The sequence below is a fragment of the Thioalkalivibrio sp. ALE12 genome, from assembly GCF_000381105.1.
Lineage (GTDB): Bacteria > Pseudomonadota > Gammaproteobacteria > Ectothiorhodospirales > Ectothiorhodospiraceae > Thioalkalivibrio.
Genome location: NZ_KB905910.1, coordinates 1 through 115343, shown reverse-complemented (window position 1 = coordinate 115343; position 115343 = coordinate 1). Strand labels below are relative to the sequence as shown.

General features: G+C 66.5%; 98 protein-coding genes (1 of these 98 running past the window's edge). 57 read left to right on the top strand and 41 right to left on the bottom strand.

The window, feature by feature from the left end; genetic code table 11:
• Positions 1-601, bottom strand: the beginning of a protein-coding gene (locus tag F614_RS0110285; RefSeq protein ID WP_019558848.1) for an NAD-dependent succinate-semialdehyde dehydrogenase. 767 nt of this gene lie to the left of the window's left edge; the window shows 601 of its 1368 coding nt (coding positions 1-601); the start codon lies at positions 599-601; the stop codon falls past the left edge of the window.
• Between the two features lie 104 nt (positions 602-705).
• Here F614_RS0110285 and F614_RS0110280 point away from each other — a divergent pair, with 104 nt between their 5' ends.
• From F614_RS0110280 to F614_RS0110240, 9 genes are all read left to right on the top strand, one after another.
• Positions 706-1677, top strand: coding sequence for a complex I NDUFA9 subunit family protein (locus F614_RS0110280; RefSeq protein ID WP_019558847.1), 972 nt, complete (start codon positions 706-708; stop codon positions 1675-1677).
• Between the two features lie 25 nt (positions 1678-1702).
• A complete protein-coding gene (locus F614_RS0110275; RefSeq protein ID WP_019558846.1) occupies positions 1703-2935 on the top strand; it encodes a multifunctional CCA addition/repair protein in 1233 nt (410 codons plus the stop codon).
• A gap of 219 nt (positions 2936-3154) precedes the next feature.
• On the top strand, positions 3155-3811 hold the full coding sequence (locus F614_RS0110270) for a protein-L-isoaspartate O-methyltransferase (RefSeq protein WP_019558845.1): 657 nt from the start codon (positions 3155-3157) through the stop codon (positions 3809-3811).
• 102 nt (positions 3812-3913) lie between these two features.
• Positions 3914-5239 carry a TolC family outer membrane protein gene (locus F614_RS0110265; protein WP_019558844.1) on the top strand — a complete coding sequence of 442 codons (1326 nt, stop codon included), beginning with the start codon at positions 3914-3916 and terminating at the stop codon, positions 5237-5239.
• Positions 5239-5814, top strand: coding sequence for an isochorismatase family protein (locus tag F614_RS0110260; RefSeq protein ID WP_019558843.1), 576 nt, complete (start codon positions 5239-5241; stop codon positions 5812-5814). Before F614_RS0110265 ends, F614_RS0110260 begins: the two co-directional genes overlap by 1 nt.
• Before the next feature lie 24 nt (positions 5815-5838).
• Complete coding sequence (locus tag F614_RS14910) at positions 5839-5985, top strand: hypothetical protein (protein ID WP_012983821.1); 147 nt, start codon at positions 5839-5841, stop codon at positions 5983-5985.
• Between the two features lie 13 nt (positions 5986-5998).
• Complete coding sequence (locus F614_RS0110250; RefSeq protein WP_018866677.1) at positions 5999-6850, top strand: hypothetical protein; 852 nt, start codon at positions 5999-6001, stop codon at positions 6848-6850.
• The gene (locus F614_RS0110245; protein WP_018866676.1) at positions 6850-7920 is read left to right on the top strand and encodes a homoserine O-succinyltransferase; all 1071 of its coding nucleotides are present in this window, start codon (positions 6850-6852) and stop codon (positions 7918-7920) included. Before F614_RS0110250 ends, F614_RS0110245 begins: the two co-directional genes overlap by 1 nt.
• 155 nt (positions 7921-8075) lie before the next feature.
• Entirely contained in the window at positions 8076-9416 is a 1341-nt protein-coding gene (locus F614_RS0110240; RefSeq protein WP_019558842.1) for an MFS transporter, read from the top strand.
• A 287-nt stretch (positions 9417-9703) separates the two neighbouring features.
• Here F614_RS0110240 and F614_RS15000 read toward each other — a convergent pair whose 3' ends face one another.
• A complete protein-coding gene (locus F614_RS15000; RefSeq protein WP_081618662.1) occupies positions 9704-9907 on the bottom strand; it encodes a hypothetical protein in 204 nt (67 codons plus the stop codon).
• A 450-nt stretch (positions 9908-10357) separates the two neighbouring features.
• On the opposite strand from F614_RS15000, the gene F614_RS0110235 reads away from it, so the two are divergent.
• On the top strand, positions 10358-12277 hold the full coding sequence (locus F614_RS0110235; RefSeq protein WP_019558841.1) for an ATP-binding cassette domain-containing protein: 1920 nt from the start codon (positions 10358-10360) through the stop codon (positions 12275-12277).
• A 158-nt stretch (positions 12278-12435) separates the two neighbouring features.
• Positions 12436-14451, top strand: a complete 2016-nt coding sequence (locus F614_RS0110230; RefSeq protein ID WP_018878450.1) for a methyl-accepting chemotaxis protein — start codon at positions 12436-12438, stop codon at positions 14449-14451.
• A gap of 13 nt (positions 14452-14464) precedes the next feature.
• Here F614_RS0110230 and F614_RS0110225 read toward each other — a convergent pair whose 3' ends face one another.
• Positions 14465-16393 carry a GNAT family N-acetyltransferase gene (locus tag F614_RS0110225; protein WP_019558840.1) on the bottom strand — a complete coding sequence of 643 codons (1929 nt, stop codon included), beginning with the start codon at positions 16391-16393 and terminating at the stop codon, positions 14465-14467.
• A gap of 229 nt (positions 16394-16622) precedes the next feature.
• Here F614_RS0110225 and F614_RS0110220 point away from each other — a divergent pair, with 229 nt between their 5' ends.
• The 24 genes from F614_RS0110220 (at position 16623) to F614_RS0110105 (ending at position 43448) form a co-directional block, all read left to right on the top strand.
• Positions 16623-16931, top strand: coding sequence for an STAS domain-containing protein (locus F614_RS0110220; RefSeq protein WP_018880076.1), 309 nt, complete (start codon positions 16623-16625; stop codon positions 16929-16931).
• The gene (locus F614_RS0110215; protein ID WP_018866670.1) at positions 16924-17286 is read left to right on the top strand and encodes a response regulator; all 363 of its coding nucleotides are present in this window, start codon (positions 16924-16926) and stop codon (positions 17284-17286) included. Before F614_RS0110220 ends, F614_RS0110215 begins: the two co-directional genes overlap by 8 nt.
• Before the next feature lie 2 nt (positions 17287-17288).
• Positions 17289-19328: a chemotaxis protein CheA gene (locus tag F614_RS0110210; RefSeq protein ID WP_019558839.1), complete on the top strand. Its 2040-nt coding sequence runs from the start codon at positions 17289-17291 to the stop codon at positions 19326-19328.
• Positions 19329-19348: 20 nt separating this feature from the next.
• Positions 19349-19870, top strand: a complete 522-nt coding sequence (locus F614_RS0110205) for a chemotaxis protein CheW (protein ID WP_019558838.1) — start codon at positions 19349-19351, stop codon at positions 19868-19870.
• A gap of 20 nt (positions 19871-19890) precedes the next feature.
• Positions 19891-20670 (top strand): ParA family protein, encoded by a 780-nt coding sequence (locus F614_RS0110200; RefSeq protein ID WP_018866667.1) that lies wholly within the window; start codon positions 19891-19893, stop codon positions 20668-20670.
• A 26-nt stretch (positions 20671-20696) separates the two neighbouring features.
• On the top strand, positions 20697-22943 hold the full coding sequence (locus F614_RS0110195) for a methyl-accepting chemotaxis protein (protein ID WP_019558837.1): 2247 nt from the start codon (positions 20697-20699) through the stop codon (positions 22941-22943).
• A gap of 20 nt (positions 22944-22963) precedes the next feature.
• A complete protein-coding gene (locus F614_RS0110190) occupies positions 22964-23785 on the top strand; it encodes a protein-glutamate O-methyltransferase CheR (protein WP_019558836.1) in 822 nt (273 codons plus the stop codon).
• Positions 23785-24408, top strand: coding sequence for a chemoreceptor glutamine deamidase CheD (cheD, locus tag F614_RS0110185; protein ID WP_018878442.1), 624 nt, complete (start codon positions 23785-23787; stop codon positions 24406-24408). The genes F614_RS0110190 and cheD overlap by 1 nt, the downstream gene beginning before the upstream one ends.
• On the top strand, positions 24409-25488 hold the full coding sequence (locus F614_RS0110180) for a chemotaxis response regulator protein-glutamate methylesterase (RefSeq protein WP_019558835.1): 1080 nt from the start codon (positions 24409-24411) through the stop codon (positions 25486-25488). It abuts the gene before it with no gap.
• An 11-nt stretch (positions 25489-25499) separates the two neighbouring features.
• Positions 25500-26699, top strand: a complete 1200-nt coding sequence (locus tag F614_RS0110175; protein ID WP_019558834.1) for a methyl-accepting chemotaxis protein — start codon at positions 25500-25502, stop codon at positions 26697-26699.
• 111 nt (positions 26700-26810) lie between these two features.
• Positions 26811-27116 carry an STAS domain-containing protein gene (locus tag F614_RS0110170; protein ID WP_018866661.1) on the top strand — a complete coding sequence of 102 codons (306 nt, stop codon included), beginning with the start codon at positions 26811-26813 and terminating at the stop codon, positions 27114-27116.
• 8 nt (positions 27117-27124) lie between these two features.
• Positions 27125-28903 carry a SpoIIE family protein phosphatase gene (locus tag F614_RS0110165; protein WP_019558833.1) on the top strand — a complete coding sequence of 593 codons (1779 nt, stop codon included), beginning with the start codon at positions 27125-27127 and terminating at the stop codon, positions 28901-28903.
• On the top strand, positions 28900-31059 hold the full coding sequence (locus tag F614_RS0110160; protein WP_019558832.1) for a bifunctional diguanylate cyclase/phosphodiesterase: 2160 nt from the start codon (positions 28900-28902) through the stop codon (positions 31057-31059). Before F614_RS0110165 ends, F614_RS0110160 begins: the two co-directional genes overlap by 4 nt.
• Positions 31060-31331: 272 nt before the next feature.
• Positions 31332-32051, top strand: a complete 720-nt coding sequence (locus F614_RS0110155) for an SDR family NAD(P)-dependent oxidoreductase (protein WP_019558831.1) — start codon at positions 31332-31334, stop codon at positions 32049-32051.
• A 434-nt stretch (positions 32052-32485) separates the two neighbouring features.
• Complete coding sequence (locus F614_RS0110150) at positions 32486-32689, top strand: cold-shock protein (RefSeq protein WP_018873518.1); 204 nt, start codon at positions 32486-32488, stop codon at positions 32687-32689.
• A gap of 348 nt (positions 32690-33037) precedes the next feature.
• Complete coding sequence (gene murJ / locus F614_RS0110145; protein WP_019558830.1) at positions 33038-34618, top strand: murein biosynthesis integral membrane protein MurJ; 1581 nt, start codon at positions 33038-33040, stop codon at positions 34616-34618.
• 54 nt (positions 34619-34672) lie between these two features.
• Positions 34673-35635: a bifunctional riboflavin kinase/FAD synthetase gene (ribF, locus tag F614_RS0110140; RefSeq protein ID WP_019558829.1), complete on the top strand. Its 963-nt coding sequence runs from the start codon at positions 34673-34675 to the stop codon at positions 35633-35635.
• Positions 35636-35668: 33 nt separating this feature from the next.
• Positions 35669-38515 (top strand): isoleucine--tRNA ligase, encoded by a 2847-nt coding sequence (gene ileS / locus F614_RS0110135; RefSeq protein WP_019558828.1) that lies wholly within the window; start codon positions 35669-35671, stop codon positions 38513-38515.
• A complete protein-coding gene (gene lspA, locus F614_RS0110130) occupies positions 38515-39018 on the top strand; it encodes a signal peptidase II (protein ID WP_018876656.1) in 504 nt (167 codons plus the stop codon). Before ileS ends, lspA begins: the two co-directional genes overlap by 1 nt.
• Positions 39019-39032: 14 nt before the next feature.
• The gene (locus tag F614_RS0110125) at positions 39033-39467 is read left to right on the top strand and encodes a peptidylprolyl isomerase (protein WP_018876657.1); all 435 of its coding nucleotides are present in this window, start codon (positions 39033-39035) and stop codon (positions 39465-39467) included.
• Positions 39468-39493: 26 nt separating this feature from the next.
• Positions 39494-40444, top strand: a complete 951-nt coding sequence (gene ispH / locus F614_RS0110120; RefSeq protein WP_018866652.1) for a 4-hydroxy-3-methylbut-2-enyl diphosphate reductase — start codon at positions 39494-39496, stop codon at positions 40442-40444.
• Between the two features lie 179 nt (positions 40445-40623).
• Positions 40624-41478 (top strand): formyltetrahydrofolate deformylase, encoded by an 855-nt coding sequence (gene purU / locus F614_RS0110115; RefSeq protein WP_018878433.1) that lies wholly within the window; start codon positions 40624-40626, stop codon positions 41476-41478.
• Between the two features lie 110 nt (positions 41479-41588).
• Positions 41589-42434 carry a S1C family serine protease gene (locus F614_RS0110110; protein WP_038028714.1) on the top strand — a complete coding sequence of 282 codons (846 nt, stop codon included), beginning with the start codon at positions 41589-41591 and terminating at the stop codon, positions 42432-42434.
• Between the two features lie 54 nt (positions 42435-42488).
• Positions 42489-43448 (top strand): hypothetical protein, encoded by a 960-nt coding sequence (locus tag F614_RS0110105; RefSeq protein WP_018876660.1) that lies wholly within the window; start codon positions 42489-42491, stop codon positions 43446-43448.
• Between the two features lie 406 nt (positions 43449-43854).
• Here the strand turns inward: F614_RS0110105 and F614_RS0110100 are convergent, their stop codons facing one another.
• From F614_RS0110100 to F614_RS0110060, 9 genes are all read right to left on the bottom strand, one after another.
• Positions 43855-44961, bottom strand: a complete 1107-nt coding sequence (locus F614_RS0110100; protein ID WP_018876661.1) for a nucleotidyltransferase family protein — start codon at positions 44959-44961, stop codon at positions 43855-43857.
• A complete protein-coding gene (locus F614_RS0110095; RefSeq protein ID WP_018876662.1) occupies positions 44958-45863 on the bottom strand; it encodes an HprK-related kinase A in 906 nt (301 codons plus the stop codon). Before F614_RS0110095 ends, F614_RS0110100 begins: the two co-directional genes overlap by 4 nt.
• The gene (locus tag F614_RS0110090) at positions 45860-46162 is read right to left on the bottom strand and encodes an HPr-rel-A system PqqD family peptide chaperone (RefSeq protein ID WP_018876663.1); all 303 of its coding nucleotides are present in this window, start codon (positions 46160-46162) and stop codon (positions 45860-45862) included. The genes F614_RS0110095 and F614_RS0110090 overlap by 4 nt, the downstream gene beginning before the upstream one ends.
• Positions 46163-46214: 52 nt before the next feature.
• Complete coding sequence (locus F614_RS0110085; RefSeq protein WP_018876664.1) at positions 46215-46982, bottom strand: hypothetical protein; 768 nt, start codon at positions 46980-46982, stop codon at positions 46215-46217.
• A 254-nt stretch (positions 46983-47236) separates the two neighbouring features.
• Positions 47237-47971 carry a class I SAM-dependent methyltransferase gene (locus F614_RS0110080; RefSeq protein ID WP_018880092.1) on the bottom strand — a complete coding sequence of 245 codons (735 nt, stop codon included), beginning with the start codon at positions 47969-47971 and terminating at the stop codon, positions 47237-47239.
• Between the two features lie 13 nt (positions 47972-47984).
• Positions 47985-48707, bottom strand: coding sequence for a GAF domain-containing protein (locus tag F614_RS0110075; protein WP_018881036.1), 723 nt, complete (start codon positions 48705-48707; stop codon positions 47985-47987).
• Positions 48708-48859: 152 nt separating this feature from the next.
• Positions 48860-52195, bottom strand: coding sequence for a VanZ family protein (locus F614_RS0110070; protein ID WP_019558827.1), 3336 nt, complete (start codon positions 52193-52195; stop codon positions 48860-48862).
• 279 nt (positions 52196-52474) lie between these two features.
• Positions 52475-53764, bottom strand: coding sequence for a Vi polysaccharide biosynthesis UDP-N-acetylglucosamine C-6 dehydrogenase TviB (tviB, locus tag F614_RS0110065; protein ID WP_019558826.1), 1290 nt, complete (start codon positions 53762-53764; stop codon positions 52475-52477).
• A gap of 101 nt (positions 53765-53865) precedes the next feature.
• A complete protein-coding gene (locus F614_RS0110060) occupies positions 53866-54996 on the bottom strand; it encodes a hypothetical protein (RefSeq protein WP_026329848.1) in 1131 nt (376 codons plus the stop codon).
• A 571-nt stretch (positions 54997-55567) separates the two neighbouring features.
• On the opposite strand from F614_RS0110060, the gene wecB reads away from it, so the two are divergent.
• Genes wecB through F614_RS0110045 form a run of 3 tightly spaced genes read left to right on the top strand, consistent with a single transcriptional unit; the run spans position 55568 to position 58682 of the window.
• The gene (gene wecB, locus F614_RS0110055; protein WP_019558824.1) at positions 55568-56722 is read left to right on the top strand and encodes a non-hydrolyzing UDP-N-acetylglucosamine 2-epimerase; all 1155 of its coding nucleotides are present in this window, start codon (positions 55568-55570) and stop codon (positions 56720-56722) included.
• Positions 56723-56727: 5 nt separating this feature from the next.
• Positions 56728-57690: a polysaccharide deacetylase family protein gene (locus tag F614_RS0110050; protein WP_019558823.1), complete on the top strand. Its 963-nt coding sequence runs from the start codon at positions 56728-56730 to the stop codon at positions 57688-57690.
• On the top strand, positions 57687-58682 hold the full coding sequence (locus F614_RS0110045; RefSeq protein ID WP_019558822.1) for a hypothetical protein: 996 nt from the start codon (positions 57687-57689) through the stop codon (positions 58680-58682). Before F614_RS0110050 ends, F614_RS0110045 begins: the two co-directional genes overlap by 4 nt.
• Before the next feature lie 137 nt (positions 58683-58819).
• Here F614_RS0110045 and F614_RS14850 read toward each other — a convergent pair whose 3' ends face one another.
• The 6 genes from F614_RS14850 to F614_RS0110030 form a co-directional block, all read right to left on the bottom strand.
• On the bottom strand, positions 58820-59584 hold the full coding sequence (locus F614_RS14850) for a sulfotransferase (RefSeq protein ID WP_155986843.1): 765 nt from the start codon (positions 59582-59584) through the stop codon (positions 58820-58822).
• A 7-nt stretch (positions 59585-59591) separates the two neighbouring features.
• Complete coding sequence (locus F614_RS14565; RefSeq protein ID WP_081619710.1) at positions 59592-60680, bottom strand: ATP-grasp domain-containing protein; 1089 nt, start codon at positions 60678-60680, stop codon at positions 59592-59594.
• Complete coding sequence (locus F614_RS15090; protein ID WP_369771871.1) at positions 60677-60970, bottom strand: N-acetyltransferase family protein; 294 nt, start codon at positions 60968-60970, stop codon at positions 60677-60679. The genes F614_RS14565 and F614_RS15090 overlap by 4 nt, the downstream gene beginning before the upstream one ends.
• A gap of 308 nt (positions 60971-61278) precedes the next feature.
• Positions 61279-62247: a GNAT family N-acetyltransferase gene (locus F614_RS0110040; RefSeq protein ID WP_019558821.1), complete on the bottom strand. Its 969-nt coding sequence runs from the start codon at positions 62245-62247 to the stop codon at positions 61279-61281.
• Positions 62244-63479 (bottom strand): pyridoxal-dependent decarboxylase, exosortase A system-associated, encoded by a 1236-nt coding sequence (locus F614_RS0110035; RefSeq protein ID WP_019558820.1) that lies wholly within the window; start codon positions 63477-63479, stop codon positions 62244-62246. Before F614_RS0110035 ends, F614_RS0110040 begins: the two co-directional genes overlap by 4 nt.
• Positions 63476-65047 carry an acyl-CoA ligase (AMP-forming), exosortase A system-associated gene (locus F614_RS0110030; protein WP_019558819.1) on the bottom strand — a complete coding sequence of 524 codons (1572 nt, stop codon included), beginning with the start codon at positions 65045-65047 and terminating at the stop codon, positions 63476-63478. The genes F614_RS0110035 and F614_RS0110030 overlap by 4 nt, the downstream gene beginning before the upstream one ends.
• Positions 65048-65282: 235 nt before the next feature.
• On the opposite strand from F614_RS0110030, the gene F614_RS0110025 reads away from it, so the two are divergent.
• Positions 65283-66737: a putative O-glycosylation ligase, exosortase A system-associated gene (locus F614_RS0110025; protein ID WP_019558818.1), complete on the top strand. Its 1455-nt coding sequence runs from the start codon at positions 65283-65285 to the stop codon at positions 66735-66737.
• A 23-nt stretch (positions 66738-66760) separates the two neighbouring features.
• Positions 66761-68596 carry a hypothetical protein gene (locus F614_RS0110020; RefSeq protein ID WP_038037349.1) on the top strand — a complete coding sequence of 612 codons (1836 nt, stop codon included), beginning with the start codon at positions 66761-66763 and terminating at the stop codon, positions 68594-68596.
• A gap of 14 nt (positions 68597-68610) precedes the next feature.
• On the opposite strand, the gene F614_RS0110015 is transcribed toward F614_RS0110020, so the two are convergent.
• Entirely contained in the window at positions 68611-69621 is a 1011-nt protein-coding gene (locus tag F614_RS0110015) for a glycosyltransferase family 2 protein (protein ID WP_026329847.1), read from the bottom strand.
• Between the two features lie 106 nt (positions 69622-69727).
• Between F614_RS0110015 and F614_RS0110010 the strand changes: the two genes are divergently transcribed.
• From F614_RS0110010 to F614_RS14845, 5 genes are all read left to right on the top strand, one after another.
• Complete coding sequence (locus tag F614_RS0110010; RefSeq protein ID WP_019558814.1) at positions 69728-70570, top strand: polysaccharide pyruvyl transferase family protein; 843 nt, start codon at positions 69728-69730, stop codon at positions 70568-70570.
• Positions 70571-70681: 111 nt separating this feature from the next.
• On the top strand, positions 70682-71719 hold the full coding sequence (locus F614_RS0110005; protein WP_019558813.1) for a phosphotransferase: 1038 nt from the start codon (positions 70682-70684) through the stop codon (positions 71717-71719).
• A 52-nt stretch (positions 71720-71771) separates the two neighbouring features.
• Positions 71772-72587: a sulfotransferase gene (locus F614_RS14555; RefSeq protein WP_081619707.1), complete on the top strand. Its 816-nt coding sequence runs from the start codon at positions 71772-71774 to the stop codon at positions 72585-72587.
• A gap of 19 nt (positions 72588-72606) precedes the next feature.
• The gene (locus F614_RS14550) at positions 72607-73776 is read left to right on the top strand and encodes a sugar-transfer associated ATP-grasp domain-containing protein (protein ID WP_081619706.1); all 1170 of its coding nucleotides are present in this window, start codon (positions 72607-72609) and stop codon (positions 73774-73776) included.
• A gap of 25 nt (positions 73777-73801) precedes the next feature.
• Positions 73802-74929, top strand: a complete 1128-nt coding sequence (locus tag F614_RS14845) for a hypothetical protein (RefSeq protein WP_155986842.1) — start codon at positions 73802-73804, stop codon at positions 74927-74929.
• Between the two features lie 104 nt (positions 74930-75033).
• Here the strand turns inward: F614_RS14845 and F614_RS0109990 are convergent, their stop codons facing one another.
• Complete coding sequence (locus tag F614_RS0109990) at positions 75034-76836, bottom strand: ABC transporter ATP-binding protein (RefSeq protein WP_019558810.1); 1803 nt, start codon at positions 76834-76836, stop codon at positions 75034-75036.
• A 259-nt stretch (positions 76837-77095) separates the two neighbouring features.
• Between F614_RS0109990 and F614_RS0109985 the strand changes: the two genes are divergently transcribed.
• Positions 77096-78706 carry an AMP-binding protein gene (locus F614_RS0109985; protein WP_026329846.1) on the top strand — a complete coding sequence of 537 codons (1611 nt, stop codon included), beginning with the start codon at positions 77096-77098 and terminating at the stop codon, positions 78704-78706.
• 43 nt (positions 78707-78749) lie between these two features.
• Positions 78750-79445 carry a class I SAM-dependent methyltransferase gene (locus F614_RS0109980; RefSeq protein WP_019558808.1) on the top strand — a complete coding sequence of 232 codons (696 nt, stop codon included), beginning with the start codon at positions 78750-78752 and terminating at the stop codon, positions 79443-79445.
• Between the two features lie 24 nt (positions 79446-79469).
• Here the strand turns inward: F614_RS0109980 and F614_RS0109975 are convergent, their stop codons facing one another.
• From F614_RS0109975 to F614_RS0109960, 4 genes are read right to left on the bottom strand one after another with little or no spacing between them, the layout of a single operon-like run.
• Positions 79470-80483 (bottom strand): glycosyltransferase, encoded by a 1014-nt coding sequence (locus F614_RS0109975; protein WP_019558807.1) that lies wholly within the window; start codon positions 80481-80483, stop codon positions 79470-79472.
• Positions 80480-81367, bottom strand: coding sequence for a hydrolase 1, exosortase A system-associated (locus F614_RS0109970; RefSeq protein ID WP_019558806.1), 888 nt, complete (start codon positions 81365-81367; stop codon positions 80480-80482). Before F614_RS0109970 ends, F614_RS0109975 begins: the two co-directional genes overlap by 4 nt.
• Positions 81364-82167, bottom strand: a complete 804-nt coding sequence (locus tag F614_RS0109965; protein WP_019558805.1) for a hydrolase 2, exosortase A system-associated — start codon at positions 82165-82167, stop codon at positions 81364-81366. The genes F614_RS0109970 and F614_RS0109965 overlap by 4 nt, the downstream gene beginning before the upstream one ends.
• Before the next feature lie 7 nt (positions 82168-82174).
• On the bottom strand, positions 82175-82423 hold the full coding sequence (locus F614_RS0109960; protein ID WP_017941958.1) for a phosphopantetheine-binding protein: 249 nt from the start codon (positions 82421-82423) through the stop codon (positions 82175-82177).
• 268 nt (positions 82424-82691) lie between these two features.
• On the opposite strand from F614_RS0109960, the gene F614_RS0109955 reads away from it, so the two are divergent.
• Positions 82692-84515 carry an asparagine synthetase B gene (locus F614_RS0109955; RefSeq protein WP_019558804.1) on the top strand — a complete coding sequence of 608 codons (1824 nt, stop codon included), beginning with the start codon at positions 82692-82694 and terminating at the stop codon, positions 84513-84515.
• Between the two features lie 783 nt (positions 84516-85298).
• On the opposite strand, the gene F614_RS0109950 is transcribed toward F614_RS0109955, so the two are convergent.
• Positions 85299-85565 carry a type II toxin-antitoxin system RelE/ParE family toxin gene (locus tag F614_RS0109950; RefSeq protein WP_019558803.1) on the bottom strand — a complete coding sequence of 89 codons (267 nt, stop codon included), beginning with the start codon at positions 85563-85565 and terminating at the stop codon, positions 85299-85301.
• A complete protein-coding gene (locus tag F614_RS0109945; protein WP_018876690.1) occupies positions 85549-85794 on the bottom strand; it encodes a DUF6290 family protein in 246 nt (81 codons plus the stop codon). Before F614_RS0109945 ends, F614_RS0109950 begins: the two co-directional genes overlap by 17 nt.
• Before the next feature lie 590 nt (positions 85795-86384).
• On the opposite strand from F614_RS0109945, the gene F614_RS0109940 reads away from it, so the two are divergent.
• Positions 86385-86702: a HigA family addiction module antitoxin gene (locus F614_RS0109940; RefSeq protein ID WP_026279226.1), complete on the top strand. Its 318-nt coding sequence runs from the start codon at positions 86385-86387 to the stop codon at positions 86700-86702.
• A 509-nt stretch (positions 86703-87211) separates the two neighbouring features.
• On the opposite strand, the gene F614_RS0109935 is transcribed toward F614_RS0109940, so the two are convergent.
• From F614_RS0109935 to F614_RS0109870, 14 genes are all read right to left on the bottom strand, one after another.
• Positions 87212-88576, bottom strand: coding sequence for a phenylacetate--CoA ligase family protein (locus tag F614_RS0109935; protein ID WP_019558802.1), 1365 nt, complete (start codon positions 88574-88576; stop codon positions 87212-87214).
• A gap of 2 nt (positions 88577-88578) precedes the next feature.
• The gene (locus F614_RS0109930; protein WP_019558801.1) at positions 88579-89841 is read right to left on the bottom strand and encodes a glycosyltransferase; all 1263 of its coding nucleotides are present in this window, start codon (positions 89839-89841) and stop codon (positions 88579-88581) included.
• The gene (locus F614_RS0109925) at positions 89831-91048 is read right to left on the bottom strand and encodes a TIGR04063 family PEP-CTERM/XrtA system glycosyltransferase (RefSeq protein ID WP_026329845.1); all 1218 of its coding nucleotides are present in this window, start codon (positions 91046-91048) and stop codon (positions 89831-89833) included. The genes F614_RS0109930 and F614_RS0109925 overlap by 11 nt, the downstream gene beginning before the upstream one ends.
• A 13-nt stretch (positions 91049-91061) precedes the next feature.
• Positions 91062-92957 (bottom strand): XrtA/PEP-CTERM system amidotransferase, encoded by a 1896-nt coding sequence (locus F614_RS0109920; RefSeq protein ID WP_019558799.1) that lies wholly within the window; start codon positions 92955-92957, stop codon positions 91062-91064.
• 202 nt (positions 92958-93159) lie between these two features.
• Positions 93160-94284, bottom strand: coding sequence for a TIGR03088 family PEP-CTERM/XrtA system glycosyltransferase (locus tag F614_RS0109915; RefSeq protein ID WP_019558798.1), 1125 nt, complete (start codon positions 94282-94284; stop codon positions 93160-93162).
• A gap of 47 nt (positions 94285-94331) precedes the next feature.
• Positions 94332-95891 (bottom strand): exosortase A, encoded by a 1560-nt coding sequence (xrtA, locus tag F614_RS0109910; RefSeq protein WP_019558797.1) that lies wholly within the window; start codon positions 95889-95891, stop codon positions 94332-94334.
• Positions 95881-97131 carry a TIGR03087 family PEP-CTERM/XrtA system glycosyltransferase gene (locus F614_RS0109905; protein WP_019558796.1) on the bottom strand — a complete coding sequence of 417 codons (1251 nt, stop codon included), beginning with the start codon at positions 97129-97131 and terminating at the stop codon, positions 95881-95883. The genes xrtA and F614_RS0109905 overlap by 11 nt, the downstream gene beginning before the upstream one ends.
• A 66-nt stretch (positions 97132-97197) precedes the next feature.
• Positions 97198-97590, bottom strand: a complete 393-nt coding sequence (locus tag F614_RS0109900; RefSeq protein ID WP_018866609.1) for a GxxExxY protein — start codon at positions 97588-97590, stop codon at positions 97198-97200.
• A 235-nt stretch (positions 97591-97825) separates the two neighbouring features.
• Complete coding sequence (locus F614_RS0109895) at positions 97826-98851, bottom strand: FemAB family XrtA/PEP-CTERM system-associated protein (RefSeq protein ID WP_019558795.1); 1026 nt, start codon at positions 98849-98851, stop codon at positions 97826-97828.
• A gap of 31 nt (positions 98852-98882) precedes the next feature.
• The gene (locus F614_RS0109890) at positions 98883-99788 is read right to left on the bottom strand and encodes an XrtA system polysaccharide deacetylase (RefSeq protein ID WP_018866607.1); all 906 of its coding nucleotides are present in this window, start codon (positions 99786-99788) and stop codon (positions 98883-98885) included.
• A gap of 15 nt (positions 99789-99803) precedes the next feature.
• A complete protein-coding gene (locus tag F614_RS0109885) occupies positions 99804-100910 on the bottom strand; it encodes an XrtA/PEP-CTERM system-associated ATPase (RefSeq protein WP_018866606.1) in 1107 nt (368 codons plus the stop codon).
• A gap of 3 nt (positions 100911-100913) precedes the next feature.
• Complete coding sequence (locus F614_RS0109880; protein WP_018881003.1) at positions 100914-102392, bottom strand: TIGR03016 family PEP-CTERM system-associated outer membrane protein; 1479 nt, start codon at positions 102390-102392, stop codon at positions 100914-100916.
• A gap of 16 nt (positions 102393-102408) precedes the next feature.
• Positions 102409-103305, bottom strand: coding sequence for an XrtA-associated tyrosine autokinase (locus F614_RS0109875; RefSeq protein WP_019558794.1), 897 nt, complete (start codon positions 103303-103305; stop codon positions 102409-102411).
• A gap of 115 nt (positions 103306-103420) precedes the next feature.
• Positions 103421-104965: an XrtA system polysaccharide chain length determinant gene (locus F614_RS0109870; RefSeq protein ID WP_018866603.1), complete on the bottom strand. Its 1545-nt coding sequence runs from the start codon at positions 104963-104965 to the stop codon at positions 103421-103423.
• 363 nt (positions 104966-105328) lie between these two features.
• Between F614_RS0109870 and F614_RS0109865 the strand changes: the two genes are divergently transcribed.
• The 8 genes from F614_RS0109865 to F614_RS0109830 all read left to right on the top strand — a co-directional run bounded on the left by F614_RS0109865 (position 105329) and on the right by F614_RS0109830 (position 114886).
• Positions 105329-105901 carry a PilZ domain-containing protein gene (locus tag F614_RS0109865; protein ID WP_018881921.1) on the top strand — a complete coding sequence of 191 codons (573 nt, stop codon included), beginning with the start codon at positions 105329-105331 and terminating at the stop codon, positions 105899-105901.
• 133 nt (positions 105902-106034) lie between these two features.
• On the top strand, positions 106035-106751 hold the full coding sequence (locus F614_RS0109860; RefSeq protein ID WP_018880168.1) for an acyl-homoserine-lactone synthase: 717 nt from the start codon (positions 106035-106037) through the stop codon (positions 106749-106751).
• Between the two features lie 2 nt (positions 106752-106753).
• Positions 106754-107629, top strand: coding sequence for a PEP-CTERM/exosortase system-associated acyltransferase (locus F614_RS0109855; protein ID WP_018880999.1), 876 nt, complete (start codon positions 106754-106756; stop codon positions 107627-107629).
• The gene (locus F614_RS0109850; protein WP_018880998.1) at positions 107626-108528 is read left to right on the top strand and encodes a ThiF family adenylyltransferase; all 903 of its coding nucleotides are present in this window, start codon (positions 107626-107628) and stop codon (positions 108526-108528) included. Before F614_RS0109855 ends, F614_RS0109850 begins: the two co-directional genes overlap by 4 nt.
• A gap of 4 nt (positions 108529-108532) precedes the next feature.
• Positions 108533-109348, top strand: a complete 816-nt coding sequence (locus tag F614_RS0109845; protein ID WP_018880997.1) for an outer membrane lipoprotein-sorting protein — start codon at positions 108533-108535, stop codon at positions 109346-109348.
• Between the two features lie 37 nt (positions 109349-109385).
• Entirely contained in the window at positions 109386-111275 is a 1890-nt protein-coding gene (locus F614_RS0109840; protein ID WP_019558793.1) for a LysM peptidoglycan-binding domain-containing protein, read from the top strand.
• Positions 111275-113533: an RND family transporter gene (locus tag F614_RS0109835; RefSeq protein ID WP_019558792.1), complete on the top strand. Its 2259-nt coding sequence runs from the start codon at positions 111275-111277 to the stop codon at positions 113531-113533. The genes F614_RS0109840 and F614_RS0109835 overlap by 1 nt, the downstream gene beginning before the upstream one ends.
• 381 nt (positions 113534-113914) lie before the next feature.
• Positions 113915-114886 carry a PEP-CTERM sorting domain-containing protein gene (locus F614_RS0109830; protein WP_019558791.1) on the top strand — a complete coding sequence of 324 codons (972 nt, stop codon included), beginning with the start codon at positions 113915-113917 and terminating at the stop codon, positions 114884-114886.
• 224 nt (positions 114887-115110) lie between these two features.
• Here the strand turns inward: F614_RS0109830 and F614_RS13995 are convergent.
• On the bottom strand, positions 115111-115343 hold a 233-nt coding region (locus tag F614_RS13995; RefSeq protein WP_038037341.1), incomplete at its 5' end, for a transposase.

Sequence of the window (115343 nt, the reverse complement as noted above, 5' to 3'; positions counted from 1 at the left end):
GCACGCGGGTATCGGTGATGATGCCTTCCACCGCGTCGGAGCCCACCGGCAGATTGCGGAACACGCCCTCGGGGAACCCGGCCGCCAGGAACACCCGCTCCAGGTGTTCGGCGCAGCCAGGAACGTTAGAGGCATGTTTGAGCAGTACGGTGTTGCCGGCCAGCGTGGCCGGGATCGCCTGGCGAAAGGCCTGCCAGTAGGGAAAATTCCAGGGCATCACCAGCAGCACGGTCCCCAGCGGCTGCCAGGCAATGAACGAGCGGCTCGCGTCCGAGGCGATCATGGTGTCCTGCAGGTAATCCGGGCCGTGTTCAGCGTAGTACTCGCAGGCGGCGGCACACTTGTCGACCTCGGCCCGCGCCTCGGCCAGGCGCTTGCCCATCTCCTGTGTGGCAGTGGTCGCCAGGGTCTCGCGTTCCTCGCGCAGCACGCCGGCCAGATCGCGCAGGCGCGCGGCGCGCTCCGTCACGGGGCGCGCCGCCCAGTCCGGCGCCGCGCTCGCGGCACGAGACAATGCGGCCTCCAGCGCTTCCTCGTTCATGCGCGGGTAGCGCGCGAGGGTCTCGCCGGTGGCAGGATTGATCGCAGTCAGTTCGGGCATATCGGTGCCTCGGCGTCAGGGCCCGAAATACGGGCTTGTTTGAACAATGCAGGTCACCCGAGTATAAGACGTCCCGCATTCGCTTTCGGAAGGACCTTGCCACCATGTCGATCGATTCGATTCGCAATGTCTGCCTGCTGGGCGGCACGGGCTTCGTCGGCCACCACATCATTCGCCGACTGATTGATCGCGGCCTGAAGGTCCGCGTGCTGTCCCGCCGTCCGCATCGCCACCGCGATCTCCTGGTCAACCCCGAGGTGGATCTGGTCGAAGGCAGCGCCCATGACCCCGCCACCCTGGAGCGCGTGTTCGCGGGGCAGGACGCGGTGATCAACCTGGTCGGCATCCTCAACGAGCGCGGGCACAGCGGCGCCGGTTTCCGCACCGCCCATACCGAGCTGACCGAGAAGGCCCTGGCGGCCGCCGAGGCCCAGGGCGTGCGCCGCTTCCTGCAGATGAGCGCGCTCAAGGCGGACATGGACGACGCCCCCAGCCACTACCTGCGCAGCAAAGGCGCGGCGGAACAGGCGGTATTCGCCAGCGAATCCCTGGCGGTCACGGTTTTTCGCCCGTCGGTGATCTTCGGCCCCGAGGATTCCTTCCTGAACCGCTTCGCGACTTTGCTGAAGTTCTCGCCGATGATGCCCCTGGCCCGCGCCCGGGCGCGTTTCGCCCCGGTGTTCGTGGGCGACGTGGCGGAGCACTTCGTCGAGGCCCTGGAAGACCACGACACCTTCGGCCAGGGCTTCGAGCTGTGCGGCCCGAAGACCTACACCCTGGCCGAGCTGGTGCGCTACGTCGGACGCGTCTCCGGTCACCGGCGCCCGGTGATCGGCCTGCCCGACTGGGCCGGCAAGCTGCAGGCCAGCGTGCTCGAATTCGTGCCCGGCAAACCGTTGTCGCGCGACAACTTCGCCTCGCTTACCATCGACTCGATCTGCGACGGCGAGCAGCAACTGCCCTGCCCGACCCGGCTCGAATCCATTGCCCCCAGCTATCTGGGTGGCGGCGGCGCCGGGCGTGAGGCTCGGATGCAGCAACTGCGTACTCTCAACCGCGGATCGGGCCGCGGCTGACCCGGATCGCGAACCCGGGGCCGCCATGCAGACCTATCTCGTCGGCGGTGCGGTTCGCGACCGCCTGCTGGGACGCCCGTTCACGGAACGCGACTACGTCGTCGTCGGTGCCACGCCGGAGGCGATGGAGGCCGCGGGCTTTCGCGCGGTCGGACGCGACTTCCCGGTCTTCCTGCACCCCGAGACCCACGAGGAATACGCGCTGGCGCGCACCGAGCGCAAGACCGCGCGCGGCTACCACGGCTTCCAGTTCAATGCCTCGCCCGAGGTGACCCTGGAGGACGACCTCGAACGCCGCGATCTCACCATCAACGCGATGGCCGAGGACACCGACGGCCGCCTGATCGACCCCTATGGCGGACGGGAAGATCTGGAAGCCCGATGGCTGCGCCACGTTTCCCCGGCCTTTGCCGAAGATCCGGTACGTCTGCTGCGGGTGGCCCGGTTCGCCGCCCAGCTCGCGCCCTGGGGCTTCCAGGTGGCCCCCGACACGCTGACCCTGATGCGCGAGCTCGTCACCTCCGGCGAGGTCGACGCTTTGGTCCCCGAGCGCGTCTGGGCAGAATGCGAGAAGGCCCTGAAGAGCCCGGCCCCGCGGCGCTTCCTCGAGGTACTGCGCGAGGCCGGCGCACTCGCCATCCTGTTCCCGGAGATCGAGCGGCTGTTCGGCGTACCCCAGCCCGAGCGCTACCATCCGGAGATCGACACCGGCGTGCATACGCTGATGGTCCTGGACCAGGCGACCCGCCTGTCCGACGCCCCGGAGGTGCGCTTCGCCGCGCTGGTGCACGACCTCGGGAAGGGCACCACCGACCCCGACATCCTGCCCAGTCACCACGGGCACGAGGAGCGCGGCGTGGACCTGATCCGCGCCCTGGCCGAGCGCCTGCGCATCCCCAACCGCTACCGCGACCTTGCGGTGCGCGTGGCGCGCTACCACGGTCTGGTCCATCGCGTGTTCGAACTGCGCCCGAAGACCGTGATGAAGCTGGTGGACGGACTGGACGCCCTGCGCCGCCCGGAGAACGTCGAGCCCTTCCTGCTCGCGGTGGAGGCGGATTTCCGCGGGCGCACCGGCTGGGAAGACAAGCCCTACCCGCAGACCGATGCCGTACGCCGCGCGGTGGCCGCCGCGCAGGCCGTGCAACCGCAGGCCCTGATGGCTGAGGGCTACAAGGGCAAGGCCCTGGGCGAGGCATTGCAGCGCGAACGCATCCGCGCGATTGCGGAGGTCCTCGACGAGCACCCCGACGCGTAGGAGCCTGCTTGCAGGCGAAGCCCCTGCCCGCGTCCGACTTTGGCAGGGGCATTCGCCTGCAAGCAGGCTCCCACGGGGGCTCGGCCCCGTAGGAGGCCAGCCCTCTGGCCGATGGGATGTTGACCAGACCCCATCGGCCAGAGGGCTGGCCTCCTACTTGCCTGTTTCGGCGCGTGAACGTACTCTTTCGCGGCTGTTTAGCGTACAGAGGAAACCGCGATGGATTTCGCCAAGGCCCGGATCAACATGGTCGAGCAGCAGGTTCGCCCCTGGGACGTGCTCGATACGCGCGTGCTGGACGTGATGGAAACCCTGCCGCGTGAACGCTTCATGCCCGAGCCCTACCAGGCCCTGGCATATGCGGATTCCGAGATCCCGCTGGGGCACGGCGAAAACACCCTGCCGCCGGTGGTGGTCGGCCGGCTGCTGCAGGCCGTGTCGCCGCAGCCCACCGAGACGGTACTGGAGATCGGCACCGGTTCCGGTTACGTGACGGCCTGCCTGGCCCACCTCGCGGCCCGGGTCGACAGCATCGAGCGGATCGACGAGCTGCGTCTCGCGGCGCGTAACCGCCTGACGGATCTGGGCGTTGATAACGCTCACCTGCGCACCGCCACGGTGACCCGTGACTGGACCCCGCCGCGCCCGCGTTACGACGCGATCATCCTCACTGGCGGCATGACCGAATACGACGACTTCCTCGAGCCCTACCTGACGCTCGGCGGCCGGCTGTTCGTGGTGACTGGCGATGGCCCGATCATGGAGGCCCAGCTGATCACCCGCACCACCGAAGATGACTGCCGCCACGAGGGCCTGTTCGAGACCCGCGTGAAGCCGCTGGTCGGCTTCGAGCCGAAGCCCGCGTTCGAATTCTGAGCCGGTCGCCTGCGCCCCGGCACGGGGCGCGCGCCGGAGGCCCCATGCCGGAACATGCTCTGATAGGATAGGCGTTTCCTAATATCCTCCGGAGTCGCGTCCATGAACCGTCTGCCGTCGCTTCTCGCCGCCGCCGGGCTGGCCCTGGTGATCTCGGCCCCCGCCACCGCCTCCAGCCTGATGGAGGTCTACGAGCGCGCGGCCGCGGAAGACGCCGAACTGCGCACCGCCGAGGCGGAGTACCGCAGCGTGCTGGAGAACCGGCCGCTCGCGCGCTCCGCCCTGCTGCCGCAGATCTCCGGGCAGGCCGAGGCCGGCGCGTTCTACCGCGACGGCCGCAATGAACCGAGCATTGATGGGCGCCAGACCAGCTTCGGCGTCAACCTCGCCCAGAGCCTCTACGACCGCCGCAACTACATCGAACTGGCCCAGGTGGATCTCGAGATCGCCCGCGCCGAGGCCGAACTGGATGCCGCCCGCCAGGACCTGATCCTGCGCGTGGCCCAGGCCTACTTCGACGTGCTCATCGCACAGGAAACCCTGGCCTTCCGCGAGGCCGAGGTCGAGGCGATCGAGCGCCAGCTGGAACAGACCCAGCGCCGCTTCGATGTCGGCCTGGTCGCCCGTACCGACGTCACCGAAGCCCAGGCCCAGCGCGACATCGCCGAGGCCGAGCGCATCGCCGCCGCGAACCAGCTGGACCTGACCCGCGAGCAGCTCGCGGTGATCACCAATACCTACTGGGACGAGCTGGACATGCTGCGCGACGAGGCCGAGCTGACCCCGCCGGACCCGGCCGATCCGCAGGCCTGGGTCGATATCGCGCTCGCCAACAACCTGGAACTGGCCGCCCAGCGCCTGAGCACCGAGACCGCCCGCGAACAGATCCAGCGCCAGCGCGCCGAGGGCCTGCCGCGGCTCAACCTGAACGCATCGGTCCGCGAGAACCGTTACCACGGCCTGGACATCCCGCCAAGTTCCGGAGGCGCGTTTTTCGAGGGCACCGACGCCCAGGTCGGCGTGCAACTGGAGATCCCGCTCTACACCGGTGGGCGCGTCAGCGCCCTGACCCGCCAGGCCCGCGAGGACTTCCAGGCCGCGCAGGAAGGCCAGTCGCTGGTGGAGCGCCGCACCACTCAGGACACCCGCAGCGCCTACCTGTCGGTGATCTCGAACAGCTCGCGCGTGCGCGCCCTGGAGCAGGCCCTGGCCTCGACCCAGTCCGCGTTCGAGGCGGCCGAGGCCGGCTTCGAGGTTGGCACCCGCACCCAGGTGGACGTCCTGCTCGCCCTGCGCGAGGTCTTCCGCGCCGAACGCGACTACGCCGAGGCCCGCTACGGCTTCCTCGGCGAATCCCTGCGCCTGCAGCGCGCGGCCGGCCGCCTGAGCGTGGCCGACCTCGAGGCCATCGACGACCTGCTGGAGTAATGGCCGCCTCCGTCGCGCACAATCCGCGGGCCCGCTGCGAGCGCGCGCACTCGCGCCTGGTCCTGATCGACCTGCAGGAACGCCTGCTGGCGGCAATGCAGGAGGCCGACCGCGCCGAGGTGGAGCGCAATACCGCGCGCCTGATCGAGGCCGCGCGCACGCTGGGCATCCCGATCGAGGTCTCGCGCCAGTATCCCAGGGGCCTGGGCGAGGTCACCGCAACCCTGCAACAGGCGCTGGATGGACACGGGGCGGTCACCGACAAGACCGCCTTCTCCTGCTGCGCCGAAGCGGACCTGCAGGCGCGCCTGACCCGCGGCGATCAGATCATCCTGACCGGCGCGGAGGCCCACATCTGCGTGACCCAGACGGCGCTGGAGTTACTGGAGGCGGGGGTGACCGTGTTCGTGGTCGAGGACGGGGTCTGCTCGCGCGACGTCGGGCGCAAGCGCAACGGCCTGGAGCGCCTGCGCGCCGCCGGCGCCATCATCACCAATCACGAATCGGTGCTCTTCGAATGGCTGCGCGACGCGGCCGATCCGCAGTTCCGCGAACTGAGCCAGTTGATCCGCTAATCACGAACCGGGAGACACGCACGGATGCGCATTCTGGGAAATATTCTGCTCGGCGCCTGGCTGATCCTGTTCGGCCTGCGCGGTCTGCTGGGGCTGCAGTTCCAGTACGACCACTACGTCATCAGCGGCCTGGCGGTGATCGCCGGTATCCTGTTCATCCTGCGACGCTAACCGAACCCGAGCCATGCGCCTGACCCCCGACGAGTACCGCAATCAGGACCACCGCCGCATCACCCTGCTGGGGATGTCCGGTGTCGGCAAGACGCGCCTGTCCAACATGCTGCGGCGCGAGGACTGGTTCCACTACTCCGGCGACTACCGCATCGGCACGCGCTACCTGAGCGAACCGATCCTGGACAACATCAAGGCCCAGGCGATGGCCGTGCCGTTCCTGCGCGACCTGCTGCGCTCGGACTCGATCCAGATCATCAACAACATCACGGTGGACAACCTGCACCCGGTGGCGAGCTTCCTCGGCAAGCTCGGCAACCCGGAGCTGGGCGGGCTGCCGCTGACCGAGTTCAAGCGCCGCCAGACCCTGCACCACGAAGCCGAGGTGCAGGCCATGCTCGACGTGCCCGACTTCATCAGCAAGTCCCAGACGCTGTTCGGCTATCCGCACTTCGTCAACGATGCCGGCGGCTCGGTCTGCGAGCTGGACAGCCCCGGCGTGCTGGAAACCCTCGCGGAACACACGCTGATCCTCTACATCAAGGCGACCGACGAGGACGAGCGCCAGCTGATCGAGCGCGCCGAGAGCGATCCCAAGCCGCTGTACTACCGCGAGGCCTTCCTCGACCAGCAGCTGGCCGAATACATGCGCGACGAGGGGCTGGATTACGTCGCCCAGATCGACCCCGACGCCTTCGTGCGCTGGGTCTTCTCGCGGCTGTTCCGCGCGCGCCTGCCGCGCTACGAGGCGATCGCCGAGAGTCACGGCTACACCATCAGCACCACGGAACTGGCGCGGGTGCGCAACGCGGCCGACTTCGACGACCTGGTCTGCATGGCCCTGGAACGGGAGGCGCGTCTGTAATGCCACTTGTCGCCTACTCCGACCTGCCCACCTTTGCCCGCCTGAAGAGCGAGGGCGAGACCGTCCTGCCCAGCGACTTCGCGCAGCAGCAGGAGATCCGCGCCCTGCATATCGGGCTGCTGAACATGATGCCGGACGCCGCCCTCGCGGCCACCGAGCGCCAGTTCTTTCGCCTGATCGGCGAGAGCAACCAGATCGCGCAGTTCTATATCCACCCGTTCACCCTGCCGCAACTCAAGCGCGGGCCGAAGGGGCGCGACCACGTCAAGCAGTACTACGAGTCCTTCGAGGACCTGAAGAAGGAGGGCCTCGACGCGCTGATCATCACCGGCGCCAACGTGACCCAGCCGGATCTGGCCCTGGAACCCTTCTGGGAGCCGCTGGCCGAGGTGGTCGACTGGGCCTGGGAGAACGTGACCTCCACGCTGTGCTCCTGCCTGGCGACCCACGCCGTGCTGCAGGCGCGCTACGGCGAGCACCGCCGGCATATGGGCGAGAAGCTGTGGGGCGTGTTCCCGCATCGCGTGGTGGACCGCGGGCATCCGCTGGTCACCGGCGTGAACACCCGTTTCGACGTGCCGCACTCGCGCTACAACGACGTCTCGCGCGAGCAGTTCGAGCGTCACGGCCTGCGCGTGCTGGTGGAGAGTGACCAGTCCGGGATCCATCTGGGGGCCTCGCCCGACGGCTTTCGCATGGTCTTCTTCCAGGGCCACCCGGAATACGACTCGATCAGCCTGCTCAAGGAATACAAACGCGAGGTGGTGCGCTACATCCAGGGCGAACGCGACGCCTACCCGCCGCTGCCAGAGAACTACCTGATGCCGCAGGCCGCGGCCATCCTCGACGAGCACCGCGAGCACGTGGAGGCCGCCCTGGAACACTGCACCGAGATCCCGGCCCTGCCCGAGGCACTGCTGCTGGATCGTCTGGACAACACCTGGCACGACACCGCGCTGGCGGTGATCAACAACTGGCTGGGCAACGTCTATCAGCTGACCAACCTCGACCGGCGCAAGCCGTTCCGCGACAGCGTCGACCCGAGCGACCCGCTGGCCGGACGCCGGTAGCGCGTCGCACCCGCCCCTGTCATTGCGAGGTGCCGCAGGCACCGTGGCAATCTGCCTTCCGGCACCACCGGATCCCGCCGCCCTGCCAGCATCTGGAGGTTGCCACGTCGCCTTCGGCTCCTCGCAATGACGGGACAACGCAACGGAAAGACCTCATGACCGAAAACGACCCGGACAAGCTTCCGCGCCCGATTATCGGGCTGTACGAAACCATTGCCGGCGACGAGGACGCGCGCGTCTGCAAGGACATCCCCGAAAACGCCTGCCGCGCCCAGCCGGTCAATTTCTTCGTCCACCTGGTCGCCAACACCCTGAGCAAGATTGGCGACGAGCTCGCCTCGGCCCGACTGGTGCTGGCCTGGCTGCTCGGCGCCCTGGGCGCCCCGGCCGCCTTCGCCGGCTTCCTGGTGCCGATCCGCGAATCTGGCTCGCTACTGCCTCAACTGTTCGTTGCCGCCTCCATTCGCCGCCGGGCGATCCGCAAGGGCTTCTGGGTGCTGGGCAGTGTCCTGTCCGGCCTGGCCGTCGCCGGCATGGCTGTCGTCGCCCTGACCCTGGAGGGCGCCGCCGCCGGCTGGGCCATCCTCGGGCTCCTGATCGTCTTTGCCCTGTCGCGGGGGATCAACTCGGTGGCTTCCAAGGATGTGCTCGGCAAGACCATCGCCAAGCACCAGCGCGGAACCGTGATGGGCTATGCCGCCTCCCTCGCCGGCTTCTTCACCCTGGGCCTGGGTATCTACCTGACGCTGGCGAACCTCGAAGAGGCCGGCATCGGGGTCTTCGTCGCCCTGCTGGCCGCCTCGGCCGGGGCCTGGTGGGTGGCCGCCGCGACCTTTACCCGGCTGCGCGAGGACCCGGGCTCCACCGAGGGCGGCGGCAACGCGGTGACCGAGGCCATCCGCTCCATGCGCCTGCTGTGGACCGACCGCGCCTTTGGCCACTTCGTGCTGACCCGCGCCCTGCTGATGAGCACCGCGCTGGCCCTGCCCTTCTACGTCCTGCTCGCGGAGGACGCCACCGCCGGCGATCTCGGCACCCTGGGGCTGCTGATCCTGGCCAGCGGCCTGGCCTCGGCGGTCAGCGCCCCGGTCTGGGGGCGTCTGTCCGACCGCTCGGCACGCTGGGTGCTGATCCTGTCTGGTCTGCTGGCCGCCGGGCTTGGCATTGCGGTCGCGGTGGGCGTCTGGTTCGTGCCGGTGGATACCGACCACGCACTGGTCCCCGGCGGCTGGCTCTATGCGGCGTTATTCTTCCTGCTCGGGGTCAGTCATGCCGGTGTGCGCCTGGGGCGCAAGACGTACCTGGTCGACATGGCGACCCAGGAAACCCGGGCGGCGTTCACCGCGGTCAGCAACACGGTGATTGGTGGCTTGCTGCTGATCGGGGGGCTGTTCGGGCTGCTGGCGCAGCTGGCGGGCACCGAGGTGGCGATCTTCGTCCTCGCGCTGATGAGTCTGGCCGGCGCCGCCAGCGCCTGGCTCATGGGCGAGGCCTGACGCGCGGCCCTCTCTTGCCCTCGCCCCCAGCGAGACAGGCTTTGCGCTCTCGGTTTTACGTGCCTCCGTCCGGCCGCCTGCCTCGTGGTGGCTGGTCCTGGTTCGGCCTCGGGTGTTCACGGTGCCTTCGGTCCACATACTGCCAGGCGCTGACTCGCCAGCGCGCCCCGAGGCACTTTCTTGCTTGCCCAAGAAAGTGCCCAAAGAAGGGCACCCGGATTCCGCCCGGGAACCTTGCTCCAGGGCCCTCGGGCCGGCGGCGCTGAACTCGCTACGCTGCGCTTCGCTCAGACATCCAGCGCCTTCTCCCGGCCCGAGAACCCTTCCGCAAGGGGCTCCATACGGGAGGCGAAGGTCAAAACCGAACGCATCCCCATGTTTGCGCCTAACCATAGGCAACGCCGCTCGAAAGCCCCTGGCGCCCGCCCTGCGGGCGCGGCACGCAACGGCCGAGGGCCGAGCGTGCCCAAGATGTCCGAAAAGTTAGCCATCCTCCACTGGCACGACCGTCGGGACGGCTGTTGTCTTGACCTTGAATCCCCCGTTGTCGTCGCGCCGAGTGGAGAGGGTTTTCGCGGGGAAAAAGGCGCTGGATGTCTGAGCGGAGCCGAAGGCGCAGCGAGTTCAGCGCCGCCCGCGAAAACCCTCGGAGCGAGGGAAACCCCGGCCCGCACAGCGGGCCGGGGTCGCGGCAGTCGGGCGTGTTTCTTGGGTACTTCTTTGCACGAGCAAAGAAGCCCGTTTTTGATCAACAACGGGCGCGGCGCGCTGGCGAGTCAGCGCCGGGCAGTATGCGGACCGAAGGCACCGTAAACACCAGATGACGAAAGAGGACCAGCCACCACGAGGCAGGCGGCTGGACGCAGCCAACCGCACGCCGCAGAGCGCCAAGGTGATAGGCTTGGCGCCCGCTACAAAACTCGCTCGCGACCGGAACTCGAATGGCACTGCTCACCCTGCGCAACATCCACCTGGCCTACGGCATGGCCGCCCTGCTCGACGGCATCAACCTGAGCCTGGAACCCGGCGAGCGCGTCGCCATCGCCGGGCGCAACGGAGAGGGCAAATCCACCCTGCTCAAGGTGCTCAACGGCGAGGCGCAGGCGGATTCGGGCGAGATCACCTGCCAGGACGGCCTCACCACCGCCTACCTGACCCAGGAGTTGCCCCCGGGCATTGAAGGGACGGTGTTCGATGTCGTGGCCGAGGGCCTGGGCGAGGCCGGGCGCCTGCTGGAGCGCTTCCACCACCTGAGCCAGGCCGCGGCCGGCGGCGACATGGATGCCCTGGAGAAGATGGGGCCAGTGCAGTCGCAGCTCGACGCCATCGATGGCTGGAGCCTGCAGAACCGGGTGGAGACCACCATCTCCCGTCTGAGCCTGGACCCCGAGGCGGAGTTCGCCGCGCTGTCCGGCGGACTCAAGCGCCGGGTCTGGCTGGCACGCGAGCTGGTGCAGCGCCCGCAGCTGCTGCTGCTCGACGAACCGACCAACCATCTCGACGTGGCCGCGATCCGCTGGCTGGAAGAGTTCCTGCTCGAGAGCGGCCTGACCGTGGTCTTCATCAGCCATGACCGCCAGTTCATGGAGAGTGTAGCCACCCGCATCCTGGAGCTGGACCGCGGGCAGCTGTATGAACATCCGCCGTCGATCGAGGAATTCCGCGAGCGCCAGGCCGAACGCCTGGAGACCGAGGCCACCCAGCGCGCGGAGTTCGACCGCAAGCTGGCGCAGGAGGAGGCCTGGGTGCGCCAGGGCATCAAGGCACGGCGTACCCGCAACGAGGGGCGCGTGCGGGCACTGCAGGCCCTGCGCAAGAAGCGCGCCGAGCGTCGCGAACGCAGCGGCCAGGTCAAGATGAAGCTGAGCCCGGAACAGCGTTCGGGCCGGCTGGTGATCGAGGCGGAACACGCCGATTTCGGCTACGAAAAACCCATCGTCAGGGACGTGAACCTGCTGCTGCAACGCGGCGATGCCCTGGGCATCGTCGGACCCAACGGCGCGGGCAAGACGACCCTGCTGCGCGGCCTGCTCGGACAGATGGAGCCGCTGGCCGGTCACGTGAAGCTGGGCACCCAGCTGGAGATCGCGTACTTCGACCAGGCGCGCGCGCATCTCGACGAGGACACCACGGTGCAGGACGCGGTCGGCGAGGGGCGCGACCGGGTGATGGTCAATGGCGAGAGCCGGCACATTTTGTCCTACCTGGAAGACTTCCTGTTCCCGCCATCACGTTCCCGCCAGCCGGTGTCGGCGCTGTCCGGGGGCGAGCGCAATCGCCTGCTGCTGGCCAAGCTGTTCCTGCGCCCGGCAAATCTGCTGGTGCTCGACGAACCCACCAACGACCTCGATGTGGAGACCCTGGAGCTGCTGGAACAGCTCCTGATCGAGTACACCGGGACGGTGATCGTGGTCAGCCACGACCGCTCGTTTCTGGACAATGTCGCGACCTCGACCCTGGTCCTGCCGGGCGACGGGTCGGTGGAAGAGTTCGTGGGTGGCTGGTCCGACCTGCCCGAACGCGTCACGCAGCGGCTGCTGGAGGGCGAAACCGCGGCCGCCGCCCGCCCCGGCGCCCCGGAGCCGCGGGCCGAGCCCGCTCCCGAACCATCGCCGCAGACATCGGAAAACGCTACGGCGACCCCGCGCAAGCTGTCCTACAAGGATGCGCGCGAACTGGAGGCCCTCCCGGCCCGGATCGAGGCCCTGGAGACCGAGCAACAGGAACTGACCACGGCGATGACCGATCCCGAGGCCCTGCGCGACGGTGAACGCATGCGCGACCTGCAGGCGCGGCTCGAGACCGTGGAGGCCGAGCTGGCCCACTGCTTCGAGCGCTGGGAGCAGCTGGAATCCGGTTGAGCGTCGGCGCGTCTACACTCGGGTTTCCGGCCACCCCTCAACTCTGCCGGGGGTCTGCCGTAACAGGGGTTGAATAGCCACCTTTCGGGTCCGCGCTCTCCGAGACCGCGGCCGGTTCGCGAAGCGCCCGGGACAGGGCGCGCTGAAGGAGTCATCGCATGCTGGACAAACTCTCCATCCGGGGGCTGCTGATTGCCGGGTTCGGCCTGGTCGTCGCCATCCTGATCATCAACTCCCTGCTGGCACTGCGCGCGATGAGCACGGGCAGTCAGGGGGTCGAGCAGCTCACGCAGGCTGACTACCCGGCCGTCGCCCGGGTCAACGATGTCGAGCAGCTGCTGCAGGAGAGCGCGGCGTTTCTCGGCTTCTACCTGATGAGCGAGGAGCAGTCGCATCGCGATGCATGGCAAAACGCGATGCGCGAGCTCGATGCGGCCACGCGGGCCCTGAACGAGAATCCGGTCATCGCGGCCGACGAGGAACTCGCCGCCAGCGCGACCGAGGTACGCCGCCTGGTGGATCAGTTCGCCAGCTTCGAGGACCGCCTGATCGAGGTGGCGGAGAACGCGGCCGAGAACATGCCGGCCCTGGGAATCGCCAACGCCCGGGCCAACCCGGCCAGCCGCGAGATGACCCAGCAGACCAACATGATGATCGACGCCGAGATGGCCCTGCCGCGCTTCCAGCGTTCCTGGGACCGTCTCGACACCCTGCATGAGCTGCGCATGTCGGTGGTCCAGGTCACCTCCAACCTGCGCGGGTTCATCGCCTTCCGCGATGACGCCTTCCGTGAGAACGTGCGCCTGTTCTCGACCCGCACCAACGACATCACCGCGCAGCTGATGGACCAGTTCGACGATCTCGACTTCGAACAGCAGATCGCGCTGGAAGACTTCCAGATGGCCCTGGATACCCAGAACACCGCGCTGGACGACCTGATCGAGATCCACGGCAGCGAACAGGCCCTGCAGGATGCCTACCTGATTCGGACCGAGATCGGCCCGCTGCTGGTCGAGGCCCGCGATCATCTGCAAGGACTCAGCGAGCGCATCACTGCCCGCGCCGAACGCAGCGCCGCCGCCCTGACCGCCGACATGCGCGCCACCCAGACGACCCAGGGCATCCTGGCCCTGATCGGCGTGATCCTCGGGCTGGCCGGCGCGGTGTTCATCATCCTGGTCGTGCGGCGCGCGCTGGCCCACTCCACCGCGGCGCTCGAGGAGATCGCCGATGGCGATGGCGATCTGAGCCGCCGTCTGGACGAGAACGGCCTGATCGAAACCGCCCAGCTCGGCCGTGCGTTCAACCGCTTCACCGACAAGATCGCCCAGGCCATCGGCCACGCACGCGGCAGCACCGAGACACTCAACCGCGCCACCGAGAACCTGAACCAGGAGGCCTACGAGGCCCGCGAGGCGGTCTCGCGCCAGCGCGACGAGACCGAGCGTGTCGCCACCGCGATCAACGAGCTGCAAAGCAGCGCCGAGGAGATCGCGCGCAACACCGACGCGACCTCCCAGGCCGGCCAGGAAGCCGGGGATGCGGTGAACAATGGCTCCGAGGTGATGGAGAAGAACATCGAGTCCATGGCCTCGCTGCTCGGCACCGTCGAGCAGGCCGCCGGGACCGTCTCCAAGCTGGGCGAGGACTCCAAGCAGATCGGGACCATCCTCGAGGTGATCCGCGGGGTCGCCGAGCAGACCAACCTGCTGGCCCTGAACGCGGCCATCGAGGCCGCCCGCGCCGGCGAACATGGCCGCGGCTTCGCGGTGGTCGCCGACGAGGTCCGCAAGCTCGCGACCCGCACACAGGAATCCACCGACGAGATCGAGTCCATGATCTCGCGCCTGCAAACCGCCACCACCAGTGCCGTCAAGGCCATGGAACAGGGTCAGGAAGAGGCCGAGTCGACCATGGAGCATACCGCCGAGGTCAACGGCGCCCTGCAGCAGATCCGGCAGTCGGTCACCACCATCGTGGAGATGACCGAGCAGATCGCGGTCGCTTCGCGCCAGCAGAGCACGGTGGTCGAGGATATCAACCGCAATATCGTGCAGATCTCCGACGAGGCGGATCAGTCGGCCAACACCGCCGACCGGGTCAGCGCCGCCTCCGACGAGCTCAAGCAGGTGGAAAAGGAGATCCAGCAGGCCCTGGCGCAGTTCCGGCTCTGACCCGGACTACGGGCTACGGGCTACGGGTCTCCAGCCAGGCCCGGGCGGCGCGGCGCAGCCTGCGGGTGACGCCGCGCCGCCCGGACACCCCGAGCTCACGCGCCCGCTTATCCCAGTCAACGGGCGCGGCTAGGGTCGCCGCCAGCAGGCGGCCTTCCGGATCGGCCGGCGGGGCCGCCTCCAGCTGCCGCAGCAAGGCCGGCAACACCCATTCCAACGGCCGCGCGCGGTACGCAAAGGCCCGAACCTCCGCGAGGTCGGTGTGCGGCTCGGCCTCCGCCAGCGGCCGGGCCGTTGCCTCCAGGACCGCACTCACCATAGCCGCGGCGGATGCGGGCAGGAAGCGTGGGTACCAGACCGGCCAGTCGCGCCAGAAGGCGCGCTGGATTGGCTGCAGACCGGAGGCCGTGCGGGGCCGGAGGGCGCGCAGGACCACGCCACTGACCTGACCACTGGCCGCGTCCGGCTGGGTGCCCACGCGCACCAGAACGTAGCCCTCCCGCTGCCAGAGCCGCAGCAACGCGGGCTGCAGTCCGAAACTCGCCCCCAGCAACGCCACCCGTTCGGCAACGGCCCGATCCGCGACCGCCCGCAGCAGGCGGCCGCCCAGGCCCCGCCCCTGCCAGCGCGGGTACACCGCGATGCGCTGGATGCGCCAGGTTCGCTCCGCCGCCAGCTCGAAGCCCCCCAGAGCAGCCAGTGTGCAGGGCAGAAACTGCCCCTGCGGACGGCGCTCACCCGCCCACACCGCCTCGGCCAGGGCCCGATCCAGGCCGGGTTCCTCCTGAATCAGTGCGACGCCGAACAGCGCCCCGTCCATCACGCCCTCCATGCACAGCACGTGCACGCCGGGGTCCTCCAGCCAGCGCAGAAGATCGGACGGACGGGTCCGGTAGTGCGCATCCGCCAGCAGGCCCGTCACGGCCTCCAGGGTCTGCGGCAACTCCGCCAGGGCCGCCCCGGTCGTCCAGCGCAGACGGACGGCCTGGGTAGCCGGTGTCCGGCTTTCCGCCTCCAGCAGGAACAGCCGATCGAGCCAGTCCTCCAGCGGATCCCCCGGCGCCCAGCGCACCGGGGTCGCCATGGCCTGCAACCGCACCCGGAAACCCGCCGCCTCCAGGGCCGGCAGCGCGCGCAGCCGGAAGCCCTGGCCACTCCCCTCGAAGCCGCCGGTCGTGGTGGACAACACCAGGCGCCGGGCACGGCGGGCGAGGCGCAGCAAGCGCTCCACCGGCAGGTTCGCCGCCTCGTCGATGATCAGGGTATCCACGGGCTCGGCCGCTTCCAGCAGGACATCCGGTGCCCGGTAGAGACGTTCCGGCGTGTCGACCCACCGGCGGGCGCGCGCCAGCAGAGCGTCCACGGCCCGCGGACTCGGGGCCGTCAGCGTGATCGCGGGCCCGCCGTGTTGGAGTGTCCCGCCAAGGAATTCGCCCAGGAGGGTCGACTTGCCGCGACCGCGCGGGGCGATCAGCGCCAGGCATTCGTCGGCGCCAAGATGCGCGAGACGATCCAGCGCCGCAGCCTGATCCGGCGTCCACGCAAAGGCGGGCGCCGGACGGGCTGGCACCTCGGGCCATTCCTCCGCCGATGCGGGCGTCCGCACCCACGCCTCGGCCAGCGCGGCCCGCCAGCGGCGGGTAAACGCGCCTTCACCGGTGACGCCGTCGAGGACCACCAGGGTGCCCCCGCCGCGCAGCAGCCCGGCCGCGGTGACCAGCGCATCCACGGCGAGCGGATCCCCGGCCTCGAACACCAGGGCCTGCACTTCGTGGCCCAGCCAGTGCCCGGCCTGTGCCGGCGCCACGTGCGGCAGGCCGTCGGGCACATGCCGCCCCACCCAGAGCACCGGCCCCCGGGCTGCGGCGGTCCGCAGCCAGGCCGCGGCGGCCTGCCGGGCCGCCGGGTCGGCCGGTAGTCGGTAGAGCGAACGGGCCTCCATCTCAGCATCTCACCGGGGTCGAAGGTTGCATGGAAAAAGCGGGCTTGCACGGGCGCACACGGCATCTGGTCACACTGGCGCGACGAAAGTCCAGCGCGCTGCCGACGTTTCCATGTGAATCCGTCCTCAAGTTTTCCCACCCGCAGCCGTACAAGTTTTTTACAAAGAGCTGGGAAATATCTGTACAGATCCTGTACAGTGTGAACGAATTCACGGAAAGGTAACGGCGATGACCACCATAGCGCTGCCCGAACGCCTGCGCATCGACACCGCGACCGCCTGCTGGCAGGAGCTGCGCGTGGCGCTGGATGCCGGCGAGGACCTTCAGGTGGACGCGACGACCGTGGCCGATATCGACGCCGCCGGGGTTCAGGTCCTGCTGATGGCACGCCACTGCGCGGCACGCCATGCGCAGGGCTTTTCGATCGACGGAGCAAGCGCCGTCTTAACGCAGGCCTTCCAGGCGCTCGGTGCGGACGCGGCCGCCGCGCGTGCGGGGCAGGAACACGATACCGATTCAGGAGAACACAATGGCTAAGGTTCTGGTGGTGGACGATTCTGCCTCGATGCGCCAGATGGTCGCATTCACCCTCAAGCAGGCCGGACACGAGGTCACCGAGGGGCGCGACGGCAACGACGGCCTGGGCAAGGCCCAGGGGACGAAGGCGGACCTGGTGATCACCGACGTGAACATGCCGGGCATGGACGGGCTGCAACTGACCCGCGAACTGCGCAAGCTGGGCGATTACAAGTTCACCCCGATCCTGGTGCTGACCACCGAGGCCGGCCCGGAGAAGAAACAGGAAGGCAAGGCGGCGGGTGCGACCGGCTGGCTGGTCAAGCCGTTCGACCCGGACCAGCTGATGAACACCGTGAACCGGGTGCTGCGCTAGTCATGTCGGTCGACATGGCCCAGTTCGTCGATGCCTTTCTCGAGGAGAGCTTCGAGGGGCTGGAGCGCATGGAGACCGAACTCCTGGCGCTGGACGGCGGCGATCCGGAGACCCTGAATACCATCTTCCGCTGCGCCCATTCGATCAAGGGTGGGGCCGGGACCTTCGGATTCGGCGCGATCTCCGAGTTCACCCACGGCGTCGAGACCCTGCTGGACCGGATGCGCAACGGCGAGCAGGAGGCGACGCCGGAGACGGTGAACCTGCTGCTGCGCGCGGTGGACATCCTGCGCGCCCAGCTGCATGCCGCCCGTGACGGCGGCGAGGCCGACGCCGCCGAGGTGGCCGAGGTACGCACCCTGATCGAGGCCCATCTGGGCGAACCCGCGCCGGCCGCCCCAACGTCTGAAGGGGCGGGCGAAGCGGCCGGTCCCACCGGCGGCGACAGCCCGCAAGGCTGGCGCATCCGGTTCCGGCCCTTTGCAGACCTGATGCGCACCGGCAACGACCCTTTGCGAATGTTCGAGGTGCTGGAGGAGCTGGGCCGACTGACCGTGCACTGCGAGACCGACCGCCTGCCGGACAGCGCGGAGGCCTTCGACCCGGAAGACTGCTATCTCGCCTGGACCCTGGAACTGGAAGGGGACGCGACCCGCGACCAGATCGAAGAGGTCTTCGAGTGGGTCGAGGACGAATGCGATCTGGAGATCGAACCCCTTGCCGTCCCCGAGACGGCCCCGGACACAGTGGCAGAGCAACCGGTTACGTCCCCGGATTCCCCTGCGGCAGACACCCCCGGCGAGCCACCCGCTGCGCGCGCCGGCAATAACCGCAGCGCGGAATCCAGCTCCATGCGGGTGAACACCGGCAAGATCGATGCGCTGATCGACATGGTCGGTGAGCTGGTCATCACCCAGTCGATGCTGACCGACATCAGCGAACAGCTGGAGGAAGACCCCTCGCAGATGGAGGCGCAGATCGAGCGCCTGCGCACCGGCCTGGCGGAGCTGGAGCGCAATACCCGCGAGCTGCAGGAAAGCGTGATGGGCATCCGCATGGTGCCGATCGCCCAGGTCTTCAACCGCTTCCCGCGCCTGGTGCACGATATCTCCGGGCAGCTCGGCAAGCAGATCGAGCTGACCCTGAAGGGCGAATACACCGAGATCGACAAGACGGTCATGGAACACCTGGGCGACCCGCTGGTGCACCTGGTCCGCAATGCCGTGGATCACGGCATCGAGATGCCCGATGTCCGCGCGGCGGCGGGCAAACCCGAGACCGGCCAGGTCAGTCTGGAGGCCTACCACCGCGGCGGTAACGTGGTCATCGAGATCCGCGACGATGGCAAGGGCATGGATGCCGACCGCATCCTGGCCAAGGCCCGCGACGCCGGGATTGTCGGCCCGAACCAGCAACTGGACCGCCACGAGATCCTGCAACTGATCTTCGAGCCGGGGCTGTCCACCGCCGACCAGGTCAGCGATCTCTCCGGCCGCGGCGTCGGCATGGACGTGGTGAAGAAGAATATCCGTGGCCTGGGCGGCAACGTCGAACTGGAGTCCGAACCGGGCAAGGGTTCGCGCCTGACCATCCGCCTGCCGCTGACGCTGTCGATCATGGACGGTCAGTTGCTGAAGATCGGCGACGAGACCTTCGTGATCCCGCTGATCGCGATCGTCGAGTCACTGCAGACGCAGCCGGAGAGTGTGAAGCAGGCCTTCGGCAAGCTGCCGCTGTACCGGCTGCGGGACGAATACATCCCCATCGTCGATCTGGCCGCGCTGTTCGGCCGGGCCGAGCCCAGCCCGCTGCCGGAGCGCGCCCTGCTGGTGGTGGCCGAGGCCGACGACCAGCGCGTCGCCCTGCGCGTGGACGACCTCCTGGGTCAACAGCAGGTCGTGATCAAGACGCTGGAAACCAATTTCCGCAAGGTCCCCGGCACCGCCGGCGCGACCATCCTCGGAGACGGCCAGGTGGCCCTGATCCTGGATGTCGCGGGGATCGCGCGGATGGCCTCCGGGCGCGACACCCGCGCGGCGTAAAAATCAAGGAGCCCAACGCAATGGCGAACGACGCAACCCAGTCCATCCACGACCCCGCCACCGCCGGCGAGGACCAGTACCTCACCTTCATCCTCGCGGAGGAGGAATATGGCGTGGACATCCTGCGGGTGCAGGAGATCAAGGGCTGGGAGCGGCCCACCCCGCTGCCCAATGCCCCGGACTACATCCGCGGGGTGATCAACGTGCGCGGGATGATCGTGCCGATCATCGACATGCGCCTGCGCTTCGGCATGGAGCCGATGGAGTACGGCCCGACCACCGTGGTGATCATGCTGCGCGTGATCAACGAGGACCGCGAGCGCGTGATGGGGATCGTCGTCGATGCCGTGTCCGAGGTCTACAGCGTGGGCGCGGACGACATGCAGCCGGCCCCCGACTTCAACACCCGCATCGGGATCGACTTCGTGCGTGGCCTGGCGACGGTCGACGACAAGATGATCCTGATGCTGGACATCGACACCCTGCTCGGCCCGGGCCTGATTGCCAGCACCGACGCTATCGCAGCGGAAGCCACGGCGTAGCCGGGGGCTGCCGGGGAACCATGCGGACCATCGCGGTGATCAACCAGAAGGGCGGCGTCGGCAAGACGACCGTGACCCTGAACCTGGCGCATGCCCTGGCCCTGGCCGGGCATCGGGTGCTGGCGATCGACGCCGACCCGCAGGGGCATCTCTCCATGGCCTTCGGGCTGGAGGACCCGGCCGGCCTGGATCAGGTCCTGCAGGGTGGCGCGCGCCTGGAGGACGCCTTCAGCGAAGCCGGGAACGGGCTGCAGATCGTCGCCGCCGGAGAACAGCTGCAGGAGGTCGAGAACCTGAACGAGGGTGGAGCCGCGCGTGGCTGGCGCTTGCAGAAGGCGCTGGAAAGACTGGAACAGCCCTTCGATTTCGTGCTGATCGACTGCCCGCCGTCGGCCGGCCTGCTGGGTATGAACGCCATCATCGCCGCCGACGAGATGCTGATCCCGGTCGCCGGAGACTTCCTGGCCCTGAACGGGCTGTCGCGATTGATGCGCATCCTGCAGGGCATCGAGGCGCGCCTGGGTACGAGCCGTCGCAAGTGGATCGTGCTGTCGCGCTTTGTCGAACAGCGCCGCCACGCCCGCGAGGTGCGCGAGCGCATCCGCGAACACTTCGCCGATGCCCTGCTGCCCACCACCATCCGCGAGTCGGTGGTGCTGGCCGAGAGCCCGAGCTTCGGGCAGACGATCTTCGAGTACCAGCCGCGCCACCGCGCGGCCGCGGACTTCCAGCAACTGGCCGCCGACCTGATCGCGGCCGGGGCGCCAACCAACACCCGCCCGACGGCGGCACACGCCTGAGCCGCGAGCCAGGGAGAACACGGGCCATGACGACACGCAAACGCAACAAGCTGGGCAACGACCCGCTGGGCTGGATGGACCCATCCAGCGCGGCCCGCGAACCGGGCTCCGACGAGGCCCCGAGCGAGCGCCCGGCTTCGGACGAAGCCGCCCCCGAAACCAAGTCCGGCCCGAAAACCGAGACGCCGAAAACCAACAAACCCGCCCGCCGCCGCAACTCGGCCGCGCGCCATACGAACAAGCCAAGCGAGGACACCCCCATGGCCGCCAATCCGCAAACCGACGCCCCAGAAACCGACCCGAACGAGATGATGGACGGCCGCTTCATGCGTGCCGCCTGCGAGGGGTCGCAAATGGCGGTGATGATGTGTGACGACGATATGAACATCATCTACGCCAACGAGGCGGTCGTCAGTCTGCTGCGGAAACGCCGCCACATCCTGCAGCAGCACTTCCCGAGCTTCGATCCGGACAACCTCGTGGGACAGTCGATCGACCAATTCCACAAGGACCCGTCACATCAGCGCGCCATCCTGTCGAACCCTGCACGCATGCCCTACACCGCCGAGATCGAGGTCGGTGGACTCGAATTCAAGCTGCAGGCATCCGGGATCACCGATGACAACGGCAGGATCATCGGCAGCATGGTCGAGTGGCAGGACGTGACGGAATGGAACGAGGCGGACCGCGAGCGCGCGCGCTTTGCGGCCGCGATCAACGGCGCCTCGTCCTCGCTCATGATGTGTGACGAGAACATGACCATCACCTTCGCCAACGCCGCCCTGACCGCGATGTTCCAGAAACACCGCGAGGCCTTCACCAAGGCGTTTCCAGGCTTCGACCCATACAACATGGTGGGTCAGTCCATTGACCAGTTTCACTCGGTCCCGTCGCATCAGCATTCCATCCTGAAGGACCCGTCCAGGCTGCCGTACGAAACCGAAATCAGCCTGGGCGACCTGCGCTTCTGGATTAACGCGACCGCGATCATCGACGACGACGGCAATTATGCCGGCAACATGCTGGAGTGGCGGGATGTCACCGAGATGCGGACCGCCGAGGCCGAGATCGATACCCTGATCCGCGACGCGGCAAGCGGCAACCTGGGCGAACGCCTGGAGACCGAGCGCTACAGCGGATTCACCCAAAGTATCGCCGAGAGCCTGAACGAGCTGCTCGACGCCGTCGTCCCGCCGGTGCGCGAGGGCTCTCGGGTGATGCAGGCCATGGCCGAGGGCGATCTGAGCGTGCGCATGCAGGGCGAGTTCCGCGGCGAATTCGCCGAGTTCCGCGACGCCATCCACACCTCGCTGGAGAACCTCGACCAGCTCGTGGGGCAGATCCTCGAAGGCGCGGGCAACGTCCGTTCGGCCTCGGCCGAGATCGCCCAGGGCAATACCGACCTGTCCCAGCGCACCGAGGAACAGGCCTCCTCGCTGGAGGAGACCGCCTCGTCAATGGAAGAGATGACCTCCACGGTCAAGTCCAACGCGGACAACGCCAAGCAGGCCAATCAGCTCGCCAGCGCCGCCCGCGACAAGGCCCAGGAAGGCGGCGAGGTGGTCGACAAGGCCGTGACCGCGATGGGCGAGATCAACCAGTCCTCGAAGAAGATCGCCGACATCATCGGCGTGATCGACGAGATCGCATTCCAGACCAACCTGCTGGCACTGAATGCCGCCGTGGAAGCCGCCCGCGCGGGTGAGCAGGGCCGCGGCTTCGCGGTGGTCGCCACCGAGGTGCGCAACCTGGCCCAGCGCAGTGCGCAGGCCGCCAAGGAGATCAAGACCCTGATCAACGACTCGGTGGAGCGCATCGGCGAAGGCAGCAAGCTGGTCGACAACTCCGGCAAGGCCCTGGAGGACATCGTCGACTCGGTGAAGAAGGTCTCCGACATCATTGCCGAGATCGCCGCGGCCAGCGAGGAGCAGTCCACCGGCCTCGACGAGATCAACAAGGCCGTGACCCAGCTCGACGAGGTGACCCAGCAGAATGCCGCCCTGGTCGAGGAGGCCGCGGCCGCCAGCGAATCCCTGGACGACCAGTCGCGCGAACTGCTGGAGCTGATGAGCTTCTTCAAGGGCGAGCAGGCCGCGGCCGCCGGGCAGGCGATGAGGCAGCCGAGTGCCCGTCCAGCCCCGGCGGGCGCGCCCGCCCAGAGCGGCGCCTCCGCGCTGAAGCGGCCCACCTCTGCCAGTGGCAACGCCGCCAGCAAGCGCCCGGCCCCGGCCCCCTCGCGCCAGGAGGCCTCCGAAGAATGGGAGGAGTTCTGAGGATGGAGGCTCGATGCTAGATGGCCGCCTCCGATCGCCTGAGCGAGCGCGACTTCCGGCGCGTGGCGCGCCTGACGCAGGAACGCACCGGGATCATGCTCAACGAGAGCAAGAAGGAGCTGGTCTTCAGCCGGCTCTCGCGGCGGCTGCGCGTGCTCGGCCTGGATGCCTTCGACACCTACCTGGACCGGGTCGAGGGGGGCGACGAGGGCGAGCTGGAGGAGTTCATCAATGCGCTGACCACCAACCTGACCGCGTTCTTCCGCGAACCGCACCACTTCGAGATGCTGGGCGGCCCGGTGCTGGAGGAGCTCCGGCGGGCCAACCCAACCGGCCCGCTGAAGGTCTGGTCGGCCGGATGCTCCACCGGCGAGGAACCCTACTCCATCGCGATGACGCTGGCCGAGGCCCTGCCGTCGCCGGAGGATGTGCGCATCCTCGCCACCGATATCGACTCGCGCGTGGTCGCCCATGCCGATGCCGGGGTGTATGACGCCAAGCGCGTCACCGGCATCCCGCGGGCGCGTCAGAAACGCTGGTTGCTGCGCGGGACTGGCGCCAACGAGGGCCGGGTCAAGATCCGCGACGAGCTGCGTGGCATGCTGAACTTCCGCCAGCTGAACCTGTTCGATCCATGGCCCATGAAGGGCCCGCTGGACGTGATCTTCTGCCGCAACACGCTGATCTACTTCGACAAGCCGACACAGAAGCAGCTGGTGGAACGCTTTGCGCGCCTGCTGCGCCCGGAGGGCTACCTGTTCATCGGGCACTCCGAGTCGCTGTTCCGCGTGACCGAGGACTTCCGGCTGCTGGAGCAGACGCTGTACCGGAGGGCGGCCTGATGTCCGCCCTGCCGCAGCTGCACGATGGCGCCTTCGCGCACATCAATCGCTACTGGGACCGGGTGCACGCCTGCCCGGCCGCGAAGCTGTTGCCGGGGGAGTGCTACGTCTCGGTCTCCCCGACCGAACTGATCACCACGGTGCTGGGCTCCTGCGTGTCCGCCTGCGTGTGGTCGCCTACGGCCGGCATCGGCGGCATGAACCACTTCATGCTGCCGGACGGCGCCCGTGACAGCGGCTGGGGACCGGCGGTCTCCAATGCCACGCGCTATGGCACCCATGCGATGGAGTTCCTGATCAACGAACTGCTGAAGCTGGGCGCGGAGCGAAGCGACCTGCGCGTCAAGATGTTCGGCGGCGGCCGCGTAATGGCCGGGATGACCGACGTCGGTGCCGGCAATATCACCTTCCTGCGCCGCTTCCTGCGCGAGGAGAACCTGGACCTGGTCGCCGAGGACGTCGGCGGGCATTGGCCGCGCAAGGTCGTCTTCTTCCCCGCCACCGGGCGCGTGCGCATCAAGAAGCTCGTGGCCCTGCACAACAACACCCTGCTCGAGCGTGAGCAGGACTACCGCCGCCGACTGCAGGACGATCCCTTGCAGGGCGACGTGGAGCTGTTCTAGATGCCTGCCAATGCCAAGCCCATCCGCGTTCTGGTCGTCGACGACTCGGCCCTGATCCGCAAGCTGCTGACCGAGATCCTGTCGCAGGCCGCGGACATCGAGGTGGTCGCCGCCGCCTCCGACCCCTATGACGCGCGCACGAAGATCAAGCAGCACGAACCCGACGTGCTGACCCTGGACGTGGAGATGCCGAAGATGGATGGCATCACCTTCCTGCGCAATCTGATGCGCCTGCGCCCGATGCCGGTGGTGATGGTCTCCTCGCTGACCGAAGCGGGGGCGGATGTGACCCTGGAGGCGCTGGAGGTGGGCGCGGTGGATTTCGTCACCAAACCCAAGATGGATGTCTCGCATGCCCTGCAGGACTACGCCGACGTGCTGATCGACAAGATCCGCACCGCGGCCGGCATCCGCCTGCAGGCCCGCAGCGCGACCCCGGCAGCAGCGCCGCAGCGGCTCGCCTCCGCGGGCGCGGGGCGCTTTCGCACCACTGACCGGGTAATCGCCCTGGGGGCCTCCACCGGGGGTACGGAGGCCCTGCGCGAGGTGCTCACGGCCCTGCCGCCGGACGCCCCGGGCATCCTGATCACCCAGCACATCCCCTCCGGCTTCAGTCGCGCCTTTGCCGAACGCATGGACCGGAACACCGCGCTCAGCGTGAAGGAGGCCGAGGACGGCGACATCGTGATGCCCGGGCATGCCTACGTCGCCCCGGGTACCGACTACCACCTGCGTCTGGCGCGGGACGGCGCCCGCTACGTCTGCCGCCTGGACCGCAGCGGCCCCGTGAACCGTCATCGCCCCAGCGTGGACGTGCTGTTCAACTCGGCCGCAGAACAGGCCGGGGCCAACGTCATGGCCGCCCTGCTGACGGGCATGGGTGACGACGGGGCCCGCGGGCTCAAAGCGCTGCGCGAGGCCGGGGCCCACACCATCGCCCAGGACGAGAGCACCAGCCTGGTCTGGGGTATGCCCGGCGAGGCGGTCAAGCTGGACGCCGCCGACCAGGTGCTGCCGCTGGGCCGGATCGCCGCCGCGCTGATCCGCGATCACCGCAAAGCCGCCGCAGCCGGCGAATAGGAGCCACCGGAATGGACCACCGTATGCAATGGCTGACCCGTGACATCACCCAGAAGGGGCTGGCGCTCAGCCTCGCCGTTTTGCTCCTGCTCGGGGCGATCCTCGCCGCACTGAATGGGGCCGGCTGGATCGCTCTGGGGGCCGCAATCCTGGCCGGACTGGCGACCCTGATCACCGCAGGCGCGTATCTGCGCGGGCCGGCCCCGGCGGCCGAATCCAGCGCGGACATGACCGCGAGCCAGCCCACCGGCGGCGGCGAACTCTCCGACGCTCTGGACCAGGCGATGGGCTTCGAGCTCGACCAGCTGGAGGTGGAGATCGGCCGCCAGCGCGGGCTGATCGCCGATGCCGTGCAGGACCTGGGCACCAGCTTCAACGAGATGCACCAGATCGCCGGCCGCCAGATGGAACTGATGACCAGCGATGTCGCGCGAGAGGGCGCTGACGGGCAGGGTATGACCCACGCCGAGGTCATCACCGAACTGACGCGCAAGTCCGACGAGACCCTGCAGATGTTCATCGACACCCTGGTGCAGATCAGCCGGCAGAGCGTGGAGAGCGCCCACCACATGGAGGACATGAGCCAGCACATGGACGGGGTGTTCAAGCTGCTGGACAGCGCCGGCGCGATCGCCGGGCAGACCAACCTGCTGGCGCTCAATGCCAGCATCGAGGCGGCGCGGGCCGGCGAGGCCGGGCGCGGCTTCTCCGTGGTCGCCGAAGAGGTGCGCTCGCTGTCCCAGCGTTCGGCCACCTTCCACGACGATATCCGCGCGCAGATCGACCAGGCCCGCGAATCGATCAAAAAGGTCCACGGGACCGTACACGACATGGCCTCGCGCGACATGAACCAAAGTATGGGCGAGAAGGAACGCATCACCCGGTTGTTCGCCTACGCGCAGCGCGCCACCGACGAGCTCGAGGACCGCATCCGCGAGGAGGCCGAGCTGAGCGAGCGCATGAACCAGGCGGTCGCGACCGCCGTGCGCTCGCTGCAGTTCGAGGACATCGCCCGCCAGTCACTGGGCACCGCGGAGGAGGCCGTGGCACATCTGCAGGAGCTGCGAAGCATCCTGCACGAGGCCCGCTCTACCGAGGACGCGCGGGCCATGGCCACCCGCGTGCGCGAATGGCGCGAGCGCCGCCAGGAGACCTATCACCGCGCAGTCAACCAGCAGAACATGGGCACGGGGGATGTGGAATTGTTCTGAGGTTTTTCCGTCGAACCCCCGCGTACCCGATCGCGTACCCGATCGCGAATCCCGGGGCCGCGTACCAACTCTCACCGGGCATGAAGCCCGCCACAGCGCCAGGAACCGCATATGAGCATCGAGCAGTACACCTCCGACGACGGCAAGGAAGTCCGCATCCGGGTCAAGGGCCGGTTCGACTTCGAGCAGCACCAGGATTTCCGCGCCGCCTACCGCGACACCGGCGGGACCGGCGTGCGCTACATCGTCGACCTCGCCCATACCGAGTACATGGACAGCTCCGCACTCGGCATGCTGCTCCTGCTGCGCGAACACGCCGGCGGCGAGTTCTCCGACGTCAGCATCACCGGTGCCTCGGAGGGCGTGCGCAAGGTACTGGACATCGCCAATTTTGGCCGCCTGTTCCGCATCCAGTAACCGGCCCCGTGGACGACACCGCCCCCGAGCCGCGCTCGACCCCGCCCGGTGACCTGATCTCCGGCGAAGGCCGAGTACTGGTCGCCGACGACGACCCGCACAACCGGCGACTGCTGCGCATGATGCTGGTGGGCGCCGGCTACGAGGTGCGCGAGGCCTCGGATGGCCGGACGGCCCTGCAGGCCTGCCGGGAGCAGGCACCCGACCTGATCCTGATGGACGTGATGATGCCGGAGATGGACGGCTACCAGGCGACGTCCCGGATCAAGGCGGAGATGGGCGCGCACTTCATCCCGGTGATCTTTCTGACCGCGCTGGACGACGAAAACGCGCTGCTGCGGGCGATCGAATCGGGCGGCGACGACTTCCTTAGCAAGCCGCTGAACCTCGCGATCCTGAAGGCCAAGATCCACGCGATGGAGCGCCTGCGCGACCTGCACACTGGCCTGCAAAGCCGCAACGCCGCCCTGCTGCGCGCCCAGGCGCGCCAGGCCTGGGAGGAGGAAACCGCCGAGACCCTGTTCTCGCGCGCCATCACCCGCCGCAACCGCGGGCTGGACCGACTGCAGCTCTATCGCTGCGCGGCCTCCACCTTCAGCGGCGACGTGGTGCTGTCCGACTACACGCCCGACGGAGCCCTGCGCGTGCTGGTGGGCGACTTCACCGGCCACGGGCTGAGCGCGGCGATCGGCGCCTACCCGGTCAGCGAGACCTTCCACACCCTGACGGAGGCCGGCGTGGACGACCAGGAGCTGCTGCACGAGCTGAACCATGTGCTGCACGATTTCCTGCCGCCGGCGATGTTCATGGGGGCGCTGCTCGCCACCTTCTCCGCGGATGGCCGCCAGGTGCGTCTGTGGAATGGGGGCATGCCGGATGCCTGGCTGTGCAATACCCGCCAGGACCGGGTCCGGCGCATCCAGTCCCAGGCGATGCCCCTGGGTATCCTCGACCGGCTGGACCTCGACACCGGGGCGCGCAGCTACGAGCTCGACGACGGCGACTGGCTGACGCTGGTCAGCGACGGCGTCCTCGAAGCCACCGACATCGCTGGAACGGCCTTTGGCGAGGACGCGATCTTCCGCCACTGCCAGGCCAGCGAATCGGCCGGGGCCGCCTTCGAGCGCATCCGCAAGGCGCTGGATCTCCACTGTGGCGATCAGACCCCCGCCGACGACATGACCCTGGTCACCATCGACTGCAGCCCGGCGGTAGTGACCGAGAGCGAACGACCGCAGAGCCGCGAGCTTCGGGGCACGCTGCGCTGGTCCCTGGAGGCCAGCGACCAGCGCCTGGCCGAAGTCGACCTGGTCGGCGCGGCTCGCAACCAGCTCCGCGAATGGCTGCCGAATCTGGGGGGCGGGCACGCCGAGGCCCTGCAGACCGTGATTGCGGAACTGTGCAACAACGCCTTCGAACACGGCGTGCTGCGGCTGGACTCCGGCATGAAGGCCACGGTGGAGGGCTTCGAGCAGTACTATCACCAGCGCGCCGCGGCCCTGAGCGACATCCGCGGCCGGATCGCCCTCTCCCTGCGTTACCGCCCGCTGGATGGTCAGCACTGCATCCGCATCCGCGTGCGCGACAGCGGACCGGGCTTCGACCACCAGCGGATCCAGGAGGCCCTGGAGGGTCGCGGCGACCAGCGCCTGTGGGGGCGCGGACTGACCCTGGTGCGGCAGCTGTGCGAGCAGGTGCGCTATCACGGCAGCGGCAACCGGGTCGAGGCGGACTACCGCTGGCAAGCGGCGCCCGACGCCCAGCGCGAATCCGGCGATACGCCATGACCTACGCCCTGGAGACCCGTCAAAGCCCCGCCCCGCTTGATCTGGTGAACGCGCTGAGCGAGGCGATCCTCTTCGTCACGGCCGACGGCACCGTACGCTACGCCAACCCGGCGGCGGAACGCCTGTTCGGCACCACCGCCTGCAGCCTGGACGGCCGCAACCTGGCCCGCCTGATCACGCCGCGAGACCCGGCCTTCGACCTGCACGAGCGGCTGCGCGAGGCGACCCGGGCAGAGGGCTGGATCCCGCGGCGCGACCCGGTGGACCTGGTCCGCGAGGACGGCCGGCCCCGTCCCGCCCTGATCGACATCGGGACCTGCCAGCACGCCCAAGAGCCGCTGCAGTTCGCGGTCCTGCGCGAACAGCGCGCGGACCGACCGGACGACACACCGGAGCAGGCCGAACACCTGCGCGAGGCTATCGATCTGCTGACCCATCAGGTGCAGGAACGCATGCGCGCCGAGCAGGCCCTGCAGGACAGCCATCAACGCCTGCTGGCCGCACAGCGTGTGGCCCGCATCGGCCACTGGGACCTGGACCTGGAGACCGACGAGATCCACCTCTCGCCCGAGGCAAGCAAACTCTTCGGACATGGCGACCAGCCCCGCACCCTGACCCGCGAGGCCCTGGTGGAGGCCACCCATCCGGATGATCGCGCCGCGCTGGCATTCGCCCTGCTGCGCCTGGCCAACGGCCAGACCCACCGCTTCTCCATCCGGCATCGCCTGCTGCTGCCCCACGGCGAAGAGCGCTACATGCTGGCCGAAGGCGAACGCGCGGAGGAGACGCCCACGCGCATCCTCGGCATCCACCAGGACCTGACCGAGCGCGAGAAGACTGAACAGGCCCTGTTCAAGCTGGTGAATTTCGACGCCCTGACCGGCCTCCCCAACCGGACCGGGCTGCGCACCCGCCTGCGCGCCACCCTCGACGAGGCCGAGCGCCAGGGGGAACCACTGGCGGTACTGCTGCTGGACATCGACCGCTTCACCTCGATCAACAGCACCCTGGGACACGACACCGGGGACGCCCTGCTGAACGCACTGGCACAACGGCTGCAGCATCAGTTGCAGCCACGCGACACCCTCGCACGACTGGCCGCGGACGAATTCGCCCTGGTCCTGACCGCGATCGCGGACCCGGCCGAGGCCCGTGATCGCGCGCAGGCCATCCTGCAACACTGCGCCGACCCGTTCGCTCTGGGGGATGGCCAGCATGTGGCGACGATCAGTGCCGGCGTCAGCCTGTTCCCGCAGGATGCACGGGGCAAGGACGACCTGCTGCGCCATGCCACCAGCGCCCTGCACGAGGCCAAGAACGCCGGCGGCAACACCTGTCGCTTCTACACGCAGAGGCTGAACACCCAGGCGCGCGAGCAACTGGAACTGGAGCAGGGGCTGCGCACGGCGCTGCGCCAGTGCGAGTTCGAGCTCCACTATCAGCCGCAGACCGGCCTGAATCGGGGTGACACGGTCGGCATCGAGGCCCTCGTCCGCTGGCGCCACCCGGAGCGCGGGATGATCTCGCCGGCGGATTTCATCCCGCTGGCGGAACAGACCGGGCTGATCGTGCCGATCGGCGACTGGGTGCTGCGCACCGCCACGCAACAACTGGTGGAATGGGACCGCAAGGGCCTGCCGGCGCTACGCCTGGCGATCAACCTCTCTGCGCGCCAGTTCGCCGACCCCAACCTGCCCGAGCGCATCCTCGAGACGCTCCAGGCAGCCGGGATCGCCCCCGAACGCCTGGAGGTGGAGGTCACCGAGAGTGTCTTGGTCGAGGACATCGACGCGGCCGCGGCCATGCTCCAGCGCCTGGTGCACCTCGGGGTGTCGGTGGCTATCGACGACTTTGGCACCGGGCAGTCGTCCCTGCGCTACCTGCGGCGGCTGCCGCTGACCACGCTGAAGATCGACCGCGAGTTCATCTGGGGCATCGGCAACGACCCGGACGACGAGGCCATCACCCGCGCCATCATCGGCCTGGGCAAGACCCTCAAGCTGCGGGTGCTGGCCGAAGGCGTGGAGACCGAGGAGCAGCACCGCTTCCTGCGCGAGATGGGCTGCGACGAGATCCAGGGCTTCCTGCTCGGCCGCCCGATGCCGGCCGCCGACCTCGAACGCCAGTGGCGCGAACGCCCCCGTACACCGGGGTAGACCTTCTTAATTCACCACGAAGCACCCGAAGGCACGAAGAAGGGCAAGGGCGGTTCACAGGAAGACGGGAAGTCTGGAAGGGTTTTGATGGGTACTGGATGGGCGGCCGAGGCATATCCGAGAAGTCCGGCATAGCACTCGCGCTTCATCCGATATCCCTCTTCCGGTCTTCCCATCTTCCTGTGCAAATGCTCTTGACCTGGCCCTTCTTCGTGCCTTCGTGCGCTTCGTGGTAGACAATTCAGACATTCGGAATCTCGAAGGAGAGCGATATGCAGGACGGCCGTTTTGGTTCGGCGCTTGTGACCGGCAACTCCAGCGGGCTGGGCCTGGGGCTGACCCGGGTACTGCTGGAACAGGGCGCAAACGTCTATGGCATGAGCCGTCGCGGCTGCCCCGAGGCCGGGGTCAGCGGTGACGAGCGGGTGGACCTCGGCGACTTCACCGCCACCGGGGCCGCGATGGAACGCCTGCTGCAGGGCGTGGACTCGCTGGACCTGGTGGTGCTCAACGCGGGGCTGCTGGGCCACATGCAGCGCATGCAGGACGCGCCGATAGACGAACTGCGCCTGCTGATGGACGTAAACACCTTCGCCAACAAGGTGATCCTGGACGCGCTGCTGAAGCACCGCGTGCGGGTTGGCCAGATCATCGCCATCTCCTCCGGCGCCTCGGTCTCCGGACATGCCGGCTGGAGCGGCTACTCGCTCTCCAAGGCGGCGCTGAACATGATGATGCAGCTCTACGCCCACGAATTCCCGCAAGAAACGGCGATCAACGCCTTCGCCCCGGGCCTGGTCGATACCGCCATGCAGGACTACCTGTGCGACGAGGCCGACCGCGAAAGCTTCCCGGTCCTCCAGCGCCTGAAGGCCGCGCGCGGCACCCACGACATGCCCAACCCCGAGGACGCCGCCCGCGCGATCCTCGACGTCCTGCCGCGCCTGCACCAGACCACCCGCGGCAGCTTCGTCGACATCCGCCAGCTCTGACGCAGCGCCGTCCCAGCCACCCAAAAGATCAAGGACGGGTGACAGGAAGACGGGAAGATCCGAAGGGGGATCGGGCTGAAGCGTTGAGGGCAGGGCTGACGGGCAGGGGCATGCACCGACATCCAGCCCCCTGTCCGTACCCAATCAATAATTCTTCCGACCTTCCCGCCTTCCTGTGAACCGCCCTGGCCCTCCTGCGTGCCATCGTGCGCTTCGTGGTGGCCCCCGGCGTGCGGAAAATCGGCGCTGCAGCGCCAAAAAAAGTTCATGGAGGGGCGTTGGATTTTGCCGGGGATGGGGCGTATAGTCGAAAGCGTGATTCGCGGTTGAGCGACAACACTAGGAAGTTTCTAGTTTCTGAACCAGTGCTCCCGTTGATCTGTTGGCAGCATGCCGCGAACACATTTGTTAGTTACATGAAGAGGTTACAAGTTGTGAATACTGGTGTTGTGAAGTGGTTCAACGAGAGCAAGGGTTTCGGTTTCATCACCCCCGATGATGGCGGCAAGGACGTGTTCGTCCATTTCTCCGCGATCAACGGTTCGGGTTTCAAGACCCTGGCCGAAGGCCAGAAGGTCTCCTTTGAGATCCAGGAAACCGCCAAGGGCCTCGCCGCCGGCGAAGTGACCGCCATCTAAGGCGCCACTCCCATGGCTGACGGCTCCTTCACTGGACCGTCCAAGAAGGCCGCCTCCGGGCGGCCTTTTTCGTGCCTGACGCCCTGTATTAACCACGAAGAACGTCAAAAGCGTTTTACAGGAAGGCGTGAAGACTGGAAGAGGGACTGGGGTGGGCATACAGGGCAGGCCTGACGGTCCGAGCATGCCACGAGCCCTCAGCCAGTACCCGCACCCAAATGACCCTTCCTGTCTTCCCATCTTCCTGTGAAACGCTCTTGATTTGACCCTTGCTCGTGGCGAAGGCGGCGGTCCGGTGCGGGTGATTCAAGTACACTGCGGGGCTTTCCCGTCGGCCGCCCGCACGCGATGAACCGCCTGTTCCGCTCCACCGCCGTTGTCAGTGGCATGACCATGATCTCCCGGATCATGGGCTATCTGCGCGACATGGTGCTGGCGGTCACCTTCGGCGCCGGCCCCGCGACCGACGCCTTCTTCGTCGCCTTTCGCATCCCCAATTTCCTGCGCCGGCTGTTCGCCGAGGGGGCCTTCAACCAGGCCTTCGTGCCGGTGTTCGCGGAGTTTCGCGAGAAGCGCGGGCGCGAGGCCCTGCGGGATCTGCTGGACCACACCGCCGGCACCCTGATGACCGTCGTCACCGTGGTGACCCTGATCGGGGTCCTGGCCGCGCCGGCGCTGATCTGGGTATTCGCCCCGGGCCTGGGCACCCAGGAGGCCGGGCGCGAGGACCTGGCCGCCACCATGCTGCGGATCACCTTCCCCTACCTGCTGTTCATCTCGCTGACCGCAATGGCGGCCGGCATCCTCAACAGCATCGGGCGCTTCGCGGTGCCGGCGTTTACCCCGGTGTTCCTGAACCTGGCCCTGATCGGGGCCGCGCTGTGGCTGGCTCCGATGTTCGAGGAACCGATCATGGCCCTGGCCTGGGGCGTATTCATCGCCGGGGCGTTGCAGCTCGCCTTCCAGATCCCGTTCCTGTTGCGTGCCGGCCTGCTGCCGCGGCCGCGCTTCCGGCGCGCCCACGAGGGCGTGCGCCGCATCGTCAAGCTGATGCTGCCAGCAATCCTCGGGACCTCGGTGGTCCAGATCAACCTGCTGGTGGACACCCTGATCGCGTCGTTCCTGGTCGCCGGTTCGATCTCCTGGCTGTACTTCGGTGACCGCTTCGTGGAGCTCCCACTGGCCCTGTTCGGTATCGCCATCGGCACAGTGATCCTTCCGCGCCTGGCGCGGCAGTACAACCTGGCGGACCCGGCGGCCTTCAACCGCACCCTGGACTGGGCCCTGCGCCTGGCGATGCTGGTGGCACTGCCCTCCATGGTCGGGCTGGTCGTGCTCGCCGTGCCGATCCTCGCCACGCTGATCCAGTATCAGGCCTTCACCCAGTTCGATACCTACATGACCGCGATGGCGCTGGCCGCCTACGCCCTGGGCCTGCCCGGGTTCATCCTGATCAAGGTCCTGGCGCCCGGCTTTTTCGCCCGCCAGGATACGAAGACCCCGGTGAAGATCGCGATCATCGCCATGCTCTGGAACATGGTGCTGAACGGCGCCTTCGTGCTGCCGTGGTATCTCTCCGGCACCCCGGGGGCGCACGCCGGGCTCGCGCTGGCCACCGCGGCCTCGGCCTACATCAACGCCGGGCTGCTCTACCGCGGGCTGATCCGCGAGGGCATCTACCAGCCGGGACCCGGCCTGCGCCGGCTGCGCCTGGGGCTGCCGCTGGGGCTTGCCGCGATGATCGGCGTGCTGGTCTGGCTCTCGCCGGAGTTCGGGCAGTGGACCGAGTGGTCTATCGATACGCGCCTGCTGGCACTGGCCGGCCTGATCCTCGCCGGAACCGCGACGCTGGCCGCCACGCTGTGGCTGGCCGGGCTGCGCCCGCGTCACCTGTTGCTGCGCGAGTCCGCGGATCACGCGGATCAATGATGTCCGGGATGGCTACGGCGGGTTATACTCGCGGTTTTGCGCGGGATCGGGGCGATGCGGCTGATACGCGGCCTGGGGCCGGCCGACAGCAAGGCGTTCGAGGCGGCCGGGCTGCACGGCGCGGTGGTGACCATTGGCAACTTTGATGGTCTGCATCGTGGCCATCAGGCTGTTCTGGGGCGCCTGCTCGAGGCGGCGAAGGATCACCAGGCGCCGGCGCTCCTGATGACCTTCGAACCGCTGCCGGGCGAGTACTTCGGCGCGCGGACCCAGGCCCCGGCTCCGCCCGGGCGCCTGCAGCGGCTGCGCGACCGCCTGGTGACCCTGAGCGACAGCGCCCTGGACGCTGTCTGGATCCTGCGCTTCGACGCCCATCTGGCCGGGCTTTCGGCCGATGCCTTCATGGAAGAAGTCCTGCACCGGCGGCTGGGTGCCCGGCATGTGCTGGTCGGCGACGACTTCCGCTTCGGCCGCGGGCGCGAGGGGGACCAGGCCGCCCTGCAGACCGCTGGCCGACGCCTGGGCTTTACCGTGGAATCCACCCCGACGGTGCGCGATGCCGAAGGCCGCATCAGCAGCACGCGGGTGCGCTCCGCCGCCGTCGCCGGGGACTTCGCCCGGGTGACCGAGCTGCTCGGCCGGCCCTACCGCCTGCACGGCCGGGTCGCGCATGGCGACAAACGCGGGCGCACCATCGGCTTCCCCACCGCGAACCTGCGCCTGGGGCCCTGGCCGCTGGCGCTGCGCGGGGTGTACTCCGGCTGGCTGCGACGCGCCTCCGGCGAGTCCCTGCCGGCGGTCGCCAATATCGGCTGGCGCCCAACCGTGGACGGCACCGAACAGCGCCTGGAGGCCCACGTGCTCGAGGGCCAGCCCGACCTGTACGGCGAGGCCGTGTGCTTCGAGCCGGTCGCGCAGGTGCGCGGCGAACAACGCTTCGAGGGCCTGGAGGCGCTGCGCGCACAGATCGCGCGCGACGTCGACGCGGCCCGCATGCAACTCTCCGAACTCGACTGAAACCGGCCCGCAGGGCCGATCCGGAACTCGCTCATGGCACGCAAACCGGCACCGCCGAATCCCTACAAGGACACCCTCAACCTGCCCGAGACGGCCTTCCCCATGCGCGCCGGCCTGGCGACGCGGGAGCCCGAATGGCTGGAGGCCTGGAAGGCCGAGGACCGCTACCAGCGCCTGCGCGAGCACTGTGCCGGGCGGCCGCGCTTCGTGCTGGCGGACGGCCCGCCCTACGCCAACGGCTCGATCCATGTCGGCCACGCGGTCAACAAGATCCTCAAGGACGTGATCGTGAAGAGCCGCACCCTGGCCGGCTTTGATGCGCCCTACGTGCCGGGCTGGGACTGCCACGGCCTGCCGATCGAGCTGAAGGTGGAACAGAACCTGGGCAAGGCCGGGCGCGACGTGGATGCCGCGACCTTCCGCAAGGCCTGCCGCGAATACGCCCAGGAACAGGTGGACGGCCAGAGTGCGGACTTCCAGCGCCTGGGCGTACTGGGCGACTGGGACCACCCCTACCTGACCATGAACTACCAGGTGGAGGCGGACACCGTTCGCGCGCTGGGCACGATCTTCAAGCGCGGCCACGTGCAGATGGGCGAGAAGCCGGTGCACTGGTGCGTGGACTGCGGCTCGGCCCTGGCCGAGGCCGAGGTCGAGTACGAGGACAAGATCTCGCAGGCGATCGACGTGCGCTTCCGCGTGGTCGACGACATCGACTTCCTGCGCCGCTTCGACGGCATCGACGGCTCGCGCGGCCCGATCAGCGTGGTCATCTGGACCACCACGCCGTGGACCCTGCCGGCCAACCAGGCGGTCGCCCTGCACCCGGAACTGAACTACGCCCTGGTGGAGCTGGAGCACGAGCGCATCCTGCTGGCGGAGGACCTGGTCGAGGACTGCCTGGCCCGCTATTCGCTGGGCGAGGGCCGGATCGTCGCCCGCGCCAAGGGCCAGGCGCTGGAAGGCCTGATGCTGCGCCACCCGTTCCTGGACCGCGAAGTCCCGCTGATCCTGGGCGACCACGTAACCACCGAGACCGGTACCGGCGCGGTGCACACCGCCCCCGGCCACGGCCAGGAGGACTACGCGGTCGGGTTGCAGTACAGCCTGCCGGTGGAAAACCCGGTGGGCCCGGACGGGCGCTTCCTGCCGGACACCCCGCATTTCGCCGGCGAGAACGTGCACCAGGCCAACGGCCATGTGATCGACGTACTGAAGGAACACGGCGCGCTGATCGTGGCAGTGAAGTTCGAGCACAGCTATCCGCACTGCTGGCGCCACAAGACGCCGATCATCTTCCGCGCGACCCCGCAGTGGTTCATCAGCATGGACCGCGCCGAGCTGCGCGCGGATGCACTCAAGGCGATCGCCGACACCCGGTGGATGCCGAGCTGGGGCCAGGCCCGCATCCACGGCATGGTGGTCAACCGTCCGGACTGGTGCATCTCGCGCCAGCGTAACTGGGGCGTGCCGATCCCGTTCTTCGTGCACAAGGAAACCAACCGCCTGCACCCGCACACCGCGGAGCTGGTCGAGGCGGTCGCGCAGCGCATCGAACAGGAAGGCATCGAGGCCTGGTTCCAGCTGGACCCGAAGGAACTGCTGGGCGACAAGGCCGACGACTACGTGAAGCTGAACGACACCCTCGACGTCTGGTTCGACTCCGGCGTGCTGCACTCCACGGTGGTGGAGAAGCGCCCGGAACTGGGCGAGCTGCCGGTGGATCTGTTCCTGGAGGGCTCCGACCAGCACCGAGGCTGGTTCCAGTCCAGCCTGCTGACCAGCGTGGCCATGCGCGGCGAGGCGCCCTACAAGGCGGTGCTGACCCACGGCTTCACCGTGGATGAAAAGGGCGAGAAGATGTCCAAGTCGCGCGGCAACGTGGTCGCGCCACAGGAGGTCGTCTCCACCCTCGGCGCGGACATCCTGCGTCTGTGGGTCGCGGCCACCGACTTCTCCGGCGAGATGGCGATCTCCAAGGACATCCTCGACCGCACCGCCGATGCCTACCGCCGCATCCGCAACACCACGCGCTTCCTGCTGGGCAACCTGAACGGCTTCGAGCCGGCCGAGCACGCCCTGCCGCTGGACGAGCTGCTGCCGCTGGATCGCTGGATCGTCGCCCGCGCGCTGCAGGTACAGGGCCAGGTCACCAAGGCCTATGACGACTATCTGTTCCACCAGATTTACCAGCGCGTGCACAACTTCTGCTCGGTGGAGCTGGGCAGCTTCTACCTGGACGTGATCAAGGATCGCCAGTACACCACGCAGGCGGATTCGCACGCCCGGCGCTCGGCGCAGACCGCGCTGTACCACGTGGCCGAGGCCCTGACCCGCTGGGTGGCCCCGATCCTGACCTTTACCGCCGAAGAGATCTGGGAGCTGCTGCCCGGCGAGCGGCCGGACAGCGTGCTGTTCGCCACCTGGTACGAGGGACTGGCCCCGCTGCCGGAGGACGCGACGTTCTCCGACGGTGACTGGGACCGCATCCTGGAGGTGCGCACCCACGTCGCCCGCGCGCTGGAACTGGCTCGCAACGAACAGGGCATCGGCGCCTCGCTGAATGCCGAGATCGACCTGCATCTGCCGGCCGACTCCGCGGCGCGCACGCTGCTGGAGCGCCTGGGCGACGAGCTGCGCTTCGTGTTGATCACCTCCGAGGCCCGTCTGGCCGAGGGCGCCGCCCCGGAAGGCGCGCATACCGCCGAACTGACAGACGGGACAGCGCTGGGCGTGGTGGTGCACAAGAGCGAACAGCCCAAGTGCGTGCGCTGCTGGCACCGTCGCCCGGATGTCGGCGAGCACGCGCAACACCCGGAACTGTGCGGGCGCTGCGTCAGCAACGTGGAAGGCCCGGGCGAGACCCGGCACTTCGCCTGATGCAACTGCGGGGTTCCGGTCTGGGCCCGGGGCTGCTGATCGCGGCCGCGATCGTGGTCGCGGACCAGGTCACCAAGATCTGGGCGGAACACGCGCTGACGCTGTTCGCCCCGGTCGAGGTGACGAGCTTCTTCAATCTGTCGCTGGTCTACAACCCCGGTGCGGCCTTCAGCTTCCTGGCCGGCGCCGGGGACTGGGGCCGCTGGCTGCTGACCGGCATCGCCGTGGTGATCGGGCTGCTGATCATCGGCTGGCTGGCCCGCCTGCCGCGCCGGGCGTGGTGGTCGGTGACGGCCCTGGGCCTGGTACTGGGCGGGGCCGTGGGCAACCTGATCGACCGAGTGCGCTATGGCGCGGTGGTGGATTTTCTCGACTTTCACTGGGCGGGCTATCACTGGCCGGCCTTCAACGTGGCGGACATGGCCATCGTGGTGGGGGCGATCACGCTGATCGTGGCGACCTTCATCGAGGGTGACCACAGCCATTCCGAAGACAAGCACTGAACACGGGAGCACGCATGACCACGGCCACCAAGGGCGCGCACATCGAGATGCACTATCGCCTGATCCTCGAAAACGGCTTTGTAGTGGACGGGACCGGCGACGAACCCATTACCCTGGAGATCGGCTCCGGCGAGATCCTGCCCGGCCTGGAGGACCTGTTGGTCGGCCTGGAGGCCGGCGACCACCGGGAATTTGCGATCGAGGCCGGCGTCATGTTCCCGTTCCGGGATCAGGCGGCGGTGCAACGCATGCCGCGCTCGCAGTTCCCGGACGACCTGCCGCTGGAAGTGGACTACATCTACGAGTTCAACAGCCCCTCCGGCGAGGCCGTTCCCGGCCGCATCGAGGCGGTGGAGGACGACACCGTGACGGTGGATTTCAACCACCCGCTGGCGGGGCAACACTTCACCTTCGAGGTGGATGTGGTATCCGTACGGGAGCCACAATAGGTCGCGACCGACCGCAGGAGAACACCATGAGTATCCAGGCCCAGCTCGCCAATCCGCGCGGTTTCTGCGCCGGGGTGGAACGCGCCATCGAGATCGTGGAACGCGCCCTGGAGATCTACGGCGCGCCGCTGTACGTGCGCCACGAGGTGGTGCACAACCGCCACGTGGTCGGCCGCCTGACGGATGCGGGCGTGCGCTTCGTCGAGGAACTGAGCGAAGTGCCCGACGGCCAGGTGGTGATCTTCTCCGCGCACGGCGTGCCGCGCCGCGTGCAGCAGGAGGCCGAGGATCGCGGCCTGACCGTGTTCGATGCCACCTGCCCGCTGGTCACCAAGGTCCATCTGGAGGTGGCGCGCTACGCCCGCGAGGGTCGCGAGGTCGTACTGATCGGCCACGCCGGGCACCCCGAGGTCGAGGGCACCATGGGCCAGTTCGACGACTCCCGGGGCGGCTGCATGATGCTGGTCGAGACCATCGCGGACGTCGAGAATCTGGAGGTTGCGAACCCGGACCGTCTGGCCTTCGTCTCCCAGACCACGCTGTCGATGGACGACACCGCCGGCATCATCGATGCCCTTACCGCGCGCTTCCCGAAGATCGAGGGCCCGCGCAAGATGGACATCTGCTACGCCACCCAGAACCGTCAGGATGCGGTGAAGGACCTGGCGAAGCAGTGCGACCTGCTGCTGGTGGTCGGCTCGAAGAACAGCTCGAACTCCAACCGCCTGAGCGAGATCGGCGCCCGCATGGGCGTAGCCTCCTACCTGGTGGACGGTGCCGCCGACATCGACCCCGCCTGGCTGGAGGGCAAGAGCCGCATCGGCGTCACCGCCGGCGCCTCGGCCCCGGAGGTCCTGGTCAACGAGGTGCTCGACTTCCTGCGCGGGCACGGCGTCGATACCGTCTCCGAACTCGCCGGCCGCGAAGAGACCATCACCTTCTCCATCCCCTCCGGCCTGCGCCGCGAATCCGCCTGAAAGGACGATCTACAGGAAGACGCGAAAACTGGAAGAAGGGATTGGGTGATGGCGCCCAGGACATGACAAGGGTTCGGGGCATACCCCAAGCCCCAAACCATGGCCCTCACCCCAAAAACCTTCCTGTCTTCCCATCTTCCTGTTAACCGCCCTTGACCTGACCCAGGACACCAGACCCGATGGATGATCGCCCCCGTTTTCGGCTGAGTATTCGCTGCCCGGATCAGCACGGAATTGTTGCGCGCATCGCCAACGCGATCGCCAACACCGATGGCTGGATCACTGAGGCAGCCCAGCACACCGACGCCGAGGCCGGCTGGTTCTTCATGCGCTGGGTATTCTCGCTGCCCGTCGATGCCGAGCCCGCCCTGCGCGAACGCCTGGACGAGCTGGCCCTCGATCTCGGCATGGACTGGTGGCTGGCGGGCGCCGAAACGCGACCACGTGTGGTCCTGATGGTCTCGCGCGAGCCGCACTGCCTCAGCGACCTGCTGGCCCGCTGGAGCAACGGCGAACTGCCGATGGAGATCCCGGCGATCCTCTCCAACCATCGTGACCTGGAGCCGCTGGCCCGGTGCTACGGCATCCCGTTCGAGCACATCCCCGTGCCGCGCGAGGACCGCGAGACCGCCTTCGCTACCCTGCAGGCGCGACTCGCCGAACTCGCGCCCGACGCCATCGTACTGGCGCGCTACATGCAGATCCTGCCGCCCGCGCTGTGCGACGAATACCCCGAACGCATCCTGAACATCCACCACAGCTTCCTGCCGTCGTTCGTCGGCGCACGGCCCTACCACCAGGCCTTCGCCCGCGGCGTTAAGCTGATCGGTGCGACCTGCCACTACGTCACCGAGGACCTCGACGCCGGCCCGATCATCGAACAGGACGTCACCCGCATCCGCCATGACGACGGCGTGCAGGACCTGATCCGCAAGGGCCGCGACGTCGAACGATGGGTCCTCGCCCGCGGCCTGCGCTACCACCTCGAAGGCCGCGTCCTCACCCACGGCAACAAGACCATCGTCTTCAACTGAACATTCGGCTTAACGCCTCCGCCGGCCACTACCCGCGTCACCTAACGCACTGCCACCACGATCGGAGACGCCTGGCCTAGACTTGGACCATCAACCGGCGGGGGTGGCCCATGAACAATACGACGAGCACGCGATCCGGCCTCTTGTCACCGGCCTCTGCGCCATGCACCCGCCCGCGCAAATGGCGGACGCTGAAGGCCCTGGCCGCGGCCAGTCTTCTGGCCCTTCTGGTCGTCCAGCCCCCGGCCGCGGCCGATGCGCTGCCCGACACCATCGAGCGCGTGAAACCCTCGGTGGTCAGCATCGCCACCCACCAGCCCGCGCGCAGCCCCCGGGCCCATTACCTCGCCACCGGCTTTGCGGTTGGCGACGGTAGTCTGATCGTCACCAATCACCATGTGATCCCGACGTCCCTGGATCACGAGAACCGCGAACAACTCGTGGTGGTCAGCGGCGAAGGCCGTGACACCTCCATCCACAGCGCGGAACTGGTGGCCCATTCGGCGGACGACGACCTGGCCCTGCTGCGGATTGCCGGGCCCCCGCTGCCACCCCTGCAGCTGGGATCCTCCGATGCCGTGCGGGAAGGCGAACAACTGGCCTTTACCGGCTTCCCGATCGGCATGGTCCTGGGCACCTATCCCGCGACCCATCGCGCGAGCGTGGCGGCGCGCACCCCCATGGCGATCACCGCCCGGCGCTCGAGCGAACTGAGCGAGGCGCGCATCCGGCAACTGCGGGCCGGCGCACCCATGGTGTTTCAGCTGGATGCCACCGCCTACCCCGGCAACAGCGGGAGCCCCGTCTACCGGATCGACAGCGGCGAAGTCGTCGGCGTGATCAATCAGGTCTTCGTCCAGGGCGGACGCGAGGCGGCGGTCGGCCACCCCAGCGGGATCAGCTACGCGGTGCCAGCGGACCGGATTCGTCCGCTGCTGGCAAACGCCCGGGAGTAACCCATCGACGCCCGCACACGTCACGGCAGGCCCTGCCCGGTAGAACGCACGCCCATGGCCGCGCCCCCTCTCGACGCCCCCCGCGTCTTTCGTCAGATCCACATCGACGTGGCGCGCAACGCCACCGATGACTTCAATCCGTTCCATGACGGCGACAAGTGGATGCGGATCCGCGGCAACCCGTTTGGCGGCCCGATTGTGCTGGGCTTTCAACTGGAATGCCTCGCCGAGGCCCTGATCACGCAGGTACGCCAGGCGGAGGGCGACAGCGGGAACATCCGCGAACGGCCATTCCGGAACTACCAGTTCACCTTTGCCGGGGCCCTGCGCCCGGACGAGGCCCTGACCACCGTGGTCAAGCCCACGAACCGGCGCATGGACGAGGCGGGACGGCCGCAACTGTCGAACCGCATCGCGATGCGCACATCCGGCGGTCTGGTGCTGCTGGGACACGTGCGCGACACGGCCACCCCCCGCGCGCTGCCGGACGCGGCACTGCCCCTGCCCGCGGGGTTCGACCTCGACCGGCTCGAGGACCGCCGCGAACTGCCGGACAACGGGTGGTTCCACAAGCGCAAGTTCATGACCAACAGCAACGCGAAGAATCTGCTGTCGGGTTCGCTCGTGCGCCAGGCGGACTACTTCGACGAGCTGGAGGACCGGGTCAACTTTCCCGACATGTTTCCGGCATCCCTGATCTCCTGCGCGCTGCTGGAGAAGGCCCATGCCGATGGCCACGATTTCTATCGCGACCCCATGATCTATACCGCGCATCACATCAGCGTCGACCAGCGTCTGGCGCGCGCCCTGCGCAGCGCCGATGCCCTGCATATGCTGGTGAGCCCGGCCGAACACGTGGACACCTCGGATCGCGGCCTGGCCGGCTCCGGGATGGCACAGCAGCGCTACCGCTGCCTCGGCCTGGTGGCCGGCCCACGCGTCCTGTTTCGCGCCGAGCTGCTCCTGGCACCCCTCGCCACTCTGGGCCTGGATGGAGACCCAGCCACCGCGTAAGGGCCCGCTGGTCGGGTAGACGGGCGGCGGTCGAGCTGCGGGTTCGGGAGCGCGCGGACCTCAGGGAGACGCTGATTGAATCGCACGTCCGCGCTCGAGTCGCTTTTGCGTGCGAACAAGGCGCGGTGACTGCCGTGCAGTCATTCTGCACAAGGGAACCGCAACGCCGTTCCCGCGCCCGTTTTTGATCAACAACGGGCGGCCGAGCCCCTGCTTTCAATGGCTTGTGGGGTTGGTGCCCCCCGATTCTGAATGAATATGGCCCGATCCTGCGTTGCGCCCCGAATCCATCCAAAACGGGCGGGTAGAACCACTACCCGCTGCACGACGCGCCTTGTCTCGGAACGTTTGTCTCGAACAACTGGGGGGGCACCAACGCGGACGTGCGATTCAATCAGCGTCTCCCTCAGGGTTCGGGCCGTTCCCGCTTCCCCTTGCGCTGGTCCTTGACCGCCTTGCGCACCAGATGAGGCAGGAGCAGGTGGAGCGGCATGCGCAGGTAGTGGGAACGCACGTACAACAGCCAGCGCGCGGCGCCGGACCCGACGCCATCGCAGCTCCAGTGATGGGGTATCAGGCCGCGCCGGAACAGCCCGTCCATCAGCCCACGCAGAGGCGCCGACGGGCGCGCGCGGGCCAGGGCCGCGAAGGCCGAATCGGGCACGGGGGTCTGCAGGAATTCGCGGCCATAGCGCAGGGCGTAGAAGAGCGGGCGTGCCAGATCCATCTCGAAGGCGCGCGCCGTCAGCCGCTCCCAGAAACCCGGATCCTCGGCCACAAAGTACCGCAGCAGCGCATCCAGATCGGCCAGGTCCCGCAGCCCGTTCTCCAGCTCGCCGTCGTGGAACAGGTGCGTCGCGCTGTGCAGGACCATGTCTACCGGAGCCGGGATATACACACCCGGGTGGTCGTCGAGCGGCAGCGCCGCCTGCCACAGAAGATCCGGGTCGGGATGCAGCCGCGCGGTCGGCGGCAGGATGGTGTGGTGCACGTCCAGCACGCTTTTGCGCTGGATATGCGTGAGCGGCGGCAGTTCGTGCATCCACTGGCGGTAGTACCGCTGGTCATAGGCATCGTAGCCCTCGCAGACCCAACCCTGGACAAACAGGTGCTGCTCCGCCTGCTCAATCCGCGCCTGCGGGACGAGGATGTCGACATCGGAGAACTGACGCCCCGGGGCGCAGGGCAAGCCCGCCATGACATAGGCAGCGCCCTTGAGCAGCATCATCGGGATCGCCTCGGGCGCCAGGGCCTCGTGGATCCGCGCCACCTCCCAGCGGACCATGGCGTGCTGACGGTCCGCCAGGACCCGGGCCGCGTGCAGGTGCCGTCGCGGCGCCGGTGGCACCTCGGGCAGTGTCCCGGCCTCCTCGATCAATGCATGCAGCCGCCCTTCCAGGGAGGCCACCCGCGCCACCCGCACCAGCAGGTCCCAGTCCGCCAGCGAAAGCCGCCCGGCCGACTTCGGAGCGCCCAGGACCGCGAGCAGTTGCGTCAGCGCGGAGGATGTCACGCGCCCCCCGCGGTCAGGTCGTTCAGCAGCCCCAGGGTGGCATCCAGATCTGCGTACTCGAGTTCGAGGCACGCACTCTGCTCGATCAGGTCGGCCGCGGCCTCGAAGCCCGCGGCCCCCACCACGCTGTAGTTGAACGACGACCCGACCAGCCGCTGCAGGGCCACGGCCCGGTCCAGCGGCGCAAGGTGGTCACGGCCCCCCGCGGCAAAACGCGGGAAGACCAGCCAGGCCGGTCGCGCCGGGTCGTGCATCTTCTGAATACTCGCATCCGGCGGTCTCAGATGCGCCACGGTCCCCTTGCTGGTGTCATGCGAGGCGGGCCCGATGACCGCCTGCGGGTAGCGCTCGCGGATCAGGTCAATGGCTGCATTCTTCAGGCTGACCGGGCGCGGCAGGGCCACCAGCTGCCCGTCCGTCAGGGAAAGCAGGGCGAATTCGTCCGACAGCAGGCGCCAGCCGGACAGGGTCAGCGCGGCGGTCAGCGTGCTCTTCCCCGCCCCCGGCTCGCCCGGCATCACCAGCGCCCGACCGTTACGTTCCAGCACCGCCGCGTGGATCATCAGGAAGTCGTGGGCGTGCTGGGCAATGCACCAGTTCAGTCCCCACTCGAACAGCGGGTAGGCGTGGGCCAGCGGGAGGGGGCGAAACGGTGATCGACCGTCGAGGAAGAATCGCGCCTGCGGGCGCCAGAGCCAGTGCAGACCGGAGGCCCGTGCGAGCGTGATGTGAAAATCGGCAAACGCCGCCTGTTCCGGCGGCAGCAACTGCCGGTCGTAGAACAGGGCCAGCGCGCGTTCGACCCGGTCCAGCCGCGAACGCAGCCGGACCACGAACGGGCCCACCTGAAGGGCCACCCCGGCGCCGCGCAGCCCCGCGCGCAGGTCTTCTGGGGCTGTCACGCGTCCCGCGAGTCCGCCGGATCACAGATCAGGTGATGCTCCCGCAACTGACTCAGGCCGGCCTGCATCGCATCCTCCAGCTCCCCCTCGGCGGCTTCGTAACGCTGTTCAAGGTACTCGAACAGGGCCGTCGGCGTCATCGGCCCCTCTTGCAGGGCCTGGAAGAGCTCGGTGAGGGGCGGTTGCAGCACGTGTGTCTCGCCACAGCGCTGATCAAAGACGACCACGGATTCGCCCCACGCCCGCACGTGAGCGACCGGCAGCGAAATCAGTTCGAGGGGTTCTTCGGGAACGGACAAGTGCGCCTCGTTTACCGTACGGCCAGCCGTACCCGGGGCAGCGCCCCGCAGGTCAGCGATTGCCCTTCTGGTTGGACGTGGTGGTCCGCACCTCTACGCATACGCCCAGTTCGTTGCGCGAGTATCCATCCTCGCAGTCGCCCTGGCTGTTGATTGGGCAGAAGCGCTCGTTCATGTAGACGAAGACGTTCTTCACGGCCGTGTACTTGTCCGCGTCATCGCGGGCCATGGAATAGGCCTTCACCACCTCATCCACCGAGGCGCCAAAGTCGATCGAGGTGCAGGCCGCGTTCAGGACCGCCCCCACCGCATGCCAGTCCAGCGATCCACTGCACACGCCACTGGCCTGCAGCACCTCCATCAGCGACGGCGAGCCACTCAGACACTCCGGCTTGTAGCCGAACACCGACTCGAAGGAGGTCGCGCCACCGGGATGCACCGTCGCATCGAAGCTGCGGCACTGGTTGCCCGGTGGATTGGTCTTGTGGCAGGTCCCCGGCGAGTAGCCGGTGCAGTCCCAGGCGAACCAGTTGTTCTTCCAGAAGCCCGGCGTGCAGCCATCGCCCTCGGTGCACTCGTGGTCGATATTGGAGACGTTGGCGGAGAAGATATTACCCGACAGCGAACACTGCCCCTGTGCACCCCAGACCGACTTGGCGGGGAGAGACACCAACATCGCGCCACCCAGGCCGGCGGTGGTCAGGCGGCGGCGAGTCCGGCTGCGCGGGCCGGACGAAGCCTCGTCCCGATCCACGGGGCTGCCGGACGGATCCTCGCCCTCCGGGCCATGGCTGTGGTTCTGATCGTGTTCGTCGCTCATTCTTGCCTGCTCCAGGTCCGTCCCCGGCGTCACGCCGTTCGCGCCAGGGCACCCGCCTCCACCCGCACCGGGGGAATTTCGGGGCACACTGCAATCAGACGCTTTCTACCAAGAGTTAGCAAGCGCAATGCCACTCCATCGAATAACGGGTAACTCACTGATATCGAGGGCCGCCTCATCAGGCCTCGGGTTCGCAAGGGCGCTCGTCGCCGCCAAGTGCAAAATTTCCCGACAGGGGCCGGACGGCCGGTACATCACGCCCTGCGCAACCGCAGAATGAACGAATGGCTCAGCCATGCCCCGGCGACCGGGACCGACTGCAGCACACCACGGGTGCCCCGGTTCTCCAGCAGTGGCTGCAGGCGCGCGAGACGCCCGGGTGCCAGCGGCAACCAGTCCAGCTCCAGCGCCACCAGACCCGCGGCCTCGGCCGTCGCGCGCAAGGCGGCGGGATCGTCGTAGCGCAAATGCGGCGGCCGGCCCCGGCGATGGCGCCGCCACTCCCGAAGCGCAGTGGGGAGACACCGCAGATTCAGCGCATCGACCCAGGCCTCGCCACCGGGACGCAGGACCCGCCGGATCTCCGCCAGTGCCGGCGCAGGCTCCGACAACGCCTGCATTACGCCAAAGCAGAGCACCCCGTCGAACGCGGCCTCCGGCAGCGGAAGATGCTGGATATCCGCCGCCAGCCACGGGATCGTCGGATTGCTGCGATCCCTCGCCTTCGCCAGGGACGGGGTGGAGTAGTCCAGCCCCCACACCGCATGACCCTGCGCATGCAGCATTCGCGTGTAGGTACCCGCGCCACAGCCGATATCGAGCCAGCGTCCGGGCGCATGGGCCGCGTCCCGCCAGAGACGCTCGAACTGCCGCACGCGGCTGTTCAGGCCGGTCGGCGTCCAGCCGGCGATCCCGGCGTCATCCTCCAGGCTCGCCCCGCGTTCGAGGAAACGCTGGCGCCAGCGGCGCTCGAATCCGGTGTCCTTCATGGCACCCTCGCCGTCATTCCCGCCCCTCGCTCACCTGGCCGATCAGTTCGGTCGCGGCCGTCAGCACATGATCGCGGGAAAACCCGGCGCGGCTCATCTCGTCGTACAGCGTGCGCGCGAGCAACCGGGCAACGCGCTCCGGTGCGTGGGTAATGGGCCCCGTCGCCGCTCCCGGCTGACGGGCCAAGGCCATCTGGGTAAAGCTGGTGCGCAGCAGCCCCTTCAGCCGATGGACCAGTACGGACTTGGCCACCACCAGCGCCAGGATCGACGCCATGCGCAGATCCTCCTGCGTCAGCCGCCGCTGATCACGCGGGGAATCAATATTGATCACGCCGATCACCTCGCCATCGAGCACCACCGGCACCGCGATCACGTCGACCGCCTCCACCTCGTGGCAACGGCGGGCGTCGCCGGCAAATTCGGAATGGTGGAGATCGTTGATCAGGAGTCCTTTGCCGGATGCGGCGACCTGTCCCGCGATGCCAGTCCCGAAACGCTGGGACTCCCCGTAGGCCTGCGGCACAAGCACCCCCTGGTGCGCCTCGACCCGGAGACGCGGTTCACCGGTCTCCGGATCCTGTTTGACCAGCATGATCGAGCAATGCCGGCAGTCCATTGCGTGGCCCACCAGGACGGTCAACTGGTGCAGCCCCTTCTCCATGGACTCGGCTTCTTCAACAAACCGGGCCAGCTCGAGCAGGTGCTCGTCAAACGCCTCGAAGGCCTTGTTCATCTCCCGGGATCCAAGGAAGGTCGGTCAAACGAGAGTAGCAGCGGGATTTCCCGACAGGTACCCGCCCCGGGCCATGCCGTCTGCGCGACCGTGAGCCCGACACGAAAAACCCCCGGTCTGGCGAAAGCCAGCACCGGGGGTTACCGGCCAGCTCAGCTGGCTCCAGGCCCGGCCCGCACCGAAACAGCGTTAGCATCCAAACCGGCTCGCAGCGGCGCCGACGCCACGCCCAGCAACAGCGTCAGGTAAAACAGCAGCGCGATTCGTGGCGAGAAGAACAGCGTGCTGAACAGTCCGATAGCCAAGGCCCCCGTAAGTGCGGCGGCGGCCCCCAGCGCCACCCGATCGCCCGTCAGGCCACGCCGCAGCAGCAGGACGAGGGCTGCCAGGGTGAGCCAGACGAAGGCCAGCAGGCCGAGCCCGCCCTGGTCGAAGTAGATCTCCAGCCACTGATTCTCGACCCGCCACGGGCGAAGGTGATCCGTCGTGAAATACCAGTACCGCCCCAGCTGTCGGAAATCGGCATTGGCCACATATTCACGGCCCTCCGAATCGCGGATCTGCACACTGTAAAATTCGACGACAGACTGCTGCCGCGCATCGACCGCCAGCGACAGCACGAGCCCGCGCTGGAACGGCCACCGGCGCGACTCCATCGGCTCCAGATCGAAACGCCACTGGAAGGACTCGCGCCCTCCCTCCTGCAGACGCATCCCCTCACTGCGACAGGCAAACGAATGCCGGATCGGCTTTTCGCAGACAAACACCCGGAAGCCAGCGGCCTCGGCACCGGCCACCCGCACGGTCGCGGTGTACTGACCGTCGCGGGGCAGACGCACGCGTTGGTTCACGAACAGCGAGTCGCCACCCCCGATCTGCAGGCGCGGCTCACCCTCTTCGCGGCTGAAGGCGAGGTTCGCGGGCAGGCGTCCGTCGCGGTTGCCCGTACGGTAGTGCTCGGGGAAACTGCCTACCCCGCGCCCTAGCAGCGCGGCCAGAGAACCGCCACCGGGCAGTTCCAGGGCCTCGCGCCAGTGGTCTGCACGGGTGCCGAAATCGCGCTCGATCTGGCCCAGACGCTGTTCGGCGAAACCGCCCAGCGTGGTGCCCGCCACCACGGCTATCGCCACCAGCGGCAGCAGCACGCCCACTACCGCGCCGCGGCCCGGGCGCGCGCGCCCGGCCACTGTGGCCAGTACCACTCCGAGCAGCAGGATGGCCACGGCCACCGCCAGACCGAGGTAGCCGCCGCGAGAATAGGTCATTGCGACCGCGTAGGCCGTCCCCAGCGCCAGCACAGCGGTGCCCGCGAGCATCAGGCCGGGACGCTGCCGCCAGCACCAGACCAGGGCCAGCGGAAAGGCCAATACCAGGAAGCTCTCGATACTGGGGCCACCGGCCTGCATCTCCGAGAACAGGCCGGAGAGCCGGTAGCCGCTGTCGAAATCCAGCAGCCCGGGGTAGGTGATCCGTTCGCGCACCACGAAGGCCAGCTGTGCCAGCAGGGCCAGGGCCACGCCCGGGAGAAACCAGCGTGTCACCTGCTCCCGGACCGGAATGGGCGCAACGCGCAACACCGCTAGCAGCACCACCGCCCACAGCAGGCCCTTGGCGACCCGCAGGGCATTCCATTCGTGGGCAAAGTGCACCGCTGCGCCGGGGTTCCAGCCTCCAGGCGGCCACAGGGCCAACCCCAGGCCGACCAATGTGGAAACGACCAGCAGCCCCAGTGGCCAGCGGATCCCGCGCGGCAGCAGCGATACGCCCGCATGCAGCGCATGGGGCCCCCGCCACAGGGCCACGGCCAGGGTCATCAACAGGAACAGATCCAGCTCGGAGACGAACAGGCGCCCGTGGTAGAGGGTCAGGTCCAGCGTGGCCAGCAGAAGCGGAATCACGACCAGCCAGGCCTGCGGGCGCCAGGCCAGCAACGCGGCGTAGGCCAGCAACCCCGCGGCCAGCGCGACCGGCGCCACCGGCCAGGTCACCGCTGCCAATACGGCCACCAGGGCCAGGAGACCGCCAAGGGCCTGGCGCAACCGCTGCAGAGAGCCCTCGACGGGGCCTGGATCACCCGGACCCGGGACAACACTGCGGGGCTCGTGTCGCGACGCGACGGCCGGTTGCCCGACACCCGCGACGCTCGCGCGTTCCAGCCACTGCAGCGAGGCGGCCATGAACCCGGCCGCCAGCCCGGCCAGGACCAGGCTGGCCGGGTCCGGGCGGGCACCGTCCACAAACAGCTTGGCGGCCTCGACCGCCAGTGCCAGCACCGCCCCCGCGACGACGGCCAGCAGGTTCAACGCGGCCGGTTGCAGTGGATGACGCAACTGCCAGAGCCAGACCAGCATCCCCAGAGGCGCGTACATGGCCAGGTGCAGCGCGGTACTGCGCAGGGCGTGGATCTCGTCCACGTGGTAGTGGTAGTAGAACGGCCACAGGTTCAGGTCGGCCCACTGGGCACGGACCGCCTCCCCGTCGGCGTGAAACGCACCGAAGCCGTGGTTGAGTGCGACCAGCAGCAAGGCATAGGCGACAGCGCCGGTCACAAGCAACGGGGTGGCGAACTGCTGCAGCGTCCGGATCACGCCATGGGGATGCGCGGGCAGGCGCCGGAACAGGACGAGGCCGATCCCCATCCCCAGTGCCCGCAGCAGCACGGAACGTCCTTCGGCAATCCCCGACAGAGTCGCCAGATTCAACAGCTCCAGCAGGCCCGCCAGCAGCAGGGCCAGGGGAATCCCGGCCCCTAGCAGCGAAGCTCCGCGCCGCTGCAGCCAAAGCGCCAGGAGCAAGCCCACCGGTACACTGACCACCACCTCCAGCGTCAGCCAGCTGATACAGCGGAGACCACCCGTGCAGGCGCCGGCCGCCACCCACCAGCCCCAGGCATCCGATGCCAACCGGGCCCGCAACTCGTCCGCGGCCAGTACAAAGTCAAAGGGGACGAAGCCAATCAGCACGTAGAGCACGGCATAGACCACCAGACCGGCGGTCAGGGTCTGCGCACCCGCGCCTTCCAGCACCTGCCGCCAGCGCACCAGCGGATCGCGCAGGGCCAGCCAGACGAGCGAACCGGCCACGGCCCCGGAAAAGTTACCGGCAATATCGGCGCCCGCGGGGTGCCGATAGGGCAGCCAGACCTGCAGGAACTCCACGCTCGCCGTAACCGCCAGCCCCAGGGCTGCCACGAAGGTGAACACCGCAAACGCCGTCAGTCGATTCCGGCGGCCATGGGTCAGCCACGCGGTCCAGAAGAACCCCAGCGGCAGGAACATCAGGGCATTGGCCATAAACTGCTGGCGGCCGCTGGTCCCGGGGCCGGTCAGGCTCATGCCGCGGTAGATCTCCCAGGCACGCTCCAGACTAACCGAGCCGAATTCGAACGGCAGCAGCGTCAAATAGATCGCCGCTCCCAGCGACAGCCAGGCCCAGAGCGCACAGGTGCGCAGCGACAGAGGTTCCACAGCGGCGGCCGGCGGGCTCATCGAAGGGTGGGGGAAACGCCGATCCAGGGATGTATTCCGCCACGCGCCGCCCATGGACGCACAGCGGGCGCAGCACCGCCGCCGTCAGGCTGTACGGTGGAAACCATGGGGCAACAACGCGGAGGGATGCATGCTTAGGCGTCTCCCGGGACGAAGGGCGTCCCGCCACTTTAGACCTGCCCTCGTCCGGGAACAGCGCAGGCGTTATGCGGGCGTGCCGTTCACCAGCCGCGCTGCGCGCCGGTATCCCGGGAGACGCGAAGCGAAACCGCCCAGCTGCTAAAGGCGCAGATCGGTCGCCGCGCGCGGGAAGACCGATTTCACGTCGAAGATCACCGACTCCGGGCGTGCCAGCGCCCGGATCGCCTCGATCCCCATCTTCAGGAACTCGCGGTGCGGCACCGCGACAATGATCGCATCGAACTGCCCCGGGGCCGGGGTCTCGGTCACCGGGGTGATGCCGTATTCGTGTTCGGCCTCGGTCGGGTCCACCCAGGGGTCGAAGACGGTTACCTCGGCGTTGTAGCCGGCCAGGGTCGCGTGGATATCGATCACGCGGGTGTTGCGCAGGTCGGGGCAGTTTTCCTTGAAGGTCAGCCCCATCACCAGGATGCGAGCGCCCACCGGGTTGATGCCCTTGCGCACCAGGGCCCGCACCGTGTTGTCCGAGATGTGGGCGCCCATCGAGTCGTTCACCCGCCGCCCGGCCAGGATCATCTCCGGGTGGTGCCCCACCGCCTGCGCCTTGTGCGTCAGGTAGTACGGGTCCACGCCGATGCAGTGGCCGCCCACCAGCCCGGGGCGGAACGGCAGGAAGTTCCACTTGGTCCCGGCCGCCTTCAGCACCGCCTCCGTATCCAGCCCCAGGCGCTCGAACAGCAGCGCCAGCTCGTTGATCAGCGCGATGTTCACGTCGCGCTGGGTGTTCTCGATCACCTTGGCGGCCTCGGCCACGCGGATGCTCTCGGCCTTGTGCGTACCGGCGGTGATCACCCGTGCGTACAGCGCGTCGACGAAGTCGGCCACCTCCGGCGTGGAGCCCGAGGTGACCTTCATGATGGAGGTCACCCCGTGCTCCTTGTCGCCCGGGTTGATGCGCTCGGGGCTGTAGCCGGTAAAGAAATCCTGGTTGTGCACCAGGCCGGACTCCGCTTCGAGGATCGGCACGCAGTCCTCCTCCGTGGCGCCCGGATACACGGTGGACTCGTAGATCACCGTATCGCCCGGCTTGAGCACCCGCCCCACACTGCGGCTGGCCCCGAGCAGCGGCCCGAGGTCGGGGCGCTTGTGCCGGTCGATGGGGGTCGGCACCGTCACCACGAACACGTTGCAGGCCCGCATCGCCTCCAGGTCCGAGGTGTATTCCAGATGCGGCGTGGCCGCCAGCTTGTCCGCCTCCACCTCGCGCGTGCGATCCACCCCGGCCCGCAGCTGTTGCACCCGTTCCGGGTCGATGTCGAACCCGATGGTGGACCAGTGATGGCCGAATTCGACGGCCAGCGGCAGGCCGACATACCCAAGACCGATGACCCCAATGGTGACTTCATCCAGCGCGGGAAGCGTATGCATAAGATGTCCGTTCTCGTTGCTCTTCGTCATGCGGCACCCCGGCGGGGGCCGTTCTGTCCCTGGACCGCGTCCGGCTCAGGGAAACACGGATCCATGTTTCCCTATTGGCAGGGCGCACAACCCGGCACGCGCGGCCCGATCCCCTCCACACGCCCAGGATTGGGGCCCGGCGGACCGACATAGGCGCCCCAGACCGGTCGTTCGCGCAGGCGGCCATTGTAATCGCGATCCGCGCCCGCGATTGCGGGCGAACTCACGCTGTCTCCACGTTCCCGCAAACCGCCCGCGCGCGGGTAGAGATCCAGGGCATCCAGCCCAGCATCCGGGGCCACGAGGTAACGGGCCGCGGCTTCGCGTGAGGCCGTAAAATTCTCGGCTCCCGCGATACCGCCTGAGAGCTGCAACGGGTGCCCGGCGAACACGGCGTTGCCCGCCACCACCTGCTCGTGTGCCCGGTCGGGCTCGTCCACCCGAATCCCGAACCCGGTCGCCAGGACCGTGTTGTTCACAATGCGGACCTCGCGAGGCAGGTGATTGTGCGGGCGGACCAGCACCGCATCGCCGACATCATTCACGAACAGGTTGTCGTGGATCAGAAGGTTGCCCTCGCCCTGGAACAGTCGCTCGTGCGGGTTCTGGTAGAACAGATTCCCTTCGATGCGATAGCGGTCTTCAGACCCCGGGCCGGTGGGCGGGAAATGCCCCACCAGCAGATTGGGGCGGGCCCGAGCCCCGTCGCTCCCGCGTTCTGCCTTGTTCAGAAAATTGAAGCGAATCCGCGTCTCGCGCGGGCCCGGGTCCTGATCCGGAATCATCTCCCTTTCCGTCTGGTGCTTGATCTGTATGTTGTACCCCAGAGTGCGGTGCACATGGTTGTGCTCGATCACGCCACCGACAAACGGGCTGGTGCCATCCGGCTGTCCGAGATACATCCCGGTACCCACATCATGGATCTCGTTGTGCCGGATCACCCAGCCCCAGGCCGGCACGCGCGTCGTGATCCCCGTGTTGCCCTGCGAACGGTCATAATGGCGGATGGTCAGGTGCTCCAGCGTCACGTGATGCACGCCGTCACCGCGCGCCTCCGCCACCACCCCCGCAACCGGTTCCCCGCCGCCATCCAGCGTCAGATGCCGGATCACCAGATGTTCCGCATCCACCAGGCTGATCGTGTTCTCCCCGCGGCGCCCGCGCAGCACGGCCGGCTCACCTTCCGCTGGCCCGCTGATCACGATGGGCCGCTCCGGCGTCCCGCGCACTCCGTGTAACCGCAGCGAACGCGGATAGTCCCCCGGCTCCAGCTGCAACCAGTCACCGGGCCCCAGCGCAGCCACCGCCGCCCGGTAGTCCTCCGGCCCAGCCTGAACGACATTCCGGCCCTCATCCGGCAGACCACCGCCAGGACTCGCCGATACCGCCTCAGCGACGATACCGGCAGCGGCCACCGGCATCCAAAGCAGCAAGACGCACGCCGCAAACATTGCGCAAAGCCACTTAAGCAGTACGTGCTCGAAACACCCCATCACCGAACCTCGGTACCGGTATGCGGATTCACGCAGTTCGTGCCGCACCCGTCTTCTGGATCCAACGATGAGCGCCTCCCACTCGGTTGTCACGCGCAAACCCGCATCCCGGATCTAACGAGCTATTCACGAACGGTGCCGCGCGTTCCTGCCGAAACGATAAAGTGATTCGACAGGGATCCGGACCGGGCCGACGAACCCGACAAGGATGCCGAGCCGCGCCCGTTGGCGTCGTCGCGAGCGGGCCCGCCCATGCGCCCACAGGATGTCTCGATAGCCCATGACTGCCCAGCCGCAATGCGAAATCCTGTGCGTAGTCGGCGCACGGCCGAACTTCATGAAGATTGGCCCGGTGATGCGCGCACTGACAGACGCCGGCATCAGTGCCCAGCTCGTGCATACCGGCCAGCACTACGACCCGGCGATGAACGAGCGCTTCTTCACCGATCTGAACATCCCGTACCCGGACATCAACCTGGAGGTCGGCTCCTCCTCCCACGCCGTCCAGACCGCCGAGGTCATGAGCCGCTTCGAACCGGTACTCGACCGCCTGAATCCACAGGCCGTTCTGGTCGTGGGCGACGTAAACTCCACCATTGCCTGCGCCCTGGTCGCGGCCAAGAAGGGGATCGGCGTCATCCACGTAGAGGCCGGCCTGCGCAGCTATGATCGACGCATGCCGGAAGAGATCAACCGGGTCCTGACCGACCAGATCTCCGATCTCCTGTTCACAACCGAAGGACACGCCATCGACAACCTCGCCCGCGAGGGGATCGAACGCGAGCGCGTCCACTTCGTCGGCAACGTGATGATCGACACCCAGCTTTACAACCTGGACCGGGCCGCCCCCTGGAGCGACTCCCTGCAGGCCGCGGGCTTAGACCCGGCCCGTTTCGCCCCGGACGGCGCTTATGGCGTACTGACCCTGCACCGCCCGTCCAATGTCGACGATCCGGCAACCCTGGAACGCCTGATCACCACCCTCGCGAGCATCGCCCGCGAGCTGCCCCTGGTCTTTCCACTGCACCCCCGCACCCGTGATCGGCTGCGGGCCTCCGGGCTGGAACACCACCTGAACGAGGCGGCCATCGCGGTACTGCCACCAGCGGGCTACCTGGAAATGCTGGGCCTGATGAAGGACGCGCGAGTGGTCCTCACCGACTCCGGCGGCATGCAGGAAGAGACCACCGCCCTGGGTGTCCCCTGCATCACCCTGCGGGAGAATACCGAGCGGCCCATCACCATCGACGCTGGCACCAATGTCCTGGTCGGACACGACCCGGAACGCCTGCAGGCCGCCTTCCGTGACGTCATGGACCATGGGGGCAAGAAGGGCCGCGTGCCGCAGTACTGGGATGGCCGGGCTGGGGAACGCATCGCGGCCGTCATCGCCCGATGGCTGGGGCAAGAACCGCGCGCCCAAGCCACGGGCTGACCGCCATGCTGCTGCGCTCGCTGCTGTCCCTGATGTCGCCCGGCGGCGCCCGCGCACGCCTGTCCATCCTGATCTACCACCGCGTACTGCCCGCACCCGACCCGTTGTTGCCTGGCGATCCGCACGCCGACGACTTCCGCTGGCAGATGCGGCTCCTCGCCCGATCCATGAACCCGCTTCCACTGGACGAAGCCGTGGACCGCCTGCGGGCCGGCGCGCTGCCCGCCCGCGCAGTCAGTGTGACCTTCGATGACGGCTATGCCGACAACGCCGAGGTCGCCCTGCCCATCCTGCGCGAGGAGGGCGTCCCGGCCACGTTCTTCATCGCCACCGGGTATCTCGACGGCGGACGCATGTTCAACGACACCTTGATCGAGACGGTGCGCCGCCTGCCGAAAAATGCCGACCTGGGCCCGGAAGGCCTTGGCGAGTGGACGCTGGAGACCCACCAGGACCGGCTGAAGCTGATCCACGCCCTGATCAGCCAGTTCAAGTACCAGCCCGCCGAGCAGCGAACCGCCGGTACCGAGGCACTGGCCCGGCGTTTCGGGATCGATCTGCCGAACGACCTGATGATGACCCGCGCCCAGGTCCACGAGCTGGCAGCGGCGGGCATGGGGATCGGCGGGCACACGGCCACTCACCCGATCCTGACCGAAGTGGATACCGACACCGCCCGCGCCGAGATTCAGCGCGGCAAGACCGATCTGGAGCAGATGCTGAGCCGGCCCCTGCGGCTGTTCGCCTACCCGAACGGCCGTCCCGGCCGCGACTACGCCGCCGAACACATCCAGATCGCGCGCGACTGCGGCTTCGATGCCGCCGTCTCCACCGCCGCCGGCGCCGCACGCATCGATTCCGACCCGTACCAGCTTCCGCGCTTCACGCCCTGGGACCGCACCCCCATGCGCTTCGGCCTGCGCCTGGCCCGCAACCTCGCCGAACCCCGCGAGCGCCAAGCGGCATGACCACCCGCGTCCATATCACGGTCGACACCGAGTTCAGCATCGGCGGGGCCTTTGCCGATCCGGAGAATCGGACACCGGTCGGGCCTCCATCCGTGTACTGCGAGCGCCAGGGCCGCTCGGAAGGCCTGGGCTATCTGATGGCGACCCTGGAACAGCACGGTATCCGCGGCACCTTCTTTGTCGAGGCCCTGAACACCTGCTTTTTCGGCGACGAGCCGATGGGAGGCATTGCGCGCGAGATTGCCGCACGCGGGCATGACGTGCAGCTCCACCTGCACCCCTGCTGGACGTACTTCGAAAAGCCGGACTGGGCCCAGTGGCTCGAGATAGACCCGCCGAACGACGACATCACTCGCCGCAGCGAAGACGAACAGGTGCGCCTGATCCAGATGGGCCAGGACACGTTTCGCCGCTGGGGGCTGCCCGCCCCCGGCGTCCTGCGCACCGGTGGACTCAAAGTCGGACAGGGCGTGTACACGGCCATGCAACACTGCGGCATCGGGATGGCCTCGAACATTGGACTCGCGATCTTCCGTCCGCACGAACCAGAGTTGCAGTTGTTCGCCGGGCATCACGATATCGGCGGAATTCGCGAGTTCCCGGTCACCACCTACTCCGACTTCCGCTGGCCCGGGCGGCGCCACCACAAGACCCTCACGATCACGGGCTGCTCCTGGCCGGAGACCCGCACTATCCTGAAAAAGGCCCTTGAACAGGGGGTATCGGATGTCGTGGTCCTCACCCACCCGTTCGAGTTCGTCAAGCCCCGGGGCGACGCCACCCGATCGCCGGCCATCGATCGCGTGAATCGCCACCGCCTGGAACGGCTGTGCGAGTTCGTCACCGAGACACCCGGTCTGGAGGCGGCCTGCATGAGCGCACTCGGCAACGTGCCGGCAACACCCCACGAAGATACGCTGGACGTGCCCGCCTACCGCGCCCTGGGGCGCATCCTGGTCAACCGGTTCAACCACGCCCGGGTCGGGGTGTAGGCATGATACATCGAGGCCGCAACCAGAAACCGCCAATGCTGAACGCCATGCCGTAACAGTACATTCATCCCCACTTTCAATACCCTAGAACATCCCTCCCATAACTCTCAATCCCTGTACACAACGACTACCACAACCTATTTTTTCCGCCGACTACGAAACGTTTTTCTCGCCGTTCCCAGCATTAACCTGGGATCCAAGAGCTTGTGTGCATAGTGCCGTATCAAAGCACGCCTTTTCCCTACCGCAAGTCGCGCCCGATGAATGACCTTCGAGTCCGACTGACCGACAAACTCGGCCACTTCAAAAACCACCGATTCGGGATCCAATACCAATCGCTCATAACTGATTTCCATCACCGGCAGGCCCATTCCCTCGGCATGCCAGCCCGCCCAGTAATCGTAAGCCCTGGCCATCTCCAACGCCCCACCCAGGTCGTAGTCGCAAAAAGAACCCACTTCACGATGCCTCACGCTGCTCCGCGCTATTGCAGACAGATCCCGCACTACGCGGACAACTAGGAGGTTCTCCGCCGGAAGCCCTGAGCGATCAATCCACGTGAGTAATGTCACGCAGAAACGGGGGTCCTTGAGACCGCAGATCCGGGAACGCGACATCCACCCCAAGTCGACCCCATCGAGCCATTCTTGCGGCGCACCCGCATTGATAACTTTGGGTTCCGCCGGTTTCCCAATCCGGTCGCTTACCGAGTTTATAAGCCTTTGGTTAGCCCTTACGATATCTCTGCGTTGAAAATAACCTCCTGGATTGAAACGATCGGCCGCCAGCTGAAACGCGTCCGCATTACCGAATTCCACACCGAGAACCGACAGAATCTGCGCGGACAGTGACGTACCGGACCGATAAGGCCCCATAACCACTACACAAGTGTTGGCCAACACCAAGCCCTCATTTCGAACTTCGAAGAAACGGCATGGGATCCGAAAGCGCCTGAAAAAGGCCCCGCATATTATACCCCTCAATCGTGCCCCACTTTTGCGGCTTCCAAAGAATCTCCTTTATCAGGCATCCATGCAAGTAATATCTCCCGCCAACCAGGTTGGGATTGTTTACGTCCTCCCCTTGCGCACATCTCAATCCAGCTTGCGCAAAATTTAACCCCCGCCACAAGGAGGCTTGGAGTGTGTACCAAAAACGGGGGTTGCACTCAATAACGGTTACGCCCCCAGTTTCATCCTCGATTCTTAGGTCGAAATTCGCCACGCCCGAAAACTTCAAACGCTGAACAATACGGTCAACCACCCCCAAGGCACACTCATTGCTCACAAACTCCAAGGCGCATCCGTCTCTCCTAGACTGAACGACATGACACTTGATCTCTCCCTCCACGGCTAAAATGCTTATATCCGCGTCAACGCCGGATGCGTACTCCTGCAAAAGAAGCGGCATACGTGAGTATTTCGAACCCGATCGAAGATAGCGTTCAAGATCACCCAAGTCGTGGACCGTCGCTACACCATGCCCCGACTCCCCAAAGAGAGTCTTCACTATCAACGGGAATCTCATAGACCTGAGTTCTTCAGGCCATTTATCCAAGTTTTCAAGAAGCACGCCCTTGGGAACCGGAAGTCCTTCATCTTCCAGGAAGCGCTGAAAACGCCACTTATCGTCGAGCAAGTCGAGCGTTTGGGCATCGCTTGTGGGAAAGACCACCACCCCATGGAGCTGTTGCCGGACAACGTGCAACAAACTCGTCGAAGCAATATCCCCCGGAACCACACCCTGAATTGCGTAGCGGGTTAGGTGGTCATTCAAGGAATTGACGAATACGCGTACTGAGGCGTCGTCACGCAAATCCGGCTTTGGAATACGGACATAGCGGCGACGGTAGCGGGAGTGACGCACCGCACTTGGGCGCCCAATGTCGATAACATCAGTCGAAACACCCATCCGCTTTAGACAATATAGTACTTTAAGCGATATAGGGGGGCCACCGGAGAGCAGCACAACACTACGAGGGGTTGAGTCAGTCTTCATTTGGGGTTCAAGGGGATTCGGAATTCCAGACGCTTGCCCTGCGGGCACAATTCAACATATACGCCGACCAGCCTCATGCCCACCTTCCTGCTGACGCGAATCGAATTGCGGTGACTGTGCCAAATGCGTGCATAGACTCTGCGAAACCCTCTACCACTTAGTTCCGCTAGAACATATTTCTTTAGAAGCGTGGCATATCCCATTTTTCTGTATTCTTCTAGAACGTAGAGACTGGTAGTCTTGGCCGCGCCCGGAGAAAGTCGCCAGGATCGCCCGGCACGCTCGCGCATATATCTTGAACCCCACCAGACAGCCTGAACGGCCGCTAGCCTCCCCTTGAGGAAAAGGCCGTAACCTAGTGCTTCTTCGCCTAGATAGTTTTCTGCGCAAAGCCCGTCTTCTGAAATTCCTTCTAGATCTTCTCGATTCAGCACTCTAACTTCAACGTTGGATGGAACGCTTGGACGAGGATAGGGAAGGTCTACGGCATACACCTTCCAGTATTGATACTCACCGAAAGTAGCGTGAAGAATTATCTTTAGGTTGTTTCGAACCATACCGCCCCCCGGAGACCACATAGCGAAAGCAATGCTCAGACTTACACGCGCGATGCCCTCTTCGCTTTGCGCTTAGCCCACCCCTTGAGCCGCAGACGATTCATGACGAAGCTGACCAAAAGGGAGATATCCGTCACGGCTAGATGCGAGTACGCAAGCGCACGGTTGCGCCAGGACGGACGCAACAAGTACACGTCGGCGCAAAAGCGGGCATCCTTTCCGAACAGCGACTTGTGCGCCCCCTCACCCGGGCTGAAATCAAACAGGGCAAACCGACCCTCGCGGAACAGCGCCTCCAGCACCAGCCACTGCAGGACCGTGCCGGGCGACAGGTCGGCATGTTCCTGGAGGTATCCGAGGAATGCGTACCGCAGGATTCCGTCATCGATCGGACAATACAAATATGCAATGGGCTGCCCGTGCAGGAACAGCAGGTAGCCCCGCACCCGCCCCTCGCACGCACGCTCCAGCATCTGCTCGATGAATCCCTCGCTGCCCGGAAGCCCCGCATCCAGCAGCCGTTCCTGATAGGTCCGCGACGAGACCTCGCGAGCCAGCTGATGAAATTTCTGTATACCTTCCGGCGTGTCGTACTGGCGCCAGTCCACCGCGCCTCCGGAAGCGTCTGCCAGCTTGCGCACCTTGCGGCGCATGCTCGACCTCGATTTCGATGAAAAACGCGCCTGATAGGCCTCCCAGCCGGTCGTCAGGTCAATGAAGTGGCGCTGGTACTGCCGGGGCACGAAGCGCAGCCGCCCCCGGAACCGCGAGATGCGGGGCAAAGGCGCCTCCACCGGCATGGAGCGGATCAGGCAGTCCTCCTCCGGTGCAGCCGCGAGGATCTGCTCGGCATGCTCGACACGAATCCGGGTAAACGGGAGCTGCAGCACCTGCATCGTGCGCACCGGCTCCGCCAGCGTGCGATACCCGAAGCGGAAGGGCAGGTACACGCTCTGCCGCGCCAGCGGCAACGCCGAGGGCTCCACGGAAGCGGCAACGGCGGTGCTCACACCAGGATCTCCACCGGTTCCGGATGGCTCAGAAAGCGCGTCGGGCTGGCGGTATAGCCGTAGGCACCCGACTGGAAGACCACGATCAGATCGCCCACATCGGCACGCGCCAGCTCCATCTGCTGGGCCAGCACGTCCAGCGGGGTACACAGCGGGCCGACCACGTTCACGAGCTCACGCTCGTGGCCATGCACCCGGTTGCCCACCACCACCGGATAGTTCTTGCGGATCACCTGGCCGAAGTTGCCGGAGGCGGCCAGGTGGTGGTGCAGCCCGCCGTTCGTAACCAGGAAGACCTGACCACGGGACTCCTTGCGGTCCAGCACCTCGGCCACGTAGATTCCGGCCTCGCCAACCAGATAGCGACCCAGCTCCAGCATGATCTCCGCATCCGGCAGCGCATCGCGCACCCCCGGCAGGCGGTTCTCCAGGTGTTCCGCGATGGGCCCGAGATCCAGCGGCTGATCCCCCGGGAAATATGGGATGCCGAAGCCACCGCCAATGTTCAGCATCTCGACCGGCCCCGGTGCCGACTCGGCCAGGCGCAGGGCGAGATCGAAGGTATGCCCCTGCGCCTCGACCAGGGTTTCCGGGCGCAGGTTCTGAGAGCCGGAAAAGATGTGAAACCCGCGGAAGTGCAGGCCCAGCTCGCCGATACGGGTCAGCAGCTCGGGCACACGCTCGGCATCCACGCCGAAGGCCTTGGGGCCGCCGCTCATGCGCATACCGGAGCTTTTCAGCTCGAAGTCCGGGTTCACCCGGACGGCCACGTGCGCCTGATGCCCAGTGCGCGCCGCGATCGCACCCACCCGCTCCAGTTCGGTGGGCGATTCCAGATTGAGGGTGATTCCGGCCGCGACGGCCGCCTCCAGCTCGGCGATCGACTTGCCCGGCCCCGCGAAGCTGATATCCCCGGGGCGGGCCCCGGTATCCAGCGCCACCTGCATTTCCCGCTGCGAGGCCACGTCCAGGCCATCCACCAGGCCGGCCATGTGCTGCACAACGGCCGGCATCGGGTTGGCCTTGATCGCGTAATGCAGCGACAGACCGTCCGGCAGTGCGGCGCGCAATTGCGCCACCCGCCGGGTCATCGCCTCCCGCGAGTAGGCGTAGAAAGGGGTCTGCCCAACACGTGCGGCCAGATCCACGAGCGACTGGTCGCCGAGCTGAAGGCAGTCGTCCACCACCGCGAACTGACCCATCGCACTGTGGCCGGGGCGCGTATCGTTCATGCCGGAACGCCCTCCCGGAACAGATCACCGAATTCCGCGGCAAGCAGCTTGCGGTCGATCTTCCCGTTGGTATTGCGCGGCAATGGCTCGGCGCGCAACCCGACATGCGCCGGCAGCATGAAGCCCGGCACACGGGGGCGCAGGGCCTGGATCAGGTCGTCCGGGTCCAACTCCGGCGCCTGCGGCAGGGCCACCAGCACAATCGCCTGGCCCAGATCCGGGTGCTCCACCCCCAGCGCCGCGGCCTCCGCCACCAGCCCCGTGGCATAGACCGCCTCTTCCACCTCGTTAGGGCTCACGCGGTATCCCGAGGTCTTGATCATCTCGTCCCGGCGGCCCACGAAATACAGGAAGCCGTCCTCGTCCATGCGCACCGTGTCGCCGGACCACACCGCGATCTCGGGCAGCGGGGTACCGGACGGCTGGCCGGGCGCCGGGCGGAACCGCTCGGCCGTACGTTCCGGATCGTTCCAGTACCCCATGGCGACCAGGGCGCCACGATGCACCAGCTCTCCCGGCTCGCCGGGGGCGCAGGGGCTGCCATCCTCGCGGACCACCTGGATCTCCGCATTAGGGATCGCCCGGCCCATGGAGCCGGGGCGCCGATCAAGCTCCATGGGCGGAAGATAGGTGGACCGAAACGCCTCGGTCAGGCCATACATCAAATAGCAGTCGGTGCCGGGCAGTGCGGCTCGCAGGGCCGACAGCGTCTCCTTCGGCATCGCGCCACCGGAGTTGGTGAGATAGCGCAACGTCTCCCGCGCCGCCTCGGGCCATTCCAGACGCGCAAGCTGGATCCAGAGCGGAGGCACGGCCGCCAGCCCCGTGATGCCGTAACGCTCCACCGCCCGAATCACGTCGCGCGGGAGCAGGTAGTTCAGCAACACGGCCAGGGCCCCGGTGCGAAACGCCGTGGTCAGCTGGCTCAGGCCATAGTCGAAGCTGAACGGCAACACGGCAAGGATTCGATCGTCCGGCCGATTCTCCAGGTAGGTCGACACGCTTTGTGCACCCGCGACCATGTTGCGATGCGAGAGCACGACCCCCTTGGGACGTCCGGTACTCCCGGAGGTATAGAGGATCGCCGCCATGTCGGTATCGATCACCCGGTGCCGGCGCAGGCCGTCATGCTCCGGCGCGGCATCCCACATATCCACTCTCACATGCCCGACCTCGCCATCGCCCGAGTCTTGGCTCGGCTCCCGCCCTACCAGCAGCACCGTGTGCAAATCCGGGCAGTCGGGCAATACCGTCCGCAGCGTCACCAGTCGGTCGGCGGAGGTCACCAGGATGCGCACGTTGCAGTCGCGCAGGATATGCGCCACCTGCTCCGCCTTGAGCAACGGGTTTACCGGCACGAAGACGCCGCCGGCCCGGCTGGCGCCGAACAGGGCGTGCACCGTCTCCGGCCGCTTGTCGAGGTAGACCGCCACCCGTTCCTGACGCCCCAGACCGCACCCCAGAAGGCGCCGGGCGGCTCGATCGATACCGGTCGCCAACGTCGCGTAGTCCTCGCCCTCGTCCCGATAGCGCAGGGCCGGGGCGGCCGCTGCGCTATCGGCTTGCATCCATACGGAATCGTGCACAAGAAAGGACATCTCGGCGCCCGGGGCTATCGGAAACTGACGGCTCGATCATACCCCAGGCACTAGCCGCTTCCGGCCGCGGCCCGGGCGCACCGTTAGTAGCCCGTTCGTCGGCCCGGGGTTACACGGGAGCGGCCGCGTGTAACATGCGACGAAACGGGCCATGAGCCAGCCCCTATCGCCTGAACCAGCCACAGCGGCGCGAGGTTCGAACTGCATGCGTGACTACCTGCTCGCCCTGATCGTCGTCGTGCTCGTGCCCCTGATCGTGCGCTACGCGTGGATCGGCATCCTGGCCTGGTTCTGGGTCGGGCTCTTTGCGCCCCAGTGGCACACCTGGACCTTCATGCGCGGCGCCCCGCTGGCCACCTACCTGGGCGGGGCCACACTGATCGCACTGTTCCTGGCGAAGGACCGAAAACCCTTCCCGATTACCCGCGAGACGGTGATGCTGTTCGCTCTGGCGGGCTATTTCGCGATGACCAGCTATTTCGCGGTCAACTCCAGCGGGGCGTGGGACTTCTGGATCCACTTCATGAAGATCCTGCTGATCACTTTCATTACCCCGCTACTGATCTACGGCGAACGCCGCATCGTGTGGCTGTTGCTGGTCATCACCGCCTCGCTCGCGTTCTACGGGTTCAAAGGCGGGATCTTCGCCGTTCAGACGGGTGGCGCCCACATGGTCCTCGGCCCTACCGGTTCGTACCTCTCCGGCAACACCTACATCGGGCTCGCCATGCTGATGATCCTGCCTCTGATCCTCGTATCCGCCCGAATGTTCCACCAGCGCTGGTCGGCCAACCTCGGCTTCGAGTTCCTCAGTCGCTTCTCGCGCCCGATCGGGTGGTTCCTCTATGGCGTCTTCTGGCTGACCGCCATCGCCATCCTCGCGACCCACTCGCGCGGTGCGTTCGTCGGCCTGCTGGCAATTGTGCCCCTGCTCTTCTGGCACATGCACAAAAAGTGGCTGATGGTGCTCGTCGGCTTCTTCCTGGTCGCGGTCGTCGGCGTGACCGCACCAGAGCCCCTCGTCGAGCGATGGCAGACCATCGAGACCTACGAGGAAGACCAGTCCGCCATGCAGCGCATCCAGTCCTGGGGCGTGGCCTGGAACATGGCGCTGGAGCGGCCCCTGACCGGAATGGGCTTCCGGAACGCGGCATTGGGCTATGACTGGTGGATCGGTTATGCGAACTTTGAAGGCCGATGGCGCCACGTGCTGTCTCCCCACAGCGTGTACTTCGGGATATTGGGCCAACACGGATTCGGCGGGCTGGCGGTATTCCTGCTACTGATCGCCTTCACCTTTCACACCCTCAACCGCGTCCGGCGAACGGCACGTCAAAGAACCGGAGAGATCTGGCTATCGGAATACGCCTGGGCACTCCAAGTGGGGCTGGTTGGCTACCTGATATCCGGCATCTTCCTCGATGTCGCCTACTTCAACCTCCTGTACGCCTTTGTCGCCCTGGCCGTCATCATGCGCAGAGAACTGGAACAGGCCCCACAGCCCGCCACGGCTCCGGTCGCCAGCGGGCCGGTACAGCCGGAACCGTCCTCCTCTCCCGACCTCGACCCCGATCCCGATCCCGATCCCGCACCGGTCAAGACGGAAAGCGACACGGTCATGTCCGGCACCCTGATGGGGCCATCGTCATCCCGAAACTGATTCCAGTTGTGGATAACGGCCTGATGGAGTCCTTCACGATCAACGCTACCTCTACCCAGACGACGATCGCGTTGGACAAATGCATAAATAGCCTGACCGCAGCGCTACGTGCCAACACCCAGCCCGGGGTGGGCCTCTACGATCCAGCGGACGAAGCCCCCACGCCGGGGGACCACTACGGACAGACCGCCGCCGCGCTGGCACTCGCCACCCAGGGGGGTTCCGATGCCGAGTTTTGGCACCACCCCCTGGAGGCATGGGAGGCCTTGCCGGCGCACCAGACAGGGCACGCCCCCTTCAACCGATTCCTCCTGAATCTGCTCGCAGAGCACCTCGAGCAATCCGGCGCATCCGCAAGCGAGGTCTCGCACATTCGACGCCTGGCGCGACGGTGCAAGCTTTCCCGCGGATATCCCTCCAACAACTGGTCCCTGCTGGCCCGGTTATGTGAACTACAGGAAGCCAGCGGCAACGCCAGAATCCGTGCGCATGCGCGCCTGCGAGGGCTCTTTGACCGCTGGATCACGCCTTCCGGTGCATTCGTCGATTACCCGGCCCACCCCGGAATACCGGCACGCGGGGCGACGCCCGCGGCCTACCACCACAAAGCGCTGTTCGTAGCGGTCATGGCTGCGGAGTACGGGAACCAGGATGTGTGGAAACCCATTATTAAAAGGTTGCTGACCTGGAGCCTTTACGTATGGGACGGCCACGGCCACGTCGGTGGCCTCGGGCGGAGCAGCCACGCGCTCTTCGGAGACGCCTGCCTCGTGGCAAGCCTGCTACTGCTTGGAGCAGCGGAAGACTGGCACCCCAAGACGGCGCCCGGTCGGATGCTCGAGGGCGTGCTGGAACGCTGGGCCCACCAGGTCCGGCCGGACGGTTTTCTCGGGCTGAATCCCGCAGACACCGCAAAGCCCAGGACTGGGTGGGATGACTACATGCATCTGTCCGTCTATAACGCCTGGACGGCGGCTCTTGTCGCATGGTCACGCGGCAAAGCCGGCCGCACTGAACGCGATCGAATTTTCCCCTTGGAGGAATGTGAGTCCGCACCACCCGCCTGCGACGGCTTGGAAATCCTGAGGGTCGGCGACCCTTCCGGAACGCTTGCTCTGGTCTCGGCTCGCGGACAACCCCCGCAGGGCTTCAGTCGCGACACCGTGGAACTGCGCTATGCCGGTGGCATACCTCTGCACGTGACCTGGCAGGGCAAGGTTCTGTGTCCCGCTCCTGTGCGAATCCCCGCAAAAACGCTGCTGGAGACGCCGGCTCTGGCCGGCTGGACGCCCATCTTCCTGATCGACGGGCAGCTGTTCGGGCTCACCGACTTCGAGCGCTGCGAAACCGACGCCTCGAAGGAATACCTTCAAATAACGCTCTGGGGACGCCCACGCCCGCTGCTTCGCCCAGTTGAAAAGGGTCTCCCGAAACGGGCTCTCGCAGCGCTGGACTGGCGACTACTGGGTGGCGCGCTTGGGCGGCGAGCCGCCCTTCAGAGACACGCCTTCCCGCCCTTGGCTGCCACCCTTTCCCTGACCATTTCACTACGGAGACCCCGTCTCAGTCAGCGGCTCGAACTCGAATACGACGGGCAGCACCCGCTCACTTACCTGAACCCGGGCGGGCACACGGTGACCGACCTGCCAATGGCGGAACGTTCCTTCCAGTGGGAAACGAAAGGCACCTCAAACGGCCATCCATCGAACGAATGGCTTGAGAGAGCCTTGCCCTCTGCCATCGCTGGCGGCAGGGGGGGTTGCCAAAGTCCCGAACGTATCGCGAAAGGTTCTTGCAGGTCCGAGCTGATTCTGGAATGGCCCGCTCGCGTGTTCGATATCGCAGGTTCGCCATGCTAGGACGACAACATCGCCTACCCTGGAGGCCGCCGTCCCTTTACTCCAAGGTGGCCAGCGACCAGGCGAAGAACATTCGGGAGGAACAGGACAGTCCCTGTCGGATCGCGGCGCAGTGTCGCCCGGACCTGTGCCCAGTCGAGCGGCTTCCGGTGTCTCAGCTGGTGCAGCACCGCGGCCACGAAGGCACGCCGCGAGTCGGCCAGTTGCCCCCGCACAAAAGCACGCTGCGATGCATCAAGCCGGATCTCATCCAGCACCATGCGCGACAGCGCAATGTAATTGGATGTCAGACGCAGGTATCCGTCCGTCTTCCAACCCGATTTGTCGAATATATTTACGCCCTCGCCTTCGTCGGCATAAATGTGAGGCGAAAATGCTACGCGTCCGATCGATTGCGCCAATTGCAGTTTGAAGAACCGATCCTCGCCCTGCATCAAACCCTCTGGAAATCGGTTCCCAGGAAATCGATCAAGTCGATATGCCATCGCATTCGCACTAATGATGCTGCTTCGACGAATAAGGAGATCGAAGAAATCTCCAGAAAATTCGTAGAGCTCATGCTCCGCATCGATCAGCACATGGTCCTCAGGCCGAAGATTGCCTTCCCGGGAATCTCCCCACTGGAAACGCGTTCTGGAAATCCCTGTTCGTTGCGTATCGCCGATGAACAGGTCAAACCCTCGGCCCAGCGCCCGAACCGCATCTCCCGGGAACGGCCCAATCCACTGATCATCCGAATCCAGAAACGCCACGAACGGTGTGTCTCGAGGAACATGATCGAGCCCAGTGTTTCTTGCCGCACCCGGTCCACCATTATCCTTGCGAATGATCACAACCTCTCCATTACCCAGGAGGTCCCCGATCTCCCGATCAGCCGGCAAGGGCGAACCATCGTCTACCACAACTACGTGTATCGCCAGTCCGCTCCGCCAATCGAGCACCGATTGGACACAGCGGCGCAAAAGACCGGGCTGACGCTGGAAATACGGTATCACCACCGCAATCTTTGCAGGATTCACGGACATGGCGTTCTCTCCATGAAGAGGCCTAAACAGTCGCCCTGTGGCGCTCACGGTCATCCGCCCAAATCCGGAGCCCGGGGAGCATCCCTGAATTGTGCTGGAGCCCTAGATGTATCTCTATAGCTATCGTAAGCGCCCCAACTTCGGCGATGCCTTGAACGACTACTTATGGCCAAGATTTATCGAAATCCCACTCGATGCAACGCCGAGTGCGGAAGAAGCGTTCGTCGGCATAGGCACGCTATTGAACGAACACCTTCCTCGAACGCGGATCCTGCACATTTTCGGAAGTGGCCTGGGTTATGGATCTGTTACGCCCGAAGCGACGGCCAACTGGCAAGTCCACTTTGTCCGAGGTCCGCTTACCGCTAAAGCCCTAAACCTTGACCCTAAACTGGCGGTCACTGACCCAGGCCTCCTCCTGCATCTCACAGACCACAAGGACGCGAAGAAAGATATAGACTGTGCGTTCATGCCTCATCACACGCTTTGCTCAGAACGAATGCAACGCCTGTGCGAACAAGCAGGGCTTCACTTTATCCACCCCGAAGCCCCCTGCGAAAAAGTCATCGACCAGATCGCGCGATCGCACCGTTTGGTCTGTTCGGCGATGCACGGGGCCATCGCGGCCGAAGCACTTCGCGTGCCCTGGCTTCCAGTGACCACCAACCGTCAGATGCTCCTTTCGAAATGGGATGACTGGGCGGCCTCTGTCGATACATCGATCCGTTTTCACAACCTGCCGGTAATCTGGGCCAAGCCGGCCCCCTCCGTCGTCGGAAAGATAACGGCTCGAATCAAGGCCGCCGCATTCCGCCAAAAACTTGAGCGCCTGGCTCGAAGCCGTGCCTTTCAGCTTGGAACCGATGCAGTCCTGAACGATCGGTTGAGCAGAATCTGCGAGCACATTGAGATCTTTAACCGCCAGCAACTCCTCCGGAGGGAGGCGTAATGCCCCGCGTCGGTTGCAATCGAGGGTGGCGCGGATCCAAACAAACGCTGTGCCCCCGGGATATGACTCGGGCCCAAGCTTCCAAACGGGAAATCGTGCCGAGGGAACCCCATGAAGCTGATTGATCGGACATCGATCCCTGAGATCCTTCGCGACCAACTCACTCATGACGTTCAACAAAGCCGTGGCGGCGCATCCCTCCCTCGGCTTCACCGTGTGTGGGTCAAGGACTACCCATATTCGCGGATCTTCCGCCTCCATTTCCAAGACGCAGAAGGCTCTTTTGAAGTCTACCTAAAATGCCTCCCGCGCTGGGCAACTGGCATGGCTGCAACGGTTCGCAGCGAAAAGCTTCGCGCAGAATATATGACGCTGTGCAGAGTGAGTGCATCCGATTTCCAAAACGTGCGTAGCACCCCGGATCCTATTGGGTATTACCCCGATCACGACGTCCTGGCGATGGGCGCCCTGCCGGGACAGCCACTCCGACCCCTCATTGCCCGCCACCTTTCCCTCTGGAACCCCGACTCTCTGCTTATCCTGAGGGAACCTGCGGCGCGTATTGGCGCGTGGTTGGGCGAGTTCCACGCAAGCCCCCACGGTGACCCCGCCCCATTCGACACCGACAGCCTGCTGGAATTCTGCGAGGCCCAGTTCATCCGAATCCAGAGCCACAGAATCCCATGGCTCCCACAGGATTACTTCTCGAAATTCGAGCAGCTGGCACAGAAACTCACCTCTTGCCAAGAAACGGGCCAGCTGGCCAGCGCCCTCACCCACGGAGATTATAAATCTCACAACATCTGGATCGAGCATGGAGAAGTCCGAGTACTGGATTTCGGGAACTCCGGACCGCAGTTACCACTGATCGACATCTGCTCTTTCTGGGTCGAACTAGAGTGCGCCAAATGGGAGCATCTCAATGCCTCGCGGACTCTCGGCCAACTGCAAGACGCGTTTCTGGAGGGCCGATCGGTGAGCCGCAAGGACAGCCCCCTCTTCGATCTTATTTCCGCCCGGTATTTTCTTTTACGGCTCGCCAACGGCGCCGAACACTTTCCACGCTTCCAGCGCCGCAAAGCCCTGGAAGCTCGGGTACTATGGAATTGCAGGAGATTCCTATTGAACCTTGCCGAACACCACGCCTGAATGAGCGACAGCCTCAGATTATTTTTTTAACATCCACGGATGAGGGCCTGGCATGCAGAACACACGACTATTCAAGGGAATCCTCAAACATCATTTTGGCGCCACTCCAAGATCTCGGAAGATTTTCGTGCTAGGCACGGGCCGATCTGGCACCCACTGGCTGGGTGACATTATCGGGGCACACCCCGATATCACAGCCAACGTCGAAAACCCACCGATCTTCCCCTGGGTTACGCGAATGGCGATCGCGCCCGAAACTGAAGGACGCCTCTATCCCAAGCTCGTACGTCGCTACTGCTACGAACACGCAGCTGTCACGCCTCGCCATTACCTGGACAAGAGCCACCCGAACATCTGGCTCGCTGAACAGCTCGCGCGCACCTTCCCAGAAGCGCTTTTCGTAGCAGCAAGGCGCGATGCTTTTGGGACGGTCAATAGCATGCTGCAGCACGCAGGCGTGATGGAGTGGATCCACCGCTGGCAAGAGTATCCACTCCCCAATCGCTTCCTCGGAATACCCCAAAACCATGCCGAGACCTATGCAGAACTCCCTCTGGAGGGAAAGTGCGCCGTGCGTTGGAGGGCGCATATTTTGCAGCTCGCACACCTCGAAAAAACTCTCGGACCGCGACTGGCGGTCTTCGACTACGATTGTCTACAGGATAACACCAAGGTCGAGATGGAGAGAATGAGAGAGTTTCTCTCGCTTAACGGCTCCATACCCATTCCGACGGTCAAGAGAAGCAGTCTTGAACGTTGGCGGCACGAACTATCTTTGGCACAACAGAGCAACATCGCCGAAGCGATCGAGAAGTTCCCCGTTTATCACGCGGGATCGCACTTAAGTAATAGCGTATCACCGGCTTAAGTAACAAAAGGGAAATGACATGGCTGGTTGGAAGACGGTGTTGAAGGCTCCACTAATCATCGGCACTTCAGTTTCCTACCGGATTTCTCATATCTGCCGGCATTTCCTGCGGGTTGAAATCTGGGGACGGTTCCTGCGCGCGGCGCAGGCCTATGGCATTTCGGTACCCGTGGTGGCGTTGCGGGCGCTTCGATGGTACGCAGCGGACAGATTCCTTCCGGGCGAAGCCTTGAGTCGAGGGCTGTTACACCCCGCGGAACGGGTCCAAACTGCGGGAGATCACATCAGCGAGGAGAGGTTGCATGCGCTGCAGCACGCGGTGAATTCCCCGAGTGCTGCCATGTGTCGGGACAAGCTGTTGTTTCACAGCCATTGCTCAGCCCATTACTTGCCAGTGCCCCAATTGCTGGCGGTCCTGTCTCGACACGGTTCCCGCGATGCAGGCGGTGGTGCGGTGATTACACCGGAACAGTGGCACTCGCTCGTGAAGGAACAACTTCCTGAGTCGTTCATCGCCAAACCAAGGCACGGGCGACAGGGGTGTGATGTCCGGCTGCTGGGCGTAGCGCACACGGTACGTACCGATGCATCGCCAACCGAACAGGTCGTTCACGCGCTTAAGGAGCTTTCGGAAACGAACGACGAGCAGATCCTTGAAGGGCGACTGGACGTGCATGAGCGTGTAGCCACCCTGACAGGCACACGCGCCCTTTCGACAGTTCGCGTCTTCAGCTGGGTTACACGGGAAGGGAAGCCGGAGATTCTCGACGCGTACTTTCGGGCCATTGTGGGTGACAGACTCACCGATAACGTCACTGATTTTCGTACCGGGTTGTACACAGGCAACATCGTTGCCAGCCCCGAGTTACAGAGTGGCATCCTGTCTCGAGCGTGGGCCTACAATTCGAATGGGATTGGCTATAGGTGGGTGGATCGCCATCCCGGGACCAGGGCTCTTATTGTTGGCTTCCCGTTACCGTGGTGGCAGGAAACTCGGGCATTGGTGAGCCGCGCTGCATTGTGTTTCATGCCCATTCGGACCATCGGATGGGATGTGGCACTTACCCCAAAAGGACCCGTTCTGATCGAAGCCAATGAGCGCTTTCAGCATGCCGGGTTCGGGGAAGGTGCGCGCAGGATCAGATCTGTTCTGAACGAGGAAACGCAAAGGCTGCGAGGTGCGGATTAACCGCCCCTGGCTAGGTCGCCCAACGATGGCTAAGTGCAGAATTTCTCACGGCAAGGGGGCATACCGGAATCGGGTCATTCTGTTTCCAAAGCCCGACGCGAAGTTCGAGGGGTGGAAGCAGGCCCTGGAGACCGAGTCTCCGTGCCATCAAGCACTTGCGATGTGGCGCCCTTGGCTTGCCTTTCACCACATCCTGCGCCACCGACTTCGGGGTCGCCAGGTCGATGCCTTGGTAGTCCGCTATCTCAATGACCGCGGAAGCCTTCGGGCAACCTTGCTCGCGTTAGCAGGCGAGGCCGTCAGCCTGGCCACGGCTCGGCTTCTGAACGTCCCGGTATTCTGGATCATTCACAACATCGACCAAGAGACCTGCGATCAATGGCCCCTTCTGGGCCGCTTGCGGCGTACTAACGTACGCCGCGCGGCAACTGCTTTCTTTGTCACCGAGGACGCACTGCGTCCCTATGCGGCCAGCATTCACCGTATCGAGGGCCCAATTCACACCCTACCTTTGGGGGAACCAGTGCCGGAATCACTGCGTCCGGGCCGACTTGGGCCTAGGGGAGCCGAGTTCCGTGAACGGGCGGAGTCGTGGCTGGAAGATCGGGTGAAACGGTTCGGTCGCAGGCCTTGCTGCCTGTTGGTAGTGGGCACACCGCAGGAAAAATACAGCCACTTCTGGCGATTGGCCGACTTGCTGGAACGCGCCAGCCGAGCTGGGGTGCCACTCATTGCGCTGGTCATATCACCGTTGGAAGGGTTCGGTGGACGTACCTTGGAGTCCGCACTGGCGAACCATGAACGCGATGGAAGGGTGCTAATGAGCCGGGGCTATCTGCCCGTGGACTGGCATTGGGCGGCAGCGCATTGCGATGCGCTTCTTCGGGGATACCAGGATCTTTCTATGTCGCACGCCATATTCCACGCCGTGCAAGTCCATATGCCCGTACTCTGCATGCCTGGCGGGATCGTCCCCGAGGTCGTTCGCCGCGAAGGAATTGGCCAGGTGCTGGTAGAAGACTTCTCCAATATCTCTGAGTGTGTCGAAAAATTATCGCCGTTAAAAAATAGCGTGGTCCAGGCATTCTCAGCACGGCGCTCAACCCACCAGGCCGCTGCCAACTTGCTTGCAGCATTGGGGCCAGCTCATTGAAGGCTGCATGCCCTTTGACCTATATCTGTGAGAATCAGGGCAGGAAGACCTGGACGATACTGAAACCCTGAACGTCATTGGTACGCTGGAACCTCAAAAGCCACTCACGCGGACCCTGCCGCAAGTCGATGAAAGAGCGTTCCGGCGTTCGCCAATTCTTCATAAGAACCCTGTTCCGCAATCCCGCCCTTGTTTAACACATAGATCCGGTCACATGGTTTCACCGTAGCAAGCCGATGTGCCACCAGAAGAATCGTCTTGGCGCCGGAAAGATTGTGAATAGCCTCCATGACCGCCTGTTCGGTGGTGTTATCCAATGCGCTCGTAGCCTCGTCGAAACACAGAACGTCGGGGTCACGATAAAGGGCGCGGGCGATGCCTATGCGCTGCCTTTGCCCGCCGGAAAGACGAGTGCCGCGCTCGCCGATTATGGTGGCGTAGCCATCCGGCAGCTCCTGGGTGACGAAGTCATGAAGGTTGGCGAGACGTGCGGCTCTCTCCACGGCTTGCTGGTCGATCCTGTCGCCCGGGACGCCCAAGGCAATATTTGCCGCCACGCTCTGGTCGGCCAGAAAGATGTGCTGCGGCACGTAGCCAAGCGCCGCTTGCCAGCGCCGGACGTTATCTGGGGTCAACGGCTCGCCATCGATCCGGATGCTTCCACCCTGGGGCTCCAGCAGGCCGAGCAGCAGATCAACCAGCGTACTCTTGCCCGCCCCAGAAGAACCGACGAACCCGACCGTGGTATGAACCGGGATCTCCAGGGAGACATTCTGGAGCGCGGGTCGCTCGTGCCCTGGGTAGTGGTAGGTAATATTGGCCACCTGGATAGACTGACTTGGGGCAAGCGGCTCGGGCTGATGCGTGCGTGAGGGCAGGGGTGTGCTACCCGAACGCGAACCCAAATCCTTAAGGATGTTGTCTACCGCGGCCGTGTTGAAGCGAAGGGAAGCGATCTGGTGGAAGATCTTCTGGAAGGCCGGGATCAGTTGGCGGCCCGCCAGAGCGTAGAGACCAATCAACGGCAGGGCTTGGGCCAGCCCACCATCCCCTGCCATCAGGTAGAGCACCAGGACCAGAACGCCGCCGAACGCGATGGCCTCGATCGCATATTGCGGGAGGTCCTTTAGGAGGATCGCGTTAGCCTGGTGGCTGGCGAATCGTTTGGAAGGTTCCCGATACCGTTCCAGGTAATCTCGCTCGCGACCCAAAAGTCGGATCTCCTTGGCTCCCGCAAAGGCCTCTGCAGCGGCGGTAAACCGCTGGCGGTTGGCCTCCACGCGGTCCTGGCCAATGCGGTTCAACCAAGTCCGTGCGGCCAGATAGATCGCGGCATAAACGCTGCCAAGGCCCAGTGCCACGGTCAGGGCCAGCCAAGGCTGGACAATAATAAGCAAGGCAATAATGAAGGTGGCGAGAAGGCCTTGGCTCACCAGCTTCATGGCAGGCATTAGTGCACCGCTGATAGCCTGCGTGGTCTCCTGCAGGATGGTCTTGGCCAGATCACCGGAGTTGCGATTGAGGAAGAAAGTAAAGGGCCGCCGCAGATAGTCCGCCATCAGGCGCCGCGACAACTCGTACTGCTGCATGTGGGTGAACCGAGTGATGGCCCACTGGTTAAGCGCCTGGAGCGCTGTGCCGGTCATGAACAGGACGAAAGCTCCAACGCCCAGAAAATAGAGAAAGCTACTGGTCGACTCGAAGCCAAGCCATTCGTAGGCGAGGCGCAGCATCTCGTTGTCGTAGACCATATTCGGGTCGGACAGCACCGCCAGGAACGGCATAACCGAGGCAATGCCCGCGGTCTGCATAAAAGCCGTGACGATCATGAGAATCACCAGAAGCCCGACCTTCCCGCGATCGCGGGGGTCCAGCAGGGCATTCAGCTTGCGCAGGGTTTGCAGCATGGTTTCGCCGACCCGGATCCTTCATGCGAGGGGCCTTGGCGGCCCCCGGGGGAACCGCCATCAGGCAGCCGTTAGCCAAGCCTGGCGGCTGGCTTCTCGTTTCGATTGTACGAGATGAGGTGATCACCGATGCTCTCGTTGACGGCACCGTGGACGCGCGAGCGCACAACGGCGCGAATGAATGCCCAGTGCGGGCCGACCGGAAGGTCCCGGAAGCCGCGTCGGACAAGGGTTTTGGAGCAGATCGAGGGCCGCAGCCATGCCAAACGCCAGGCTAACGAGGGGTATTCTGACCGGCTTCCTGCGCTCGGCGGAACGATTTCCCGACCGCCCTGCCCTGGACGTGGAGGGCCACGTGTTCACCTACCTCGAGCTATTCGAAGCGGGGGCGAATGTCGGTCATGCGCAGCAACATGCCCTGAGTGCAAGCGAACCAGATCGGGTCGGTGTACTGGCGCAGCGGTCGCTGCCGATGTACCAGGGCATCCTGGGCACCCTGATGGCCGGCCATACGCTGGTCCCGTTGAACCCGGGCTTTCCTACGGAACGCACGCTCGCCATGGCCGAGCAAGCCGATCTGTCGGCGCTGCTGGTGGATCATCAGGGGCTGGAGCGGCTCGATGAATTGCTGGGGGCATTCTCCCGCCCGCTCGTGATCCTGCTGCCCGATGCCGAGCGGCTGGACGAGCTCCAGGCGCGCTGGCCCGGACACGACTTTCGGGTGGCCGGAGACGCCGCTCGACGCACGGACTGGGTACCGGCGGCCGTATCACCGGACAACCTGGCCTGCCTCTTCTTCACCTCGGGCAGCACGGGCATACCCAAGGGCGTGGGCGTACTCCAGCGCAATGCGGCGCGGTTTGTGGAGATGTCGCTGGAGCGCTACCGGGACTTCGGCATCAATGAGACTGACCGCTTTTCCCAGTTCTACGACATCACCTTCGACTCGTCGATGTTCGATCTTTACGTCTCGTGGGCCTTTGGCGCCTGCCTGTGCTGCCCGTCCGCGAAGGAGTGGTTCAATCCCAACCGCTACATTGCGGACAAGGCGCTTACGGTGATCGACATCACGCCCTCGGCCGGGCACGGGATGAACCGTCGCAACGGCTGGGCGCCGGGGCGTTTCCCGGATCTGCGCCTGTGCCGCTTTGGCGGCGAGGCCCTGTCGGCGGAACTGGCCGAGGCGATGGCCGTTGCCGCGCCCAACGCCTGGATCGACAACGCTTACGGCCCTACCGAATGCACGGTGGATGCCTGCTTTTACCGCTGGGACCCGGAGCAATCACCGACGGAATGCGAACATGGAATGGTCCCGATCGGCTATCCGGGCAACCAGGTGGAGCTTCGGGTGGCGGACGAGGCCCTGCGGGAGGTACCCATCGGGGCCGAGGGCGAGTTACTGATCAGCGGTCCGCAGGTGACCCCCGGCTACTGGAAGGATCCTGAGCGCACGGCACAGGCCTTCGTGCAACTGGAGGACGGCCGCGTGCACTACCGGACCGGCGACCTGGTGCGCCGCCCCACCCCGGGCGAGCCGGTCATTTTCCTCGGGCGCCTGGACCATCAGATCAAGATCGGCGGGGTACGCATCGAGCTCGGCGAGGTGGAGGCGGCGCTGCGCGAGGCCGCCGGCACGGACCAGGCGGTGGCCGTCGGATGGCCGCGAACAGAAAGCGGCGCCTCCGGGATCGTGGCCTTCGTGGTCGCGGAAGGCGCCGACGAAGCAGTCCTGCGCGACCGGCTACGCCAGCGCCTGCCCGCCGTGATGGTCCCGCGAACCATCCACTCGCTGGAGAGCCTGCCACTGAACGCGAACGGCAAGGTCGACCGCAAGGCGCTTGTCGCGCAGCTGGAGACCACTGAGGCATGAAACACATCCCCTGTTCCGACTGCACAAGCACCCGGACGAGCACATGACGGATGCACTTGCGCGGCTGCGCGCCTCCCTGCGCAAAAATGGCTGGTGGCGCACCCTGACACTCATCCCGCGAAACATCCTGTTCCATCTGACGGACTTCGATCGCAAGTACGGTACCAATACCGGGATGCAGGCCGAGGATGACGCAGGTCTGCCGCAGGAACATGAAGGCTACGAAGGTGCACCGCCGCGTCTGTTCCATCGGATCGTGCGCTCTCTGCAGATCGCCCCCAGCCGCTACGCCTTCATTGATCTGGGCTCAGGCAAGGGCAAAGCGCTGCTGCTCGCCTCGCACCACCCATTCCGCCGCGTGATCGGGGTCGAGTACAACGCGCGTCTGAACGACATTGCCACCGAGAACGCGCGCCTCTACCAACACCCGGAACGCAAGGTAGCGAATATCGAGACCGTATGCGGCGATGCCGGCGCATACGACCTACCCGCAGGCGATTTGCTGATCTACCTGTTCAACCCATTCAAGGCCGCCATCATGGAGCGGGTGCTCGCAAATCTCGAAAACGCCATTCGGACCGAGCCACGGGAAGTGCTGGTCGTGTATCAGAATCCAACCCAGAGAAAGCTGCTGGACGCAGCTCCGTTTCTGGAGCCGGTCACCTACCGCGAATACCGCACCAAGCGCTTTCGCAAAATGCCGATCGGCCGGGTTGCGGTATACCGCAGCCGTACTTGATCGCCCGAGTGCGGCCCAGCCCCGCTACCGGCGCGGGGCGCGCACGGACTTGAGTGCGCTGAGCCCGAGATAGGCCCAGGACTTCGGGCGCAGCGGGCGCTGCCGGATCGACTGCAGAAACGCATTCCGGGCGATACGCGGGCTTGCGCTCCAGTAGTGATGGTAACCAAACGTGAACCAGGCATCGCCAAGCCGCTCGCGCACGGCAGCGGCCGGGGTTTCGTCCCCGTTCGGCCCGACCCGCCCCCAGCGCGCCAGCGCGCGCTGGACCACCTCCACTTCGTAGTTCACGTCCGGATATTTGGTGATGCAGCCGGCGCCGTGCAGGCGGTAGAGGGCCGTGACCCGGTCCAGTTGCCGGTACTCGGAGAGCCGCGATGCGCGAATCCAGTAGTCGTAGTCCTGGCCGCGCTTGAGCTGCGGGTCGAACTCGCCCACCTCGTCCACCAGCTGTCGCCGCATCATGACGGTAATGGTGTGCGGCAGGGACTCCATCAAGAGCTGGTTGTAGACCCAGCCGGAGCCCTCCGCGACCACGCCCGGGGCCTCGCGCACCGGCACCTCGGGGGCCGCCATCTGCGAGGGCGGCGGGAATGCGCCGTCGGCATCCGGCTTCCAGGAGAGGAAGTGGGTGTGAGTGAACCCGATCTCCGGGTGCCGCTCCATGTACATCACCTGCGCGGTGACCTTGCCCTGCAGCCAGATATCGTCGGAGTCGATAAAGGCGATGTACTCCCCGGTGGCGGCTGCGATACCCGCGTTGCGGGCCACGGCCGCGCCCTGGTTCTGCTGCGTCAGCAGCGTTAGTTGATCGCCATAGCCCCGGATGATCTCCACGGTGCCGTCGGTGGAGCCGTCGTCCACCACGATCAGTTCCAGGTTCGGGTAGTCCTGTTCCAGCACGCTGTCGATGGACTCGGTGATGTAGGCGGCGGTATTGAAGGCCGGCATCACCACCGATACCCGCGGCACACTGCGGCCCGCCCCCGGCCCCTCGGCGGGGTTCGACTTGGCGCTGGGCGGCGTGGTCGCGGTCATGTGGTTCCCCGGGTGGGAGCAGTCTGCACCCAGTCCTGTGTCCAGGCGGCCACCTGATCGCGCCATTCGCGACGCGAGAACGTGTGGTTGGCCTCCGGCAGCTCGCGCAGGGTCACGCGCGGCTCTGCCAGCAGGCCCTTCCAGGCCGGGGCGGCGGTGGCCACGTCGCGAAACTCGGCCGCGGTCAGATCATCGCCGCTGAGGATGACCAGGATCGGCCCGTTGAAGCGCCGCCAGCCCTCCGCCATCCGGTCCGGCAGCGGGCCATTGCCCAGATCGGCGCGCGCGGCCTCGGGATTACTGGACCCGCCCTGCGTGCCTCGCGGGGGCAGGGCAGCGCCGGCCATGCGCGCGAGTGACTGGACCGAGGTCCAGGGGTTGAAGCGACCCCGCAGGGCACCGGCCCAGAAATCCCGGCTGAACAGGCGCTTGAGGTAGTAGGTCTTCAGGTACGCGCGGGCCAGGCCTTCGTCGGTCCGCACCCAGGGGTTGGCCAGCACCAGCCCCGCCACGCGGGCATCTCGCCAAGCATAGAACAGGCCGGCCGAGGCGGCACCGCACAAGCCCCAGATCACGACCTCGCGCAGGTCCGGCACCTGCTGCGCAAAGGTATCCATGGCCGCGCTCATGTCCTCGTGCACTTCCTCGTAATCGCGCTGGCGACCGGTGGCATCCCCCATGCCCCGAAAGTCGAAGCGGAATACCGGGATGCCCTGGGCCGCCAGGTGGCGCGCGAGCAGCAGGAACTGGCGGTGACTGCCGACCCGGTACTGGGGCCCGCCGACGGCGATCAGCACACCACGCCGGGCGCCCGCCGCGCCGGGGTGCAGGATCCCCAGCACTTCCTCCTCCCCCACCCGGAAGACAACGGCGCGCTCGCTCATGCCAGGGCCTCCAGGCACTGCGTGGTCGCCTCCAGCAAGCGCGGCACCTCGATGATGTCCTGGGTGGACCAGAAGGCATCGCCCCCGACCACGCGGGCGTCGACAGCGGCACCGGCCTCGCGCCAGCGTTCGACCATGCGCTCGCTCGCCGGCGGCAGCGGGGCATCGTCCTGTGCTGCGATGTCGAGCCAGGCGACGGATGCCGCCCGGGGCTGCTCGAGGCGGGCGATGGCAAGGCGCTCGGCCAGGGCGGGTGCCAGGGTGTAGCCCGCCACCTCCAGCGCTTCGCCATCCCGCAGCCGCGAACGCAGATCAGCGGTGGATTCCTTCTGCCCGCCCATCATGCCGGCGGCCATGCGCAGGCGGAGAAACTGGGTCAGGTGCTGTTCGCCATTGGTGACGGGCGACCAGTAGATCGCGGCGGCGGCCTGTTCGGCGCGTGCAGCCAGGAAATCGCCCGCCAGCAGACAGCCAGCACGCAACCCCCAGACCAGAAGGGGGGCCGGGCACCAGGCCTCGAGGTGGTCGCTGCAGCGGGCGAGGTCGTCCAGCCACAGGTCCCAGTCGGCATCGCCGAAGTCACCGCCACTGTCGCCGCATCCGTAGAGATCCGGGATCAGCACGGCATACCCGGCCTGCGCCATGCGGCGGGCCTGCAGGTTCACCATGCGGCGGGACTTGTTGAGTTCTTCGGCGAACGGCGGGAAAAACAGCACACGGCCACGGACGGAAGGACCTTCCGGTCGATGCAGCACATGGAACACCGGTCCGGCCTTGCCCTCCAGGAACCCGGCTTCCATGACCGAGCTAGTCCAGCTTGGCGTCGATGAAATCGGCGAGGGTGCCAACCGTCTCGAAGGTCTCGGCGCTGACGTCGTCGTCATCGATCACAATGTCGAAGTGGCTCTCGATCGCGGTGATCAGCGAGACCACCGCCATGGAGTCCAGTTCGGGGACGCCGCCCAGCAGCGTGGTGTTGCGGTCGAACTGCTGCGCACGTCCATTCAGGCTGAGGGCGCTGTCCAGCAGATTGCGGGTGTGATCGAGGGTCGACATATGAAGGTTCCTGAAGGCGGGTATCCGTGCCCGACCGGAGATGCGGGTTACCCGGCAGGTTACCGTATCTGCACAGGCTGTCCAGATCGTCCCCGACAGGCCGCGGGCCCCGCGTGATCGGCTCGTTAACCTCCTGCACCCGGCCCGCCTTCGAACGCCCGACCCCGGACGTAGAATGGTGACCCATACGGCACGGATCGCCGGGCCCACGCCCGGGTGCGTACATCAACCAGCGTTTCCCTGGACCGACCAGGCAACAGGCGGACGGATGGCGGGACTTTGTGGATGGTTCGCGGTCAATGCCGCATCCCCGGGCGACGCCCTCGAGGCCCAGGGAGCGGCCCTCACGGGGCTCCCCGGGGCACGTGAATCCCGGTGCACGAACCGCCTGGGTGGTTGCCTTGTACGGGGCGGCTGGACCGCGCAGGAAGGGGACGTCATCGCCGCGATCACCGGCCATCCGCAATGGCGCAACCCCTCGCTTGCGGAATGCGCGCGCGAACGCGCCCCCGCGCAGGCCCTGCTGGAGGCCTGGCGACAACGCGGCACCGACCTGTTCACACAGGTTAGCGGCGACTTCGCGCTGGTCATCGTGGATGCAGGCCAGGGGCGTCTGGTAGCCGGCACCGATCGTCTGGGCCAGACGCCTTTGCACTTTGCGCGGTTGAATGGCGGCGTAGCCTTCGGCACCAGCGCGGGGAGCGTGATTGCCCATCCAGCGGTCGCCACCGAGGTGACGCGCGAGGGGCTCTACCACTACTGCTTCTTCCACATGCTGCCGGCCCCGGTCAGCGTGTTCGCCGGACTGGAAAAGCTGCCTGCGGCGCATCGCCTGACCCACAACGGCGACCGGGCCGAAGTGAACGCCTACTGGCGCCCCGTCTTCGCGGAGGACGGCAGCGCCGCGCCGGCAGCGCTGGAACAGGAGCTGCGCGAACGGGTGCAGACCGCGGTGGACCGGCGCGCGGACTCGCCGCGAACCGGCGCCTTCCTGAGCGGCGGCCTGGACAGCTCCACGGTCGCCGGCATGCTCGCCGGCATCCAGCCCGGGGCGAACAGCTTCAGCATCGGCTTCAACGCGCCCGGCTACGACGAGATGGAGTACGCGCGCATCGCCGCGCAGCACTTCGGCACCCAGGCACACGAGTACTACGTGACTCCCGAGGATGTCGTCGATGCGGTGCCCCAGATCGCCGCCAGCTACGACGAGCCCTTCGGCAATTCCTCTGCGCTTCCGGCCTATTTCTGCGCACGCATGGCGGCCGACGCCGGCATCACCCGGCTACTCGCCGGCGACGGTGGTGACGAGCTCTTCGCCGGGAATGCGCGCTACGCCAAGCAAGGGGTGTTCGAACACTGGGGCCGGATCCCCGCGCCGCTGCGCCACCACCTGCTGGATCCGCTGTTCACCCGACTGCCGCGTGGCCTGCCGCTGGCCGGCAAGGCTCGCAGCTACGTGGAACAGGCACGCATCCCGCTGCCGGACCGCCTGCAGACCTACAACTACCTGCACCGCCTGGCGCCGGAGGCGATGTTCCAACCGGAGTTCCTGGCGGCGGTGGACACCGAAGCCCCCTGGGAGCTGATGCGGCGGATCTACTCGGAGCCGGAATCGGCGTCATCCCTCAACCGCATGATGTACCTGGACTGGCAGCAGACCCTCGCCGACAACGACCTGCGCAAGGTCGCGGAGATGTGCCAGCTGGCCGGGGTGGACGTCGCCTTCCCGATGCTGGACGACGACCTGGTGGAGTTCTCCTGTCGCGTGCCGTCGGACCTCAAGCTGAAGAACGGTCGCCTGCGCCACTTTTACAAGGAGGCATTCACCGGCTTTCTGCCCGACGCCATCATCGACAAGAAGAAGCACGGCTTCGGCCTGCCGTTCGGCGTCTGGATGCAGGAGCACGCCCCATTACAGGAACTCGCCTACGACAGCCTGTTACGCCTGAAGGGCCGCGACTTCCTGCGCGACGACTTCATCGACGAACTGATCCGCCTACACCGCGAGGGGCACGCGGCCTATTACGGCGATTTCGTCTGGATCCTGATGATGCTGGACCTCTGGCTGGAGTCGCACCCCGCCGCCCGCTAGCCGCCTGCGCTCGCTATTTGTTCACCACGAAGCGCACGAAGGCACGAAGAAGGGCAAGGTCAAGGGCGGTTACACCACGGAGGACACAGAGGGCACGGAGAAGGGCTGGATTAGGGGTGGTAGGTCTGGTGATCGCGTCCTGTCTGGCACTGTCCGGCACCGGGGCGTCGCAGGCATGCCGTAAAGACAGCAAAAGAATTTCTTCGTGCCTTCGTGTACTTCGTGGTGAATCCAATCCCTTCTGGTCAAGGGCGGGTCACAGGAAGACTGGAAGAGAGGGAAGGCTCAGGCTGAAATGACTCGGCATCGACTGCCTGGAACTCACCCGTCTGCACCGGTTTCCATCTCCCCTCATCTGGGCCGCAGCACACAACCATTGTCATCCCGGCAGCAGCAAAGCGAAGAGCCGGGAGCTTCCACATAGAAACTGCCCCAGGCGCCCGACCAAGCCCCGACGTCGGAGATCCCGGATAACCGCTGCGCGGTTTCCGGGATGACATCTGGGCGGCGGAGTTCGGACTCAAGTCCTTGTGGGCTTCGGTGGTCGCCTGCATCTGCCGCGCTGGGGATACCCCGATCACCCGGCATGCCTCGGTACCACCTTCACGAATCTTCCCTCACTTCCTGTGAACAAGCCCTTCTTCGTGCCTTCGTGTCCTTCGTGGTGAACCCGGTCTTTTCCCTCTGCGCACTCCGTGCACTCTGTGGTGAAACAATCTCTTCAGGGCACCTGATTAGCAACGAGAGCCAGCCAGTCGCAGGAACCAGACGGGCTGTCGGCCATTAATCGTAAACCTCTTTCCGATGTCCAATCCGCACAACCAGCACCACCAATGACTCGTCACGCAGCTCGCAGATCACACGGTAATCCCCAACCCGATAACGCCATAGCTGAGTAAACCTCCCCTTGAGCGGTTTACCCAGCTCTCTCGGATCATCCAGATGGGCTACACGCTCCTCCAGATAGTGGCGTATGCGCTGGCGGGCCTTCCGGTCGAGTTTCTGCACCGACTTCCGAGTGGAATGCGCGTACTCAATCCTCCAGGTCACGCCAGAACTCCTGGGAGCTGATTACGTCTTCCTCGCCGCTCCGGATACGTTCCAGCGTTTGCTCGGCCAGGTAGATGTCCTCCAGGTCTTCCAGGTGCTCCTCGATGGCTTCTCGAATGTAGTATGTGGTCGTGCGGCCCGTCTTTTCGGCCAGAGCTTTCAGGCGCCCATACGTCTCTTTCGGGAGCCGGACAGCCGTTTGACGGGTATCTCCTGTACGTATGGTCATAATGGAATATCCAGTGGTATGCGCGCATACCATAGTACATCACAGCCCGTTTTTATCAAAAACGGGCGCGCGGACGTGCGATTAAATCAGCGTCTGCCTGGATGTGTTCACCACGAAGCGCACGAAGGCACGAAGAAGGGCAAGGTCAAGGGCGGTTACACCACGGAGGACACAGAGGGCACGGAGAAGGGCTGGATTAAGGTGGGTAGGTCTGGTGATCGCGTCCTGTATGGCACTGTCCGGCACCGGGGTGTCGCAGCGTGCTGTAAGGTCATCACAAGAATTTCTTCGTGCCTTCGTGCGCTTCGTGGTGAATTCAATCCCTGCAGGCCAAGGTCGGGTCGCAGGAAGACGGGAAGTGCGGGAAGGCTTTGGACGGCAAAAAACTTTCATGCTTGCCGCAGCGCACCACCATCGTCATCCCGGCCGCAGCGCAGCGGAGAGCCGGGATCTCCGGACCATGGCACCCACGCTACGCCCTCTTCCGGTTTTGGCATAGCATGAAAAACGAGCAGTATCGGGTCTGCTTTGCCTGGACAGACGCCGGGCCCGACCAGGTCGAAATCACGGATTACCACTGAGGCAGAATCATGGTCCGCATCCCTACCCACCGGCAGCCGACTCACCCCGGTGAAATGCTGGCGAAAGAGTTCCTGGAGCCGATGCACATCTCCCAGCGCCAACTGGCGGATGCGCTCCATGTGCCGTATCAGCGCATCAACGAGCTGGTGAACCAGAAGCGCGGCATTACCCCAAGCACGGCGCTGCGTCTGGCACGCTTTTTCGGCATGTCGCCCGATTTCTGGCTGAATCTTCAGGTGCGCTGGGATTTATTCAAGGCCCAGCAATCGGAACAGGCCGATCTGGAACAAATCCGCGAATTCAGTTCGTGGAAACAGACTGCCTGAGCCGGGTTCGCCGCAAGGACGGGTAACAGGAAGACGAGAAGAGCGGGAAAGCTCTGGATGAAAAGACACTGTCATCCCCGCCGCAACGCGGCCACCACCGTCATCCCGGCCGCAGCGCAGCGGAGAGCCGGGATCTCCAGGCCCTGTCACCCACGCTGCGCAACCCCCAACGAGATCCCGGATAACCGCTGCGCGTTTCCGGGATGACGGCACCGGGTACGCAGTAGCGGGCAGGATGCCTTTAGCGCAACAAAACGCATCGCGGCCTCGACCACGTCCACGCACAAGACACCGGCTTCGCAGCTCACCTGCATACGTCGCGCTGGTGGATAGCCCGATCACCCGGCATGCGCCGTAACACCCTCACAAATCTTCCCTTCTTCCCACGCTTCCTGTGAGCAAGCCCTTCATCGTGCCTTCGTGAACTTCGTGGTGAATCCAATCTTTTCCCTCTGTGTGCTCCGTGCCCTCTGTGGTGCAAAAAATCCACCTCGACACGGAGAACGACCTCACCCGGATCGATCGGGGTCGGGGACGCGGCAGACGACGTGGCGGTGCTTGCCGTTGGGCTCCGGGGGGATGACATCCACGACGTGGACCTCCACATGGATCGCCTGGCCCAGTGCGTCGACAATCGCGTGGCGCAGTCGCTCCTCCACCTCGGTCGGCAATGGAGCGGCCAGGTTCAGCAGAACCTCGACGCGATTCCGGTCGTGCTGGATGACCTTGTAAGCGCGCAGGCCCGGCAACTCGCGCATCAGGTAGTTGAAGCGGCTGCCGTGCACCCAGGCGCCATCCACCGCGATCAGACCGTCATTGGCGCGACCTTCGACGTCGCGCAGCAGCGGCAGGCCGCGTCCGCAGGAGCAGGGTCGCGGGTCCAGCGCCCCCCGATCCCCCGTGCGATAACGGATGAACGGGAACTCCGGCCCCGTCAGGTTGGTGACGACGATGTTGCCGGACTCGCCGGGTGACACCGGCCGGTCCTCGTCGTCCAGGATCTCGACGATCAGGGCCTCGGCCGTGATGTGCATCCCGCCCGCCGGACACTCGCGGGCGATGAACCCCGCGTCGCGCGCACCGTATTCGTTGGCCACCCCGCAGCCCAGCACATCGCCGATCACCTCGCGCCACTCCGGCCGCAGGACCTCCGAGGTGGTGAAGGCGACGCGGATCCCGAGGTCGTCCAGTCGCTGCCCGCGCTCGCGCGCGCGCCAGGCGACGCGGGACAGCGCCGACGGATAGCCGAACAACATGCGCGGGCGCCGCTGGCGGATCTGCTCGATGATCCGGTCGAGCCGATCCGGATTCAGGTCACGGGCTGGCACCAGATGCGAACGGAACAGGCGATCGCGCCAGGCCCGTACGCGATTCTGGGCCTCGTTCTCGACCGCGGACCCCCAGAGCACGAGTTCGCGATCACCCACATCCACACCCCACCAGCGCGTCGCCCGCCAGCGAGCGGCAATGTCCATCCCGATACGATCGGCACCCAGCCAGAAGCTCAGTGGCTCGCCGGATGATCCGCTGGTGTGGTGCTCTTCCAGATTCCCCGCGCCTACCGCGCGCCAGGCCACGCCCTGTTCGCGGATCAGCACCTTGTCGACGACCGGGAGGCGCTGGAGATCATCGATGCCGGAGAAATCGGCTGGCGCCCCTCCCTGCTGCGCCCACCACTCCCGATAGAATGGCACCTGCCGTATAACCTGTTCCACGAGGCGCCGCAGCCGCTGCCCCTGCAGGTACCGCAGAGCCTCCGGGCTCCACCACTGGCTTGCTTCCAGGGCCCGCAGGTGGCGCACGGTCGGGTGGCCCTTGAGCCGTTCCTGCAACGGGAACAGCCCCCGCGCGACGCATTGCGTGTAGAGCCCCATGTTCAGCCGGAGCGCGCGGCCCCGGGGGCCGCAGCACGATCTGGGGCCACGATCTGCTCGAAGGCTGCGACCAGTTGCGGGATGCGCGTCTCCCAGGCGTTCTCCCGCGCATGCGCCAGGATGGCCTTGCGATCCCAGTCGCGTTCAAGGGCCTCCTTGAGAGCGCCACGCAGCGCGTCATGGTCACCGTACGGGACCACGATGCCGACCTGATCGGAATTCACCACCTCGGCGTTGCCACCGACACGAGTGGTCACGATCGGCAGGCCACAGGCGGAGGCCTCCAGGAAGACGTTGGCCCAGCCCTCGAACCGGGTGGCCAGGACAAACACATCGCCCGCCGAATAGACGAAGCGCAGATCGTCGGGCGCCACCTGCCCCAGGAACCACACCCGCGCCTCCAGACCCAGCGTCCGCACCTGCTCACGCAACTCCGCCTCGTTGTTGCCCTCGGGCGTCGCCCCGCCCGCAATCACCAGATGCAGGTCGGGCTGCGTGTGCAGCAATTCGGGCAGCGTCGCGATCACCCGGTGAAAACCCTTGCGCTCGGTCAGCCCGCCCACCGACACCAGGAAACGGCCTTCCTGCGGCAGACCCAGACGCTGCCGGGCCGCGGCCCGGTCCTCGGGGCGGAAACGCGCCAGGTCCGCGCCGTTGCCGACCACCTGGACATGTCCGGGCGCCTGCCCCCAGGCAATCGCATCCTGGCGTAGCGAGTCCGCCACCGAGAACACGCGGGCGGCCGCGCTCAGCGCCCGGTTGATCTGGCGCCGATGCAGGGCGCTACCCGCAAAGCGCGTCAGGCTCCCACGCAGGGTGATGGTGTAGGGGCAGCGCAGCCAGCGCGCCAGCCAGCGCGCCGCCACGCCGTCGGGGTAGACGAAGTGGGCGTCGATAAGATCAAAGCGGAATTCGCGCCGCAACCGGCGCAGCAGCCGCAGACTGCCCAGCGCCAGGAAGAACCCGTCGGTCCATTTGAGTACGCCGGGAACACAGAAAAATCGCGGATGGTAGACCGTGATTCCGTCCTGCTGCTCGGACCGGGGCGGCAACGGCGGACGCGAGTGGGGGCTCAGCCGCCCCAGCAGGCCCTGGAACGGGAACCACGGGGCCGGCGCCACCACGACCAGGTCCAGGTGCCCGGCCACCCGCCGCATGCGCTCGCGCACAAACAGGCCGAGGTTGGGCTGTACCGCGTTCGGGTAGACACGCGTGAACACCACCAGGCGCGGGCGTCGATCGGAGCGATGCGGATCACCGGGCATGGGCGGGCTCCACAACACCCCGCAGACGTTCGTAAATCGCCTGGTAACGGGCCACGCTCCTCGCCCAGGTCCGCTCCTGCTCCACAAAGCGGCGCCCCGCGGCACGCACCGCATCCCACTCGGGCTCGCGGGCCAGGGTGTCCAGCACCGTGTTTGCCAGCGCTTCCGGGTCGTCGGCCGGGAACAGCCAGCCGGTCTCGCCATGCCGGATCAGTTCCTGGTGGCCGCCCACGCCGGAGGCCACCAGCAGTCGCCCCTGGGCCATCGCCTCCAGCGGCTTGAGCGGGGTGACCAGTTCGGTCAGTCGCATCGAGTGGCGTGGGTACACGAGGAGATCGACGAGATCGTAGTAGCGCTGCACCTGGTCATGCGGCACCCGACCGGCAAAGACGACCTGATCGGCGATCCCCAGGCGCCGGGCCTGCTCCTGCAGGCGTTCCGCCTGCGGGCCACCACCCACCAGCAGGATACGCACATCGGGCGCCTGCTCGCGGATGCGCGGATACGCCTCCAGCAGCAGGTCCAGCCCCTCGTAGGCATAGAACGAGCCGATAAAACCGAGCACGCGGGCGTCTCCCAGCCCCAGTTGCGCCTTCAGCTCGGCATCCGGCGCCCCGCCCAGGCGGAAGGCCTCGGCATCCACGGCATTGGGGATCACGGTGACCCGGTCCGGAGGGATGCCCCGGGCGACGATGTCCTGGCGCAGGCCTTCGCAGATGGTGGTCACATGGTCCACCCGGCGAAACACGTGTGTCTCGAAGCCGCGCGTCAGGCGGTAACGCAGCCCGTGTTCGCGGCTGGTCCCGTGATCCACCGCGGCGTCCTCCCAGAAGGCCCGGACCTCGTAAACCACGGGGATGCCGAGACGCCGCCCTACCCGCAAGGCCGGCAGCGCGTTGAGCACCGGGGAATGCGCATGCAGGAGATCCGGCCGCACCTCCCGGGCTACGGTCTCGAGGCGTCGGGTCAGGGCACGCATCAGGCCCCACTCACCCAGCCCCGGCAGGGTCCGCGGGCGATAGCGCGTGCGGTAGAAGTGCAGGCCGTCGACATCCTCCTCGTCCGCATCCACCGCCCCGTGCTTGGGGCTGGTCAGGTGAAACGTCTCCCAGCCCAGTCGATGCTGCTCGCGCAGGATGGCGGCGGTGCGAAAGGTATACCCGCTGTGCAGCGGGATGGAGTGATCAAGGACGTGCAGGATTTTCATCATCACCCCCGCATCAGGCCGCCGAGCGCGCCAGAAAGCCCTCGAACATCAGCAGCGACCACAGTGCCGGGCTGTGGTCGCGGGCGCCGCTGACGTGCTGGTTCACGAGGGTCTTGAGGAAATCCATGTCGAAGATGCCGGAGTCGGCGATGCGCGGGCCGAGGACCTGGGCCTGCATGCGCTCGCGCAACGGGCCGCGGAACCATTCCGCAACCGGCACGGAGAACCCCTTCTTGCGGCGATACAGGATCTCCTCCGGCAGGTAGGGCTCCATGGCCTTCTTGAACACGAACTTGCCCTCGGGGCCGCGCAGCTTGAGTTCCGGCGGCAGGCCCGAGATCCACTCGACCAGCTGGTGGTCGAGGATGGGGACCCGGACCTCCAGCGCATGCGCCATGCTCGCGCGGTCGACCTTGGTCAGGATGTCGCCCGGCAGGTAGGTCTTCATGTCCAGGTACTGCACCAGGGACAGCGGGTGTTCGGTGGGCGCGCGTTCCGCGTGCCGGCGCAGGACTTCCAGCGCGCCGTAGCCCTGCAGCGAGCGCCGGAATGCCGGGGAAAACAAGTGCGCGCGCAGGTCGTCGCGCAGGATAGAGACGCCCTGGAAGTAGCCTTCGACCGAATCCCTGGCCAGCGCCTGAAAGGTCGCCTTCGCGCGCAGTGGGCGCGGGGCCCAGTCTGCCTTGGGATAGACTTTTGCGAGCGTGCCGAACAGCGGGCGCCGCAGCCCCAGCGGCAACGGTGCGCGCAGACGCTCCTCGGCGAGATGGTGGCGATAGCGCCGGTAGCCCGCCAGGTTCTCGTCGCCGCCATCCCCCGACAGGGCCACCACCACCTGCCGGCGCGCCTGTTCGCAGACGCGGTAGGTCGGCAAAGCGGAGCTGTCGGCAAACGGTTCGTCGTACAGCCCGCTCAGCCGATCCAGCAGCGCGAAGTCGTCGGGATCGACCTCCTGCGTGTGGTGATCGGTGTGGTAGCGCTCGGCCACCAGGCGCGCGTAGCGAGACTCGTCGTAGGCCGGGTCGGCAAAGCCGATGGAACTGGTGCGCACCGGGTCGTCGGACAGCCCCGCCATCATCGCAACCACCGCGCTGGAGTCGACCCCGCCGGAGAGAAACGCGCCCAGCGGGACGTCTGCCACCATGCGGATGTCCACCGCCTCGCGCAGGCGGGCGGTCAGTTCCTCGGCGGCCGTGTCCAGGTGCGTGATGCCGTTGTCCGCAAACGGCACGTCCCAGTATTCGCGTGGTTCGCTCAGGTTGCCCTGCCCGCGATGCACGGTCAGCGTGTGGCCGGGCGGCAGCTTGTGGACGCCGCGAAAGATGCTGCGCGGCTCCGGGACGTAGCCGAAGGCGAAGTAGTCCTCCACCGCATGCGGGTCCATGCGCCGGGGCAGCCCCGGATGCGCCATCAGCGCCTTGAGCTCCGAACCGAAGATTAGCTGCCCGTCGGCCAGCGCGCTGTAATACAGCGGCTTGATCCCGAGACGATCGCGGGCCAGGAACAGGGTATCCCGGTTGCGGTCCCAGACGGCGAAGGCAAACATGCCGCGAAAGCGCTGCACACAGGCCTCGCCCCACTCCTCCCAGGCATGCACGATCACCTCGGTATCGCAGTGGGAGCGAAAGCGATGGCCCGCCTGCTGCAGCTCGGCGGTCAACTCGGGGAAGTTGTAGATCTCGCCGTTGTAGGTGACGACGACGGTCTCGTCCTCGTTGAACAGCGGCTGCTGCCCGCTCGCAAGATCGATGATCGACAGGCGCCGATGCGCCAGCCCCACACCCGGCTCCAGATGCACACCGCCCTCGTCCGGACCCCGGTGAAACTGGGTCTCGTTCATCGCCTCCAGCAGGGCCCGATTGACCGGCCGCCGGTCGCGCAGATCGAAGATGCCGGTAATGCCGCACATGTAGGGATCCTGATTGCTTCCTTGCCTGGGCGTCGGTCGCATTCGGGCGATCCACGGCCAGGTCGACACTGGGCGGTGCCGCCGGGCGGACACCGGTTCGGGCCGGGCCCTCGCACCATCACGGAAAATCCAGAATAAACGACAACCCCGCCACCGAGCGCCCGCGATTCGCGCCGTGGGGCGGCTGGCGTTAGCGCCACAACTAACGCCGGGCCAGTACCCGGTCGTATACCGCCATGTAGCCCGTGACCATCGCCTCCATGCTGAACGCCGCCTCAGCCCGGGCGCGGGCGGCCTGTCCCTCGCGTGCGGTCCGCGCGGGATCGGCGGGATAGGCCATCAGCGCGCGGGCCATCGCGTCGGGATCCCCCGCCGGCACCAGTGCCCCGGTCACCCCGGGCTGTACCAGATCGGGGTTGCCCCCGACATCCGTCGCGACCACCGGCAGGCCGGTCGCCATCGCCTCGAGGATGGTGTTGCAGATGCCCTCGGCCAGCGACGGCAACACGAACAGGTCCAGCGCCCGCAGGCAGTCGGCGACGTCTTCCCGGGCGCCGGGGAGCCAGGCCTGGTCCGCGACCCCGGCCTGCTCCAGGAACTGAACGACCTCGGCACGCAAAGGCCCATCCCCGATCATCACCAGGCGCAGGCGCGGAAAGGCCTCCGGCAGGAGCTCGCGCAGCGCGACAAAGGCCCGCGCCAGATCCAGTGGCGCCTTGACCGCCTGCATGCGCATGACCGAACCGATCACGAACGTGCCGGGGTCCCGAAATGCCTGCGGCAACGGGGACACAAAGCCCTCGTGCGGCGGCGCGAAGCGGCCGGTATCCACACCATTGAAGATGTGCGACAGGCGTGCCGCGGGCACCGCGATGGCCTCCCGCAGATAGCCCGTCTGGTGCTGCGACAGGGCGATGTAATGCCCCACCAGTGGCCGCACCAGGCGGCGCAGGCGGCGGTTGCGGTCACGTGTGCCGTCGAGGTCCCCGACATCCCAGCCGTGCTCGCCGTGCACCCGCGCCCGCACCCCGGCGAGCGCGGCGGTCACCTGCGCCTCCAGCGTGCCGAAGTTGCGGGTATGCACGATGTCCGGTTGCAGGCGGCGCAGCAGCCGCCACAGGCGCAGGTGCACCCGCGGATCCTTGCCTTCGCGCTTGTGCAGGGCGTGCAGGGTGACATCGTCCCGCTCGAGGCGTCGGCGAAAGTCGGTGTAGTCCGTCATGCAGATGATCGCGTGGCGGAAGCGATCGGCCGGCATGTGATTGATCAGGTTGACCAGCCCGTTCTCCATCCCGCCGATATCCAGGCGATGGATGATGTGCGCCACACAGGGGCGCTGATCACCCTCCCGGGCCACGGGTACGGAGGCGCCCGTCACTGCCGCGCGACGTGGTCGAGCTGTTCGAGCAGCTCGGGCAGGGCATCCGCGGCGTAGGTCCGCAATGCCGCCTCCGCCGCATCGGTGCCGTTGTCGAACTCAAGCGGCGCATAGAGCACCACCAGCGCGGCATCGTCCCGACCACCGAATAACCGGTTCAGCGCCTCCCGCGCCTTGACCTCATGCGGGCGGGTGGTCAGGCGGCCATCCACCCAGTACCAGCGCCACACCAGCACCTGCTGCCCGGGACCGTTCAGCAGGAAGCGTTCCGGGTTGGGGTATCCCTCCAGCATGGCCCGGCCGCGACGCGACTGCGACCATTCCAGCGCCCGATCGCGCCCGGCCAGGGTATTGCTCCAGCCCACCATGTTCCCGTGCCGGTACTGCTCGCGGTAGAACAGCACATGCATACCCACCGGCTCGCCGCCGTCGGCGGCCGTCACCAGGCCGCCGCGACCGTCGCGGGCGCCACGATACCCCGGCTCCCAGGCGGCATCCTGTTCCTCCAGGACCTGCCAGCCTGCTGGTGCCAGCGGGCCCGTACCCAGGCCCGCCACGGGGCCGAGATCACGCTGGTTCATCCACTCGGCATACAGCGGCGCCGCACTGGCCAGGACGACCGTCAGCACCGCGGCGGCAACGAACGAACCCGCCTGCGCGGAGCGCCCGGGTTGCGCGGGAGGCACCGTCGGGGTCGGCAACGGCTCCATGTCCTCGCGCCACAACGCACCGATCGCGAACATCAGCGCGATGACCACGCCGAAGAAGATCCAGCCATAGATCAGGTGATCCACCCCGGCCGCATGCTCCATGTCGCTCAGGTGGCCGATCATCACGATCATGTAGGCGCGCAGGCCGTTGGCAACGATCGGGACCACGATCGACACGCCGACAAACACGATCCGCCGCCAGGGACTGCGGTACATGAGATGGGCATACAGCGTGCCCAGCGCGACCGACGCGATCAGGTAGCGCACGCCACTGCAAGCCTCGATCACCGACCAGCGGCCGGTGGGCAGATCGAAATACAGCCCGTCGCGATAGACCGGGATCCCGGTCAGCTGCACGGCGGTCACCGTGAAATCCGCGGTCAGATCCATCATCGGCGGCACCAGGAACTCGCCGAACGGGACCGCGAACAGCAGATACGCCAGGGGGAACTGCAGGCGCCAGGTGATCGCGTTGCCCAGCACCAGCCAGAACAGCGCGGGAATCATCAGCACGGCCGCGAACTGGCGCACCGACACCACATCCACCAACTCCCCCGCCACCCAGACGAGGGACAGCCCCACCAAGGGCAACAACGCCCACCAGGATGGGCGCGGCTCCAGCGCAAGCACCTCCTGACGCTTGAGAAACAGCAGGAACAGGACGATGGGGACGATCAGGAACCCGTGCGCAAAGGTGTCCGAGCGGTTCCAGATCGTAACGATGGAGGCGAACGTCGGGTAGAACATCCACCCCAGCACGACCAGGCCCAGCACCAGGACCGGCGCGGCAAACCACCAGGAGGAACCGCGGGCGCGTGTTCGGGAATTCAGCGCGTCAGCGACCATGTGCGGCCTCCTCGATCGACACCGTACCCGACACGCGGCCCGGGCGACGCCGCAGGATCTCGCCCAGGTGCGCGAGATTGCGCGCCCAGTCGTAGTCCGCCAGCACCCGGGCGCGGGCCGCCTGCCCCAGCGCCGGGTCCGGGGCGCGCAGGTACCCGGAGACGGCCTCCAGGAACGCGCGCGGCTCGGCGTCCGCCGCGACGACCTCGTGCCCGGGGGTCGCGGTCAGCCCCTCCAGGGCCTGCGGGCTGGCCACGACCGGACGCCCCAGCGCCATCGCCTCCAGGACCTTGTTCTGCACGCCACGCGCGATGCGCAGCGGCGCGACCGCGAGCGTGGCGTGCGCGATCCAGGGACGCACGTCGTCCACGAAGCCGGTCACCGTCACGCCGGGCCGGGCCGCCAGGGCCGCCACCTCGGGCGCCGGCCGGCTGCCGACGATGCAGAACTCCACACCCGGGTGTTCCGCACGCAAGCCGGGCAGGACGTGATCGGCGAACCACACCACCGCATCGACGTTGGGCCAGTAATCCATCGCGCCCGAAAACACGATGGTGCGGGCGCCGGCGACATAGGGGTTCGAACCCGCCACCGCCTCGGGTGCGAAGAAGGCGGCATCGACGCCATTGTTCAGCGCATGCACCCGGTCCGCCGCCTCCGGGGCGCGCTGGCGGAAGCTGTCTGCTTCGGCCGGCGACACGAACAGACTGGCATCGCTGGCCTGCGCGACCTGGCGCTCGTAGTCCAGCAGCCGACGGCCCTCGCGCCGATACACCGCGCTCATGGGCCAGCGCCGCGTCGGTGCGTACTGCATCCACTTGTCGGAATCGACGTCCACGAAGTCGACCACCCGGGTTCGCCCGCCCCCTTCCGGCAGGTACTGGGCCATCGCCGAGGAAAAGGCCACGGCACAGGCGACCGGCTGGCGGATCAGCGTGGTCCTAACCCAACGTGCCAGTTCGCGGTCGCGATACCACGGCACCGTCAGCGGCTCGCCGCTCAGGAAGCCGGTCAGCGCGCGCAACTGGGCCCGCCGGCGCGGCAGCGGACGGGCACAGACCGTCGTGCAGATACGCTTGAGCTCGGGCAGATACGCCGCATCCGCCGGGTCATCGATGAACGTACCCAGGTGCACACGATAGTGCTGCGCCAGATAGCGCAGGATGTGGTGCGAACGAATCTTGTCGCCCTTGTTCGGCGGCCACGGAATCCGATGCACCAGATAAAGAAGATCATCCATCAGGCATCTGCCAACTGCAGTTGGTCACAGGAAGATTTGAAGAAGGGAAGGTTCATGGAATGAGTTTCAAGAGCCAGTTGAAATACCGCGCCGCTCAAGACGGCGGATCCCGTCCTTGAGAACAGGGGCGTTGAAGTTGATCAAGAGCCCAGTATCGACTCGCGCAAGTTTCATGTAGGTCAAAAGCTGCGCCTGGTGCAGGCCACTGAGCTCATCTACGCTCTTCAGTTCAATCATCAGGCAATCCTCAACGAGAACGTCAATGCGATACCCCGCATCAATGGTTTCGCCCTTGTAGGCAACCGGCATCGCAACCTGCGTGGTACAACGGATCCCTCGCTCACGCAGTTCATGGGCAAGGCACTTCTCGTAGACGGATTCCATCAGCCCCGGGCCCAGCTCCCGATGAACTTCGATCGCGGCGCCAATCACTTCCTTCGAAAGCGGGTCGAATTCCATTTCGCTCCCGTCCCTTCAACATTGTTCGGTTCGATACAGCTCTCACATAGCGTCGGCTAAAGAGCGGTTCACAGGGAGGTTAGAAGATGGGAAGAGTTCTGGGGTTGAGGCGCCCGGGGTAAAGACCAACGCCAAAGGCTGCCCCAACCCAAGCTTTTCCCCGAACCCCACACCATAAACCTTCTTTTCTCTCCTTCTTCCTGTTAAACGTACTTGACCTTGACCTTCCATTCGCTCAGCCGAGGGAGCGGGCGAGTTTGGGGCCGAGCCAGTTGGCGACCGGCAGGGGCAGGCGCTGCCAGGCCTTGATGAAGTACTGGTACTTCGGGTTCAGCGGGTTGACGTCGGGTATCTCGCGAGCGCGGACCAGATCGTATTCGTAGTACAGCGGCTGCGGCTCGAAGCCCCAGTTCTTCTTGAAACTGAACGAGCCGGTATCGCGCTTGCTGCGACCGAAGTCGTAGATGCGGTAACCGTCCTCGCAGGCGTGGCGCATCAGCTCCCAGTAGAGAAAGTCATAGCCCGCGACCTGGCGCGCCTCGGGCGTACCTGCGCCGTAGTACGGCAGCACCTCTTCGCGGAAGAAAAAGGTCACGACGCTGGCGACCGGATCACCGTCGTGCAGCGCCGTGAGCACCCGGCATTCGTCGCCGAACACGTCGAGCAGAGTCTCGAAGTAGCGACGACTGAAGACCGGCGTCCCCATGCGGCGCACATTGGCCGCGAAAATCGGGTAGAAGCGCTCGATATCGGACTCGAATTCACTGGTCAGCCCGGCCTTGATCCCCTTGCGCACCATGCGGCGCTGCTTGCGGGGGATCGCATTCATGTTGGCCTCGACCTCCGGCTCCATGACCTTGCGGAAGGTGAAATAGAGATTGTCCTTGGTTGGCCAGTCCGGGTGCTGCGGTTCCAGGTGACGGTATTCGAGATAATCCACCCCTAGCTCTTCGGCAAGCGCCCGGGCACGCCGATCCAGGGCCTCGAAGGCCGTGGGCGTCTGCGCGGCAATGCCGCCGTAAACGCCGAACGGGATCGAGGCCAGGGCATCGCCAAACAGGCGCGAGCGCACCCGCACCAGCGGCAGCACGCCCTGGATAACCCCGTTCTGTTCCGCGTAGAAAAACCAGACGGGATGCCCGAAGGCGCGCTGCATGACCGTTGCCCAGCCGGCGCGGTGGAAGAACGTGGCCTGCGGGCAGCCATCGACGAAGGCATCCCAGCGCCCATGCCCGGTCGCGTCGAGTGTGCACACTTGCATGGGCAGCGTAGCCGCCATCCGTTCCTGGTCTTCAGGCGACTGATACACGGGCGCCCTCCGAGGACGTCAGGGCGGGGGCCTGCAAATCGAGGGGGACAGCGAATACGCGATCCATTCGATCCCAGGTGAAGTCCTGCAGCAGGCGATCCAGACGCGCCTCCATACGGTGCAGATTCACGTAGTGCCGGAAACGCGTCTTGGCGGTAATGCCGGGAATACGCGGCTGGCCGGGGTCGATCTCCCAGGGGTGGAAATAGAACACCGCGGGCATCGCATCCACCTGCTCGATCCGACGCAGGGCGCGCCGCGAGATGGCGTAGGGCAGGAGACGAAAGTAACCGCCGCCGGCCGCCGGCAGATTTCGGCCGCCCATGCGCAGGGTGGCGGGCGGCAGTTCCAGGATACCGCCTTCCAACGGGCGATGGGGCTCGCGCGGGGCGTCCGGCATGCCGTAGTGGTCGTGGCGAACCGGATAAATGCTCGAGCTGTAGTCATGCCCTGTCTCGTCCAGAATTCTGAGCGCCCACAGGTTGCCCTCCCCAATGGAAAAGCTCGGCGCGCGATAGCCCCGGATGGGGGAACCGGAAAGATCCTCCAGTATCCCGCGCGCGCGGGTAACGTCAGCGCGGAAGGCTTCGGGACTGAGGTCGGTTACCCGCTGGTGGCCATAGCCATGGCTGGCGAGTTCGTGCCCGGCCTCGACGATACGCCGGATGGCCTGAGGGTAACGTTCGGCAATCCAGCCCAGGGTAAAGAAGGTGGCGTGCGCCCCACGGCGCTCGAACAGGTCGAGGATGCGATCGAGGTTCCGCTCAATACGGCACTCACGACAATCCCAGGAGTCGCGCGGGATCTGCGGCGCCAGCGCGGAGACCTGGAAGTAGTCTTCGACATCGACGGTCAGAGCATTGGGCCGATGGGCGTTTTTCGGCTGCATGACGAGGCTCCGCCCCTACGACCGTACGGCGCTGGGAACCGGGGACAAGGACTCCGGCTCGTAGCCCTCGTCGCGCACGATTTTGAGCACCTCCTGGGTCACGCGGAAGTTGACCAGGAGGTTGCGCTCGATCCGGTGCAGGCGCTCTTCCAGCGCCTCGAGATCCTGTTCGATGCGCAGCATGGAGACCTGGCTGGCGACGGCCTGATCCGGGTCGCCCTGGTCGCCCTGGTCGTCCGTGCCCGCGTGCGCCTCCCGGCGCGGCCCCGATGAACCGGCGGCGGGGGGCGTCTCGTCCAGCAGCACGCCCTCCAGGTCCTCCTCAATCTCGTCGATCACCTGCTGCGCCCGTGCCGCATCCAGATCGGCACATTCCTCCAGATACCCCATCAGCAGCAGGCGATCGCAGAAGGTATTCACCTTGCGCGGGATGCCGCTGGTGTAGTCGTGGATGCGCGGCCAGATGTCGTCGTCGAAATGCGGTCTTCCATTCCAGCCCACCCGCGCGAGCCGGTGCTCGACGTAGGCGCGCGTATCGTCCTCGTCCATCGGGCCGAGGTGGTAGGTCGCGATCACCCGCTGGCGCAGCTGCTGCATGTTCTCGCTGCGCAGCAGGCGCCGGAACTCCGGCTGACCGAGCAGAAAGCTCTGCAGCAGGGGGCCGTCCTCGCCCTGGAAGTTGGACAGCATGCGCAGTTCTTCCACGGCGTCGGGGCCCAGGTTCTGTGCCTCGTCGACCACCAGCAGCGCGCGCTGGCCCCGGGCCCGCGTGTCGTGCAGGAAGGACTCCAGGCGGCGCAGCTGCCCGGCCTTGTGATTCGGGGCATCCTCCAGCCCAAAGGCGAGGCAGACCGAGCGCAGCAGGTCCTCGGCGTCCAGCTGTGTACTCACCAGCTGGGCCGCCACCAGGGGCTTGTCGCTCAGGGTCTCGAACAGGCTGCGCACCAGGGTGGTCTTGCCGGCCCCGACCTCGCCGGTGATGACGATGAAGCCTTCCTCCAGCTGCACGCCGTATTCGAGATAGGCCATCGCCCGGCTGTGGCCCTTGCTCGCGTAGAAGAACCGCGGATCGGGGCTCAGCGCGAAGGGCCGGCCGGTGAAACCATAGAATTCCTCGTACATGCCTCAGAACTCCCGGGTCAGCGTGCCGATGATCGCGTTCTCGCGGTACTCGTTGGCCGCGGCGTTCGAATCCCGGCGCTGGTGCCGGTAGGCCAGACTGGCGCTGGTATCCGGCGTCAACTGCCGGCTGACACTGGCACGCAGGAACCAGAGGTCATCCTCGCGATCGCTGTCGGTGAAGTCGGTCCGGCTGATGCCGGTGGTCAGCAGGGTCGTCGTGCGCGGACCGTAGCGCCATTGCCAGAACGCGCTGGCCCCGCGCTGGGTGCGGTTGTCCTCGAACAGGCCGACGTTGGTCTGAGTCTCGGATTCGCGCTCGGTCTGGATCAGGTTGACGCCGAACACGCTACGACCGGTGTCGTAGCTCCAGCCGGCGCGCCAGGTTCGGGTCAGGTAGAAGCCTTCCACGAACGCCTCATCGGTCAGGCCGAAGTCTGCCAGGAGCAGATCGATGAAGTCCGGACCGAAGACCCCTGCCAGAAAGAACAGCTCGTCAACGGACACACCCAGTTCATCGGCCAGGGCATCCCACTGCCGGCCGCCCCGTTGGCGGGTCGAGTTGATGCCCTCGTTATAGCTGAGGCGATAGGTGGCGCGGCGGCTGCGGTGGTCCACCGAAAGCGACCGGTTCTTGCCGAAATAGCGCTCGCCGTAGCGGGCCTCGATGTTGGTGACCCGGGTTGGGGCCCAACCCGCCCCTACCTGCCAGAAACTTCCATCATCGTCCTCGCGGGTGGTGGCATAGTCGTTGAACTCTTCGCCGACCACGCCGAACAGGCGCAGGGACCGCCCGAACCGGTAGCCCAGGGTCCCACTGACCTCCCCGAACTCGCCCTCCAGGCCATCCTCGAAGCGCTCCTTCTCGTAGAACCCGGCGACCTGCCAGAAGGGGCGGTTGAAGGCGGCCCCGCTGTCGAGGACGTATTCACCCCGGTGGAAGTCACTGTCCTGGCGGTTGCTGCGGTGGTAGAGGTTCTCGCCGTAGGTGTAGCGGATCTCCTGAGTGGCGAAACTGCCGTAGCGGGTGCGCAGCATCGGCGAGACGCTGTAGGTGGTGGTCTCCTGCAGGTTCTCGCGCGGGGTGCTGCCCCCGATCCCGACCGGCCCGAGGATCGAGGCCGCCTGCTCGGTACGCGAGGCCCCGGCATCGACGAAAAAGGTGTCGTCCACCAGCTCCCAGTTCGTGCGGCCGCGCAGGGAATGGGTCGTGCGGTCCTGGCGTGTATCGTCGGCATAGAAACGCGAGTTCATGCGGTAGTCGATGCGGGTGTCGCTGCGCGCGCCTTCGCCGCGCAGCGTGAACCCGGGCGCGACCGTGCCGATCAGGTCGGCCTCCTCCTGCCCCCGCGGGGCCAGGCGGGCGTTGTCGGTCACCTCCGCGGATACCGTGACCCGCGGAGTGAACGTCCAGTCGACGGCCTGCGCACTGCCGGGCACCGCCAGCACGACCACGGCCGCGCCGAGCCACCACCGACGGGCCATCGCCGGGCCCCGGGGGCTATCGGGACGGGGCGCCGGCGACATGATCACGCTCGCTGCCATAGTAGCTGCCCCCGTAGTACTGCCCCCCCATGCCGATACCGGGCGTCGCACGGTTGAGGGAGGTGAGCACGACCCCGCAGGAATCCAGTTGATGCATGGCCCGCTCCACCGTGCTGGCCGGCGTGCGATCGGCCTCGACCACCATCACCACCTGTCCCATGTGGGTCGCGAGCACACCCGGCTCGCTGGTCGCCAGCAGGGGCGGGGAGTCGAACAGGATGATCCGGTCCTCGTAGCGATCGTGCAGGTCGTCGACCAGATCCCGCATCACGTCGCTCGCCAGGATCTCGGTCGAACGCCCGTGCGGACGGCCCGCGGGCAGAACGGTCAGGTTCTCCACGTTGGTGCGCAGCAGGACATCGGGGATCTGGATATCCGGCTCGCTGAGCACATCCATCAGCCCGAGGTCGGCCTTGAAACCTAGCGTGCGGGGAACGGCCGGGCGCGCGACATCGGCATCCACCAGCAGCACCGTGCGCTCCAGCTCCATCGCCATGCTCAGGGCCAGGTTCACACTGGTGAAGGTCTTGCCTTCCCCAGGCAGGGCGCTGGTGATCATGATCAGCCGACCGCGGGGCACGCGCATTGCCGCGTGGCGCCCGAAGGCGTTGTTCAGCAGCGGGCGCTTCATCATGCGGAACTCTTCCGCCACGCTGGAGCGTTGATCCCCGGGCACGATGAGCCCCTGCTTGCGAAGCCAGGCAAAATCGATGCTGACTTCCTGTGATACCGGCGCCCGTTGAAGTTCGGGCTCGGGTGTCGCGGTTTCGGGGGCCGGCGCCTGTTCCGCCCTGGCTTCGGGGACCGGCTGTCGCGCCCGGTTCTTGTCCAGTGCCTTCTCGATAATGCTCATCGCGCTGTCTGCCCCCTGCCGGCAACCGATTGCGTCGAATCGGCCCGTTCCCTGAAAGATAGTCGGTGCGCCCGGCGATGACCGGAAACGTGCCCGGCGAACCCGCCCGGCACCCTCATCGCAGCCATCCCATGAGCTCGTCCAGAAGGAACTCGGACCCGGTCGCATAGAGCCCCATGACCACGGCGTAGACCAGCACCAGGGTCCCCAGTGCCGCCGCAAACACGGCCAGCTCGGACAGCCGCCGGTGCCGGGTCATCGGGGTGCGCACGCGCGAGACACTGCCGAGGACCGGGCGGCCGGTCACCGCCGCCAGCTGCTGGCTGCTGCTGATGGTTCGCCGCAGCTGCGACAGCAGGAAGGCAAATCCGGTGCCCGCTCCCAGGCCGACCAGCAGGACGGCGGTGGCCAGCATGGGCCGATCCGGCGAGGCCGGCGCGGTGGGCTGGCGCGGCGGCTCCAGCACCCGGAAATCGACCGCGTCGGTCTGGCTCTCCACGGCCTCGGACATCACCGCCTGCTCGCGACGGTCCTGCAGCTGGCGGTAGGAATTGCGCAGCACGTCGTAGTTGCGGGTCAGGGAAGTCAGCTCGGATTCCACCGCCGGCGCGCGGTCCACATCGCCCTCCAGCCGCGCCACCCGCTCCTCGAACTCGGCGATGCGGGTGGTCAGCGAGGCGATCTCGCTTTCGGTTTCGGAGATCGCGTTCTGCAGCGCCTCGTTGCTGCTGCCCGGGCGCTGGATGGCCTGCGGGTTGCGCGCGAACTCCTGCGCCTCCCGTTCCCGGCGCTCCTCCAGCTCGACGAGGATGCGGCGCGACGACACCACGTCCGGGTGTTCATCGGTGTAGCGCAGCCGCATCGCGTCGATGTTCTCCTGCAATTCGCTGATGCGCCGGTCCAGTTCCGAGTTCTCGTAGCCCCCCAGGCCACTGGCCCGGCCTTCACGGGCCCGCCGCTCCAGTGTCTGCAACCGGCTCTCGGCCTCGCGGCGCTGCAGCCGGGCCTGCTGCAGCTGGTCACGGGTGCGCTCGAGCCGCGAGTAGAAGTTGCCATCGCCACTGAGGAAGCGCGCGTTGTCGCGCTTGAACTGCTCGATCTCGGCCTCCTTCTCCTGCAGCTGCTGTTCGTAGTTCTCCAACTGACGCTCGATGAACTGCTGCGAAGTGGTGAGGTCGAGGCGTGAGTCGCCCATGCCGCGGGCCATGAACAGGTCAACCGTCTCCCGGACCACACGGTAGGCGACCTCGGGGTTGCTGTGGCGGAAGCGGACGCTGTAGATGTTGTCGCGCTCGCCCCCCTCCAGCGTCAGCCGCGAACGCAGCAATGCCACCTGGGCATCCAGGCTGGCGTTTCCGGTCAGCACATCGAGATCGCTCTCGCGGGCGATCTCCTCGAGGTTGTCGCGGCTGAGCAGGGTGCGCGTGATCATGCGCAGGCGCTGCTCGGTGTTCGGGCGTACCGTCATCCCGCGCAGCAGCGGGTCCAGCACCGACTGGGTGTTCACGTAGATCCGGGCATCCGCCTGGTAGGTATCCGGCAGGTTGTGGGCGTAGGCCCAGCCACCGATACAGACCAGCCAGGCAATCGGCAGGATCCACCAGCGCTTGCGCCAGGTGCCCCGCACATGCTGCCAGAGCTCTTGAACGATCTTTTCCATACGGCCCAGCTTCCCGCCGACCGCACTGGCGCATGGGAGCGCCCGCGGGCCGATCTGCAGCGAATACCTGTCCCCCGGACGCGCCTGCGTTGCGCCGGGACCACCCGGCTCTGGCACCGTCGTGCCGGTCCCGCCGGGTTTGGGGAAATCCCAGGTTCATTCAAGTGGGTTTGCGCACACCTGTCCACAGATGTCGGGATTGTTTACATACGGCGAACTGACGCGCAGATCACGGCGCGGGCGATCGCACGGAGGCGAATGAATCCCGGGCGGTTCTGTGAACTGGTACAGGGTTTGCTACCGGGTCACTGGGTAGAGTCGTAAGCCTGCAGCGGCCCCTGCACCGACCCTCAAGGATCGCTGATGAGTCACGAAAAGTTGGCACTGGAGCTCGCGGACTTCTGGTTCCCGGCGATCGCGGATCAACCCTGGGAGGAACGCCTGCGCATCCTGGACGAGGTCCACGGCCAGCTGTACCAGGATCTGGAGACCGTCGGCGAGTATGAACAGGTCTCCGCCAGCTTCGTGGCGGCCTTGATCGACCGACTGGGGTCACCCCCGATCACGCATCCGGCGCAGGCACAGATCTACGCCAGCTCGTCGGAGGAACGGCACTGGGGCGCGGCCATGGCATGGCAGTTCGGCGAGGGACAGGACGACGGGGCAACCACCCCGATGCCTGAGGAACGGCGGCGCTGGCCGCGCGAGATCGTCAACCGACTCACCGAGATGTGGGTGCAGGGACGACCGGCGCGCTGCCGGCTGGTGGACATCTCGCGCTACGGCGCACGCGTCATGCCGCTGCGCTACCAGCCGCGACTGCCCCCGGGAACGCCCATCCGGGTCATGGTGGCGGAGGGCAGCGTGCGCGACGGCGTGGTGGTGTTTTCCAGTCCGCGCGGGGTCGGTCTGCAGTTCGCGAATGCCGCGCACTGAACGGTGCGGCATTCAATCTCGGACCATGGGAGCAGAAACATGCATTATCCGAATACGGACTCGACACCCAACCGAAGTACGGATACACCCCCTCGACCGCCCGCCGCATCCGGTTCCGGATGCGGCTCTGCGCGTGAATAGGGCCGGACGGTTCCGCGCCTATCTCGCACGCTCGGAGGCCGCCCGACGGATCCATTTCCGCCTGCGCTACGAGGTGTACTGCCGCGAAACCGGTTTCGAACCCGCCGAACAACACCCGGAAGGCATCGAGCGCGATGCCTACGACGAGCATGCCGAGCATTTCCTGATCAGCCACGAAGGCCGCCCGCCGGACGCTCGCTGGGTGGGCGCCATGCGCCTGATCCTGCCGGGGAACCAACCCCTGCCGACCACGGCGAACTGCCGGCTGTTTCCCGAGGTGGCAGCCCAGTCCCGGGAACCCGCACTGGAGGTGTCGCGCCTGATCGTGCGCGGGGCTTCGCCCGAGGTGCTCTATCACCTGTGCCAGGCCTCGCAGGAGTACGCGCGGCGCCACGGCTACCGCCGGATGTTCTTCCTGGTGCGCCCGGCCCTCGTGCGACTGCTGCGACGCCACGGCCTGCCCATCGAGGTGTGCGGCGCCCCCCACCGTCATCGTGGCACCCGCATCCCGTGCCTCGCGCACACCGAGGCCGCGGGCACGGCCCTGCGCGCCTGGCGAGAGCGCCTGCAACTCCCGGCAGCGGCGGAGATTCCCCACTACACTGCGTGGGAAGAGCCCGCCACGGGCGGGGCGCCGCATCCGACGGAGGTGCCCGCCGCGTGGGGGCCGCCACCGGACGTGGCGGGGCTTGCAGCAGGAGGAAACTAGTCGTGGAAAGCGACTCGATCGTCAGCGGTTTCAAGCGGTACTTCGATCTCTCCCAGCGCAGCGGGGAACACCTGGAGGATATCCAGCATCTTCGCTACCAGGTGTACTGCAAGGAGTTCGGCTTCGAGCGGGAGGAGGATTGCCCGGGCCACAAGGAGGTCGACGCGTACGACGCCCAGGCCTGGCACTGCCTGCTGGAGCACAAGCCCAGCGGGATGGCCGCCGGCTGTGTGCGCGTAGTGCATGTCGACACCCGGGACCCGATCGGACAGCTGCCCATGGAGCGCCATTGCCACGACAGCTTTTTCGACACCCCCTGGCGCCCGGACCGGCTGGAGCGCGACAACGTCTGCGAGGTGTCCCGGCTCGCCGTGCACAGCATGTTCCGCCGCCGCAACGGCGAGGCCGCCACCCCCATCGGGGACATCGAGGCCCTGAAACTCTCGCCCGACCAGATCCGCGTGTTCCCGATCCTCGCGGTCAGCCTGTTCGTGGCCGCAACCCTGCTCTGCGTGCACTACCGCAAGCAGCATGCCTTCGCGATGATGGAGCCGGCCCTCGCCCGCATCCTGCGGCATACCGGGCTGGAGTTCACCCAGATCGGCGAGGTCGTGCACTATCATGGCAAACGCGCGGCGTTCTACATCGACTCCGGCGAGGCACACGAAAGCATCCAGCGATCGAGCGCCCTGAGCGAGCTGTGCCGGCACGTGGAGTCGACCTTGCTGCGCGCCCCGCGTGTTTCCCCGGCGGTGACATCCGCGAAGATGCTCCGCTTCCCGGGCGCGCCCGGGCGCCCTGTCGTCCACCCGAGCGGCCGGACACGCCTGCCGCTACCGGCACGCTCGCAACCGGGACTCAACGGGTTGGCGCATTGAGTTCCGGGTTCGACTACCAGACGGCCTTCGCCCGAACGGTTGGCTGGGTGACGCCGGCCGAACTGCAACGGCTGCGCGGCGCCCGCATCGCGATCGCCGGTCTTGGCGGGGTCGGCGGCGCCCACCTGCTGACCCTGGTGCGCCTCGGGATCGGCCATTTCCGCATCGCCGACCCCGACATCTTCGAGCTGCACAACATGAACCGCCAGGTCGGCGCGGCCCTGTCGCGGCTGGACCGCCCCAAGGTCGAGGTGCTGGAGGAGATGGCCCGGGACATCAACCCGGAACTCGAGATCGACGCCTTTGCGCAGGGCGTCCACGCGGACAACCTGGCGGCCTTCCTCGACGGCGTGGATGTCTACGTGGACGGCCTCGACTTCTTCGCCTTCGACATCCGGCGCCAGGTCTTCCGGGCCTGCGCCGAACGCGGCATTCCCGCCGTCACGGTGGCCCCGCTCGGCATGGGGGCCGCCCTGCTGAACTTCCGCCCCGACGGGATGAGCTTCGACGCCTACTTCGACCTGCACGACGACCTGGACGACGAGGAACTGGCCCTGCGATTCATGATCGGCCTGGCGCCCGCGATGCTGCAGATGGGCTACCTGGCCGACCCGACAGCCGTCGACCTGGCGGCGCGCCGCGGCCCCTCCACCCCGATGGCCTGCGACCTGTGCGCCGGGGTCATGGGCACCGAGGTGCTCAAACTGCTGCTGGGGCGCGGTACGCTGACCTGGGCCCCGCGGGGCGTGCACTTCGACGCCTACCGCCAGCGCCTCGCCCGCACCTGGCGCCCCGGGGGCAATCGCAACCCGCTCCACCGCCTGCTGATCCGGATCGCCCGCCGGCGACTGCGCGCTCAGCGCGCGCACCAGCGGGCCGCGAACCCGGAGGTACAATGACGCCATGATGAACCGCACCGCCATGTTCCTCGGCGCGGGCCTCCTGCTCGCGGTCGCCACCCTGCCCGCCGCGGCGCTGGCGGAGGAATCCGCGGCGCGCGAGCTGGCACGCGCCGTCCACGAGCGCCCGGACGGGGACGATGCCGTCACCCGGGGGATCATGACACTCACCGGGGGCGGCCGCCGCGAGCGTGTGCGCGAAAGCTACGAATATCGGCTGGATGGCGAGGAGCCCGGTGCCAGCCGCAACCTCATTCGCTTTACTTCGCCGCGCAACATTGCCGACACGGCCATACTGGTCCACAACCACCCGGGCGGCGATGTCGACCAGTGGCTCTACCTGCCCGCGATCCAGCGCGAGCGCCGCATCAGCAGCGAGAACCGGGGCGGCAGCTTCGTGCAGTCCGAGCTCTACTTCGAGGACCTGGAAGACCGCGAACCGCACAAGGACCACCATCGCATCCTGGGCGAGGACACCTACGAGGGCACCCCGGTCACCGTGCTCGAGAGCGTGCCCGTGGACAGCGGCAACTCCGTCTACAGCAAGCGGGTCAGCTGGATCCACGAGGAGACCCTCCTGCCGCTGCGTATCGACCTCTACGAAGGGGGCGACGAGCCCGCGAAGCGCCTGGAGGTACAGCGGATCGAGGAGATCCAGGGCTACTGGACGGTAACCCGCAGCTCCATGACCGATCTTGCCAGCGGCCGCACCACCATCCTCGAGGTCGAGGACGTGACCTACAATAGCGGTCTCCCGGACGAACTGTTCACCCTCCGCGGCCTGTCGGACCCGAGCCTTGCGCGCCCCTATCGCCCATGAAGCGCCCACGCCCCGGCCCAGGGGATGGCGCGCCACGGTGCTCGCCGGGCTGCTGGTGCTGGGGCCAATGCCGCTGGCCGCCGCGGCGCCGGCCCCCTATACCGTGCAGCCGGGCGACACCCTCTGGAGCATCGCCCGCGATCTGCGCCCCGATCCGTCCGTCCGCATCCAGGCCATGGCGCAGGCGCTGTATGCCCGCAACCCGGATGCCTTTGACGGCGGGCCCGAGGGCCTGAAGGCCGGGGCGACGCTCCAGCCGCCCGCGCCGGACGAGCTTGCGCGCACCGAATCCGAGCCCACCCCGGGCGCCGGAACCCGCTACACCGTGCGCGCCAGCGACACCCTGTGGAGCGTGGCCGAGCGCCTGCGCCCGGACCCGCGCATCCCCACTCGGGAGATGGTCCAGCGCCTGTTTGAACACAATCCGCACGCCTTCGACGGCGACGTGCATACCCTGCGCGCCGGCGCGGTGCTGCAGGTCCCGGACATGCCCACGGCTGGGTCCGCCGCTGAGCCCGTAACCGTCGCCGACGCATCCTCCGCTCCCGCGGGCGACGCCGCGCCTGACACTCCGGCACCGTCGCGCGACAGCACAAACGGTGATGCCGAAGACGAAGCACAGCGCGCGTTCGTATTCGGCGAGGAGTCGGCCGAGGATGCGGACGCGGACACCCAGACCGGCGCCGCAGCCTGGGACCTGCGGGTAGAGGACGCCCGCATCGAACTGGGCGTGCTGGGCACATCCGGGCGTCCCGTGGACCATGTGCAGCACGGCCGCGGCGTGGTCAGTGCCCGCCGCGACCTGAACGAGGCCTGGGAGCTGCGCCTGGGCGCGCGCGCGGACATCCAGGCCCAGCAGGGCGGCAACTACCCGAGCACCACCCGCGCACGCGCCGACTACGACGAAAATTTCCTGCGCTACCGAGGCGATCGTACGCGCGTCACCGTGGGCACCCAGCGCATCCTGTGGGGACGGGTGGACGAGATCCCGCCCACCGACCGGCTCAGCACCAAGGACCTGACCCGCTTCGGCCTGGACCCGTACGGCGAACGCCGCCGCGCGAACCCGGCGATCCGCGCGGAATTCTTCCAGGGGCCGTGGCATGCCGACCTGGTCTTCCTGCCCCTGTTCCGTCCGGCGGAGCTGCCCGACCGTGACAGCCTCTGGCACCCGGTGGACCGCAACCGGGGACGCCTGCTGGGGCTGCCACAGGACCCGGCGCTGGCGCCGGTGATCCAGCAGGCCGCGCTGGACGACGATGTCTCCGGCAACGGCGGCGCCGGCGTGCGCCTGGGGCGCTCCGGCCGCGGCGCCGATTTCGCCGTCACCGTCCAGCGGGCCCGGCATTCGCAGCCCTACTACCGCTTCGATACCGACACCCGCCAGGCCATCCTGGCCGGCCAGCCACCCGGGGACCCGACGCTGGAGGCCGTCCACCCGCGCACCTGGGTGGTGGGCGGCGACACCGCCTTTGCCACCGGCGCCTGGACCTGGCGCGCCGAGGCCGCCTGGCTGAGCGACGTGCCGGTGACCCGCGCGGATGACCTGCGCCAGACCACGGTGGAGGGGGTCGACTGGGTGGTCGGCGCCGAGGGCTTCCCCGGAGACGGGGACTTCCGCATGACCACCCAGCTGGCCGGCCAGCACCTGCTGAACGCCGGCGACATGCTGGATGCGCGCGAAAGCTACTTCCTGACCGGAGAACTGGAGAGCCCGTTTGCCGACTACAACTGGCGGGCGCGCCTGCGCTATTCGATCGGGCTCAACCGCCGCGACGTCTACCTGAACCCGGAACTGGCATGGATCGCCCGCGAACCCATGGAATTCTATATCGGCCTGCACTGGCTGGACGGGGCCGAGGGCACGGCCGGGGGCTTCTACCGCGATAACCGCATGCTCATCACCGGCTGGCGGGGGCAGTTCTGATGCGCTGGTTGCTGGGGCGCCCGCGACTGGCACTGGGCATCCTGGCCCTGCTGCTCTTCCTGCCCGGCCCCGTTCTCCTGCAGGTCAACCTGGATAACGCCCCCGAGTCCTATTTCCCCGAGGACGCCGCGGCCGTCACCTTCGATCGCGAACTGCGCGAACGCTTCCCTCAGGATCAGGTACTGGTCGGCCTGTTTACCGGCAGCGAGCTGTTCGAGGCCGATTTCCTGCAACGCATCGACGCCCTGGTGCGCGACATGGAGGCCGACCCAAGCGTCGAACGGGTCCTGTCGGTCACCACCCTGGACCACATCCGGGCCACGACCGACGGCTTCACCGTGGACCGCCTGGTGGACGGCCGCGCGCTGGACGAGCGCACGGCCGATGAATGGCGCGAGCGGGTCTTGCGTGACCGCTTCGCCCCCGGCCTGGTGGCCGGCCCCGGCGGCGAGGCGCTGGCGGTGGTTGTGCGCCCGCACGCGCTGGAAAACAGCCTGCAGCGCCTGCAGCTGGAACGCCTGCTCCGCGACCGGATCGCCGAGCACGACCTGGAAGGCGATCTGACCGCCATCGCCGGCCATATCGCCCTGGATGTCGCGCAGCTCCGGGCGATGGTCAAGGACCTCGCCTTCCTGGTTCCGGGCACCATGACCATCAGCCTCCTGCTGCTGTGGTGGCTGTTCCGGCGCCCGCTGGTGGTCGTGCTGTCCGCTGCCACGATCAGCGCGGTCACCGGGCCCGCGATCGCCCTGCTGATCCTGCTCGACCGGCCGTTCACACTGATCTCCGCCATCCTGCCGCCCCTGCTGACCGCATTGACGGTGGCGATGCTGATGCACTTCTTCAACGCCCTGCTGCATGCCGCGCAGCGCGGCCACCGGGGGCGCGCGCGCGTGGAGGCGGCGCTGGCCGCCGTGGCCCGTCCCACCGCGTTCATGGCGCTGACCACCGCGGCGGGGCTGGCGTCGCTGCAGGTCAGCAGCATCCGGCCGATCGAGACCTTCGGTCTGATCGGGGCCTTCGGCGTGCTCCTCGCCGCGGCGGTCGTACTGCTGCTCCTGCCGGCGATCATGGTGCGCTGGGATCGCGGCGACTGGCTCGCCCCGCAGCGCGGCCTGCGCCTGCTCGACCGCTTCACCGCGCTGGCGGCACACCTGGCGATCCGTCGGGCCGGCTGGGTCCTGCTGGCCACCGCCATCCTGGTGGCCCTGGCGATCCCGCAGATCCGGCAGGTCGAGGTCGAGACCGATCTCTACGCCTTCTTCGACGACGACCACTCGATCACCCAGGCGACCCGTGCGGTGGAGCGCGAACTCTCCGGAGTGATGGCGCTGGAGGTGGTGTTCGACGGGCCGGACTGGGACAGCCTGCAGGATCCGGAACGGATGCTGGCCATCCAGCGCGTGCAGGACTGGCTGGACCAGCGCCCCGAGGTGGACTACAGCCTGTCCCTGCCGGATCTCGTCGCCGAGATGCACTGGGCCTTCAACGAGGAAGACCCGGCCTTCCGGCGCATCCCGGACGACCCCAACCTGGTCGCCCAGTACCTGTTCATCTACGACGGCCGCGACCTGTTCGATGCGGTGGACCGCGACTTCGAACGCAGCCGCATCCTGCTCAACCTGAACGCCCACGGGGCGCGGGCCATCAACGCACTGATGGACGACCTGCGCGACCATCTGGAGGCTAACCCTCCGGCCGACCTGGAATGGGACATGGCCGGGATGGCCCGACTGTTCGCGGACCAGGAGCGGTTACTGATCGAGGGGCAGCTGCACAGCCTGTATGCCGTAGCCGCGATGATCACGCTGCTGATGCTGCTGATGTGGCGCTCGATCCCGCTGACGCTGCTCAGCATGATCCCCAACCTGGCACCGGTGGCGATGATCTTCGCCCTGATGGGCCTGCTCGGCATCTGGCTGGACATGGCCACGGCCATGATTGCCAGCGTCGCCATCGGCATCGCCGTGGACGACACCATCCACCTCCTGCACAACTATCGCCAGCGCCGCGGGCGGGGCAGCCCGGTTGCCTGGGCGCTCGCCCGCAGCTTCCGCCGCAGCGGGCGCGCGATCACCGCCACCACCATCGTGCTGGTGGGCCAGTTCCTGCTGCTGGCCCTGTCCGACTTCCAGCCCACGGCCGCCTTTGGCTGGTTGACCGCCTTCGGGCTGATCGCGGCGCTGCTGTTCGACCTGCTGGTCCTCCCGGCCCTGCTGGTCGTCGGGCACCGGCTCGCGCGGGCCCGCGCGGCCTGACCGAGCCCCCGGTCGCGCCTCTGGCGGCCGGCCTGTCGAGATGCTTTACAAGCCAAGTAATCCGAACAACCCTCTGTTTTTGCACATTCTTTACCGGTTTCTCCGGTTTCGGGCGTCCTGACGGCCTCATCCAGCCGGCCCGCTCGTCGACACCCTTTACAGTTCCCCGGCCAGAAGACCCTCCTGCGATCACGCGGTCCATGGCCCAGCAGCTGACCCCCAATTTTCTCCGTTCTTTTCAATGCCTTGCGACCCATCCGCCCTGAGCCTGGAAATTGGCACGGAGCCTGCTTTGTATTCAACCGAAAGCAACAGACACGGCCACCAGGCCAGACCCCGGCGATGGTTGAATCGCTGTAAATTGAGCATCAGGAGAGCCCCATGAACGCGAAAAAAGTACTTCTCGCTTCGCTCTTTGTCGGCATGTTCGCCGCCGGCGCGAGCACGGCGACAGCGGCAGAGATCATCGACTTCGACATCAACCTCGACGCCACCGCGGACTACAGCGGTTCGGTCGAAAACGTCCGCCGCATCCAGTTCGACCTGAACACCCAGACCTTCCAGTACGTTCAGGACCCCGGCAACCCGGTTCAGGTCGGCGATGTCTTCTATGACCGTGGCTACGGCGATGCCTCGTCCTACCGCACCTCGGGTGGTGGGTCAGCACCCCAGTCCGGGCCCGACTTCATTGGCGCCACATATTCCATGGGGCTCCTCTGGGATGAACTGCGCGGGGTGGTCACCGGGACCGATACCGTCGGCGGCAACTACGTGGTCAACGCCAACTACACCTCGGTAGGCACCGACAACTTCCAGCTCTTCGTCTCCGACCTGAACCCCGGATTCGGTCAGGACTATGAAGCCGCGGCGGCCCACTTCAGCGCTGGCGAACAGGTGATGGAGCTGGCACTGGTGTCCGGCAACAGCATCCTGGAGTTCGACAGCGCGGGCGGCGCTTTCATCGAAGGGACCTTCACCTTCGAATTCCAGGTCGTGAACGTACTGCCGGGCTTCTGGTTCACCGCCGACGGCATCGACTTCGCCGATCTGCTGGAGGACGAGGAAGGCGCCCCGACGTTCATCGTCTCGGCCTTCGCCAGCGCCGGCACCATCCAGGAACCGGGTCCCGTGACCTTCTTCGGCGATGACGCCAACAACGTCTACGGCGACGAGCGCGAAGGGCAAAGCCTCTTCAGCGAAACCCAGTCCACCCATGACGGCAGCCTGCGCTTCGCGGTGCCGGAGCCGGGTACCCTGGCGCTGATGGGCCTGTCCCTCCTGATCCTGGCGGGCTTCATCGGCGTCGGTGGCATGCGCCGCCGCTCCAACAGCACCCACCGCCAGGCCGCATAACACGCACCACCAACAGCCTTGGTGGCCACCCCCCCCTGTGGGGTCACCGAGTTAAGGGCTCCCTCCGCGGAGCCCTTTTTTCTGCCCGCCCTCCGGCCATACGCCAGACCAACACCCTGGATGCCCTACCCCCAAGGTTCCCCCCCGGTCATCCCAACCACAGCGGGTTGTGTGCGTCAAGTTGTGCAGAAGTGAGTCAGCCATGTTCGGTTGGTCGGTATGGCTCAGGCGGCCTCGGCCTGCCTCAGCAGGATTTTCTTGTGCTCTTTGAGCAGATCCATGTTCAGGTAGCGGTTGTCCTCCAGCCAGCCTTCGTGGATTTCGACGGCCAGGGCCCGTACCAGGCGTAGACAGCTGTGGGTGTTGGGGAAGATCCGGACCACCCGGGTCCGGCGGCGGATCTCCTCGTTCAGCCGCTCGAGCATGTTGGTGCTCTTCATGTGCTTGTGATGGGCCC

What these genes read in the sequence shown, in the direction of transcription:
- F614_RS0110280 (WP_019558847.1), top strand. Translation starts at nt 706, where the DNA reads ATGTCGATCGATTCGATTCGCAATGTCTGCCTGCTGGGCGGCACGGGC.
- F614_RS0110275 (WP_019558846.1), top strand. Translation starts at nt 1,703, where the DNA reads ATGCAGACCTATCTCGTCGGCGGTGCGGTTCGCGACCGCCTGCTGGGA.
- F614_RS0110270 (WP_019558845.1), top strand. Translation starts at nt 3,155, where the DNA reads ATGGATTTCGCCAAGGCCCGGATCAACATGGTCGAGCAGCAGGTTCGC.
- F614_RS0110265 (WP_019558844.1), top strand. Translation starts at nt 3,914, where the DNA reads ATGAACCGTCTGCCGTCGCTTCTCGCCGCCGCCGGGCTGGCCCTGGTG.
- F614_RS0110260 (WP_019558843.1), top strand. Translation starts at nt 5,239, where the DNA reads ATGGCCGCCTCCGTCGCGCACAATCCGCGGGCCCGCTGCGAGCGCGCG.
- F614_RS14910 (WP_012983821.1), top strand. Translation starts at nt 5,839, where the DNA reads ATGCGCATTCTGGGAAATATTCTGCTCGGCGCCTGGCTGATCCTGTTC.
- F614_RS0110250 (WP_018866677.1), top strand. Translation starts at nt 5,999, where the DNA reads ATGCGCCTGACCCCCGACGAGTACCGCAATCAGGACCACCGCCGCATC.
- F614_RS0110245 (WP_018866676.1), top strand. Translation starts at nt 6,850, where the DNA reads ATGCCACTTGTCGCCTACTCCGACCTGCCCACCTTTGCCCGCCTGAAG.
- F614_RS0110240 (WP_019558842.1), top strand. Translation starts at nt 8,076, where the DNA reads ATGACCGAAAACGACCCGGACAAGCTTCCGCGCCCGATTATCGGGCTG.
- F614_RS15000 (WP_081618662.1), bottom strand. Translation starts at nt 9,907, where the DNA reads ATGGCTAACTTTTCGGACATCTTGGGCACGCTCGGCCCTCGGCCGTTG.
- F614_RS0110235 (WP_019558841.1), top strand. Translation starts at nt 10,358, where the DNA reads ATGGCACTGCTCACCCTGCGCAACATCCACCTGGCCTACGGCATGGCC.
- F614_RS0110230 (WP_018878450.1), top strand. Translation starts at nt 12,436, where the DNA reads ATGCTGGACAAACTCTCCATCCGGGGGCTGCTGATTGCCGGGTTCGGC.
- F614_RS0110225 (WP_019558840.1), bottom strand. Translation starts at nt 16,393, where the DNA reads ATGGAGGCCCGTTCGCTCTACCGACTACCGGCCGACCCGGCGGCCCGG.
- F614_RS0110220 (WP_018880076.1), top strand. Translation starts at nt 16,623, where the DNA reads ATGACCACCATAGCGCTGCCCGAACGCCTGCGCATCGACACCGCGACC.
- F614_RS0110215 (WP_018866670.1), top strand. Translation starts at nt 16,924, where the DNA reads ATGGCTAAGGTTCTGGTGGTGGACGATTCTGCCTCGATGCGCCAGATG.
- F614_RS0110210 (WP_019558839.1), top strand. Translation starts at nt 17,289, where the DNA reads ATGTCGGTCGACATGGCCCAGTTCGTCGATGCCTTTCTCGAGGAGAGC.
- F614_RS0110205 (WP_019558838.1), top strand. Translation starts at nt 19,349, where the DNA reads ATGGCGAACGACGCAACCCAGTCCATCCACGACCCCGCCACCGCCGGC.
- F614_RS0110200 (WP_018866667.1), top strand. Translation starts at nt 19,891, where the DNA reads ATGCGGACCATCGCGGTGATCAACCAGAAGGGCGGCGTCGGCAAGACG.
- F614_RS0110195 (WP_019558837.1), top strand. Translation starts at nt 20,697, where the DNA reads ATGACGACACGCAAACGCAACAAGCTGGGCAACGACCCGCTGGGCTGG.
- F614_RS0110190 (WP_019558836.1), top strand. Translation starts at nt 22,964, where the DNA reads ATGGCCGCCTCCGATCGCCTGAGCGAGCGCGACTTCCGGCGCGTGGCG.
- cheD (WP_018878442.1), top strand. Translation starts at nt 23,785, where the DNA reads ATGTCCGCCCTGCCGCAGCTGCACGATGGCGCCTTCGCGCACATCAAT.
- F614_RS0110180 (WP_019558835.1), top strand. Translation starts at nt 24,409, where the DNA reads ATGCCTGCCAATGCCAAGCCCATCCGCGTTCTGGTCGTCGACGACTCG.
- F614_RS0110175 (WP_019558834.1), top strand. Translation starts at nt 25,500, where the DNA reads ATGGACCACCGTATGCAATGGCTGACCCGTGACATCACCCAGAAGGGG.
- F614_RS0110170 (WP_018866661.1), top strand. Translation starts at nt 26,811, where the DNA reads ATGAGCATCGAGCAGTACACCTCCGACGACGGCAAGGAAGTCCGCATC.
- F614_RS0110160 (WP_019558832.1), top strand. Translation starts at nt 28,900, where the DNA reads ATGACCTACGCCCTGGAGACCCGTCAAAGCCCCGCCCCGCTTGATCTG.
- F614_RS0110155 (WP_019558831.1), top strand. Translation starts at nt 31,332, where the DNA reads ATGCAGGACGGCCGTTTTGGTTCGGCGCTTGTGACCGGCAACTCCAGC.
- murJ (WP_019558830.1), top strand. Translation starts at nt 33,038, where the DNA reads ATGAACCGCCTGTTCCGCTCCACCGCCGTTGTCAGTGGCATGACCATG.
- ribF (WP_019558829.1), top strand. Translation starts at nt 34,673, where the DNA reads ATGCGGCTGATACGCGGCCTGGGGCCGGCCGACAGCAAGGCGTTCGAG.
- ileS (WP_019558828.1), top strand. Translation starts at nt 35,669, where the DNA reads ATGGCACGCAAACCGGCACCGCCGAATCCCTACAAGGACACCCTCAAC.
- lspA (WP_018876656.1), top strand. Translation starts at nt 38,515, where the DNA reads ATGCAACTGCGGGGTTCCGGTCTGGGCCCGGGGCTGCTGATCGCGGCC.
- F614_RS0110125 (WP_018876657.1), top strand. Translation starts at nt 39,033, where the DNA reads ATGACCACGGCCACCAAGGGCGCGCACATCGAGATGCACTATCGCCTG.
- ispH (WP_018866652.1), top strand. Translation starts at nt 39,494, where the DNA reads ATGAGTATCCAGGCCCAGCTCGCCAATCCGCGCGGTTTCTGCGCCGGG.
- purU (WP_018878433.1), top strand. Translation starts at nt 40,624, where the DNA reads ATGGATGATCGCCCCCGTTTTCGGCTGAGTATTCGCTGCCCGGATCAG.
- F614_RS0110110 (WP_038028714.1), top strand. Translation starts at nt 41,589, where the DNA reads ATGAACAATACGACGAGCACGCGATCCGGCCTCTTGTCACCGGCCTCT.
- F614_RS0110105 (WP_018876660.1), top strand. Translation starts at nt 42,489, where the DNA reads ATGGCCGCGCCCCCTCTCGACGCCCCCCGCGTCTTTCGTCAGATCCAC.
- F614_RS0110085 (WP_018876664.1), bottom strand. Translation starts at nt 46,982, where the DNA reads ATGAGCGACGAACACGATCAGAACCACAGCCATGGCCCGGAGGGCGAG.
- F614_RS0110080 (WP_018880092.1), bottom strand. Translation starts at nt 47,971, where the DNA reads ATGAAGGACACCGGATTCGAGCGCCGCTGGCGCCAGCGTTTCCTCGAA.
- F614_RS0110075 (WP_018881036.1), bottom strand. Translation starts at nt 48,707, where the DNA reads ATGAACAAGGCCTTCGAGGCGTTTGACGAGCACCTGCTCGAGCTGGCC.
- F614_RS0110070 (WP_019558827.1), bottom strand. Translation starts at nt 52,195, where the DNA reads ATGAGCCCGCCGGCCGCCGCTGTGGAACCTCTGTCGCTGCGCACCTGT.
- tviB (WP_019558826.1), bottom strand. Translation starts at nt 53,764, where the DNA reads ATGCATACGCTTCCCGCGCTGGATGAAGTCACCATTGGGGTCATCGGT.
- wecB (WP_019558824.1), top strand. Translation starts at nt 55,568, where the DNA reads ATGACTGCCCAGCCGCAATGCGAAATCCTGTGCGTAGTCGGCGCACGG.
- F614_RS0110050 (WP_019558823.1), top strand. Translation starts at nt 56,728, where the DNA reads ATGCTGCTGCGCTCGCTGCTGTCCCTGATGTCGCCCGGCGGCGCCCGC.
- F614_RS0110045 (WP_019558822.1), top strand. Translation starts at nt 57,687, where the DNA reads ATGACCACCCGCGTCCATATCACGGTCGACACCGAGTTCAGCATCGGC.
- F614_RS14565 (WP_081619710.1), bottom strand. Translation starts at nt 60,680, where the DNA reads ATGAAGACTGACTCAACCCCTCGTAGTGTTGTGCTGCTCTCCGGTGGC.
- F614_RS15090 (WP_369771871.1), bottom strand. Translation starts at nt 60,970, where the DNA reads ATGCGCGAGCGTGCCGGGCGATCCTGGCGACTTTCTCCGGGCGCGGCC.
- F614_RS0110035 (WP_019558820.1), bottom strand. Translation starts at nt 63,479, where the DNA reads ATGAACGATACGCGCCCCGGCCACAGTGCGATGGGTCAGTTCGCGGTG.
- F614_RS0110030 (WP_019558819.1), bottom strand. Translation starts at nt 65,047, where the DNA reads ATGCAAGCCGATAGCGCAGCGGCCGCCCCGGCCCTGCGCTATCGGGAC.
- F614_RS0110025 (WP_019558818.1), top strand. Translation starts at nt 65,283, where the DNA reads ATGCGTGACTACCTGCTCGCCCTGATCGTCGTCGTGCTCGTGCCCCTG.
- F614_RS0110020 (WP_038037349.1), top strand. Translation starts at nt 66,761, where the DNA reads ATGGAGTCCTTCACGATCAACGCTACCTCTACCCAGACGACGATCGCG.
- F614_RS0110015 (WP_026329847.1), bottom strand. Translation starts at nt 69,621, where the DNA reads ATGTCCGTGAATCCTGCAAAGATTGCGGTGGTGATACCGTATTTCCAG.
- F614_RS0110010 (WP_019558814.1), top strand. Translation starts at nt 69,728, where the DNA reads ATGTATCTCTATAGCTATCGTAAGCGCCCCAACTTCGGCGATGCCTTG.
- F614_RS0110005 (WP_019558813.1), top strand. Translation starts at nt 70,682, where the DNA reads ATGAAGCTGATTGATCGGACATCGATCCCTGAGATCCTTCGCGACCAA.
- F614_RS14555 (WP_081619707.1), top strand. Translation starts at nt 71,772, where the DNA reads ATGCAGAACACACGACTATTCAAGGGAATCCTCAAACATCATTTTGGC.
- F614_RS14550 (WP_081619706.1), top strand. Translation starts at nt 72,607, where the DNA reads ATGGCTGGTTGGAAGACGGTGTTGAAGGCTCCACTAATCATCGGCACT.
- F614_RS14845 (WP_155986842.1), top strand. Translation starts at nt 73,802, where the DNA reads ATGGCTAAGTGCAGAATTTCTCACGGCAAGGGGGCATACCGGAATCGG.
- F614_RS0109990 (WP_019558810.1), bottom strand. Translation starts at nt 76,836, where the DNA reads ATGCTGCAAACCCTGCGCAAGCTGAATGCCCTGCTGGACCCCCGCGAT.
- F614_RS0109985 (WP_026329846.1), top strand. Translation starts at nt 77,096, where the DNA reads ATGCCAAACGCCAGGCTAACGAGGGGTATTCTGACCGGCTTCCTGCGC.
- F614_RS0109980 (WP_019558808.1), top strand. Translation starts at nt 78,750, where the DNA reads ATGACGGATGCACTTGCGCGGCTGCGCGCCTCCCTGCGCAAAAATGGC.
- F614_RS0109975 (WP_019558807.1), bottom strand. Translation starts at nt 80,483, where the DNA reads ATGACCGCGACCACGCCGCCCAGCGCCAAGTCGAACCCCGCCGAGGGG.
- F614_RS0109970 (WP_019558806.1), bottom strand. Translation starts at nt 81,367, where the DNA reads ATGAGCGAGCGCGCCGTTGTCTTCCGGGTGGGGGAGGAGGAAGTGCTG.
- F614_RS0109965 (WP_019558805.1), bottom strand. Translation starts at nt 82,167, where the DNA reads ATGGAAGCCGGGTTCCTGGAGGGCAAGGCCGGACCGGTGTTCCATGTG.
- F614_RS0109960 (WP_017941958.1), bottom strand. Translation starts at nt 82,423, where the DNA reads ATGTCGACCCTCGATCACACCCGCAATCTGCTGGACAGCGCCCTCAGC.
- F614_RS0109955 (WP_019558804.1), top strand. Translation starts at nt 82,692, where the DNA reads ATGGCGGGACTTTGTGGATGGTTCGCGGTCAATGCCGCATCCCCGGGC.
- F614_RS0109945 (WP_018876690.1), bottom strand. Translation starts at nt 85,794, where the DNA reads ATGACCATACGTACAGGAGATACCCGTCAAACGGCTGTCCGGCTCCCG.
- F614_RS0109940 (WP_026279226.1), top strand. Translation starts at nt 86,385, where the DNA reads ATGGTCCGCATCCCTACCCACCGGCAGCCGACTCACCCCGGTGAAATG.
- F614_RS0109935 (WP_019558802.1), bottom strand. Translation starts at nt 88,576, where the DNA reads ATGGGGCTCTACACGCAATGCGTCGCGCGGGGGCTGTTCCCGTTGCAG.
- F614_RS0109930 (WP_019558801.1), bottom strand. Translation starts at nt 89,841, where the DNA reads ATGCCCGGTGATCCGCATCGCTCCGATCGACGCCCGCGCCTGGTGGTG.
- F614_RS0109925 (WP_026329845.1), bottom strand. Translation starts at nt 91,048, where the DNA reads ATGAAAATCCTGCACGTCCTTGATCACTCCATCCCGCTGCACAGCGGG.
- F614_RS0109920 (WP_019558799.1), bottom strand. Translation starts at nt 92,957, where the DNA reads ATGTGCGGCATTACCGGCATCTTCGATCTGCGCGACCGGCGGCCGGTC.
- xrtA (WP_019558797.1), bottom strand. Translation starts at nt 95,891, where the DNA reads ATGGTCGCTGACGCGCTGAATTCCCGAACACGCGCCCGCGGTTCCTCC.
- F614_RS0109905 (WP_019558796.1), bottom strand. Translation starts at nt 97,131, where the DNA reads ATGGATGATCTTCTTTATCTGGTGCATCGGATTCCGTGGCCGCCGAAC.
- F614_RS0109900 (WP_018866609.1), bottom strand. Translation starts at nt 97,590, where the DNA reads ATGGAATTCGACCCGCTTTCGAAGGAAGTGATTGGCGCCGCGATCGAA.
- F614_RS0109895 (WP_019558795.1), bottom strand. Translation starts at nt 98,851, where the DNA reads ATGCAAGTGTGCACACTCGACGCGACCGGGCATGGGCGCTGGGATGCC.
- F614_RS0109890 (WP_018866607.1), bottom strand. Translation starts at nt 99,788, where the DNA reads ATGCAGCCGAAAAACGCCCATCGGCCCAATGCTCTGACCGTCGATGTC.
- F614_RS0109885 (WP_018866606.1), bottom strand. Translation starts at nt 100,910, where the DNA reads ATGTACGAGGAATTCTATGGTTTCACCGGCCGGCCCTTCGCGCTGAGC.
- F614_RS0109880 (WP_018881003.1), bottom strand. Translation starts at nt 102,392, where the DNA reads ATGGCCCGTCGGTGGTGGCTCGGCGCGGCCGTGGTCGTGCTGGCGGTG.
- F614_RS0109875 (WP_019558794.1), bottom strand. Translation starts at nt 103,305, where the DNA reads ATGAGCATTATCGAGAAGGCACTGGACAAGAACCGGGCGCGACAGCCG.
- F614_RS0109870 (WP_018866603.1), bottom strand. Translation starts at nt 104,965, where the DNA reads ATGGAAAAGATCGTTCAAGAGCTCTGGCAGCATGTGCGGGGCACCTGG.
- F614_RS0109865 (WP_018881921.1), top strand. Translation starts at nt 105,329, where the DNA reads ATGAGTCACGAAAAGTTGGCACTGGAGCTCGCGGACTTCTGGTTCCCG.
- F614_RS0109845 (WP_018880997.1), top strand. Translation starts at nt 108,533, where the DNA reads ATGATGAACCGCACCGCCATGTTCCTCGGCGCGGGCCTCCTGCTCGCG.
- F614_RS0109835 (WP_019558792.1), top strand. Translation starts at nt 111,275, where the DNA reads ATGCGCTGGTTGCTGGGGCGCCCGCGACTGGCACTGGGCATCCTGGCC.
- F614_RS0109830 (WP_019558791.1), top strand. Translation starts at nt 113,915, where the DNA reads ATGAACGCGAAAAAAGTACTTCTCGCTTCGCTCTTTGTCGGCATGTTC.